At 38.5% G+C, this 115,343-nt stretch carries 96 protein-coding genes and 4 tRNA genes; 55 read left to right on the top strand and 45 right to left on the bottom strand.

Translation table 11 applies throughout. From position 1 onward, the window contains the following. Window positions 1-297: 297 nt before the first annotated feature. The 3 genes from EV194_RS13525 (at window position 298) to rplS (ending at window position 2,234) form a co-directional block, all read left to right on the top strand. On the top strand, window positions 298-780 hold the full coding sequence (locus EV194_RS13525; RefSeq protein WP_132434566.1) for a hypothetical protein: 483 nt from the start codon (window positions 298-300) through the stop codon (window positions 778-780). A gap of 141 nt (window positions 781-921) precedes the next feature. Beyond that, window positions 922-1,398, top strand: coding sequence for a HigA family addiction module antitoxin (locus EV194_RS13520; protein WP_132434565.1), 477 nt, complete (start codon window positions 922-924; stop codon window positions 1,396-1,398). Between the two features lie 488 nt (window positions 1,399-1,886). Further along, complete coding sequence (rplS, locus tag EV194_RS13515) at window positions 1,887-2,234, top strand: 50S ribosomal protein L19 (protein ID WP_132434564.1); 348 nt, start codon at window positions 1,887-1,889, stop codon at window positions 2,232-2,234. A gap of 78 nt (window positions 2,235-2,312) precedes the next feature. Here the strand turns inward: rplS and EV194_RS13510 are convergent, their stop codons facing one another. Then, a complete protein-coding gene (locus EV194_RS13510; RefSeq protein ID WP_132434563.1) occupies window positions 2,313-4,847 on the bottom strand; it encodes an AsmA family protein in 2,535 nt (844 codons plus the stop codon). 603 nt (window positions 4,848-5,450) lie between these two features. On the opposite strand from EV194_RS13510, the gene EV194_RS13505 reads away from it, so the two are divergent. From EV194_RS13505 to EV194_RS13485, 5 genes are all read left to right on the top strand, one after another. Continuing rightward, window positions 5,451-5,783: a hypothetical protein gene (locus EV194_RS13505; RefSeq protein ID WP_132434562.1), complete on the top strand. Its 333-nt coding sequence runs from the start codon at window positions 5,451-5,453 to the stop codon at window positions 5,781-5,783. A 198-nt stretch (window positions 5,784-5,981) separates the two neighbouring features. Continuing rightward, window positions 5,982-8,015, top strand: a complete 2,034-nt coding sequence (locus tag EV194_RS13500) for an ATP-binding protein (RefSeq protein ID WP_165921899.1) — start codon at window positions 5,982-5,984, stop codon at window positions 8,013-8,015. Between the two features lie 227 nt (window positions 8,016-8,242). Then, on the top strand, window positions 8,243-9,691 hold the full coding sequence (locus EV194_RS13495; RefSeq protein WP_132434560.1) for a PQQ-dependent sugar dehydrogenase: 1,449 nt from the start codon (window positions 8,243-8,245) through the stop codon (window positions 9,689-9,691). Window positions 9,692-10,016: 325 nt separating this feature from the next. Continuing rightward, the gene (locus tag EV194_RS13490; RefSeq protein ID WP_165921898.1) at window positions 10,017-12,266 is read left to right on the top strand and encodes a TonB-dependent receptor; all 2,250 of its coding nucleotides are present in this window, start codon (window positions 10,017-10,019) and stop codon (window positions 12,264-12,266) included. Window positions 12,267-12,292: 26 nt separating this feature from the next. Then, window positions 12,293-12,733, top strand: a complete 441-nt coding sequence (locus tag EV194_RS13485) for a septal ring lytic transglycosylase RlpA family protein (RefSeq protein WP_132434558.1) — start codon at window positions 12,293-12,295, stop codon at window positions 12,731-12,733. A 47-nt stretch (window positions 12,734-12,780) separates the two neighbouring features. On the opposite strand, the gene EV194_RS13480 is transcribed toward EV194_RS13485, so the two are convergent. The 14 genes from EV194_RS13480 to EV194_RS13415 all read right to left on the bottom strand — a co-directional run bounded on the left by EV194_RS13480 (window position 12,781) and on the right by EV194_RS13415 (window position 26,515). After that, entirely contained in the window at window positions 12,781-14,193 is a 1,413-nt protein-coding gene (locus EV194_RS13480; RefSeq protein ID WP_132434557.1) for an exonuclease domain-containing protein, read from the bottom strand. A gap of 83 nt (window positions 14,194-14,276) precedes the next feature. Continuing rightward, a complete protein-coding gene (locus EV194_RS13475) occupies window positions 14,277-14,720 on the bottom strand; it encodes a hypothetical protein (protein WP_132434556.1) in 444 nt (147 codons plus the stop codon). A gap of 19 nt (window positions 14,721-14,739) precedes the next feature. Then, complete coding sequence (locus tag EV194_RS13470) at window positions 14,740-17,955, bottom strand: type I restriction endonuclease subunit R (protein ID WP_132434555.1); 3,216 nt, start codon at window positions 17,953-17,955, stop codon at window positions 14,740-14,742. 121 nt (window positions 17,956-18,076) lie between these two features. Continuing rightward, window positions 18,077-18,643, bottom strand: coding sequence for a hypothetical protein (locus EV194_RS13465; RefSeq protein ID WP_243699419.1), 567 nt, complete (start codon window positions 18,641-18,643; stop codon window positions 18,077-18,079). Beyond that, a complete protein-coding gene (locus EV194_RS13460; RefSeq protein WP_132434554.1) occupies window positions 18,591-19,298 on the bottom strand; it encodes a DUF3800 domain-containing protein in 708 nt (235 codons plus the stop codon). The genes EV194_RS13465 and EV194_RS13460 overlap by 53 nt, the downstream gene beginning before the upstream one ends. Before the next feature lie 79 nt (window positions 19,299-19,377). Continuing rightward, a complete protein-coding gene (locus EV194_RS13455) occupies window positions 19,378-20,013 on the bottom strand; it encodes a hypothetical protein (RefSeq protein ID WP_132434553.1) in 636 nt (211 codons plus the stop codon). Window positions 20,014-20,023: 10 nt separating this feature from the next. Next, window positions 20,024-20,725 carry a hypothetical protein gene (locus EV194_RS13450; RefSeq protein ID WP_132434552.1) on the bottom strand — a complete coding sequence of 234 codons (702 nt, stop codon included), beginning with the start codon at window positions 20,723-20,725 and terminating at the stop codon, window positions 20,024-20,026. A 109-nt stretch (window positions 20,726-20,834) separates the two neighbouring features. Next, window positions 20,835-21,848 (bottom strand): PGN_0703 family putative restriction endonuclease, encoded by a 1,014-nt coding sequence (locus EV194_RS13445; protein ID WP_132434551.1) that lies wholly within the window; start codon window positions 21,846-21,848, stop codon window positions 20,835-20,837. Window positions 21,849-21,889: 41 nt separating this feature from the next. After that, on the bottom strand, window positions 21,890-23,086 hold the full coding sequence (locus tag EV194_RS13440) for a restriction endonuclease subunit S (RefSeq protein ID WP_132434550.1): 1,197 nt from the start codon (window positions 23,084-23,086) through the stop codon (window positions 21,890-21,892). Further along, window positions 23,083-23,481: a Fic family protein gene (locus tag EV194_RS13435; RefSeq protein ID WP_132434549.1), complete on the bottom strand. Its 399-nt coding sequence runs from the start codon at window positions 23,479-23,481 to the stop codon at window positions 23,083-23,085. Before EV194_RS13435 ends, EV194_RS13440 begins: the two co-directional genes overlap by 4 nt. 159 nt (window positions 23,482-23,640) lie before the next feature. Further along, complete coding sequence (locus EV194_RS13430; protein ID WP_132434548.1) at window positions 23,641-24,426, bottom strand: DUF3800 domain-containing protein; 786 nt, start codon at window positions 24,424-24,426, stop codon at window positions 23,641-23,643. A 2-nt stretch (window positions 24,427-24,428) separates the two neighbouring features. Then, window positions 24,429-25,973 (bottom strand): class I SAM-dependent DNA methyltransferase, encoded by a 1,545-nt coding sequence (locus EV194_RS13425; RefSeq protein WP_132434547.1) that lies wholly within the window; start codon window positions 25,971-25,973, stop codon window positions 24,429-24,431. A gap of 360 nt (window positions 25,974-26,333) precedes the next feature. Next, window positions 26,334-26,421, bottom strand: a tRNA-Ser gene (locus EV194_RS13420). 21 nt (window positions 26,422-26,442) lie between these two features. After that, window positions 26,443-26,515 (bottom strand) — tRNA-Trp (locus EV194_RS13415). A 272-nt stretch (window positions 26,516-26,787) separates the two neighbouring features. Here EV194_RS13415 and EV194_RS13410 point away from each other — a divergent pair. From EV194_RS13410 to EV194_RS13400, 3 genes are all read left to right on the top strand, one after another. Continuing rightward, window positions 26,788-27,675 (top strand): tetratricopeptide repeat protein, encoded by an 888-nt coding sequence (locus EV194_RS13410; protein WP_132434546.1) that lies wholly within the window; start codon window positions 26,788-26,790, stop codon window positions 27,673-27,675. Further along, window positions 27,668-28,327, top strand: coding sequence for a Rossmann-fold NAD(P)-binding domain-containing protein (locus EV194_RS13405; RefSeq protein WP_132434545.1), 660 nt, complete (start codon window positions 27,668-27,670; stop codon window positions 28,325-28,327). The genes EV194_RS13410 and EV194_RS13405 overlap by 8 nt, the downstream gene beginning before the upstream one ends. Window positions 28,328-28,508: 181 nt before the next feature. Beyond that, a complete protein-coding gene (locus EV194_RS13400) occupies window positions 28,509-29,045 on the top strand; it encodes a nitroreductase family protein (protein WP_243699417.1) in 537 nt (178 codons plus the stop codon). A gap of 32 nt (window positions 29,046-29,077) precedes the next feature. Here the strand turns inward: EV194_RS13400 and EV194_RS13395 are convergent. Next, window positions 29,078-29,161: transfer RNA gene (locus tag EV194_RS13395), tRNA-Leu, on the bottom strand. 345 nt (window positions 29,162-29,506) lie between these two features. On the opposite strand from EV194_RS13395, the gene EV194_RS13390 reads away from it, so the two are divergent. Beyond that, the gene (locus tag EV194_RS13390; RefSeq protein WP_243699416.1) at window positions 29,507-30,964 is read left to right on the top strand and encodes a glycoside hydrolase family 16 protein; all 1,458 of its coding nucleotides are present in this window, start codon (window positions 29,507-29,509) and stop codon (window positions 30,962-30,964) included. Continuing rightward, window positions 30,940-32,796 (top strand): peptidase U32 family protein, encoded by a 1,857-nt coding sequence (locus EV194_RS13385; protein WP_132434544.1) that lies wholly within the window; start codon window positions 30,940-30,942, stop codon window positions 32,794-32,796. The genes EV194_RS13390 and EV194_RS13385 overlap by 25 nt, the downstream gene beginning before the upstream one ends. 113 nt (window positions 32,797-32,909) lie before the next feature. Here EV194_RS13385 and EV194_RS13380 read toward each other — a convergent pair whose 3' ends face one another. Further along, on the bottom strand, window positions 32,910-33,500 hold the full coding sequence (locus tag EV194_RS13380; protein ID WP_132434543.1) for a hypothetical protein: 591 nt from the start codon (window positions 33,498-33,500) through the stop codon (window positions 32,910-32,912). 341 nt (window positions 33,501-33,841) lie between these two features. Next, window positions 33,842-35,911 (bottom strand): TonB-dependent receptor plug domain-containing protein, encoded by a 2,070-nt coding sequence (locus tag EV194_RS13375; protein ID WP_243699415.1) that lies wholly within the window; start codon window positions 35,909-35,911, stop codon window positions 33,842-33,844. A gap of 255 nt (window positions 35,912-36,166) precedes the next feature. Here EV194_RS13375 and EV194_RS13370 point away from each other — a divergent pair, with 255 nt between their 5' ends. From EV194_RS13370 to EV194_RS13355, 4 genes are all read left to right on the top strand, one after another. Beyond that, window positions 36,167-37,222: a hypothetical protein gene (locus EV194_RS13370; protein WP_132434542.1), complete on the top strand. Its 1,056-nt coding sequence runs from the start codon at window positions 36,167-36,169 to the stop codon at window positions 37,220-37,222. Between the two features lie 62 nt (window positions 37,223-37,284). Continuing rightward, a complete protein-coding gene (locus EV194_RS13365; RefSeq protein WP_132434541.1) occupies window positions 37,285-39,063 on the top strand; it encodes an aminopeptidase P family protein in 1,779 nt (592 codons plus the stop codon). A 95-nt stretch (window positions 39,064-39,158) separates the two neighbouring features. After that, a complete protein-coding gene (locus EV194_RS13360; protein ID WP_165921897.1) occupies window positions 39,159-40,544 on the top strand; it encodes a TlpA family protein disulfide reductase in 1,386 nt (461 codons plus the stop codon). Between the two features lie 10 nt (window positions 40,545-40,554). Next, window positions 40,555-41,562, top strand: coding sequence for a DUF4465 domain-containing protein (locus tag EV194_RS13355; protein WP_132434539.1), 1,008 nt, complete (start codon window positions 40,555-40,557; stop codon window positions 41,560-41,562). Between the two features lie 6 nt (window positions 41,563-41,568). Here EV194_RS13355 and EV194_RS13350 read toward each other — a convergent pair whose 3' ends face one another. From EV194_RS13350 to EV194_RS13340, 3 genes are all read right to left on the bottom strand, one after another. Next, window positions 41,569-43,773 carry a trypsin-like peptidase domain-containing protein gene (locus EV194_RS13350; RefSeq protein WP_132434538.1) on the bottom strand — a complete coding sequence of 735 codons (2,205 nt, stop codon included), beginning with the start codon at window positions 43,771-43,773 and terminating at the stop codon, window positions 41,569-41,571. A gap of 596 nt (window positions 43,774-44,369) precedes the next feature. Beyond that, entirely contained in the window at window positions 44,370-47,018 is a 2,649-nt protein-coding gene (locus EV194_RS13345) for a cellulase N-terminal Ig-like domain-containing protein (RefSeq protein WP_243699414.1), read from the bottom strand. A gap of 388 nt (window positions 47,019-47,406) precedes the next feature. Then, window positions 47,407-47,480 (bottom strand) — tRNA-Pro (locus EV194_RS13340). Window positions 47,481-47,640: 160 nt separating this feature from the next. Here EV194_RS13340 and EV194_RS13335 point away from each other — a divergent pair. Continuing rightward, window positions 47,641-48,981 (top strand): sensor histidine kinase, encoded by a 1,341-nt coding sequence (locus tag EV194_RS13335; protein ID WP_132434537.1) that lies wholly within the window; start codon window positions 47,641-47,643, stop codon window positions 48,979-48,981. A 146-nt stretch (window positions 48,982-49,127) separates the two neighbouring features. On the opposite strand, the gene EV194_RS13330 is transcribed toward EV194_RS13335, so the two are convergent. From EV194_RS13330 to EV194_RS13320, 3 genes are all read right to left on the bottom strand, one after another. After that, complete coding sequence (locus EV194_RS13330) at window positions 49,128-50,540, bottom strand: dicarboxylate/amino acid:cation symporter (protein ID WP_132434536.1); 1,413 nt, start codon at window positions 50,538-50,540, stop codon at window positions 49,128-49,130. A 12-nt stretch (window positions 50,541-50,552) separates the two neighbouring features. After that, complete coding sequence (gene aroC / locus EV194_RS13325) at window positions 50,553-51,629, bottom strand: chorismate synthase (protein ID WP_132434535.1); 1,077 nt, start codon at window positions 51,627-51,629, stop codon at window positions 50,553-50,555. A gap of 206 nt (window positions 51,630-51,835) precedes the next feature. Further along, window positions 51,836-52,354, bottom strand: a complete 519-nt coding sequence (locus tag EV194_RS13320; protein ID WP_132434534.1) for an FKBP-type peptidyl-prolyl cis-trans isomerase — start codon at window positions 52,352-52,354, stop codon at window positions 51,836-51,838. Between the two features lie 734 nt (window positions 52,355-53,088). Between EV194_RS13320 and EV194_RS13315 the strand changes: the two genes are divergently transcribed. Together EV194_RS13315 and EV194_RS13310 are read left to right on the top strand one after the other, a co-directional pair. After that, window positions 53,089-53,907 (top strand): SDR family oxidoreductase, encoded by an 819-nt coding sequence (locus tag EV194_RS13315; RefSeq protein ID WP_132434533.1) that lies wholly within the window; start codon window positions 53,089-53,091, stop codon window positions 53,905-53,907. Between the two features lie 16 nt (window positions 53,908-53,923). Beyond that, window positions 53,924-54,328 (top strand): acyl-CoA thioesterase, encoded by a 405-nt coding sequence (locus EV194_RS13310; RefSeq protein ID WP_132434532.1) that lies wholly within the window; start codon window positions 53,924-53,926, stop codon window positions 54,326-54,328. 30 nt (window positions 54,329-54,358) lie between these two features. Here the strand turns inward: EV194_RS13310 and EV194_RS13305 are convergent, their stop codons facing one another. The 6 genes from EV194_RS13305 to argF form a co-directional block, all read right to left on the bottom strand. Then, window positions 54,359-54,994, bottom strand: coding sequence for a LysE family translocator (locus EV194_RS13305; RefSeq protein ID WP_132434531.1), 636 nt, complete (start codon window positions 54,992-54,994; stop codon window positions 54,359-54,361). Between the two features lie 93 nt (window positions 54,995-55,087). After that, on the bottom strand, window positions 55,088-55,801 hold the full coding sequence (locus tag EV194_RS13300; protein ID WP_132434530.1) for a LytR/AlgR family response regulator transcription factor: 714 nt from the start codon (window positions 55,799-55,801) through the stop codon (window positions 55,088-55,090). 218 nt (window positions 55,802-56,019) lie between these two features. Next, window positions 56,020-56,736: a TrmH family RNA methyltransferase gene (locus EV194_RS13295; RefSeq protein WP_243699413.1), complete on the bottom strand. Its 717-nt coding sequence runs from the start codon at window positions 56,734-56,736 to the stop codon at window positions 56,020-56,022. 82 nt (window positions 56,737-56,818) lie between these two features. Further along, window positions 56,819-57,091, bottom strand: coding sequence for an HU family DNA-binding protein (locus EV194_RS13290; protein WP_079557781.1), 273 nt, complete (start codon window positions 57,089-57,091; stop codon window positions 56,819-56,821). 337 nt (window positions 57,092-57,428) lie between these two features. Further along, window positions 57,429-58,469 (bottom strand): aspartate--ammonia ligase, encoded by a 1,041-nt coding sequence (gene asnA / locus EV194_RS13285; protein WP_132434529.1) that lies wholly within the window; start codon window positions 58,467-58,469, stop codon window positions 57,429-57,431. 167 nt (window positions 58,470-58,636) lie between these two features. Continuing rightward, window positions 58,637-59,638 (bottom strand): ornithine carbamoyltransferase, encoded by a 1,002-nt coding sequence (argF, locus tag EV194_RS13280; protein ID WP_132434528.1) that lies wholly within the window; start codon window positions 59,636-59,638, stop codon window positions 58,637-58,639. Window positions 59,639-59,998: 360 nt separating this feature from the next. Between argF and EV194_RS13275 the strand changes: the two genes are divergently transcribed. From EV194_RS13275 to EV194_RS13260, 4 genes are all read left to right on the top strand, one after another. Next, the gene (locus EV194_RS13275; RefSeq protein ID WP_132434527.1) at window positions 59,999-60,703 is read left to right on the top strand and encodes a hypothetical protein; all 705 of its coding nucleotides are present in this window, start codon (window positions 59,999-60,001) and stop codon (window positions 60,701-60,703) included. Between the two features lie 202 nt (window positions 60,704-60,905). Beyond that, window positions 60,906-63,332: an FtsK/SpoIIIE family DNA translocase gene (locus tag EV194_RS13270; protein WP_132434526.1), complete on the top strand. Its 2,427-nt coding sequence runs from the start codon at window positions 60,906-60,908 to the stop codon at window positions 63,330-63,332. Window positions 63,333-63,781: 449 nt separating this feature from the next. Then, window positions 63,782-64,435 (top strand): LolA family protein, encoded by a 654-nt coding sequence (locus EV194_RS13265; protein ID WP_132434525.1) that lies wholly within the window; start codon window positions 63,782-63,784, stop codon window positions 64,433-64,435. 20 nt (window positions 64,436-64,455) lie between these two features. Further along, entirely contained in the window at window positions 64,456-65,454 is a 999-nt protein-coding gene (locus EV194_RS13260) for a bile acid:sodium symporter family protein (protein WP_207916049.1), read from the top strand. A 57-nt stretch (window positions 65,455-65,511) separates the two neighbouring features. Here EV194_RS13260 and EV194_RS13255 read toward each other — a convergent pair whose 3' ends face one another. Next, on the bottom strand, window positions 65,512-65,898 hold the full coding sequence (locus EV194_RS13255) for a hypothetical protein (RefSeq protein ID WP_132434524.1): 387 nt from the start codon (window positions 65,896-65,898) through the stop codon (window positions 65,512-65,514). Between the two features lie 695 nt (window positions 65,899-66,593). Between EV194_RS13255 and EV194_RS13250 the strand changes: the two genes are divergently transcribed. Next, the gene (locus EV194_RS13250) at window positions 66,594-66,809 is read left to right on the top strand and encodes a (2Fe-2S)-binding protein (RefSeq protein WP_132434523.1); all 216 of its coding nucleotides are present in this window, start codon (window positions 66,594-66,596) and stop codon (window positions 66,807-66,809) included. A gap of 10 nt (window positions 66,810-66,819) precedes the next feature. Continuing rightward, window positions 66,820-67,479 carry a ferredoxin--NADP reductase gene (locus tag EV194_RS13245; protein WP_132434522.1) on the top strand — a complete coding sequence of 220 codons (660 nt, stop codon included), beginning with the start codon at window positions 66,820-66,822 and terminating at the stop codon, window positions 67,477-67,479. 690 nt (window positions 67,480-68,169) lie between these two features. Here the strand turns inward: EV194_RS13245 and EV194_RS13240 are convergent. The 5 genes from EV194_RS13240 to mce form a co-directional block, all read right to left on the bottom strand. Continuing rightward, window positions 68,170-69,423, bottom strand: a complete 1,254-nt coding sequence (locus EV194_RS13240; RefSeq protein ID WP_132434521.1) for a sodium ion-translocating decarboxylase subunit beta — start codon at window positions 69,421-69,423, stop codon at window positions 68,170-68,172. Window positions 69,424-69,618: 195 nt separating this feature from the next. After that, window positions 69,619-70,041, bottom strand: coding sequence for a biotin/lipoyl-containing protein (locus tag EV194_RS13235; protein ID WP_132434520.1), 423 nt, complete (start codon window positions 70,039-70,041; stop codon window positions 69,619-69,621). Between the two features lie 14 nt (window positions 70,042-70,055). After that, the gene (locus tag EV194_RS13230) at window positions 70,056-70,418 is read right to left on the bottom strand and encodes an OadG family transporter subunit (protein ID WP_132434519.1); all 363 of its coding nucleotides are present in this window, start codon (window positions 70,416-70,418) and stop codon (window positions 70,056-70,058) included. A gap of 246 nt (window positions 70,419-70,664) precedes the next feature. Further along, a complete protein-coding gene (locus tag EV194_RS13225) occupies window positions 70,665-72,224 on the bottom strand; it encodes an acyl-CoA carboxylase subunit beta (protein ID WP_132434518.1) in 1,560 nt (519 codons plus the stop codon). Window positions 72,225-72,250: 26 nt separating this feature from the next. Next, on the bottom strand, window positions 72,251-72,661 hold the full coding sequence (gene mce, locus EV194_RS13220; protein ID WP_079557767.1) for a methylmalonyl-CoA epimerase: 411 nt from the start codon (window positions 72,659-72,661) through the stop codon (window positions 72,251-72,253). Between the two features lie 569 nt (window positions 72,662-73,230). On the opposite strand from mce, the gene EV194_RS13215 reads away from it, so the two are divergent. Beyond that, window positions 73,231-73,965 (top strand): cell division ATP-binding protein FtsE, encoded by a 735-nt coding sequence (locus EV194_RS13215; RefSeq protein WP_132434517.1) that lies wholly within the window; start codon window positions 73,231-73,233, stop codon window positions 73,963-73,965. Between the two features lie 257 nt (window positions 73,966-74,222). After that, the gene (locus EV194_RS13210; RefSeq protein ID WP_132434516.1) at window positions 74,223-74,741 is read left to right on the top strand and encodes a DUF7935 family protein; all 519 of its coding nucleotides are present in this window, start codon (window positions 74,223-74,225) and stop codon (window positions 74,739-74,741) included. Window positions 74,742-74,832: 91 nt separating this feature from the next. On the opposite strand, the gene EV194_RS13205 is transcribed toward EV194_RS13210, so the two are convergent. The 6 genes from EV194_RS13205 to EV194_RS13180 all read right to left on the bottom strand — a co-directional run bounded on the left by EV194_RS13205 (window position 74,833) and on the right by EV194_RS13180 (window position 84,143). Continuing rightward, the gene (locus tag EV194_RS13205) at window positions 74,833-75,534 is read right to left on the bottom strand and encodes a hypothetical protein (RefSeq protein WP_132434515.1); all 702 of its coding nucleotides are present in this window, start codon (window positions 75,532-75,534) and stop codon (window positions 74,833-74,835) included. Window positions 75,535-76,016: 482 nt separating this feature from the next. After that, the gene (locus tag EV194_RS13200) at window positions 76,017-77,207 is read right to left on the bottom strand and encodes an FprA family A-type flavoprotein (protein WP_132434514.1); all 1,191 of its coding nucleotides are present in this window, start codon (window positions 77,205-77,207) and stop codon (window positions 76,017-76,019) included. A 118-nt stretch (window positions 77,208-77,325) separates the two neighbouring features. Further along, window positions 77,326-77,784 carry an SPOR domain-containing protein gene (locus EV194_RS13195; protein WP_132434513.1) on the bottom strand — a complete coding sequence of 153 codons (459 nt, stop codon included), beginning with the start codon at window positions 77,782-77,784 and terminating at the stop codon, window positions 77,326-77,328. 241 nt (window positions 77,785-78,025) lie between these two features. Further along, the gene (gene mltG / locus EV194_RS13190) at window positions 78,026-79,096 is read right to left on the bottom strand and encodes an endolytic transglycosylase MltG (protein WP_132434512.1); all 1,071 of its coding nucleotides are present in this window, start codon (window positions 79,094-79,096) and stop codon (window positions 78,026-78,028) included. Window positions 79,097-79,110: 14 nt separating this feature from the next. Further along, a complete protein-coding gene (locus EV194_RS13185; protein WP_132434511.1) occupies window positions 79,111-80,883 on the bottom strand; it encodes a TonB-dependent receptor in 1,773 nt (590 codons plus the stop codon). A 239-nt stretch (window positions 80,884-81,122) separates the two neighbouring features. Beyond that, the gene (locus EV194_RS13180) at window positions 81,123-84,143 is read right to left on the bottom strand and encodes a tetratricopeptide repeat protein (RefSeq protein WP_132434510.1); all 3,021 of its coding nucleotides are present in this window, start codon (window positions 84,141-84,143) and stop codon (window positions 81,123-81,125) included. Window positions 84,144-84,960: 817 nt separating this feature from the next. Here EV194_RS13180 and EV194_RS13175 point away from each other — a divergent pair. The 24 genes from EV194_RS13175 to EV194_RS13060 all read left to right on the top strand — a co-directional run bounded on the left by EV194_RS13175 (window position 84,961) and on the right by EV194_RS13060 (window position 109,228). Further along, window positions 84,961-85,191 carry a DUF433 domain-containing protein gene (locus tag EV194_RS13175; RefSeq protein ID WP_132434509.1) on the top strand — a complete coding sequence of 77 codons (231 nt, stop codon included), beginning with the start codon at window positions 84,961-84,963 and terminating at the stop codon, window positions 85,189-85,191. Beyond that, complete coding sequence (locus EV194_RS13170; RefSeq protein WP_132434508.1) at window positions 85,188-85,547, top strand: DUF5615 family PIN-like protein; 360 nt, start codon at window positions 85,188-85,190, stop codon at window positions 85,545-85,547. Before EV194_RS13175 ends, EV194_RS13170 begins: the two co-directional genes overlap by 4 nt. 439 nt (window positions 85,548-85,986) lie before the next feature. Next, window positions 85,987-86,832, top strand: a complete 846-nt coding sequence (locus EV194_RS13165) for an ABC transporter permease (protein ID WP_132434507.1) — start codon at window positions 85,987-85,989, stop codon at window positions 86,830-86,832. A gap of 303 nt (window positions 86,833-87,135) precedes the next feature. Beyond that, the gene (locus EV194_RS13160; RefSeq protein ID WP_132434506.1) at window positions 87,136-87,537 is read left to right on the top strand and encodes a nucleotidyltransferase substrate binding protein; all 402 of its coding nucleotides are present in this window, start codon (window positions 87,136-87,138) and stop codon (window positions 87,535-87,537) included. Further along, window positions 87,534-87,839, top strand: a complete 306-nt coding sequence (locus EV194_RS13155) for a nucleotidyltransferase domain-containing protein (protein ID WP_132434505.1) — start codon at window positions 87,534-87,536, stop codon at window positions 87,837-87,839. Before EV194_RS13160 ends, EV194_RS13155 begins: the two co-directional genes overlap by 4 nt. A 175-nt stretch (window positions 87,840-88,014) precedes the next feature. Further along, complete coding sequence (locus tag EV194_RS13150; RefSeq protein ID WP_132434504.1) at window positions 88,015-88,362, top strand: toxin; 348 nt, start codon at window positions 88,015-88,017, stop codon at window positions 88,360-88,362. Window positions 88,363-88,368: 6 nt separating this feature from the next. Further along, entirely contained in the window at window positions 88,369-89,373 is a 1,005-nt protein-coding gene (locus tag EV194_RS13145) for a type II TA system antitoxin MqsA family protein (RefSeq protein WP_132434503.1), read from the top strand. A 416-nt stretch (window positions 89,374-89,789) separates the two neighbouring features. Beyond that, entirely contained in the window at window positions 89,790-90,179 is a 390-nt protein-coding gene (locus EV194_RS13140) for a GxxExxY protein (protein WP_132434502.1), read from the top strand. A 310-nt stretch (window positions 90,180-90,489) separates the two neighbouring features. After that, a complete protein-coding gene (locus EV194_RS13135; RefSeq protein ID WP_243699412.1) occupies window positions 90,490-91,668 on the top strand; it encodes an ABC transporter ATP-binding protein in 1,179 nt (392 codons plus the stop codon). Between the two features lie 281 nt (window positions 91,669-91,949). After that, window positions 91,950-92,753: a nitroreductase family protein gene (locus EV194_RS13130; protein ID WP_165921896.1), complete on the top strand. Its 804-nt coding sequence runs from the start codon at window positions 91,950-91,952 to the stop codon at window positions 92,751-92,753. Between the two features lie 203 nt (window positions 92,754-92,956). Next, a complete protein-coding gene (locus EV194_RS13125; protein WP_132434499.1) occupies window positions 92,957-94,063 on the top strand; it encodes a polysaccharide pyruvyl transferase family protein in 1,107 nt (368 codons plus the stop codon). Window positions 94,064-94,138: 75 nt separating this feature from the next. Continuing rightward, window positions 94,139-95,380, top strand: a complete 1,242-nt coding sequence (locus EV194_RS13120) for a glycosyltransferase (RefSeq protein ID WP_132434498.1) — start codon at window positions 94,139-94,141, stop codon at window positions 95,378-95,380. Between the two features lie 2 nt (window positions 95,381-95,382). Beyond that, a complete protein-coding gene (locus EV194_RS13115; protein ID WP_132434497.1) occupies window positions 95,383-96,216 on the top strand; it encodes a glycosyltransferase family 2 protein in 834 nt (277 codons plus the stop codon). Then, entirely contained in the window at window positions 96,213-97,091 is an 879-nt protein-coding gene (locus tag EV194_RS13110) for a glycosyltransferase family 2 protein (RefSeq protein ID WP_132434496.1), read from the top strand. Before EV194_RS13115 ends, EV194_RS13110 begins: the two co-directional genes overlap by 4 nt. A 10-nt stretch (window positions 97,092-97,101) precedes the next feature. Next, entirely contained in the window at window positions 97,102-98,280 is a 1,179-nt protein-coding gene (locus EV194_RS13105; protein WP_132434495.1) for a glycosyltransferase, read from the top strand. 24 nt (window positions 98,281-98,304) lie between these two features. Further along, window positions 98,305-99,285: a glycosyltransferase family 2 protein gene (locus EV194_RS13100; protein ID WP_132434494.1), complete on the top strand. Its 981-nt coding sequence runs from the start codon at window positions 98,305-98,307 to the stop codon at window positions 99,283-99,285. Between the two features lie 64 nt (window positions 99,286-99,349). Next, the gene (locus tag EV194_RS13095) at window positions 99,350-100,594 is read left to right on the top strand and encodes a hypothetical protein (protein ID WP_132434493.1); all 1,245 of its coding nucleotides are present in this window, start codon (window positions 99,350-99,352) and stop codon (window positions 100,592-100,594) included. Between the two features lie 20 nt (window positions 100,595-100,614). Beyond that, window positions 100,615-101,538 carry a glycosyltransferase family 2 protein gene (locus EV194_RS13090; RefSeq protein WP_132434492.1) on the top strand — a complete coding sequence of 308 codons (924 nt, stop codon included), beginning with the start codon at window positions 100,615-100,617 and terminating at the stop codon, window positions 101,536-101,538. A gap of 11 nt (window positions 101,539-101,549) precedes the next feature. Then, a complete protein-coding gene (locus tag EV194_RS13085) occupies window positions 101,550-102,659 on the top strand; it encodes a glycosyltransferase family 61 protein (protein WP_132434491.1) in 1,110 nt (369 codons plus the stop codon). Between the two features lie 28 nt (window positions 102,660-102,687). Beyond that, window positions 102,688-103,626 carry a glycosyltransferase family 2 protein gene (locus tag EV194_RS13080; protein ID WP_132434490.1) on the top strand — a complete coding sequence of 313 codons (939 nt, stop codon included), beginning with the start codon at window positions 102,688-102,690 and terminating at the stop codon, window positions 103,624-103,626. Further along, on the top strand, window positions 103,613-104,530 hold the full coding sequence (locus tag EV194_RS13075) for a glycosyltransferase family 2 protein (RefSeq protein WP_132434489.1): 918 nt from the start codon (window positions 103,613-103,615) through the stop codon (window positions 104,528-104,530). The genes EV194_RS13080 and EV194_RS13075 overlap by 14 nt, the downstream gene beginning before the upstream one ends. 6 nt (window positions 104,531-104,536) lie before the next feature. Next, window positions 104,537-105,226 carry a DUF4956 domain-containing protein gene (locus EV194_RS13070; protein WP_132434488.1) on the top strand — a complete coding sequence of 230 codons (690 nt, stop codon included), beginning with the start codon at window positions 104,537-104,539 and terminating at the stop codon, window positions 105,224-105,226. Between the two features lie 15 nt (window positions 105,227-105,241). Further along, a complete protein-coding gene (locus EV194_RS13065) occupies window positions 105,242-105,982 on the top strand; it encodes a polyphosphate polymerase domain-containing protein (RefSeq protein WP_132434487.1) in 741 nt (246 codons plus the stop codon). 282 nt (window positions 105,983-106,264) lie between these two features. Further along, window positions 106,265-109,228, top strand: a complete 2,964-nt coding sequence (locus EV194_RS13060; RefSeq protein WP_132434486.1) for a CotH kinase family protein — start codon at window positions 106,265-106,267, stop codon at window positions 109,226-109,228. Between the two features lie 521 nt (window positions 109,229-109,749). On the opposite strand, the gene EV194_RS13055 is transcribed toward EV194_RS13060, so the two are convergent. After that, complete coding sequence (locus EV194_RS13055; RefSeq protein ID WP_132434485.1) at window positions 109,750-110,097, bottom strand: type II toxin-antitoxin system PemK/MazF family toxin; 348 nt, start codon at window positions 110,095-110,097, stop codon at window positions 109,750-109,752. Then, window positions 110,087-110,317, bottom strand: coding sequence for a hypothetical protein (locus EV194_RS13050; protein WP_132434484.1), 231 nt, complete (start codon window positions 110,315-110,317; stop codon window positions 110,087-110,089). The genes EV194_RS13055 and EV194_RS13050 overlap by 11 nt, the downstream gene beginning before the upstream one ends. Window positions 110,318-110,933: 616 nt before the next feature. Between EV194_RS13050 and EV194_RS13045 the strand changes: the two genes are divergently transcribed. The 3 genes from EV194_RS13045 to EV194_RS13035 are packed head-to-tail and all read left to right on the top strand — an operon-like array spanning window position 110,934 to window position 113,552. After that, a complete protein-coding gene (locus EV194_RS13045; protein ID WP_132434483.1) occupies window positions 110,934-112,238 on the top strand; it encodes an O-antigen ligase family protein in 1,305 nt (434 codons plus the stop codon). 3 nt (window positions 112,239-112,241) lie between these two features. Next, a complete protein-coding gene (locus EV194_RS13040; protein ID WP_132434482.1) occupies window positions 112,242-113,288 on the top strand; it encodes a glycosyltransferase family 4 protein in 1,047 nt (348 codons plus the stop codon). Further along, on the top strand, window positions 113,289-113,552 hold the full coding sequence (locus tag EV194_RS13035) for a glycosyltransferase (RefSeq protein ID WP_317128712.1): 264 nt from the start codon (window positions 113,289-113,291) through the stop codon (window positions 113,550-113,552). A gap of 471 nt (window positions 113,553-114,023) precedes the next feature. On the opposite strand, the gene EV194_RS13030 is transcribed toward EV194_RS13035, so the two are convergent. Continuing rightward, complete coding sequence (locus EV194_RS13030; protein ID WP_132434480.1) at window positions 114,024-115,178, bottom strand: glycosyltransferase family 4 protein; 1,155 nt, start codon at window positions 115,176-115,178, stop codon at window positions 114,024-114,026. Between the last annotated feature and the right edge of the window lie 165 nt (window positions 115,179-115,343).

Raw genomic sequence — 115,343 nt, 5'->3', positions numbered from 1 at the left:
TTTAAATACATATAAACATGGGTGTAAATGTGGCATCTTCGTAAGACTATACATGGCAAGTTTTCCAAGGGGCGTAGCCCTTATATCTTAGTAGCAATACATCATCCTGTAAATCCAAGGGGCGTAGCCCTGACATCTAACGTAAGATTGGAATATCTTTTGTAACCCAAAAGACATTTTAGCAATGTTTAAACATGTTGTAGCGCATTAAAAAATGACTCCATAAGACTATTTGATAAGATTTAATTACACAATTTAGACAACTTTGATTATCTTTACTAAAAGAGAAACAGATAAATGATTTACATATTAGACGTACAAAACGACCAATTAGTAAAAGCAGAAATTGTTGTCCCTGAACCAAATGAAATACCATTAAAAAAAGATGGCTGGAATTTCAACTGGATAGAATTAAGCAAAGATGAACATTCCAGAATGTTCATTTTAAGAACAATTGGACTAAAACCAAGTGTTGAAGGTGCATTACAACTAAAAACAGAGAATGAAATGCTCATTATGAATGTTTTAGAAATAGCACCGCATAACATCGGGCGAAAAAATAAGAAATATGATTATGTCGCCGGCTGTTTAATTGCTTTTGCTTGTAAAGAAAGTTTTAAATTGAAAAGTTCTTACAAAGGATTTCTAACCTTTATGGCGAAAACAAGCCTAATAAAATGGTATTCCGAAAAATATGGTGCGTCAATAGGACTTGGACAGCGAATGTATATTGATAGTGAGAACGGACTGAAATTGATTAATGAATACCTTGAAAAATAAAACGATGAAACGAGCCATGAGAATCGCCAGATCGACGAAGTCAAAGCTTTTCTCACACAGGCAAAGTACTGAGCCCTGTCGAAGTAAGCATGACTATGATGGCGAGTTCCATGTGATTACTTAAAAACAAATTTTAGACACATGAAACGAAATAACAGCACAGAACCAACAAATGGGATGTTAACAAACCCAATGGATACTGGGACAGATGAATTTAAAGATTTCCAAGCAAAATTGTTGAATAAAGCAAAAAAACGGTCAGAAGCACAACAAAGGGAGATTGAATTGTTGTCCATCAAATTTCAAATGCAAGATTATTTGGAATCCGAAGAAACCGAACTTAAGCTTCCGGGAGATTTTTTAAAAGAATACTTGAAAACATTAGACATTACACAAAAGAAATTTGCTCACTATATTGAAATAAATCCCTCTAATTTGAACAAGTTAATTAAAGGAGAGCGACCGATTAATTATGAATTAGCAATAATCTTGGGAAAGATTTTTAACAATGACCCAATGCTTTGGATTGAAATACAAGCAAAAAACGAACTTAAAAAAATCAGAAAAACCAAAACGAGGAGATTTAATAGTTACTCATTGAATGATTTGATGACCTAGAAGCAAATGCGTTACAACATCAGATATAAAACATTGGGGTTTTGGTGTTTACACTAATATTTCTGCCCCGCATCGGCATTTGTAACGGCAGACCGTGATGACGCCAGCAAATCCCAACGTATCCTATGTGACCGTTATAGACACGAAGACTATTATCCCGAGGTTTTCGGGATCAGGCAGATAGAGTAGTTGAGAAAGAAGATTAGATTGATCTTATTTTCTGCTTAATCTTGTCTATCAGTCTAAATGTCATATCCCACATTGCAGGACTTCGCTTTACTCAGCATCTAATGTTCCAAAAATATTCAATGCAGATTTATAAAAATTTAAACAGTCTCTTCACCTGATCTGCCAAAAAATAAAATAAAATTCTCTTCCATAATTAAAAGTAAAAGTGTACTTTTGCGGCTCATTCGTGTAATCTCTTGCTGAACATAGGGGTCAGACAATATTGCACGGTTAAGTTTAATCTTCAAAAGCAAAAGAAAATGGACTTGATGAAAGTTGCTGAAGAGGCCTTTAACACAGGAGTAGAGGTTCCCGAATTTGGAGCCGGTGATACTGTGTCTGTTCACTACAAAATTAAAGAAGGAGCCAAAGAACGTGTTCAGGTATTCCGTGGCACTGTAATCCAAGTAAAAGGAGCCGGTGTTAGCAAAAGATTTACTGTAAGGAAAATGTCAAACAACGTTGGTGTTGAGCGTATTTTCCCAATCAACTCACCTTTTATTGATAAAATTGAGGTGAACAGAAAAGGTAAAGTTCGTCGCGCAAGAATTTACTACTTCCGTGAACTTACCGGTAAAAAAGCTCGTATTAAAGAGAAAAGAGTTTAAGGATAATATTTTTTCTTTTTTCACATTAAAAAAACCGTCCATCAGAAATGATGGACGGTTTTTTATTATTCACCCACTCTATCTAAATCTGTCTCTCAATCTTCTCCCGGCATCTTCAATTCTTTCCTGCACGTTCTCATCTTTGAGAATCTCTTCCACGCCTTGTTCTATTGCGCGTTCGGCAGCACGTTCCACTTCACGACGCACCTCATCGCGAACCGCTCTCTGCAAATCATCTGCATTGATTGAAAGCTTAGGATCGGTTGGAGTTCCGGTAATATTTATACCCAGCATCACGTCACCACCCGACGACGAAATATTTCCACCCAACAACCCTGCCACGTTACTGATTTCACTTCGGCTCACCGGCATGCGCATGGTAAAGTCCATCTGCTGGTCGAGGCTCTGTGTTCCTGCAATATTAACCGATTTTCCAAACACCTCAACATCAAAAGGTTCAACGGTTAGATTTCCATTTTCGATGGTAAAGTTGACCCTCACATTGCGGGCATTGGCAACCTTATACCTTTCATCACGCAACATGGTAGCCATGGCATCCTGAACTTTTGATCCACTCACCTCAATGTTATTTGAGCGAAGATTTCCGGCTCCATTAAATGTATTGAGAAGCGGACTCATGTCGTCACCAAGGATGGTATTAAACTTGAAGGAAGAAGATACCTGCCCCTGAGCATTTTTTGCCACAGGCAAAAAAGATTCCACCATGCTGAATGAGTGTGCAGCCATATTGATATCAAAAGAGTTTATGGCCAGGTCAAAATCCACGAAAGGACGAATGGTATCCTGGGTGTTGTATTCACCATTCATCACCATATTTCCATTTAAAAGGTGCGTCCTCAACCCATTCATCACCACACGAGAGTCTTTAATTTGAAGATTTCCGGTGGTATTGGTTAAATCCAGTCTGTCATACAATATCCGGTCAATTCGGGTACTCATGTTAAACTCAATGTTACCGGGAATCAATACTTTTTGCAATGGTTCAGCTTCCTGATCGGCTTCCACAGGCTCATCACCAGCCAAAGCCATCAATTCATTTGTATTGATAAACTGGCTTACATGATCCAGGCGACCTCTAAGCGTTCCATCTTTAAGAGCATATGCCAGGTAGTTCTCCAGTCGGCCGGTCAATCCAAAGTCGCTCTCTCCTACCCTGCTGGCAAAAGAACGCAACTCTAAGTAACGGGGTGAGAAAAACAGGTCGGCCTCACTTATGATCACTCCCATTGGGAAATCCGGGCTACGGAATTCAAAATTAGTGAGCGTCACATTTCCATTGGCCTTGATATCTTCATATTGCTCATTCTCAATCATGTTGTAATCACCATCCAGTGTTAAATCGGACGTGATCAATCCCTTTAAGTCAATGCTGTCCATGGGAATGGCATCGGCCAGCGAAGCCAGATCAATGGAACCTATCATGGCTCCTTTAAACACCGCGTTTGAAATGGGTGTTGAAATGTGCAAATTGGCATCAAACGGATTGTTGTCCAGCTCAAAGTGGAAAGTGCGGATTTCGGCGATGGTATTATCCATTGATCCTCCGGGATTATCAACCTGAAAGAAAATCTGGATATTATTGATGGATTTTGGCAAATCTGGATATTGAATCACTCCGTCCTTCACATCCAACAGGATGTTAAATGCCGGAAGATGATCTTCATCAATATATTTACCTTTAGCCGTGGCTTCCAGAGCAAGCGAACCTTCAGTTCGCAATCCATCCAAATCCTGCATAAAAGCCTCAGGCACCAGTGCCAAAAGTGTGCGAAATTCCGTTTGACGGGCAGCCATGCGTAAATCCATATCATAACCTTCGTCAAGCATGGCAACATATCCTTCTATAAACAGAGGAATACGACTAAATATCAATTCGTTGTCCTCAAAAGTAAAGACCATATTCTCTAAATCGGCACCCACATCGGCTCTTAAATCAATGGTGGCACGGTTCAGATAACGAATATTGTCCATTTCCAGATCGAAGGCCTCCACATTGCTGACCAGGTTGATCGTAGTATATGTATCGGTGAAATCTCCACGAATTCTGGAGTTAAAGCCTTTCAAGGAGGTTTTTAAATTCATGGTGGCATCGCTGTAAGAAAGAGCTGCATCGCGAATCTCGAAAGATTGCAACTGAATGCTGAAAGATGGCATTTCAGCAGCATCCTCTTCGGCGACAGGAGTAGGTGCGTCTGATTCGGGAACAATGTCCCAATTGGCAATTGAATCACTGTTTACCTTTAAATTGATGATGGGTTTATCCACCAATACCGAACGGATGTCGATGGCATCTCCCCTGATGGCACTCATTACGTCAACAGCCAGAGAAAATCTCCCCACATGTACCAACGTATCACCTTCAAAAGGGGCATCATTAATAACGGTAAGACCATCCAATCCCATGTGCAGATTGGGAAAATTTCTAATGAGCGATAAGGAGAACTTGTCCCACGAAACCGTTGCATGTATCTCATCGTTGATGATCTCCTGAACCTTAGCTTCAATTTTTCCTTTAAACACGAAAGGAAGAATTAACAACAGCAGGAAAATTCCCGCCAATACACCAAAAAATATTTTCAAAAACTTCTTCATGAAATACTACTTTAAATGATGGGTTAATATATTGTCGTCTTTTTGTCAAATTTAATAAAAGGAAAGGAACAGACATCAATAGATCGTTAGAATTTCAAAATTCAAGATGTTAGACAAGTTTATGTATTTGATTAAAAACATTTTACCTATCAAAAACAAGTTTAGCATACGCCTATAAATAAAGCAAAAAACATTAGTGGGAACTTTAAGCCTTCCACTTGGGGGATGTTTGGAGGGGTGAAAACAAGATATTTTACACATTATTATGTATTAAATCACTACTGACCGGCTAATTAATTTAGATTTCTCGCTCTGCTCGAAATGACAAAACTTTCAGGAGGTCAAGGCGGGAGAAGGGGTTCTTGCGGCTTCGCCGCAAGAACCCCTTCTCCTCTCACAACGCAACAGCTTGTCATTTCGAGCGAAGCGAGAAATCTATTATATGATTACTATTAAATAAAACTACTAATCAATCATTTAGTCTAAGAAAAACTGAATTTGGTCAAGTTTTCAATAATAACCGATGGAACGAATCACCAAAAAAATTGATTTTTTAATATATTTACAATGGTAAATAATATTTTAACCCATAAAAAAAATCAAATGGAAAAACTGGTACCCTACGTAAACCTCGGGTATGAAAACGACAACTCAGGAAATTTAAAGGAGTTTATTCTGAATGTGAGTGCGTTGTTACCCGACGACAGCAAAACCAAAATCAGTGGTGACGGAAAAATCAGTGACGACAAATACTACCGTAAAATAACCATTGATTATAACGGAGGCTCAAAGAGCCTGAAAGAGTTTGATTTCAGTATCAAAATCAAAAGAAAAGATATTGGACTGCTTGAAAGAGGCATAAAACTGGAATTAGCAGAAGCAGGGGCAAAAGGTGGGGGAAACAAAGGGCTTGTAATTGAATATGAGTGGCCATGATGATGATTCCTGATAAATAATGCTTCAACCGGAAATAATAATATTTCCGGTTGTGTTTTAATTCGGAGCAATTTTATTTACGAGTTTTTCTTGACGAATCATAGACAGAGTTTATTTTAAACTATGAATTTCTGCTTTACACATATTAAAAATCAGATTCCGTTTATAAAAGCTGTGTTAGCCTATTTTTTGTTTTGTATGCATTTAATAGTAAATGCAACAGAATTCTCTGCGGACTCAGTTTATCAGCAATTCTTAATGCATCAAAGCAATAAAGCAATTCCAGAAATCATAGAACTGGCAGAGTTCACTTCCAGTTACTTCCCTTTAAGCAAAAATGATTCCCTTAATTTATTTAATCACATCAATCAAAATGCTAAATTTAAAGAATTCCTCATTCTCTGTACCGCAATTCATTACGAGCATAAGTTAAATCCAGATCTCGCCATTAAAAAATACAACCAACTTTTAAACGTTCCTGATATTGAAAAAGAAATGCACACATATACATTACGCAGACTTTTTCATTTGCATAGTAACCAAAACAACCTTGAAAAAAGTCAGGAAATTTGTCTTAAATTGTTAGATATTTATCAGACAGAGAATAACCACCATGGTTTGGCGCAAGCACATCTCCATATGGCTCGAATATACTTGCGTTTAAGGAACTTAAATCATGCAATGCATCAATTAGATATCGCTTACGAATATGCCAAATTATCAAATGATAATCAATTATTATTATCCGTACTATTTGCAATTGGTGCAGCTCATTTAATGGATAGTAATTATTCAATAGCCAAGGAGCATTTCATTAAAATTATTGAGCACCCTGAAACACCTAGTATTCAATATGGACATGCCGCATTTAACATGGCTTCCATTTTTATTCAAAACAATGAATACGATAAAGCAATTGACTTTCTTAATCAAAGTCTGAAGATCTATATTGAACTTAATGATTCAACGCGTATCAGTAACGTTAAAAACAATCTGGCACAGATTTATAATAGGACAAAAAACTTTTCCGAAGCCATTAAAAATCTCTATTCGGTGGCAGATTTTGCTAAAAACACGAACAATGAGGAACTATTAAGTAACGTATATTATAATCTGTTACAAACATTCATAAACTTAAACCAGCCAGACTCCGCATTGCTATATTTAGATAAATATATTGATCTAAACTCTGAACTGTGGAAGGACCAACAAGCCGCTCATATTTTGGAATTGGAAAAACAGTACCAGTTTGAGAACCAACAGCGCCAAATTGAGCTGCTTAAGGCACAAGATGAACTCCAAAAAGCCAGCTTCAGAAACATCTTAATCATATTGTTTGTCATTGCCATTTTGTCTATTCTATTTTTTATTGGTGGAGTGACTTTTTTCAGACAGAAACAACGTATTCGTAAGTCGCACAGCAAATTACTGGCACGTGATAAGGAGATTCACAGGATCAACGTCGAGCTCAATCAAAGCAATTTGGCCAAAGACCGTATTCTATCTATTATTGGACACGACCTGAGAGGCCCCATCGGCAGTTTGCGTGATTTATCCGGATTTTATGCAGTTAATCCCCATCAAACCGAAGAAGAGATACTGGACTATTTAAAGATGAGTCATGAGTCATCAACATCTCTTTATTACCTATTGGATAACTTATTGGCATGGGCTAACAGCCAGAAGGGGAACATACATTTTTCTTCCGAAAAAATTCAACTAAAACCGGTTGTTCATCAGGTCGTTAAGCTATTAGATGTATCGCTCAATCAAAAACAACTTAGTTTTGAAGTTTCAGTTCCATCAGACGTTTATGTTTTTGCAGATGTTCAAATGCTTAAAACCATATTGCGAAACCTGATTTCCAACTCCATCAAGTTTTCGGCCGGCAACACCAGGATTACTATTTCAGCAAGTATTAACATTAAAACTGGTTTTGCGGAAATTTCTGTTGAAGACCAGGGCATTGGAATATCGGCCAATCAATTAGAAAGTCTTTTCGCTGAAAAAGAGACCTTCTTCCTTCAAAAATCAGGAGACGCCGGCGGAACTGGATTGGGGCTTATTTTATGCAAAGAGTTTGTGGAAATGCATAGAGGAACAATCTGGGCATGTTCTCAGCCTAAAAAAGGAACAAAAATCTGTTTTACTCTTCCAACTTATATTCCTGAAACAACAAAATCAAACGACAGTTTGATCAGTGATGAACAGATGTCAAAATTTTCCTCCTGAAAGTTTCGTCATTTCGAGCATTGCGAGAAATCTATATTAAATTAATCCGTCGGTAGTGTGAAAATCTAAAACAATCTAACCAACAACGATGTTATTTTGGTGTTAACAACTTGATATAGATCAAAAGAACCGGTAAATTTATCTATATTTAACAACTGTTTAAATTTATGCTTATAAATTAGTTTAAAGTAGAAAGTTTATCACAAAATCCTGTTAAAACCAACATTATGAATTTCAGACATCTGTTTACATTTTTGCTTCTTTCTTTAACCATGGCCATTTTCTGGCTTGTTACGGCGTCCACATGTTCCAATTCAAAGAAAATATCCTTCGACTCGGATATTTCGGATAAAGCACTGGCCATTTCCAATTACGAGCGGTACTGTGCCTCTTGTCACGGACTCAACATGGAGCGCTTTGCCGGTGAAGACCGCGAAGCCATGTTCAACATGCCCCTGGAAGATATGATCGCCATCATCAGGGATGGTGATATTGAATCGGGAATGCCTGCCTTTGGTCAGTCCTTGAGCGCAAGAGAAATCAACGATATGGCTGTTTACATTCTGACCGATATGAAGGAAGCTAGCCGGAGTCACGATTACCGTCCCAATATCGGTGAAATTCACGAATCTGAAAAAATAACCTTCCGTCTCGATACTGTTGCAACCGGTCTGGAAGTTCCATGGGGACTTACCTGGCTTCCAGATGGAGATATGCTGGTAGCAGAACGCAGCGGGCATCTTTTCCGTTTTAGAGATGGCGTATTTGTCAGCATGATTGAAGACCTCCCTCCCATTTTTGTTCACGGCCAGGGCGGGTTAATGGATGTTCGTCTGCACCCCGACTACGAAAACAATGGATGGCTATACCTGGCCTATTCCACATACGGACCACAAGGCCCTTCACAAGGTGGCAATACCGCCATCATGCGGGCTCGTTTGCAGGACAACCGACTGGTGGACAAGGAAGAGTTATTTAAAGGATTGCCGGATACTCGAAACGCAGTACATTTTGGTTCACGAATGGTTTTCGGAGATGATGGATACCTCTATTTCTCCATTGGTGACAGGGGCAACTGGGACAATGCACAGGATTTGACCAATCACGCCGGAAAAATTCACCGCATTGCCGATGATGGAACCATACCACAGGACAATCCATTTGTCAACGAGCCAGGAGCCATGGCAACCATCTGGTCCTACGGCCACAGAAACCCTCAGGGCTTGGTAAAACACCCAGAAACGGGTGTTTTATGGTCGCATGAGCACGGCCCAAAAGGAGGCGATGAACTCAACATCATAGAGAAAGGACTAAATTACGGATGGCCGGTTATTTCTTATGGTATCAATTACGATGGCAGCGTCATCACGGAGAAAACCGAAAAAGAAGGCATGGAACAACCGGTGATTGAATGGACACCCTCCATAGCTCCTTGCGGAATGGCATTTGTAACCGGAGAGCCATTTAAAGCTTGGGAGAACAGCATTTTGTCCGGCTCGTTAAGTTTTAGATACCTGGTTAGAAATGAAATAGTAGGAAACGAAGTGGTGCATGAGGAGATATTGCTTCGCGAAATTGGACGCGTTAGAAACGTAGAGATGGGCCCCGACGGATACGTTTATGTGGCTGTTGAAAATCCGGGAGCTATTTTCAGACTGGTGCCGGTGGCGGAATGAAGGTTTTAAGTTTTAAGTTTAGAGTTTAAAGTTTAAAGTTAGAGGTTTGAAGTTGATAGTGCTGGGTGGTTAGGTTATTAGTGGAATAGGTCAAAGGGTGTTAGAGAAACAAGGGGTGTGCGCGTCACCGAAGGTGACAAATATGAATAGAAAATACACAACCACCATAAACCACGGCACGCCATAGGTGTGCAATTCTTAACCACATAAGGCATATAAGGAGAAGGGAAACCGGAATTCTCTTATAGCAAGGAAATTAAATCATTACTAAATAATATAACACAATTGAACCTGTCACCGAAGGTGACAAATATGAATGGAATTGATGAAGATTATACTGTTTTTTGCATTGTTGTTTTGGTCAGCGGCTTCGTTGGGACAAAAGACAATTTTGGTTCAGGATAAATTAAATAAACAGCCTATACCGGCTGTTTATTTGCTTTGTAACGGACAGCAGGTTGCTGTGAGCAACCTGCATGGAGAAATTGAATTGCCTTCTGATATTTCATGTCAAACTGTTGTTTTATCTCATATTTCATACAAAAACATAGAAATTTTTATTGATGGGGTCACCGACCGGCAAACGATTTTTCTAACCCCTTCTGAAAGCCAACTGGATGAAGTGCTGGTGACAGCGACCCCATTTCACCGAATCAGGTCGGCCATACCCGGAAGCATTTCAGTTTTGGAAGGGGATCTACTTCAAACAGGACAACAAACAGATATAAGACCTCATCTTGAACAAATTCCCGGCATTCAGATGCAGGCCGGAGCACTCAACACCGCCAGACTTACCATCAGGGGAATCGGAAGCAGAACGCCCTATGCATCCAATCGCATCAAAGCATACTACGAGGACATCCCGCTTACGAGCGGCGATGGTGCAACTATTGTCGAAGATTTGGAAATTAACGAGATGGGAAAAGTTGAAGTGATAAAAGGCCCCTCGTCGGCACTATATGGGCCGGGATTGGGTGGAACCATAGTTATCCGATCCGCACCCATTCCACTTGGCTGGAATGTTACTGCCCTGACAGAAACCGGTTCATTTAATCTCTTGCGAGGCGGAATTTCTTTGTCCCACAGAGATTCTGCATCCTACTTAAGTAGTGCGTTTTACAGGACAACCATGGATGGTTATCGTCAAAACAGCCGATATGAGCGGTCAAACTTCATAGTGCGAGGAGGAGTTTCGTTGAATCGCTCTCAGGCATCTCAACACAAACTTACTTTTTTCCTCAACCATGTGGATCTGATGGCGCAAATTCCCAGTTCCATCGACCGTGAAACCTATTTAAGCAATCCGCGGAGTGCCGCTGCAAACTGGCTGGCCATCAGGGGTTATCAAAGCTACAATAAATGGCAGGCCGGAGTATCCCTGCAATCGCAACTCACACCTCTTATCAGCAACCGAATCGCTATATACGGCATCTACAACGATGCTTATGAACCGCGTCCATTTAACACTCTGGATGAACTGACCAAAACCATCGGTGTTCGTCAACAGCTTCTATATTCAGGAAACAGCATATCCTTATCTCTTGGTGGAGAACTCTTTACCGAGAATTACCAATGGAAAATATTTGAAACCATTGGAGAGGAAAGAGGTGAGCAGGAATTTCACAGCAGAGAACGCAGAAACTATTACAACCTCTTTGCACATGCAGAAAAGGAGTTTGAAACCGGAACCATAGTAACGGCAGGCGTAAACCTGCATCAACTCTTTTATCGCACCAATGTTCTCTTTCCCCAAAACGAACCGGTTGAAACGCATCGCTACTCCCCTGTTATATCACCCAGAGTGGCCGTTAACCAAAGATTGTGGACAGGGAATTATCTGTTTGCTTCAGTTGGACACGGATTCTCTGCCCCCTCACCGGAAGAAGCGCTGCTGCCTGATGGCAGCATCAACCGGGACTTACAACCCGAAGAGGGAATAAATTACGAAGGAGGCATCAGAAGTTCATTATTATCGAACCGCCTGAACCTGGATATTACCGCCTACCGCATAAACATCCAAAACTTACTGATGACACGCCGCGATGCCGAGGATGTCTTCTACGGAGAAAATGCCGGGAAAACAACTCATTACGGCATAGAATCATCTGCATTTGTTCACATCACCAATCCCTTGCTTTTTCCGGAACACTCACTCAGGGTTACACATACCTTGATGCGGAATAAATTCGGACGTTTTGAGCAGGATGATTTAGATTTTCGCAATAAAAAACTACCGGGATTACCCGGTAGTTCACTCAATATTTCAATGACTAATACCTTATTAAAAAACCTCAGCCTAAACACATCATTTCAACACATCAGCCGCCAATATTTGAATGATGCCAACACCATATCCTATTCAGGCCATGAACTCATCGATTTATCTTTAAACTATCGATATACAAACGGATGGATAAAAGATTTAAGAGTTTCAACAGGTGTTCAGAACCTTCTTGATCGTCACCATGCCTCCATGGTTTTGGTCAATGCCCCCTCATTTGGAACCACACCGCCAAGATACTTTTATCCGGGGCTTCCTCGCAGATTTTTTGTAAATTTGAGAGTCAACATTTAGTGCACAACAAATTCAAAAACAGCTCAATGCTAAAGGATTTTATGCACATACGCGAGAAGGTTTTTGGCACACCGGTTATGCAAAAAGCGCTGATATTAATGCTCATAATGACAGTTGCGGCATTGATTTGGCCCTCCGGGCACGAGCCTGAAATCACTGAACCCGAAACGGAACCATACATTGAGTTCGGCATTGCCTCCTATTACGCCAATCTTTTTCAGGGACGCCCAACCGCATCGGGCGAAATATATTACCATCATTTGCCCACTGCAGCACATCAATATCTGCCATTAGGAACCAGGGTGCTGGTTACCTGTATGGAAACAAAAAACAGCATAGAGGTTACCATCAACGACCGGGGACCATTTGTGGATAATCGGGTGATTGATCTCTCACGGTCTGCCTTTTCTTCCATCAATAACCTGAGAAAAGGATTGATATATGTGAAAATTGAGGTGATTGAATAATAGCAATATGCAAATGTTTAAATAGAGTCTCTCTATATATTTTCATGCTATAATATATTCCTTCTTCGTAATTCCCAAAAACATTTGGCAGTTGCTGATGCATCTGCTGATGCATTGTGTACATCACTAAAGCCAGTTTCAAACAGTTTAAAATACAATTCTGATAATGATGGCCATTTATAACCATACTTGTTTTTAATCGCACAAAATTCAATTGTAGAATTCATGGTGCAAATCTGGTTCTTTTTACTCAAAACATTCTCATAGCCATGCCGAAGAAATTCTGCACCAACAACTTTCTGATCATACGAAATATTGTGAGCCACAAGAAAATCAGCGTCTTCAACTAATGAACGAAATTTATCTAATACAGTGGCAATATCCACTCCCTCCATTTGAGCCTGTTCTGTTGTGATGCCATGAACTTTCGTTGCCTCTGGAGGTATTAAGAATCCTTCAGGTTTAACTAAAAAATCGCCCTCATCAATTTTCTCTCCGCTAGCATTAAAAACGATATACGCCAATTGTACTAATCGAGGCCAGTTATTTAAATCAGTTGCCGAAGCCTTATAATCTTTTGGTAATCCTGTCGTTTCGGCATCAAAAAATAAATAAGTAATGTCAGCGCGGGATGTTTCGTTATTTTTGTCACAATCCATCTCACGATCACTTTCAAAAGAAGAATTCTGCCCTTCCTTAAGGAATTCCCCTTCTAAAAAAAAACCATCAAAAACTCTTCCTTCAGGACAAGATAATATACCCCGTCCATTGTATTTGTTATATGCAAATTCTCCTATATACTCCAATCCATTGGGGTGGCGCAATATTCCTTTACCATGGTAATACCCAGCTGTTACTTCACCAACATACCTGCATCCATCAGGTGAAATAATAGTTGCTGATCCATATCGTAACCCCTTTTTGAATTGACCAACATATTTATATCCGTCTGTATGAATTAATACACCTGAACCATCTGGTTTACCATCCCTAAATTCGCCCTTATAAATTCGCCCATCCGGATAAGATAAAACCCCGTTGCCATTAAACTCATCATCTTCAAATTCACCAACATATTTTTTCCCATCGGGAAAAATTAACGTGCCATGACCATTAAACTCACTGTCAACAAATTGCCCTTCATAGCGCCTTCCATCACTAAAACTCAAAACACCTTGACCATGATATTCATTATCCACAAAATCACCCCTATAAACAGCACCTGTAGAAAGAGTTAGTTGCCCTTTACCATGATAAACACCATCCTTAAACTCTCCCTCATATTCTTCTCCATATTTTGGTGCAGATAAAGCTCCTTTCCCATTAAATTCTCCATTTTTAAATTCACCCAAATATTTATGGCCTTCGGAAAATCTTTTAATACCAAAACCCTCAAATAAAATATCTTGAAATTCACCTGAGTATCTTTCTTCTATGGGAGTAGGTTTGTTAATATCCATGTCTTCAATCTTTTTTTTAGCAATCGCTCAACAGCATTAACACTATCCTTCGGAAACTTAAAGAATTCTTTCCCATCAATATCCTAAAACAATATAAAGCCATTTTTACCTAAAGTGGTTTGGTGAACCAAATCTTTAATAACAATGGAACTTCCATTTTTAAAAATTACAGAAAAATCAGCTGGTAAAAAGCTTTGCAGATAGGATCTTATTTTAGACCCTGTAGTTGATAATGGATATTTAGTCCAGTCATTAATTTCAATAGCAGATTTCTTTTCTAAATCACCTCCATTCAGTTTTTCAACTAATAATTTTACAGCTTCGAAGGTATTCAAATCTCTAAACAGCTCAATAAAAGCATCATTGTAAATGTATTTATAAGACTTTGGGCTTAATGCATCCATTACGGCATTCGGCACAATAATAACTTCATCTACTTTTGCGGGCTTTAATAACGGTTCATTAGATATCACATACAAAAAACCATTAACGGTTTTATAAGCCCCGGCTTTAAATCTTTTTGCCATTGTATTGCGATTTGAATTATCAATTCCAAAAATCGGCCAGCGCTTCTGCTTGTTGTAGCACTATTTCCGTTGCGAGTTTCTGTAAATCAGGAGGATAACCATATTGCCGAAGGGTGCGTTTTACAATGACTTTCAGTTTCTTTTTTACAGACTCCTTTACAGTCCAGTCAATTGTTGCATTGGCCTTAACGCGCTCAACAAGCACCCTTGCAAGTTTCAGAAGAACTTCATCGCCAAGTAAATCTTTGGCACTATTATTTGATGAAACAGCATCGTAAAATGCAAGCTCATCTTTCGATAATCCCATTTTTTCGCCTCGCTTATCCGCCTCTTTAATCTCTTTGGCAAGATCAATCATTTCCTGAATGATTTCGGCTGCGGTGATTAGATTGTTTTGATAGCGCTTGATGGACGATTCCAACATTTGCATGAGCGAGCGACTTTGAACGATGTTATGTCTGGCTCTTATCTTAATTTCATCATTGAGCAGTTTTTTGAGGACTTCCAAAGCCAGATTTTTATGCTTCATCTCTTTCATCTCCTCAAGAAAATCATCATCCAATACAGACAATTCCGGCTTTTTAATTCCTGCTGCATCAAAAATATCTATAACCTGCTCCGACACGATGGCTTGATCCACCACTTGCTTTATGGCGGTTTCAATTTCATAATCGGTTTTGCCACCTGAAACGGCTCCCATATCGAGCTTTTGAATTCGGGCTTTTACGGCTTGAAAAAATGCAATTTCATCCTTTGCGTCCATGGCTTCGTCGTGAGGCAAGGCTATCGCAAAGGCTTTTGACAGAGCTGTGACTTCTCTTACATACCTGTTTTTACCCTCTTCCAAACTGAGAATATGCTCAACGGCAGAAATGATTAATCCCAACTTCTCTTTAACGGATGCATCAAAATAATTCTCATAAGCAAAGCCATTACCATAAGGAATTTTTGGTTCGGCAGCCATGGCATAACCCGAATGCTGCCAGACAGCATTTTCAGCAAACATTTGAGAAACCACTTCAAGTTTTTCCAACATCAATTGAACCGCCTTTTCCTGAGCTTCTGCCGGATCACCTTTACCTCCGCTATCGGAATAAAAAGAGAGTGCCTTTTTTAAATCGGATGCAATACCAAAATAATCTACCACCAAACCACCCGGTTTATCTTTATATACCCGGTTTACCCTGGCGATGGCTTGCATCAGATTGTGGCCTCTCATTGGTTTGTCGATGTATAAAGTGTGCATACTTGGTGCATCAAAACCAGTGAGCCACATATCCCTGACAATAACCAATTTCATAGGGTCGGTGGTATCCTTCATTCGGTCGGCCAATGCTCTGCGCTGCTCTTTTGAGGTATGATGTTTCATCATACCCGATCCATCTGAAGATGAAGCGGTCATAACCACTTTAATCACCCCTTTATCCAAATCAGCATCATGCCAATGGGGGCGTATTTTTATGATTTCATTGTACAAATCAACGGCAATTTGGCGACTCATGGTCACAATCATTGCCTTGCCTTCTAATCCGCTATTGGTACGTTCCTCGTAGTGAAAAACCAGATCCTCAGCCACCTTCTTTAATCGGGCTTCGCTGCCAATAATGGCTTCCACTTTTGACCACTTAGCTTTAGCCTTTTGAGTGTCGGTTAATTCATCCTTAGCCAACTCTTCATCAAGCTCCTCAATGAGCTGTTTGCCTTCTTCTGAGAGATTTATTTTCACCAATCGGCTTTCGTAGTAAATAGGAACGGTAGCACCATCTTCTACGGCTTGTGCTATATCGTAAATATCAACATAATTGCCAAAAACGGCAGGGGTATTGGCATCGGTTGATTCAACAGGTGTTCCTGTAAAACCAAGGTAGGTGGCATTGGGTAAAGCATCGCGCATGTATTTGGCAAAACCATACACCAAACGCTGGCCAATTACATTTCCCTTATCATCTTTTACATCAATTGTTTTTGGTTTAAACCCATATTGTGTGCGATGGGCTTCATCGGCCACCACAACAATGTTTGTGCGATCCGAGAGTTGTTCATATACATTTGAACCATCCTCGGGCTGAAACTTCTGAATGGTGGCAAAAACAATGCCTCCGGAAGCCACTTTCAGCAACTCTTTTAAGTGTTCTCTGCTCTCGGCCTGTATGGGAACTTGCCGCAACAACTGTTTTGATGAACCAAAGGTGTCAAACAGTTGGTCGTCTAAATCATTTCGGTCGGTGATGACCAAGATGGTCGGATTATTTAGCTGCAAAACCAATTTACCGCTAAAGAAAACCATTGAAAGTGACTTGCCGCTGCCTTGCGTGTGCCAAACCACCCCGCCTTTTCGGCTGCCATGGTCAGCCGATGCCATCTTAACCGATTCTATGGCTTTGTTTACGGCATAGTATTGATGATAGGCAGCCACTTTTTTTATGGATTTTACTGTGGCAATTCCTTTGATATCTATATGCTTATCTTCTTCAAAAACAATAAAGTGGCGTATGTAATCCAATAACGTAACCGGATGGGTTAAGCCTTTTATCAACACCTCTAACTGACTTGTTAATGGAGAATCTTCTTTAACGCCATCACTGGTTTTCCAAGCCAGGTAACGAGAGAAACCGGCCGATAAAGAACCTGCCTTTGCATCAACTCCGTCGGATATGACACAAAACGTGTTGTAGATAAACAGACTTGAGATGGCTTCCTTATAGGTTTGAATCTGTTTAAATGCTGAATGCAATGTGGCATTTTCATCCACAGCATTTTTCAATTCAAACAGCACCAACGGCAATCCATTTACAAACAGGATTAAATCGGGACGTTTATTGTTATTGTTTTCAATAATTGTAAACTGATTCACCACCAGGAAATCGTTCTCACCGGGGTTGTTGAAATTTACCAACTGAACCCGGTCGCCACGCTGAATGCCGTCTTTACGGTATTCAACCTGCACACCCTCTGTTAATAGCTCATGAAAGTTCTGATTGTTAACCATGAGGTCAGGAGAAACAATACGCTCTACGCTTTTTAATGCCTCCTGCCGGGCTTCAAAAGGGATTTGAGGGTTATGGCGGGCAATGGCCTCCTGCAAACGACCTTTTAATACGACATCACTCAATGCGTTTCGTTCCGGCGATGCTCCGTCCGGTGCAATCGCTGAGCCATGCACATATTGCCATCCAAGGTTTTCAAGTTCCTCAATGGCCCAAAGTTCTATGTCGTTTTCAGTTATTTTGGTCATAATTATTTGACGTTATGAATCTTTTTAGCTTATATTTGCATTATAGAATGATGTTTAAACGTAATTAAAATATCTCACCAACCATCCGTAAGGTGTTAGTGTTGAAAGAGAAACGAAGCCGTTAAGTTTTCTTAGCGGCTTCTGCCGTTCTATACGCTTCATATTCCTTTAAATATTTCTGAAGCTGTCTATTCCCTTCTATAAGAAATGCAGTCCACGGTAAAATGTAATCACCTCTGTCATCCAACACAACTAAATACCGTTCAGTTTCATGTAATATTAGAATACGATTTTTTGTACCGCCATTTCCTCTTCGGATATTACGCCAAACTTTTAAACATTCATCCCCGGAATTATCAATCATAGGCCTAGGCCACGCAATGCGTTCCATCCTTCTAAAATCTGGTATTCGTTCATTTTCAATGTCACCTTTGTGGGTCATATGATAAAACGTATACTCCTTTCCCTCAACCAATGGAAACTTTTTCAAACCTAGCCTCACTCCTTTGAAAGAGGGTTTTGAAGTAACAAAATCTTTTTTGAAAACATTGTAAATAGCTTCTAAAAACAGACTAAAATTCCCCCTGTATTCATTTAACTCAATTATATCTGGCAATTCAAAACAATTCATTACTCTAGCTCCTCCTATAGCCTGTATGCCAGATGAACAAGTTAAACTTTCTTTCATTCGGCAAGGTATTTTTAGTTAGACTGTACCCGCTTCTCTTTTTGATTAATTCAATTAACTCAAGTTTGGCAGCACTACCGGTTAAGCCTCGGTGCATATAGGACAAAGCACCTATAAGTAAATCTGTTAGTTGTAACAAACTTACTTCATCCGACCGCACTTCTTGTATGCGTTTTACTATTTTTTTTGAAAAATCATAATGATTATTGCAGATTACTTCCTGCAGCTTTTGTACTTTTTCATAACCCTGAGTGTCTTTTATATCAAGATAAATATAGTAGGAAGAATAGGGAGAGATAATGATTTTAAGCATATCAAAATACATTTTGTAGTAATATGTATCGTGCGTATGTCCAAACTTCTCATGATCTAACTCCTTTTTATCAGCCACCACCAAAGCTCTAAAATTCAATTTGTCAGTGTCAAAAAAGAAATTGATTAATTCCCGGTAAAAAGAAATTTTTGATTTAGAAACTTTATTCCATTTTATCTCAAAATCAGCTTTTAAACCATGCTTCTGCTTAATATCCTTAATCCGGCTAAACATTTGCTGCCTATCATCTTTAACGCACCAAACAGCTCCTAATACCATAGATTTATGTGGGTCATTCTCCAGATGGCAACTTTCGTCGCAGTATATATTGTATTCTATCATGATAATATACGTTTAACCAGATTTTAACTTCCAACCAAGGTTTTCAAGTTCCTCAATGTCCCAAAATTCTATGTCGTTTTCAGTTATTTTGGTCATCCACTCTGTTTTTTAATATTTTTAGCTCGATATCGGTTTTTGATTTAAACTCTTTAGCTATTTCAAGCAAGATATTAATGGATTTTTCTTCATTAATAAATTCGCTCAAGTTGAAAGCCTTTATGAACAATTTACCACCATTGTGCTCTAAGAACTTGGAGCAATCTTTATCATGAGGTATATCTCCATCATCAATAATTAAATTATAATCTTCCTCTTTAAGTGCTTTGTCTGTTAAAAGAAAGTGGAGCCTTGTTTTTGATTTGTCTAAACTGTCATATTTGTCAAGTTCATCCATATCATGATTTGTTTTAAATGGAGCCCCAGAGTCACTTTGCAGATATATGGACAAATCAACGGTTCTTCTTCCGAATTTTTGAGATTTCATTCGGAATTCATACGCATACATATTTAGCCAATTCCATGGACTGTTGCACAATTCTCCACGCCCTTTATTGGGGCTGGAATCCATGTGAATTGGATACCCTCCTTTATAATCAAATCCAAACTCTTTAGATATGAAATCGACAAGATTTAAAACTCGCTTTTGATAATGAAATAATAAACGATATGCTTTACGCACATCTAGGAATGTTGATTCTATTTTTTCTTTGTTCATGATTATTTTGTTAATTAAATGGTAAATCAGATAAGGTTACAAGACTCTGATTGTTTATGTATGAATCAAGATGAGGCATGGTTTCAAACCATTCACCTACTGCAAATTCGTGGATATTAAACGCAAGTAATAAATCCTCAAATATAGGACGCAATAGAATTGGCGCATCAGTAGCATCAACATCTTTTGTTATATTACTTAACTCCTTTTTTACAGCCCTTAGAATTCTATTCCATTGACATGGGAAAATGATTACATTGTTACATTTTTCTTTCTTCTCAGACCTAATGCCTCCTAATGCAATGTAGTAAAGTTTTTTGTCATGCATATTTTTGTATGCGTCTATTTGATTTTTCCACTGTTCGGGGTCTTGTTGATTTTTATCATATCTTTTGGCCTCTATAATAAGATCAAATTTCTCAAATCGTATAAAGATATCGGGTTCGATATAATTTGAATTGCTGGTTTTTGTGGCATCCCAATGTGGCCAAAACTCTTTAGATATTAATGAACCACAATCTTTAGGCAGATCATCGTTATCATAACAGGAATTCCTTAAAATAAACCAAAACAAATCGGTAGGTAAGTAAAATAAACGTTCAAAAATGGATGCCGTTAAGGAGTCTTCTGAGCCACTAAATAACTCTTTCCAATCAAGTTCTTCACCATTAAAACATTGACTCGCTTTTCCTCGATGTATTGCTGTTAGCATATATTTCTGTTTGTAACAATTATTGATTAATTCTAAAAGTAATTTGATTCTCTTGATTAACGCAAAACTCTATTGCGTTTCAGGTTATTCTGTACAAAGTCCTGCTCTCTTAATACCCATATCTTGATTTCATGTAATTCAACCAGTCATTACAGCAACCATCTTTTTGATGCGTCCTGACAAAATGAACCCATTCCTGATGATGCCAGGTTTTGAAGATAGCTTTTCCTGTCCACAATTCACACCATCCTGTTTGAAAATCGTTTATACCTGTTGTTTTTAAACAAGAGATTAAATTGCTGTTCCTACCGTCAAATGCTACGGTAGATGCTACTAAATCATATTTACCACATCTGGCAATGCCTTCGGCTAATGATTGTTGACGAAATAATTGATATCCATCTGTAGCAGCAGGACAGCGCTTTATTTTAGAATGAGCCATCTCTGATAATTGTAGGTTACCCCAATACTTTCGACCCCATACAGACTGGTGACAAATGCTTTTGTATCCGTCTCCCGTTAATACTTCCATACATCTTTTTGGATCGGGGTTATCCGGCTTTTCTTGCCTCCCTTTTACAGTTCTAGCAGAACAAGAATAAAAGCTATGTTCGGAGTATTTACACTCTGTTAGAATAATTCCATCGCCCTTTTTCGTTTTCACCAAAAAAGCAACATCAGGAGAAGTCTGACCGGAGCCCCTGCTTCCGTCCATTTCTCCCAATAGCAAAGAAGGGTGCAATGCATCACCATAATCAAAGGCAAACTCAAGCTGAATATCCACAAGTTCGGTTATCTCATTGGAAATTCTTTCTTGTAAAAACTGCAACATTAATATTCGAAACACCTCTGAACTTAGAACAGGAAAATATAGATTGGCACTCAAAATCCAAGAACTCATTAAATTATGAACCCCTGTATGCTCTTTTACTTTTTTCTCGATCAGGTAAGTTGTTAGTTCAGCCCTAATTGGTTGGTAAACGGTTTCAATCCAATTGCCCCTTGGAATAACATGCTCATATTTACCTCCATTCTGGTAACCCCACTCAGCAGTAGAAACGTTAGATTCACGCCAACTTATTTGGTTTTGCCTTTGTGTCTGTATGAAGTTGCGTTGTTGCATATTCTATTGGTTTATTAAGTTCACTAAGCTCATTTTCCTATTTACTCTTCTACTACCCTTATCTCCCCACTCATCAGCTTTGGCAACAACGTGTCGCGCAATTGTGTGAGGGTTTGGATTTCGTTGGTATTTTTTTGCTGTTTAAAAATGAGACTTTTTAATGAATCTCTCAACTTAAGATAATTATTTTCATTCGGAATAACTATCTCAATTGTATTAAGGGCGTCTATTGTTATTGCTTGTTGAGTACTCCCAATTTTTATGCCTTCTAAAGCTATTTCAGCATACTTGCTTTTAAGCCAGATATAAATAAACGTAAAATCAATTACTGTTTTGTAACTTTTAAACCAGGTTAAATTCCCATCCTTAAAATAAAACCGTTCATCTTTTTGAACTAAATATGTATTGCCGATTGTCCCAACAGACGTTAACAGAATGTCATTATTTTTTGGAACTCCGCTAGCATTTTTTAATTCATTATATTTCTGTTCCGATATGAAAATTTCTGGAACTAGATTATTACCGTTTGACAATTCTGTAACCTCCTTTCCTCTATAAAATGGAATTCCGTTTTGCAAATACTCACTAGCAAAAATCCTTTTTGAGGAACCAATCTCCACTATATCTTTCAATTGAACTATTCTCCACCCCTCCGGAATCTCCCCCAATTCACTCTCCTCCATTTTGCCGCCCGAACTTTTATAAGGCTCTCCGTTTTCATTTGGGAATTCAAACTCCACAAACCAACGCTTAAAAAGAGTCTGTGCCAGATCTTCTAATGTTTGGTTTTGCTGGCGAAGGAGGGTGATTTTTTGGTCGAGATTTTCAATTATTGTCCTAACTTCAATTTGAGTGTCAATACTTTTTGGGAAAGATATTGGAACATCGTTTAAAGCTTTCGTTGTTAAACTAGGAACTGCAGAACCTTCATCGTACTTTGAGAGATTATGCAATGATAATAAATAAAATAAATATTTAGGATCTACTTTTTCTTCATTAATTATTGTCCAAAACAATGTATCTACTGTCCAAAAAGGATTATCTTCATAAAACAAGTTGTTGAGAGAGCCTTTTCTTGGTATCATTATAGAAGGCTTGTCATATATGGCTTTTTCCACATATCTCATTATGCCTCCACTACCATATAAAGGGACAATTCCATCAGCAAGCTTTTTATGATCTTTGCCATATTTTATTTCCAACACTTCTCCAAGTGTTGTATTTATTATCTCACTCATTTCTTCTCCTCCTTTCTTACCAATGCATAAAAAGCCAAGCCCCGTTTCGTGAGTTTGTATTTTTGTTTAGAGCTGTTTGGTTTATCTGGTATCGTCCATTCTATTAAACGGTTTTCTTGCAGTTTGCTAAGTATTTCGTTTAATTGACCTGAAATGGTTTTTTGTCCCAATGCCACTGAGATTTCCTTTCTTGACTTAGCATCGTCTAGCATCTTTGACAAGATGATGGTGAAAAGAGACTCTTGCTGTGACTCTTGCTGCAACTCTTGCTGTTCTTGCTCAAGTTCTTGATTTAATAGGTCTTTCAACTCCTGCTGTAACTCTTGCTGCCAGTTTATATTTCGAAATTCTTGAAAATCTTTATCTTTGATATCAACGTATTTATACACCATCATTTTGGCTCTGATTTGTTTGCAATTTTAAAATTTCATTGTATCTTTGTGTTAGCTCCGTTTGAGTTCAGGCCTACGTTCCACGTGGGAGTTGCTCAAATCGAGTTTTTTTTATCTCTTGAATCTATCTTCATTAATCCGGTGATTATACGCTTTGAAGTTCTAATGACGATACGGATAACTCCAAGTATTTGAAGGATTGCTCTGTATTCCAGTAGTAATACCAACGTTAAAGTTTGGTTTAATTTTACATATTTCAGCTAAAATATACTTATACAATCTTTCTTTGACAATAGTGCGTTTACCTCTTCTAACTGCGCCTTCCGGTTTCGCTTTGTGCAGATTATTAAGCCTAAATGCCATTGCTCCTAAAATGATGTCCACACATTGCAATATAATATGATTCTTTGAATCAACGTCAACGATATCCCTGCGCCGGATTCGGATATTAGCATTTGTAAAATCAGGAAGAGACTGTAATGCATAAATATGATTTTTGAAAAGCTCCTTTTTCTCATTATTTTCCGGTAGGTCATCAAAATATGTTCTAATGTATATTTCCTCTCCCTCTGGATTACAATATCTTAAACCAAATGCATGTTTAATAAACTGGTAATACAGCAAGAAATACCCCGACTCCTTCTGTTTGGCAGTTAAACCCACTGGTTCAAATGCATTTTGCCGGAACATTATCCTTACCTTTACAGTTCCTTCTGCGATATACCTAAAGAAACAACTTAAGATATCCAAATATTTATCCAAGTGATGTTCTGTAACCTTAGTCCACTTCAGTTCTGTCGAAAATCCAAGTTCCCTTTTGATTTGAAGCAATGCGTTATTTATCCTCTCTGCGTCTGTGGTTTCGACAATGCATCCACCATAGAAATCAGAATAGTAGTCACCTTTAGCAATTGATTCATCGCAATATATTATATACTCTTTAGCCATAGTTATAACTCAATCCCTATTTTAGCCAGTTGTGTTTTAATCTCCCGGTCGAGTTCCTGAGCTTGATTCATTTGTTCACGCAACCGGGAAGTCAAAGCATCTACTTTTTCCTGAAAGGGTATGCCGTCGTCTTCTTCGTCGGGAATGCCAACATAACGCCCTGGAGTCAATACAAACTTATGTTTTTGTATGTCGGTAAGGCTTGCTGATTTACAAAATCCCTTAATATCTTCGTACGCACCTTTTTCCTCACCATTGAGCCAGTTGTGGTAAGTATCAGCAACTTTACTAATGTCTTCGGGCGCAAAAGTCCGGTTTTTCCGGTCAATCATGTAGCCCAGCTCCGAAGCATCAATAAACAACACTTCACCTTGCCGATTCTTTTTGCCACGACGCAAGAACCACAAACAGGCAGGGATACCGGTGTTAAAAAACAGTGCCTTCGGCAGCATCACAATGCATTCCACCAAATCATGCTCTACCAGTTTTTGACGTATAACACCTTCGCCACCGGTATTGGAGCTTAAAGAACCATTGGCCAGAACAAAACCGGCGTGCCCGCCATCGGGTTTTAAATGGTAAAGGAAATGCTGCACCCAGGCAAAGTTGGCATTGCCGGCAGGTGGCACACCGTATAGCCAACGTGCATCGTCACGCAACAGTTCACCGCTCCAATCGCTTACATTAAAAGGAGGATTGGCAATGATGTAATCAGCTTTTAAATCTTTATGCGCATTATTCAGGAACGAACCTTCGGAATTCCATTTAATGTTTGAGCCATCAATGCCACGAATTGCAAGGTTCATGCGACATAGGCGGTAGGTTGTTTGGTTGCTCTCCTGTCCGTAAACCGAAATATCATCCAAACGCCCCTGATGGCTTTCAATAAACTTTTCACTCTGTACAAACATGCCTCCAGATCCACAGCAAGGGTCGTACACACGACCTTTGTATGGTTCTAACATTTCAACCAAAAGCTTTACAATGCTTTCAGGAGTGTAGAATTGTCCGCCTTTCTGACCTTCGGCCAATGCAAATTGGCCTAAGAAATACTCATACACACGCCCCAGCACATCCTGACTTTTTGCTTTTTCATCACCCAAGGCAATGGTACCAATGGTATCGATGAGTCCGCCCAAAGTTTGAGGATCCAGGTTAGAGCGCCCGAAGGTTTTAGGAAGAATGCCTTTAAGAGTTGCATTGTCAGCCTCGATTAAATCCATTGCATCGTCAATCAGCTTACCAATATTTGGCATTTTCGCCTGTGATTGAATGTATGTCCAACGCGCCTTTTCAGGCACAAAGAATACATTCTCGGCTCCATACTCATCCTTATCTTCGGGGTCGGCTCCGGCATATTCACCTTCTCCTGCTACAAGTTTAGCGTAGTGTTCTTCAAAAGCATCGGAGATATATTTTAAGAATATTAAGCCCAATACAACGTGTTTGTATTCGGCAGCATCAATGTTCTTGCGCAGTTTATCCGCAGTTTTCCATAGCTTCTGCTCCAACTTTTCTTCTGTACCGTTTCCGTTCTTCTTAGCCATTTATAGAATATTACTTATGCATTTTTTATCTCACCTGTAAAATTAACATTTCGTTTGAAAATTCGGGTGATTTTAAGAATAAACTCATTACTTTGGCGAGAACCAAACTAAACAAACAAGATGGAAACCCTTGTCCGCATTCCGGACTAACGATCGAGTCGTAGACAATATACAAAAAAAGGGACTGTCTGGTTCAGACAGTCCCTTTTGCGGAGAGGAAGGGATTAGTTCGCTCCCGCAAAAGCCCAATCACGAGCCGCTCATGATACCTTCGGCATTCGAACCCGGCCAACCCTTCTGTTCGAATCCCTCATTTCATTCCATAAAAAAAGACTCTCATTTTCATGAAAGTCTTTTTTGCGGAGAGGAAGGGATTCGAACCCCCGGTACGCTTTTGGCGCACACTCGCTTTCCAGGCGAGCCAGTTCAACCACTCCTGCACCTCTCCGGTTGAATTGTTTCTGTTTTGCACGGGAGGAGAGACTCGAACTCCCGACACCTGGTTTTGGAGACCAGTGCTCTACCAACTGAGCTACACCCGTGTTTAAATCAGATTTACGGCTGCAAAAATAGAACATTTGCATAATATTTAATAACGATTCCGTTATTATTTTCAATAATAATTTTAAACATTTGACGCTCATCGCTATGTCATTCATAAAAATCATAATCTTATTAAAAAAAGTAAACTCGCTTGTTTCCCAATAGAAGGCTCGGTATTTTTGTGGTTCAGTAGAATTGCAATTTTTTTCTGGCTCATTTATTGTGACAGAACCAGGTCAAAACATCAAAATAACCAATAAATATTTACCAAATGAAGTTTATTTTTTCAACACTACTCGTTGTTTTAATCATCGCCTCATGCGCACCCGGAAGGCAATTGACAAATCTGGAATCAAATATCACACAATTATATCAACAAGGGAATTATAATCAGGTATTGAGTGAATACGACCGCCTGGAAATAATGACACGAAACAGCAATGACACCATCAGTCAGGCTATATCAATTTTGGCAGGTAAAGCAGCGTGGCACGCCGGATTTCATGATCAAACTCATCGTTATTTTGAGAAAACAGAGATATGGCAAAACAATCCTGAAGTGGTACTGATAAAAGGTAAAAGTTACCGCCAAACCGGAAACCAAAAACAGGAGTACCAACATTGGATCAATCATATTGAAACAGTAAAACAAACCGATAGTCACAGGGACGTAATGCTCCGAATCTTTGAAATTGAGGAAAGCACCGGTGATTACGAATCTGCATTAAATACCTGGAGTATAATTCCCGACAACCAGAATCCGGAAACGATGTTCAAAAAATTGCAGGTATTGGAAAAAACAGATAAATCAGATGAAGCTTTGGAGCTTTCGGGAAAAATTCTGGCCGAAGATCCTAATTTTGAACCTGCCAAATTCTGGAAAGCAAGATTCTATTACGAGAAAGCCGAAAACTGGTATCAGGATGAGATGACAAAATACAACAGAAACCCCAACTACACCACTTATGCATACCTGAGAAGGGAGTTAAGGCTTATTTCGGCTGATTTTCGAACTTCCAGAGATCTATTTGTAGAGTTGCATGAAATGCAACCTTCCAACGTAACCTACATGCAGTATTTAAGAAATATTTATAGAAGATTAGAGATGCGTCCGGAAGCTGCACGAATGGAGCAACTAATCAACAACGCAAATGATTAATGCAGCTATATATGGTGCAAACGGATTAACCGGTTCTGAACTGGCTAAAATTCTTTCCCAACACCCACGTGTTGGGAAACTCTACCTTGCAGCTCGCAAAGCCATCTTTGACTTGCCGAATCACGTGTCGTCTATCAATCTTAAGTTAGGAGAAATCCAGATCCCATCAGATGTAGATGTGGTTTTTTGCTGCCTGGGTACCACCCTGAAAAAAGCAGGTTCGGTTGAAAAATTCAGAGAGGTTGACCATCAGGCTGTTCTGGAACTGGGAAACAGAGCAACTCAAAATGGAGTTAAAACCATGGTTGTCATCAGTTCCATAGGCGCCAACTCCAAAAGTAGCAACTATTATATCCGAACAAAGGGAGAGACTGATGAAGAACTGCTTAAATTGAACATCCCCAGTTTGTATATCGTCCGGCCATCATTAATTGAAGGAAAAAGAATTGAAAAACGATTCATGGAGAAAATGGCCTCCATGATTTTAAAACCATTTAAAATCATTTTTATTGGAGTTCTGCGAAAATACAAACCCATTAAAGCCTCATCCCTGGCTCATGTAATGGCTTACCTGGCTTTTAACGGTCATCAAAACAACATCATCGAATCAGAGGAGATTCATAATATTGCTCAACACATTGAAAACGCCTAATTTTATGTGTCTAAAATTTGTTTTTAAGTCCCGAGTACTCGGGATGGAACTCGCCAATAATCATTCTCCTGTGTGAGAACTTTTTCTCACGGCTCGTTTCATGCCGTTTAGTTAAGGATGTTTGCTTTCATCTATTATCAAATAATCTATCCCGAGACACTCGGGACTAACGATCTATTTTATGAAAAAATCAATGCTTGAACAGATTCAAAACCGCAGAAGTTGTCGTAAATTCACATCACAACCTATTGGCATGGACTTTAAAGAACAATTAATAAAAGCAGTTCTCTGGTCGCCAACATCCAAAAACAATCGTCCGTGGGAGTTTGTATTTATTGAAAACAAAGAGAGTATTGAGCAGCTTTCCAAATGCAAACCACACGGGGCAGCATTCCTTGCCGGTGCGCCATTGGCTGTTGTAATTCTTGCTGATCCAGCTAAAAGTGATGTTTGGGTAGAAGATTGCTCCATTGCAGCTATTTTACTTCAAATGGTTGCAGAAGACCTGGGTTTGGGTTCAACATGGATTCAGGTTCGGCTTAGAGAACATGACGAAAAATTATCTGCAAGCGATTATGTGAAAGGAATCATCAAAGCTTCGGGAAATTTGGAAGTTGCCTCTATTATTGCCATTGGCTACAAAGAAAGAGAGAGAGAGCCATATACAGATGATGTGCTGCTTAAGGAGAGAGTGCATTTGGAAGCATTTCAAGAATAATAAAAAAAGGAAGTCGATGACTTCCTTTTTTGTGCCCAGAACAAGACTCGAACTTGCACGCCGTAACCGGCACCAGCCCCTCAAGCTGGCGTGTCTACCAATTTCACCATCTGGGCAATATCTATTGCTTTCGCGGATGCAAATATATAATTTTTTAAGATTATGAGAGGTAATCGACCATCAGATTTTTACAAATTTAGATGATTAATGTAGAATCATCTCTGATTTGCAATGAATTGCCACTATAAAACGAAAAATATCAACAAAAACTTCCAACCAAATAAAAACAATAATTACGTTAAAGCAAGAGTTTCAGGTACAAAATGTCCATAATACCATCTATTTTTTCATAAATACAATTATTTGATCTTTTTTTCTTAATTTTCCACGGTAAAAACAAAAACCCTTTGCTTTTATTTTCGTAACAAACTAAACCCTTTGATATTTAAAAACTCGAAAGAATGGCAATAATATTTGGAATTCAGTTTGGAAGCAAATTTGGCTCTACCAAAAAGTATGAATCAAAACTAATTAAGGAAAAAAATGATTTTGAACGATTCAACGAGTTGGATCAATCAGAAACATTAAGACGATATAACGAGTTGGATCAACTGATACATTCAGGTGACTTTGAAAAGAAAGTTCAATTCCTGAAATCGGCCAAATTTAAAAACTCTGAAGAGTATCGGCAACTGGAGCAATATAAATCCATGAAAGCATCAAAAGATGTAAAATCATACCTGAATTACTCCAAGAGTGGCAAACTGGATCGGATAAAAAGTATTATAGAGTCTGACCTTTTAAAAGAGTTTAATGATTTAAAAGTATTCGTAAACTCCTCGGCATTTCATTCAGCCAAAGTAAAAAAAGATTTCAAGCAAAGTGAAGCATATGCAAAGCAGGAGCAATTTAATACACTAAAGAAAGATCCTGAGATCACCTTCTATTTGAAACAAGAAAAATCCAACGAATACAGAACGGTTGCCAAACTGGAAAACAGTGAGCGATTGAAATCCTTTTTTAAGTTGGAATCAATCATCCAGTCGCCAGAATTCATTGATAAAAAAACATTTCTTGAAGATAAAAATCGTTTTAAAAAATCGGAAGAAGCCCGTTTAATTGAGGAGTTCAACGAACTTCAAAAAAACGAGGATGTAAAATGGTATCAAAAAACCAAGAAACTGAATCCTTTTAAAGAAATCCGTAAATGGGAGATCACATTTGAAGATGATTTTGATGCATTACAACTTGATAAAAGCAGATGGATGACCGGCTATTACTGGGGGAAAGCACTTATGAACGACAACTATGTGCTCGCCGGCGAAAAGCAGTTCTTTAAAGAGGATAACATTGAAATGCACGACAGCGTTGTTCGCATCAACACTCAAAAAGAAGCCTATCGGGGAAAAGTTTGGGATGCTACCCATGGATTTACAATGCAGGATTTTGAATATACCTCAGGACTGATAAGTACAGGGCAAAGTTTTCGACAAAAATATGGCAAATTTGAAGCTAAAATAAAATTCTCGCAAGCCTTCCCTGTTGTAAATGCTTTTTGGTTAGTGGGAGAAAAAATGTTGCCCCAGTTGGATGTATTTAAAACCAGCCTAAAAAAAGGTAAAGCACTGGAAAGTGGCATTCATGTTAGTGCACCTGAGGGGCAGGCATTAAACCTGTTGAAGAAAATAACCGGTGCCAATTTTAAAAATGGGTACTTTATTTACACCTTGGACTGGTCGCCTGAAGCATTAATTTGGAAAATCAACGGAATTGAAGTACACAGGGAAGTTAAGCATGTGCCTGATGAGCCAATGTATCTCTCATTCTGTACAATTTTACCTGAATACCCATCCGACAATCAGATGCCGTCCTATATGGACATTGACTGGATCAGATGTTACAGGAAAAAAGAAGCGTAACTTCACTTGAACTGCTGGCTCCGGCCAAAGATTTAGAATGTGGGATAGCAGCCATCAATCATGGCGCAGACGCTGTATATACAGGTGCTCCAAAGTTTGGAGCACGAGCCGCAGCCGGAAACAGCCTGCAAGATATTGCCAGACTAACCGAATATGCACACATATTCAACGTAAAGGTATATGTAGCTCTCAACACACTATTATACGACCATGAACTATCTGAGGCTGAAAAACTGATCCAGCAATTATATCAGACAGGTGTGGATGCCATCATCATTCAGGATATGGGTATTACCCAACTGAACCTTCCTCCCATTGCCATTCATGCCAGTACGCAAACCGATAACCGGACGCCGGAAAAAGTAAAATTTCTCGAAGATGCAGGTTTTGAACAGGTGGTGCTGGCAAGGGAACTTACTCTGAATGAGATAAAAGAGATCAGAAAAAGCACAAAAGTACCACTGGAGTTTTTTATTCATGGGGCGCTTTGCGTTTCATATAGCGGGCAATGCTATATGAGTCATGCCACCACCAAGCGAAGTGCAAACAGGGGCGAATGCAGTCAACCTTGCAGACTTCCATATTCTCTGGAAAACAAACAAGGAAATCCACTGGTAAAAAATCAACATCTGTTATCCCTTAAAGACTTAAACAACACAAATCACCTGCTTGATTTGATCAATGCCGGTATATCAAGTTTTAAAATTGAAGGTCGACTCAAAGATGCAGCGTACGTAAAAAATGTAACCTCCTGGTATCGTCAACAATTGGATGAGATCATAGATTCGGACTCCTCTCTGGCAAGAAGCTCTTCCGGAAGGGTTTCAATTCCATTTGAGCCTTCTCCTTCAAAAACTTTTTCGAGAGGATTCACCACCTATTTTTTGAATGGAAGAGAAGTGAACATATGGTCACTGCATACACCCAAATCTCTCGGCGAAAAACTGGGGCGTGTAGTAACAATAAGTCGCGAATATTTTATTGTTGAAGATGGAATTAGCTTCAATAACGGCGACGGCGTTTGCTTTTTAAACAAAAGCAAACAGTTAAAAGGGTTTCGAATAAGCAAAACAATAGGCAACAAAGTATATGCCGACGATATAAAAGAGTTGTATTCCGGAGCCATGCTGTATAGGAATCACGATCAGTTGTTTGAAAAACAACTGAACAACAGCAAGGAGAACAGACGAATAACCATGGAACTCACTCTGATTGAAACGGAAGATGGCATATGCCTGCAAATGACTGATGAAGATGGTCTAAGATCGGAAATCAGAAAAAAAATTAAAAAGGAACCGGCCCGAAATGAGGAGATGGCATTAAAATCCATCCGTGATCAACTGAGCAAATGGGGAAACACCATTTTTAACCCCAGCAGCATTAAATTGCAACTGCTCCAGCCACTTTTTATCCCGGCAGCTGAAATCAATGCCATCAGAAGAGAGTTAACCGAGATACATCAAACCAAAAGAATAAACAGCTACAGCAGGCAAGAGAAAGTTTTTCCTAAAACATCACATCCCTATCCAGATGCACCGGAAGATTTCAGCCTGAACATTTCCAATCACCTTGCTGAAAAATTCTACAACCTTCATGGGGTGAAGATTACAGAACCAGCTTTTGAAATCAAGTCACCTGCCGGAGCAAAATTAATGACTACCCGCCACTGCATCAGATATGCAAACAATAGCTGCCCCAAGGAAAACCCCAAAGCCACTCCTGAAAACCTAATTCTTAAATCGGGTAACAACTCGTATGAATTAAAATTTGACTGCAAAAAGTGCGAAATGCATATTTTTGACCTTGATACCAAACAAACGAAGAACGGCTGAGTGTGTCAATTTCTATTTACTACGGGACTTTTTACTACTAGGTTGCCATCAGGCTGATCGCTCGAATACACAACAGCCACGACCAGTAATAATTCATCAAATTTTGACCAATACTATTTGCCAATCACAATGTGCGCTTTTGTTGTGAATTTACTTTCTAAGATCTGGATACCTCCCGTCAGTTTATTAAACTTAATTTCTAACCAGCCAATAAGATTGCTATCATTAACGTTTAACTTGACTGCCAAATAGTAATAGTCAAATATCATATCACTTCTAATGCTCCACTCATTTTCCCATAAATTGTCACTTTCATTTGAACTCCTGATTGATATAAGCGATAAGCATGCGTGCTCATCCCAGTAATATGGCTCGCTTACTTCTATTTTAATTGTATCGTATAATTTGTTAAACAACGTGTAACTGTTACGATTTTGCAAAACTGAACTACCGTTTAAGGATCTAAGTCTTCCTGAAATTCCTTCTCCAGTAATCCACTCATCCGAACTATTAATGCCAAACCAAGTAAACAAATCATATACAATTTTAATGTCATTGACTGAATCATCATTTAAATCGTAATAAGCGACTTCTTCTAGTAATTTGAGCGGGTTTTCACTTAAATTTTCAAATGAATTATCATCCTTTTCGCAACTAGTAAGACTGAAAGTGACAAAGACAATCCAGAAACAATATGTTTTCATTGCATTATATTTATTCGTTTATATTCTTGTAAAGCATTGATGATGTGGTAACAAAAAGGTTGCGTTATATTGACCACAAGGGTTTCGCTGGAATACGCACACACGAAGCATTGATTCTTAACTAAACCCAAATATTCAAGTATTGGGGCATTTGGAATAGACTCTATGATGGAAATAGTATTAAGAAACATTCAAGAAAATTTAGTTGTTGTGACTTAAACCAAAACTCTGCGTTTAAAATTAAAACATCCCTGATTTGAAATATTTTAAACGCTTACACCAAAGTTCGCTTCTTCAGCATAATGCCAAACTTTGCGTTTTGCATCTCCGTGTTTTAACCTCTATAATTTAAAGTTGATCCTCACCCCCATTCTGAACCAGCGTCCCGGTTGATAAAGTTCTCCCAGGTCTGCATATTTTTTATCAAATAGGTTAGCGATTTCAGCATAAGCATGCAATGCATAATCAGAACTGACTTCAGGTTGCCAGTTAATGCGGAGGTCGGTTCTCCAAAACGGTTGATATGACTGATACAAACCGGTTGAAGAACTGGTAAAACCGCCTTCTCTCTCCTGATATTGTGCATTCCAGCTTAGCGTAACATGGTTAACACCGATGCCATGAACCAAACCTACATTCATCTTATGTTTTAAGTGATCGAGAACATAGGCCGACTCATATCCATCATCTGCTTTTTTATCCTGATTGATGTATGAATAGTTTATGCTGATGTTTTTAATGATTTTCTGATCGGGAATGGCCTCCGAAAGTGAAATGCTAGAAGCATGTTCAATTCCCCAAGCTTCAATTCTATTGATATTGGAGGTGGTGTAAATCTCCTCACCGGGAATTCGTCCCCAGTCGATTAAATTTTCACCAATTCGATAAAAACCTCCCTGTTGGATGTCGAGCCAATTATTTCTCCAACGAAATCCCGATTCTATGGTTGAAGCTTTTTCAGGCTTTAAATCAGGATTTCCAACATTGGTCGGCCCCGAATAGAACAAATCGGTAAACGTAGGTAGCCGCAGTGCCTGGTTCCAGGCTGCCATCCATTTGAGGTTATGTGTAAACCAATAGCTCACATCAATACCGGGAAACCAATCGATTCCGAAACCCAGTTGTGAGTTTTGATTCATCAAAACTCCCGCAGAAATATTCAGCGCCTTTATTGTCCATGCATGCTCAACAAATATTGAGAAATTATTCCGACTGAAATGACGGGTAAAATATCCATCGCTTTCACCGGGAGCCTTCACTGGCTCATCCATAGGAAGCCCCAAAACATTACTCCAAACCGACTCCCCGCGCATTTCGCCACCAATGGATGTGGTTCCCAGCACCCAGGGGATGGAAGCATTTACGCCGGCGCCAAAAACATCGGTCATGTGATAGTTATGTCCGGGATACCAGGATTCAGCTCCCTCCATATCTCTGAATAGCTCAAAACGATCATGATGACGGCGCCAGTAAAGGTTTGGACGTATCTTTACCAATCCACCAGACTCCATTGAAATAGAATTAAAAAACGTGCGGGTGTTCTCAAACTGATCGGGAAAGCGTGCAGAATAAAAAGCATTGGCTCCAAATGTTTTTTCGGTATATCCGCTTTGAAAGGAGAGCTTTTGTTGATCAATGTTTAATTGTCCATGGTAGTAGATGTTGAAGACATCAAAATCGGTGTTATCGATGTAGCCATCACTGCCACCTTTATTCACCGCCAGGAAACTATTAAGGCTACCTGTACCATAAGCTATTGTTGTTCCCAGGTTATAAAGCCTGTTTTGACCCCCGGAAATTGAGACAGTCGCCTCATCCCATTTTCCTGAATTGGTAATAAAATTAATGGCACCGCTAAATGCATTGGGACCATAAACCCTGGCAGCCGGGCCATTGAGAATTTCAACCCGTTCAACACTTGCCAAATCAATGGGCAGGTTAAGGGTGTGATGACCAGTTTGAGGGTCAGAAATGTTGATGCCATTCAGAAGAACCATCACCTGGTCAAAAGAACCTCCTCGAACACTAATATCGGCCTGCACACCCAACGGGCCTCTCTCCCTCACATCAATGCTCATGGCATAACGCAACAAATCCTGCACACTCTGAACAGGCAAAGACTCTATCTGTGCCCGGGACAAAATGGTGACCGTTCGTCCGGCCTCCGAATACACTGCCGGTCCTCTTCTGGCGTTGATTTCTATCTCATCAAGACGAATTTTTGTATTGATGCTGTCGGTGGTATTGCCAGCCAGGGTTAAATGATAACCAAGGCAGGTAAAATAAGCCAGTGATAAAAACCCAATTTTTATTTGTCGATTTAGTGTATTAAAAACTGCATAGTTTTTATGCACCCAGTTCTTAAAAAACACCTCTTTTTTAGTTTCGTAAAACTCTTTTCTTTTCATCATTTTAATCAATAAAAAATTAAACAATTACAGGATAAGCATGGTTTATCCTGATTAATTCCAATGCAAATAAACCCATGCAGATTTCAAATCAGGGATGACTGATTATAACCGGCTAAAATTACGATAAACCTGAGATTATCCCTATATTTAATAAGATTCTCTCTGAATTTTAGCTATTTTTGTTACAACCAAACATTCGGCACAAAAGTTGCGTAAAGGCAATATGATTCAGGATTAAAATACAATCGACAATATATGAAGACTTTATTTTTGCTCATTTTCTTAACAATTTCGTTAGGTCTGACGGGACAAACAGATGCTCCACCAAGATTTACACAAACCGGGGAAGATCATTTTACCCGAAACAACATTAAAGAGATTGAAATCAACAATCGCCACGGGCATGTTTTCTTCACCACATGGGAAAGTGACTCGATTCTGGTAAGAACAACCACATGGGTTAATGCCCCAATACATGCTGCTGCCAATGAAGTTATCAATGATATATTTATCAACCAGCAACACACTTCTGAGAAACTTCATTATACCACCCGCTTCGGGAGCAACTTCTTTTCTAATTTTGACTTTGGAATCATATATCATGTGTTTGCACCTAAAAGCTTAAGAATCAATGTAAACAACAGATTCGGAAATGTTGAACTGATTAATTTTGAAGGAGATGCACATATCAATCTGGAATATGGAAGCCTGAATGGAGAGCATGCAAAAATTAATAATGGCTCACTGTATGTTTCCAACGGAAACATACAGATCATGGAGCTTAACCACGGTGAAATCACCCACCTGAACGGTTCCCTCGATATCCAAAAACTTGGTGAGGTTCAGTTGAGTTCTGATTTCTCCGAAGGATCCATATATCATGCAAAAAACTTGAATATTATTTCATCTACCGGCAAAGTGGATATCAACAAAGTGGATAAATTGCATGCAGAATCGGGCTTTTCATTTATAACCATAAACAAACTTACCGAAAGAGGGTTTATTGATATACATGAAGGCAGTGTAACCATTAGAGGTTTTGACAAGGGATTTAGAGAGTTAACCACCTCATCGAGAAAGGCTGATATTCTTTTGAATATTGCCGCTGAAACACCTTACACCATGCACGGACAAGTTGCCAACGGAACCTTTACCCATTATGCATCAGAAAAAATGCGCGTAATAATTGAAAACAATGTGACATCCTTCTCCGGAAATTTCAGTCAGAGAACCCCCGGCGTTAGTCCTACCATCATACTTTTTGGTACCGACTGTGACATTACAATCAGCAATGAATCGGCTTTTGATTAAGAGATATATCATTGAATAAAAATTTTGTGGATGTAGATCCACAAAAACATAAAAAACTCAACATGTACACATCAGATAAGCTGCTCCTCATCAGAAGCAAAATGGAGATACAAGGCATTCAAGCCTGCATCATTCCTTATGGCGATCAGCATTTAAGTGAATACCCTGCGGAGCATTGGAAAACAAGGGATTGGATCTGTGGCTTTACCGGATCGGCAGGAACATTGGTTATTACAGCCCACGAAGCCGGTCTTTGGACCGATTCGCGATATTTTCTTCAAGCAGAAAGCCAGTTGGACACTTCATGTGTACAACTATATAAGGAAGGAATGCCAGATGTACCTGAATATGCTGAATGGTTAGCCCATGTTCTTGAACCTGGAGATAAAGTTGGCATTAATGGAGTTCTTTTTTCTGTTTCTCAGGTACGAAAACTTGTGAAAACGCTTCGTGATCATAGAATCCAGAGCGATTTGAAATTCACCCTTGCCGAGGAGTGCTGGGACACCAGACCCCCAATTCCTGAAGACTCCGTCTTTGAGCATGATGACAATTTTTGTGGACAAACCCGCGCCGCAAAACTGGAGGCCATCCGCAAGTACATGCGTAAACAGAAAATTTCCCATTACATCGTCTCCATGCTCGACGAGGTGGCATGGGTATTGAATCTAAGAGGAACTGATGTGCCGTACAATCCGGTATTTCATTCTTTTCTTATTATTGAACACGATCAGGTAAGATTTTTTATCGACCCGCATAAATTAACCGCCGGAATTGCCCGTAAACTGGATACAGACAACATAAAAGTCTCGCTTTACGATGACTTTTATCAACATGTGCAGGATATATCCTCAGAAGCAAGATTTCTGATTGACCCCGACAGAACAAACTATACTATTTTTGCCACCATGTCGCAGGCTGCACAAAAAGTTGAAGAGCGTTCCATTGTATCTGTTTTAAAAGCGAGAAAAACCAAGAAAGAGATCGGGAATTTCCGTGCAACACTCATCAACGATGGTGTTGCAATGGTGCAGTTCCTCAAGTGGCTCGAAGATCATGTTGGTTCAGGTACCATCACAGAACTCTCTGCTGCAAAACAGCTTAAAAGTTTTCGTGCCAAACAACCAGGATTTTCCGGAGAATCGTTCAGCACCATCTCCGGATACAAAGGTCATGGAGCCATCGTGCATTATTCTGTAAACAAAGATTCAGACATAGAGCTTCAGCCCGAGGGGCTTTTTCTTATAGATTCGGGAGGGCAATACCCGGGTGGCACCACCGATATTACAAGAACTGTGGCTTTGGGAGATTTCCCTGAACAAGCTGCTGTTGATTACACTTTGGTATTAAAAGGTCACATTGCACTAGCCACTGCCATTTTTCCTGCCGGAACACGAGGAGTGCACCTCGACCCGCTTGCAAGAAAAGCAATGTGGAAATTTGGCATCAACTATGGGCATGGGACAGGTCATGGCATTGGCTATTTTCTAAATGTACATGAAGGGCCACAAAGCATACGACCTCAGGATAACGGCGTTGAGCTGGAACCCGGAATGATCACTTCTAATGAACCGGGAATCTACCGAACCGGAGAATATGGCATAAGAATTGAAAACCTGATTCTGTGTAAGGAGAAAATAGAGACCGAGTTTGGCTCGTTTATGGAGTTTGAAACATTAACCCTTTGTCCCATTGATACCAAGTTGATAAAAAAAGAGTTATTAACCGTTGAAGAGGCCGAGTGGCTAAATAATTACCACAAAATGGTTTATGACAAGCTGGCACCAATGCTGGATGAGGAACATAAAACATGGTTAAAAAGCAAAACCACTGCTATATGATTTATTAATTACATGGCATCAAAACAAACTTATAAAACAAACAAAAAACATCAGTTACAATGATTAAAACAGGTTGCTTTTTGATTTGCCTGATCATGACCTTAGGTTTAAAGGCATCTGATGATGGATATAACATCAGCGTTACTGTAAACGGGATCAAAAATCAGGATATCATTCTGGGATATTATTACAATAAACAGATGTATGTTAGTGATACTGCGACGACCAATTCGGCAGGCACGGCCATCTTTAGTGGAGAAGAATCACTTAAGGGAGGCTTATATCTCTTCTATCTTCCAAATGGAAGGTATTTTGATGTGCTAATTGATAAGGAACAGAAATTTTCTATAAGAACAGATACCTTGGATTTAGTTGGCAATATGTCGATTTCCGGGGCAAAAGACCCTTCTTTGTTCCTCTCATATCAAAAATTCATTTCTGAGCGACAAAAAGAGTCATCTGCATATAGAGAAAAGCTTCAGGCCGTTGAATCAGATTCTGAAGAAGCAAAAGAGTTAAGAGCAGAGTTGACCAAAATCAATCAGAAAGTAGAAGAGTATTGGGAAAACATCACCACCAATCATCCGGAGTCATTCACTGCTACATTTATAAAAAGCATGCAGGAACCTTCAATGCCGGAATTTAATATTCCTGATGGAGTATCCAATCCCGATTCTCTTTTACAAATAAAAAGATACCGTCATTTTCGCGACCACTATTTCGATAACATTGACTTTACTGATGAACGCCTGCTAAGAACTCCTTTTTTTGTACAGCGACTTGAAAACTATTTCGACCGGGGAATCATTCAGATTCCGGATACCATTGCCGATGCCTCCATCAGAATAATTGAAAAAAGCAGGGATAACGCGACCATGTTCAGATTTCTGGTTCAGTACTTTTTTAACAGAGCCAATGAAAGCAACATCATGGGAATGGATGCAGCAATGGTTGCTCTTGCAGAAAAATACTATTTATCTGGTGATGCCACTTGGGCAAGTGAGCAGTTTTTAATGAATCTACAGGAACGGGTTACTGCTATTAAACCCACACTTATCGGGAAAACAGCTCAAGATTTGCGAATGCAAACCATTGATGGAGGAACTGCCAGATTACATGCTGTTGATGCCAAAATAACAATCATCGTTTTTTATGAACCATCATGCGGACACTGCAAAAAAGAACTCCCAAAATTGTATAAGGACGTATTCCTTCCATACAGAGACAGAGGAGTGGAAGTTTTTGCAGTATATAGTTTAGACGACATGCAGGAATGGAATGAGTTTGTTGATGAGCATGGTTTGCATGAATGGATTAATGTGTTTGATCCCTTTCATCAAACCCGGTTCCGTCAATTTTACGATATCAGATCAACACCCATGTTGTATGTTCTCGACAGAGATAAAAAAATTGCAGGGAAAAGAATTGATGCAGGGCAATTACCCGGGTTCATAGAGCATTTACTAAGAAATTACGATTAAAAAATATGCAATGAGATACCGTCTCTTTCTTAAGGGGATTATTTTTATCATATCAGCAGTAATGGTATTAACCATTACTGCTTGTGAAAACCATGAAAAAGAAATTCCTCCTCCAGGCATTCATATAAATATGCCGGATACCGGTCTAGAAATTGAACTTGAAGATACGCTTGTTATTTCACCCAGGATCACCTATAATTATGACACCAATTACAGATGGTATCTGAACGGGGAGTTTATGTCCACAGAGAAAGAAATCAAGCACATTGGTAAAGAACTGGGAACTTCCTTTTATTCATTCGTAGTTGAATCTCCCAGTGGATCCGACTCTATAGTAATTCCGGTAAACACGGTGATTCTCATCAACTTTAACGAATTTGAGCTTAAAAATGATACAGCAATTGTTGGACTGGACATCTACCCGTCAGAACCGGGATTCAGAACTAAAGGAGCCATATTTCCAACCATTGCACCTTCAGAAAATCAGTGGGTAGGTTATGCGCTCAGCAATAAATACAGTCAGCAATCTGTTCAGACACCCGGAAGGTTTACAGCTTATGCCACAACTCGCAACAGAAATCCATTTATGGTTTACCACCAACCGGTGGATCCTCATATTGTTGCATTCTATTTTGAGAACCGCGAGGAGAGGCTTATAAGCTCTATGTCAGTTAGCAATACCCAACTTACTTTCCTGATCATGCGCTTTGGCACGGTAGATGGAATACCCCGATTTGGAGGAGAAAACAATGATGTAAAAGACTGGTTTATCCTGACCATTGAAGGATTTGATGCCAATGGAGTAAAAACCGGTGAGATTGAGTTTCCTTTGGCCGATTTCAGATTTGACAATCACAGGCAAAACTACATTGTAAATAATTGGCAAACAGTAAGCCTTAGTGATTTAGGGAAAGTGAACAGCGTTTCATTGTCGCTAGCCACAAGTCTAACAGATGAAAACGGTATGATGTTGACACCTCCTTATGTGTGTATTGACAACATTAGAATTATAGAATAAAGGCAGTTAATCTGCCTTTATGTATATTTTTCCATTGTATATTTTATCCCCGGCAAATAAACGATAAATATAAAGTCCCGGAAAAGTTCCGTGATGTGCAACAGTACCTATTGAATCCAATACAGGAACTCTGTGTTCAATAACTTTCTGACCCGATTGATTATAGAGTTCCAGTTTGGCATAACCCGTAAAATCAGGTATATGAAATCTGATTTCATTAATAACCGGATTTGGGTAAACCATAAAATCGGTTGTAGTTGGTGCAACGTTAGATGTGTCCAGATCACGAACATTTGAAACCAGAAGATCAATCCAGAAAGAGACAGGATAAATAGAATTTTCTCTTTCAGCCAAATTTTTCCATTGGTTATTTGCATCCATAACCCATGCCGTTCCAACTTGTTTTGAGGGATTGTAAAGAGAGTGATATATGACTACACTGTCAGTTTGAGTATTGTAATTCAACTCAACACCAACCCATATATTTCCATGGGTATTCAATGATTCGTTAAATCTCCAAAAGTACTCACGATTTGCGGGGAGGCTTAAAAGGTTAATGTTGCTTCTTGACAGAATTTTTACTTCAGGCTCGGTAACTCCTTGCCAAACAGAAATATTCACATCTTGAGTCATAGAAAAATCGGATCGGGCCGGCATTACATAAACACCATGAAGAGTCACCTCTGAAAAGGGGCCATATTGCTCGGCAAATGCCTGGTCGCCAAACAGATTATGTCCTGACCAGAATCCACTGCTACCGGAGTATTTCTCCATTCCTGCAACATCTTCAAACAAAAAATTGCTCAATCTAAGTACCTTCTCCTGCTCATTATAATATTGTAACCCATCCAGACTACTGGCGCCGGTTTCATCGGGATCAAGCCAAAAAGCCAATTGCTGGCTCTCATCCTCATAATAGTCCCATACTCGGTTTAATCTGGCGAAATAATCATTAACAGGATTCGAACAAGTGGCAGAGCCACCACTAAGGCTACCGATGAGTTTCCCCTCATTAGTAAATAAAGGAGAGCCTGAAGATCCTCTTTCTGTGGTTCCTTCACTCCACCTGGCAATGCGCCAGTGCGAATTTCCAATAAATGGAACCCCACCCGGAGAAGACGCATTAAATGAGGCGGCAGTAGGTGCATTTTCTGATCTTGCTACTTTTTTCACATCTCCTTCAGGATGATGGATGGTTGTAACTTCTCCCTGTGGATTGGTGGTACGATCCCAGCCTGCCCAGTATGGACGATAAGCAGCCGGAGGAATTTCAGACATTTCCAGCAGAGTAACATCTAAATCTTCAACATATGCCCTTAAAAACGAACCTGAAAGAGTTTGGGTAAATGCTCCTTCAACTCGCCCATCGCATCCGGGAACCTGGTAATTAAATGTAAATATAGCTGTGGCAGGATCATTCATATCAGTAATACAATGAGCAGCTGTTAAAAAATAGGGCTTACCATCTTGCCGCGTGTTATTAATTAAGGTTCCCGAACACAAATCCCTGCCATTGACCATGATTCTGGCAACTGATTGACCCGCTTCAAGCCATAAATCATCGGTTTCGCAGGTAAAATCAGGGTTACAACTCCCACTTCTGTTAAACCTACTGATGGATTTTAAAGAAAAAAGATCCAAAAAATCATGATTGACAGAACCTATTTCCAATAAAGATCTTTTTGATTGTCCGGCAGATTGATGATATTCCACAATAATTTGATCACCAGGTATCGGGGCTGTTGCAAATCGCCCTGATGGCAAGTTGTTTTGGTGCGTAAACGCACCCAAAACCACACTCTGATCGGGATTGTAAATATAGAGAGAACATCCTGGAGCAAGTGCAAATTGATCAAAAATAAGATTTAATGAATAAGCTCCTTTTGATTCTATTAACAGCCGCCATACTGCAGTTCCATCATTTTTTTTTGTTATGTAACCGGAGTTTTCGGGACTTAGAGTGACGTCATAAGTGTGTGCGAAACGAAGAGGCGTTCCCTTTTCAGGTTTATCAAAGACTGCATATTGTTGTTGAACTCTTAATGGTAAACCGGGCATGCTTTCTGCCATATCATTCAGAACTTCCAACTCACTCTCAAACAAAGGCAACGGACTTCCTCCTCGGGAAATTTGAGCGGATAAGTCTACAAAAAGAAGAAGTAGCCAGAACAAAAACACATATCTATACATCTTAGGATACTGAATAATCATAAAATAACAAAGCTATAAATTATACTCTTTTACATCATAAAGTTAAACGAAATCTTCATATTTCGGTTACAGAAGGTTGTAATCGTCTTCATTGGGAAAGCACTTAATAACTGTTGAAACTTTATTTAAAAACATGTTATAAACTCGAAGACTGTTAGATTATAGACAGATAGAGTAGTAGAGAAAGATAATTAGATTATCTTATTTTCTCTTTAATCTTGTCTAACATCTAAATATCTTCAATGCGGATTTATTATAAATTTTCAACAGTCACTTAATTTCTTTTGAAACCCTTCCAAATTAAAAAATAACTCTGCTGTCCGACTAAGATTTTTTTAAATGATAATCATGTAATAGATTTCTAGCTTCGCTCGAAATGACAAGCTGCTACGTTGTGAGAGGTGAAGTGGTTATTGCGGCTTCGTCGCAATAACCACTTCACTCGCCTTGACCTCCTGAAAGTTTTGTCATTTCGAGCAGAGCGAGAAATCTAAATTAATTAGCCGGTCAGTAGAGAAAACAACTATGAACTGGATTTCATCCAATTCATAGTTACAATTAAATTTCAATTCATTAGCAATAAATAAAACAAACAACTATCTGTTTATCATATTCTTGAAAGCCGAACCGAAAAACAAATAACTTGTATTTCCTCCAATGGTTCCTTCATTTTGACCCCATAGAAATGGCCAGTCGTCATAATTTTCAAAATGATCTGGTTGCCTGAATAAAATACCAGGTGCCACATTGCCCGGAATAAATGAAAAATCAGCTCTATTGTTGCCATAAAATACCTCTTTGGGACGAGCAGCTCCAATAGTGGCAACCAATGAATAATTGTGATATGGATGGCAACCATAAAGCCAGTTGGTTGTCTTGAAAGCATGGTTGGCATCAATGATGTCAGGATAATGCTTGTTGGCGAAACATATAGTGGTGCCAAAGTTCACAATGGCTCCACTCCCTGCCCAGTTTCCAAGTCCAATAGGTACTCCATATGGATTATCCTTTTCCAATTCTTCTATATAGTCTCTGTATTGTTCAACATATGGTCGTAATTCATCTTTGAAAGATTCGTGCATGTGTGGAATTCCGTGAAGTGCTGTTAAAAGCACAAATCCAACATTGCGATCGAGAGCTGGCCACAAAAGTTCCTTAAATCTATCAGCGTATTGTTGTTCACCTGTCGAAATAAAAAGTTGTAGATTGGTTGAAACATCCGCAAATCCACTTCCCCATATATTTGCTTCTTGCGTTTGATCAGTGCGTAATTCAGAAGCCTCCTCCAGCAATCTTTTTGACTGATAAAGTGCTCTTTCAGCTAAGTCGTCATTGTAACCTCTTAAAGCGCGGCTTGCTGAGGCGAACATAGCTGCTGCCCTAAGATCAAGATCAGGGTTGCGGCTTGTGAATGCCCACATATCATCTTTGACTCCACTGGATTTGCCGTCAGCAGCAATTTCATATGGTCCAAGTTCAGGATTATAAGGTAGTCCGTCGGTTATGGAGACGGCATCTCCAAGGTGATGATAATTATAGAGAACTGAATTAGAAAGAGCTTGCGCCATGTGGCCGATGATTTCTGCCTGCGCTACCAACTGCATAGTTCCATGTTCAATAAACTGCAAGATATCAGGTACTCCATCTGGTCGATGAAGTAGGACATAACGCTGATCCTGATCAACAAAGGTTTGGTCTCGTTGCGGTTTGAAATACTCCCATGTCTGGACAAAATTCTGAACCACGCTGATATTGGATCTGGTTTCAATATCAAAATCTCCGGCATCAAAAAAGCCTCCAATATTTAAGCCCGGAATCAGTTCCAGAGCTTCATATTCAGTATCCGTTGTTGGCCCCTGCCAATGAAGATCAAAATGGTCTGTATCCGGTGGAGCTTGTAAATATCCTTCTTTAAAAGGCTCTCCGTGCCACACCCGGTATGCTTCTTTAACATATACATGATTCATATGTATTGGAATCCAGATATCGCTGGTGGCATCGGTAATTTTATCATAAACATTTTCTCCTATGATAAAATTGTTTGTTATTAAGTCGCCATACTGAATGTAATAGATCCCTGGTTCGTCAACTGAAGTAAAATCAAACTTCACATAGTGATATTTGAAATAATCTCCCCATTCTTCAATATTCCCTGTATATACTCTGGATGAACTTCCATCTTTGTTTACTTTGAAAATGGATGCTCTTGAAAGCGGTCTATCTTTCTTGTCGAGTTCAATTACAGAAACTTTTGGTTGTGATGGCAAATAACCTACTTGTGAGAAACCAATGTTCGGTTCCCTGATCCAACCTTCAATTGCATTAGGTTCAATGGTCCAGGTTAAAACTTTACCCGTTTTTCCAGCAGGAAGTAAACTGCGAACAACATACCAGCCGTTTTGAGCAAGAATGCGGCCATCAAAAAGCATCAGATCGGCATCATGGGATGTGATTTTCACCATTCGCTCAGGATCATCTGGTGCCATAAGGAAATTGCGGCCTGTTTCCAAAGGAAGTGGATCAATAAAAGTACCGGTTCCCCTATCATCAGCTGTTACATATCCCTTGTATTGTTCTATTTTCTCGCTGTTTGGTCTTGTAATAGTATTTCCTACAGCATAACGCGGAAACCGATCAATTCGACCATCCATAATAAAGGTTTTGCCCCAATATTGTGAAGGGAGAAACTCCAGATTAAATCCGGCAGCCCCTTCGAGTTCAACAGGTATAGGCTCATCCAGGTAAACAGATATCTCAACACTTTGACCTTTTGCTTTAACAACAACACGTGAATCAAAATCGTACTGTTCGTATCTTAATTTTGCTTCTATGCTTTTATCCTCAAAATTCACGGTACGTTCCGGAATATCAGGAACAAGGTCCCATTGCTCCGGGGTATTTGATAGTCTGACCGCTCCTCCTTGTGAAGTACGAACACCATGGTGAATAATTTCAATGCCAGCAGTCTTCTCGTCATTAAATCCTCCTGTAAAGAGGTTGCTATAAACAAGGACGTTGACACCTTGTCTTTCAAAATACTCAAGTTCGTTGAGCTTGAGTTTCTGAGACGAATCAGTATTGCAGGCTGATAAAAACAACACTACAATGAATAAAAATGTAAATCTTTTCATCTGTTTATAATTTGTTTTTTTGTTGCCAGATGGAACTCGCCAGATAATCATCCTTACTTCAACCGGGCTCAGTACATCGCCTGTGTGAGAACTCTTTCTCATGGCTCGTTTCATGTGTTAATAATTTGTTTTTTAAGGTTCCCGAGTACTAGGGAGAACTCTTCCAGAAGCCTTGGGATAAAGATCTATAATCTATAGAACTCTTTGAAAACTAAATTAAACAGTTACTATAATGAGAAATAGAATTGAATTCCTTAACGCTATCATAAAACTAATTAAAAAAATCCAAAATAAACAAAAATATCCTATCAAACGATTTCTTATCACCAAATACAAATGACTGTTTTAGATATTGAACCTTCTTAAAAAGGTCATTTTTCATTCTTCCAGTAACAATGCAGGTATATTTTATAAAGCATATATTTACAGACAAAAAGCCGCATGAAAATTAAATCTTCATGCGGCCATTGTTAATTGATAAACTGAAATCATTCTAATTTTGTCGGGGTGGCGGGATTCGAACCCACGGCCTCCACGTCCCGAACGTGGCGCGCTACCGGACTGCGCTACACCCCGTTGATTTTTTCGCAAAATTAAAAAATTATTCAATCGTGCAACTAAAATCCAAAGATTATGTACATTTTTGTAAAAATTCACCTAAAATCTATCAACAAAAACAGATTCTTGTGATCTTTTGTCATTAAGGCATCTTTTAAAATAAACGCATCGAAGCATAATGTTTAATTGGATCAAAATATCTTATTCACAATTTATCAGAATTCTCAAACGAGCCATTGCATGGGAGAGTAACCCTAAAAACCTCTCCTTGTATCTTCTCAAGCAACTACTTCTCGTCAGCATTATGCTTTGCTTGGCCTGCATTTTTGGCAACCACATGATTGGAATAGATCAGGTGGTTACAAACCACCTGATTTTTGTTGGTGCATGGTTATCTGCCGCATACATATTAATTCGTTCTTTCAATTTTACACACCTTGGGATTATTCTCTTTTTAGCGACCATGTTTTACCTTTTAAACATGTTGTGGTTTTTAAACGGTGGCTCTTATGGACCTACAATTCTGATTTTTCAGATATTCTTTGGTCTGGTGATCTTTACAATAAGTAATAAAATCGCATTAATTGTGGCCTCAGTTTTTGCTGTCAATATAGCTTTCCTGTTTTGGATCGAATATAATCATCCACACCTCATCTCCGGGTACACCGGACATGAACAACGTTTCTGGGACATTGCCATGGTAACCTTTTTATTCTTTTTCGGAGGGCTCCCGCTTCTGGCTTTTGGGAAAAGATATTTTCAAAAGGAGAAAGAGCGTGCAGAGCAATCGGAGCGAATAAAAACGGCTTTTATAGCAAACATGAGTCACGAAATAAGAACTCCAATGAACGCAATCATAGGTTTTACAGAACTGCTTGAGACCAATGATGTAACCAAAGAGGAAAAAAAAGAGTTCGCAGGAATTATAAAGGAGAATGGTGATATTTTACTGCACCTCATCAATAACATCATGGATATTTCCAAACTGGATGCCAGACTGGTTGAAGTAAAATATTCCGAAATAGATGTGGAAGCATTAATTGATAAGCTTTATAAAGCTTATCATCCATTAGTGGGAGAAGGTATCAGGTTAACAACCATGATTCATCCCAACCAAAGCAGGATTTATATTGAATCAGATTATCTATTGCTATATCAGGTATTCTCCAATATCCTGAACAATGCCATCAAACACACCGAAAAGGGAGAGATCAAGTTTGGTCTGATATTAAACGAAAAACTCACGTTTTTCGTTTCTGACACAGGATCAGGAATTCCTCCTGAAAAACAGGAGTTTATATTTCAGAGATTTTCTCAACTCCGACCCAACTCTCCCATCAACAAAAATGGTGTAGGTTTGGGATTATCCATCTGTAAGAGCATTATGGATTTATTAGGGGGATCCATTCACCTTCAGTCCGATGGAAAAAGTGGAACCACCTTCTATTTTAATCTGCCACTTGATGTGATCGTTTTTAAAAACATAAGGTGGTGGGATAAAAATCTCACTGGGGTATAACTGCAGTATATCGTTAGTCCCGAGATATTCGGGATTAGATATAAGATTTATAGACTGAAAAACAAGTCGATATAGATAATTAGGATCTAAATTAAACAGTTACTAAAAGTAATTATCAACACCTGCTATCCCCTCAAATCTTACTGTTAAGAAGGTTCAACATCGTTTAAATTCACAGTTTTCCCAACGACAACCGAAATGGTTGCGTCACCAGTAACGTTTACCATCGTTCTAACCATATCAAGAATTCTATCAACTGGTAAAATAATGGCTATCCAGGCCGGATTGAGACCAACGGAAGTTAAAACCACCATGAGCATAACTATTCCGGCTCCCGGAATGGCAGCAGCTCCAATGCTTGCCAATGTGGTGGTCATCACAATGGTTAATTGCTGAGCAAAAGAGAGATCAACCAAGTGCATCTGAGCCAGAAATACTACAGCTACGGCCTGATACAAACTTGTCCCGTCCATGTTGATGGTGGCACCAATAGGCAAGACAAAACTTGTCACTTTCTTATCAACTTTTAAATTTTCCTCAACACATTCCAACGTAACCGGAAGTGTCGCTGCGCTACTGCTGGTAGAGAATGCAAGCATTTGAGCGGGACTAATTCCACGGAGAAATTCACGGAACGTCATATTCTTCACCAGCAAAGCCATCAAACCGGGATAAACGACAAAGGCCATAATCAGAAGGCCACCTAAAACCGAAAGACTATACCAGGTTAAACCGGCAAAAAGATCAAAAACCCTGGCTGGATCATCTCCTGCCATGTCGCTCACCAGGCCGGCCATTAAAGCAAAGACAAACAAGGGAGCCCCTCTCATCACCAAATCAACCATTTTTATGAAAGCATCTGCTATGGCATCCATAACATCCACAATGATCACTTTTTTATGATCGGTAATAAACAGAACCGAAACACCAAAAAAGATGGCAAAGAAAATTATCTGCAACATATTACGGTTATCGCCCATGGCAGAAAAAAGGTTTGAAGGAACCACCTCTTCCAGAAAAGTCAACGGACCACGTTCTGCTGCCTTACGTGCCACATCCAAACGGGCACGAACCGCTTCAATATCCTCATAACCTCTTCGCTGGGCAACTTCATCCAAAATGTCATTGTAAGCAGGATTGTTCATCATCCAACGGCCATCCATTGGAGTCATTCCTTCCGATTGCAACCACAATTCGTAATTGATGCGGTTTTCCACACGAGCATTCTCTTCAAACCCGCTTCCGGGTTTAAAGACATTCACAATTAACAACCCAAGGGAGATAGAGAATAAGGTGGTAAGCACATATAAACCCATGGTTTTTCCACCCAGCTTCCCCAAATTTTTTGGATTACCCAAACGAATAATTCCTCCAATGATGGAAAAAAACACCAAAGGAACTGCAATCAACTGTAACAGGTTTATAAAAATTCTGCCAAATGGTGCAATCCAATTGGATGTGAAACCTGACCATCCAAGGTATCCGCTCAATACCGCCCATACAATACCTGCAATCAGGCCAATAATAATCTGAATATAGAGCGGGATCCTCTTGGTCATTGATATCTGGTTTTAGAGATAAGATTTATTAATCAATAAAGCATCGGCAAGAACCATGGCAGCCATGGCTTCAACAATGGGAACAGCTCTGGGAACCACGCAGGGGTCATGTCTTCCCCTTGCCTTCATCACTATTTCATTTCCCTCTTTATCTACTGTTTTCTGGTCCTTCAATATGGTAGCAACTGGCTTAAAGGCCACACGAAAATAGATCTCCTCCCCGTTTGAAATACCTCCCTGAATACCACCTGAACGGTTTGTACGTGAGCGTACCTTTCCATCGCTTGTGTAAAACTCATCATTGTGAGCCGATCCAAGCATTTCTACAGCGCTGAATCCACTTCCGTATTCGAAGCCTTTTACTGCGTTAATACTCAACATGGCTTGTCCCAAACGGGCATGTAATTTATCAAAAACAGGATCACCCAAACCGGCTGGTGCGTTTTTAATAACACAGGAGACAACCCCTCCGATGGAATCATGTGCCATCCTTGTTTCGTCAATTTTTTCAATCATCACTTTGGCAATTTCCGGATCGGGACACCTTACAATGTTGGATTCAGCAACAGAAAGATCCATTTCGGTGTGCATCTTATCCAAACGAATGGTTCCAACCTGAGAAACATATGCCTGAACCGAAACACCTAGTTTTTTAAGCATTAACTTGGCAATGGCACCGGCAACTACCCGGGCAATGGTTTCACGAGCCGACGAACGCCCTCCTCCCCTGTGATCACGAATCCCATATTTTGTCTGATAGGTATAATCAGCATGCGAAGGACGATATATATCTTTCAAATTGTCGTAATCGCCAGACTTTTGATCCTTATTCCAAATCACAAAAGCCAATGGTGTACCTGTAGCTTTGCCATCCATTACACCAGAAATAAACTCCACCCGGTCGCTTTCATCGCGAGGTGTAGTTATTGCAGATTGCCCTGGACGGCGACGATCCAGTTCCTGTTGAATAAAATCTGCATCCAACTCCAGACCGGGCGCAACTCCCTCTATAATTCCTCCAACTCCTCTACCGTGCGACTCCCCAAAGGATGTCAGTTTATAAAGTGTTCCAAATGTATTTCCTGCCATTATTCAAATAGATTTTTCTTTAATCCTCAAAAATACTGCTAGAAATTGATTCATACAAAAAGTGAAGGGTGAATTCTCCCTGTATAAATGAATTAATTGCATTTGATGATGTTGTATAAAAAGAAAATACCATTCTGAAGAATTTCAGAATGGTATTGACTCAAATATTATATTTGCCGCATAAACCGGCGAAAAGAATCTTAAAACTAGCAACTACAACCTGAACCACACTGACCGGTATCACAACCAGCAGCGGCCATGATCTCCTCTTCAGTGGCTTCACGCACACCAATAATTGCTCCGGAAAAATGAAGATCGTCTCCGGCTAATGGATGGTTAAAGTCCATTTTTACAGTTTCGTCGGTAACCTCTAAAACCATACCGTTCATGCGATTTCCATTGGCATCCTGCATGGGAACGGAGTTCCCAACAGTCAACATTTCGTCATCAATTGATCCGTTTACTTCAAAAATATTTTTTGGCAACTCAACAATTGCATCCTGGTTAACATCGCCATAGGCCTCTGAACTTTTAAGTTCAAAATTAAAATCATCGCCTGCTTTCAATCCGTCCAGCTTCGTCTCAAACATCTCAATCATGCGTCCTGCTCCGAACACGAATTCCAGCGGATTCTCTTTATTGGTTTCTTCGACCAACTCACCATCGGCTCCATTCAATCTAAGCTGATAGGTAAGTGATACAAATTTGTTTCTTCCAACTTCCATTATTCTCAATTTTTAAATTTAAAAAGATGACATCGTGAATACGATGATCATTCATAACAAATGAATTCACATTGTTGTTCATCAGTTCACAATACGAATCCATTACAAAGTAACAGAGAATTTGAATCTTATCAAAACTTATACTAAAAAAGTAAGTTTTTTAACAACATTTAAATGGTTGGTAGGAATAGGGTTGAAGGGTTGAAAGGTAAGAGGGTTTAAGGTTCAAAGTTTAGGGTTGCATCGGGGAGGGAAGTTAAATGTGTAGATCAAATGGTTTTTATGTGAGTGATGTCCGGCTAAGATTTTTTACAATGATAATTATGTAATAGATTTCTCGCTTCGCTCAAAATAACAAGCTCTTACGCTGTGAGAGTTTTTATATACCATATTCGACCCAGCCACTTAACAATTGTCAGATTATGGGAATAAATAGACACCATAAAAGAACATCAGTCTATTTTCTTCGTCCACACAAAAAACGTCAACAAAAGATGTTTGATAATATAAACCGTCTCTGAGTTTTATTAGTTAAATTTGTGCTTGAATTTTAACTCTGAATCCTTCGAGATTGAGTATCATGAGAATGAGAACAGGTTAATTGTGATCCATATCATAGCAATGTTTTAGATTTCTTATATCTTAAAATCTTTAAAACAGATTGATATAAACTTGAACAGCCGCTAAGAATTCTGGATGTCCGTTTTAAAAAAACCATTAGACAATAGCAAAACATGCAGGGTAAGGTTGTAATAATTACTGGCGCTTCTTCAGGTATAGGCCTGGCTTGTGCCAAGGAATTTGCCGCAAGAGGAGCTTATTTATCATTAGCAGCACGTTCCATTGATCAACTCAACATTCTTAAGGAAGAACTGGAATCAAAAGCTCACAGGGTTTTGGTCACCCAAACCGATGTTGGTATCGAGCAAGAGTGTAAAAATCTGATTGACCAAACCATTAAGAGCTATGGAAAAATAGATATTCTTGTCAACAATGCAGGAATATCCATGAGAGCCCTATTTAAAGACACAGAACTGTCTGTATTGAAGAAGCTGATGGATGTTAATTTTTGGGGAACCGTTTATTGCACCAAGTTTGCCTTACCATATTTGGTTGCGCAAAAAGGTTCGGTAGTGGGAGTTTCTTCCATCGCGGGATTCATAGGCTTACCTGGCAGATCCGGCTATTCTGCATCAAAGTTTGCCATGCATGGTTTTTTGGAAACCATACGAACAGAAAACTTAAAAAATGGTCTTCATGTATTGATCGCAGCTCCGGGATTTACCGCATCTAACGTACGAAAATCAGCACTTACTGGTAGTGGTACGCAACAAGGAGAGACGCCGCGGGCGGAAGAAAAAATGATGAGCGCTGAAGAGGTTGCCAAACACATTGGAAATGCCATAGAGAAACGAAAACGCACACTGGTATTGACATTTTTGGAAGGAAAATTCTCAGTATTTCTGAGAAAAATATGGCCATCTCTGGTTGATAAACTGGCCTATAACCATTTAGCCAAAGAACCGGATTCTCCCTTTACCCTCAATAATTAAAACTGAAATTTCAATTATGCTTATCAATAAAACCGAGATCAGAGTACGTTACGGAGAAACCGACCAAATGGGTATTGTTAATAACGCAGTTTATCCATCATGGTTTGAAATTGGCAGATCTGAACTTTTTCGGGAAATTGGACTTCCATATAGCAAAATGGAAGAAGAGGGCATTATGTTACCACTATCAGAGCTTCAGGTTAAGTATAAACATCCGGCCAGATACGAGGAAATGCTTACCATTACCACCAGTCTGGAAGAGATGCCACTGGTAAGAACCACTTTTAAGTACATCATTCATAACAGCCTGGGAGAGCTTGTTGCCGAAGGGTCAACAACGCATGCATTTTTGGATGCAACAACCCGCAGACCGGGGCGAATTCCTGAAAAGCTAAAGGAACGACTCGAAAAGATGTTCTGAAAAAAGTTGAGTAGTTGTTTTTCGGTTGATTCAGACCATGCTTCTGATGAACCACACCATAAGAGCAATAATCACAAGAACAATGATGGTGGCTCCTGCTATCTTATTGATCCAAAAAAGACGTCGAAGATTTACTGCGGCCTGGAAAAAACCTACAATGGTAGTCAATAGAAGCCACCACGAAGATGCACCAATTAAAACTCCTCCTACAAGCGTTAACTGGCCAGCCAGGCCCATGGCCGGATCCACAACCCGTAAACCTGCAAAAAAGGCCAAAAACAAAAATAGGGCCAAAGGATTACTGATTGTCAGCAACATCGTTGACAAAAAATCATGTAAATAACTGGATTTTCGGCGTCTTTGACGTCGAAGTTGCACAGCAGGGTTACTTCTGAAAATGTGTACGCCAAGTATTATTAATACCGTTGCGCCTATCAGCTGCATCCATATCACATGTTCTTCAATAAATGCAACAATGAATGAAAGACTAAATCCTGCAATAATGGCGTATATGGTATCAGATACAGCTGCTCCCAAACCGGAGACAAAACCCGACAAACGACCTCGTTGCAGAGTTCTCTGGATGCACAACACACCTATGGGGCCAAGTGGAACTGATGCAGAAAAGCCCACAATTATTCCATCAATTACAGGATTCATGTTCATTTTACAAATATCTGAAAAATGTTTCTGATGAAAACCTATAAAACAAAAAAAGAGGCGCTATGCACCTCTTTTTATATTATAAAAACTCTACCTCTACTTCGTAATCAAATTAATATCATCAAGTAATTTATCCCTGTACGATTTTCCGATTGGAATAATTTTATTTCCAGTATCGGTTTTAATAATAACTGAGCTATCCTCAATGGCTTTAATCTTATTAAAGTTTACGATATATGAACGATGAATACGCATAAACTTATCTGAAGGCATTCTTTCTGCAATGGACTTCATTGTAAAGTGAATGGTGAATTTTTCTTTAAAAGTATTCACCACAACGTAATTCTCAAGGGCTTCAATCCAAAGAATATCATCGTACTTAACACGAACCAGTGAGGAGTTATTCTTAATAAAAATTTCTGTACTTTCCTTTACGGGGCTCTCCTTCTTTTCGAATCGTTCCCTGGCACGATTCACCGCTTTTATAAAGCGACCGTATTGAACCGGCTTTAGCAGATAGTCTGTAACGTCGTACTCGTATGATTCCAGAGCATATTTTTCCTCTGAGGAGTAGATAATAACCTGTGGAATGATATTTAAAGCCTTAAGAAACTCTATTCCAGACATCTCAGGCATTTCAATATCAAGAAATATCAAATGTACAGTTTCACAGTCCGGAGTATTCAATTTATTGACAGCCTCCACAGCACTCGAAAACGTACCGAGAAGTCTTAAGCCTTCAGTTCTTCCAACAAATTCCTCTATTATTTTAATAGACAGATTATCATCATCAACAATTATACAATTCATAGAGCCAGATTTTTCCCAAAAGTAGAAAATATTATCGTAAAAAAGATGACCAACACACTCTTTTTTTGGATAAATAAACAAATACCTTACACAAACATACGTAAAGTAAGTTATAATGGTTATATAAAATTTAGCATCGGACGACTTCGTGATGCAACATATCCTAAAAAAAAAATAGTAATAAAAAGAAAAAATGAAGTCTGCGCTCTACAAATCAATCAGTTATCAATATTCTCAATTTGATTAAAGAAACGATTCTCTATAATTTCATTTCGGGGAGTTGATTTTCGCAGCCAATTCAGCATTACCAACTCCTTTTCATGATCGGATAATTCCCAATGAATTGATGAATTTCGTAATTTCGATGTTACAGTTTGCAAAATAATGGCAACTGAAACAGATAAATTAAGACTTTCGGTAAAGCCAAACATAGGTATGGTTAAATATTCATCAGCCATTTCACTAGCCTCAGGAGAAACCCCTGTTAATTCGGTACCAAAAACAAAGGCAACGGGGCCTTTTGAGATATCAACATCCTGAATGGAGACGGCTCCTGGGTTTGGCGTAGTAACCACCAGGCGATAACCCTTCGATTTTAAGTCTTCAAGAGCTTTTTTCTTGTTGTTTTGGTGTTTTGTATATTTTGTTAGTGTTAGCCATTTAGAAGAACCCATGGCAACTTTTCGGTTTACAGAATATTCTGCCCGATCATCAACCAGATTTACATTCTGTACTCCAAAACAATCGCAACTTCTCAGCACTGCACTGATGTTGTGCGGATGGTCAATGTTTTCCATCAAAACAGTAAAGTAGTTTGTTCGTTGATCCAAAACCTTTTCAAAAGTACAAATCCTCTCTTCAGATTTCAGAGTCTTCAAAAACTCAATGAGTTTTTGCAACTGTTCACGGGTGAGCTCTTCAGGTTTACGCAACATGGCAAATATATTTTGTTTCAACCCCAAAAAAAAAGAGAGCCCATCAGGTACCCTCTTTTTCAAATTTTGAAAAAAATCTTCACTAGTTAACCGAATCAGTCAATTCGCTACCAGCTTTAAATTTGATTACTTTCTTCGCAGGAATGGTAATTTCCTTTCCGGTTTGAGGGTTACGACCGGTACGTGCGCTTCTCTCAGAAACACCAAAAGAACCGAATCCTACTAATGTAACGCGATCTCCTGATTTAAGAGCATCTCCAGTTACTTTTAAGAAAGCATCTAACGCTTTTTTCGCATCTGCCTTGGTTAGACCTGAGTCACCAGCAATTGCATCGATTAATTGAGCCTTGTTCATAATAAAAATTTAATTTTAGGGTTAAAAACTAGGTTTTTAATCTTACCATCACAAATATAGAGTATTTATAGTGTCTTCCAAATTTAGAAGCAAAAAAAATGCATTTTAGAATGCATTTTTTTTGTTGGAAACCCTTTCAGAATGTCCTTTGTAGCAGGAAACGATATAAAAAATGCCTATCGTTCAAATCAAATAACACTCTGTAAATCAACAATATGCCAATTCACAAAAAGTGTAAATTTTGGTTTAGATATGCAGATATTTTGTAAGACATCATTTTCATTAAAAAATGATGAGATGGCTCTTTTTTTAATGGAATGTAACTTAACTATTTTTGCTAAACCAACACGATGTTATTTCTTTTGCACACCTGACGCATTTCATCGGGCCATATACTGGCCTGAATTTCACCAACATGAGCTTTTCTGAGAAAAAACATGCAAAGTCTGGACTGGCCTATGCCACCACCTATACTTAATGGAAGTTCGTTATTTAAAAGTCGTTGATGAAACATCAGCTCCATGCGCCTCTCTTCATTTCTATGCTTAAGCTGACGTTTTAATACTTCAGCATCAACTCTTATGCCCATGGATGATATTTCGAAGGCTTTCTTTAGAATCGGATTCCATAATAATATGTCCCCATTTAAGCCGATGAAATTATTTACAGTTGGAGTGCTCCAGTCGTCGTAATCCGGAGCGCGTCCATCATGTGGCTCTCCGCAGGGCATATCACCGCCTATACCTATAACAAATACTGCCCCGTATTTACGGGTAATGGCATCTTCCCGATCTTTAGAACTTAAGTTGGGATACATATCATACAACTCTTCTGCATGTATGAAGGTAATTTCTTCGGGCAAAATTGGTTTAATATTCGGATACTTTTCATACACGACAAATTCAGTGCGCTTCATCACTTCAAATATTCGCACGACCACAGATTTAAGGTAATCAAGATTGCGATCTTTTTCCCGAATGTGGCGTTCCCAATCCCACTGATCTACATAAATTGAATGGGTATTGTCCAGATCTTCATCCGGACGAATGGCGTTCATGTCTGTGTATATTCCATATCCAGGCTCAATTTCATAATCGGCCAGCATCATACGTTTCCATTTGGCAAGACTGTGCACAACTTCAACTTCCCTGTTACCCATACCACGAACCGGGAATGTAACCGGACGCTCTTTCCCTGATAAATCATCGTTCAGCCCGGTACCTTTTAATACAAAAAGTGGGGCTGTTACGCGTCTCAAACGTAAATCAGCCGACAAAAATGTTTGAAATGAATCCTTAATGATCGTTATCGCATGTTCTGTTTGCTTCAGATCGAGCAATGATTTATAATTCTCCGGAATATAGAGTAAATCTCTCATGTTTTCAGTCAGATTGGCTTGATGCCTTTGTTATTAAAATCAATCACTAAAACGCAAAATTAGATTCATTTTATATCAATTCAAAATTAAAACCATAATTTATTAAATAATTTATAAGAAAAGTGCCTGATAATATTTCTATTCAGTAAGTTTAAATATCTGAAATTTTATCTTCCAAGAGTCGCAACCATAACTGCTTTAATGGTATGCAGACGATTTTCGGCCTGATCGAACACGATGGATGCAGGTGATTCAAAAACATCATCAGTAACCTCCATCCCATCCAGACCGAATTGTTGGTATATAGCCTCTCCTGTTTTGGTTTCCCTATTATGGAAAGCCGGCAAGCAGTGAAGAAAATAACACTTTTCATTGCCGGTTAGATCCATGGTACGTCGGTTAACCTGGAACGGTTTTAGAAGATCAATCCGATCTTTCCACACCTGAGCAGATTCACCCATGGACACCCATACATCGGTATATATAAAATCTACACCTTTAACGCCAGCTTCCAGATTATCGGTAATGGTAATTTTCCCTCCGCTGTTTCGAGCCATTTCCTCACATTTATGTACCAGACTCTTTTCCGGTTGAAGCGATCGTGGACCGACAATCCGCATATCCATCCCCATTTTCGCTCCACCAACCATTAATGAGTTGGCCATATTATTTCTTGCATCACCCAAATATGCCATCGATACTTCATTCATAGGACGTTCGCAATGCTCCCTGATTGTGAGGAAGTCAGCCAACACCTGAGTAGGATGAAACTCATCGGTTAAACCATTCCATACCGGAACGCCGGCATATTTCGCAAGCTCTTCAACCACACTCTGACCATAACCCCGATATTGAATGGCATCATACATTCTTCCTAAAACCCTGGCCGTATCTTTCATGGACTCCTTCTCTCCTATCTGTGATCCGGAAGGAGCCAGATAGGTGACATTTGCTCCCTGATCGTATGCAGCAACTTCAAATGCACAACGCGTTCTGGTTGAACTTTTCTCAAAAATCAAAGCAATGTTCATCCCCTTCAGCATTTGAACTTCGGTGCCATTCTTCTTGGTGAATTTCAAGCGCTCGGCCAGTTCCAGAAGATACAAAAGCTCATCGGATGTAAAATCCAATAGGGTTAAAAAATGACGATTCCTTAAATCTTTATGCATAGCAGTCAGGTTTTATATTATAATAGTTAGTTAATCTTATTTATCCACCTAATATTCAAGCATTTACAAGTTCACTGTAATATTACACAATCAGCTGATAAGCTGATAATAAAAATCTTACTTGCATCTGATATCTAATCCCGAATGTCTCGGGAAAAGTCTAACGAATTATTGCGCAATAGATACATCAACTATAAAATTACTGAATATTTAAGAGATATCGAAACAGACAGAATCAAAAAACAATTCTCAGAACAATACGGAATGGTTTTTGACCAAACTCATCCAAAAGCAGATAAACGGTTAAGGCTGCACGTCTAATTTTGCTATCTTTGACCTGCTATGAACGGGAATACACATATGACATTAAAGAACCACATAAAATTATTATCATTTGTATTGATCATCACTGTTTTATCAGGTTGTAAATTCGATCGAAGGCCTGCAGCAGAGAAAGGCATTACAGAAGGTACCATCATCTATAATATTACTTATCCGGAACAGGTCAGCAACGCGCTTTCCTTTTTGTTTCCCAACCAGATGTCTCTTCATTTTAGTAATGGAAATCAAAGAATCATGTTCAAAGGCAACATGAACTTATACGCTCTTGATTTTATCCACAACCAGGAAAGCGACAGCTTCTACACACTCCTAAAAATTCTGGAAAGAAGAATATATGTTCCAAGCTCCAAGTCTGATAATATGTTCATTTTTGATGATGACCATTCAAGAAAAGTAGAATATATTAAAAATATGGAGAAAGAGATCGCTGGTTTCACCTGTCATTTGGCACAAATACCTTCAGATAAAGCCGGTAGCCCGGAGATCAGTATCTGGTATTCCAACGAAATTGGAATGGATAACCCCAACCGCAATACTCCATTCGACATGATACCGGGACTCATTATGGAATTCCAGTTAACTTACGAAAACGTAATCTTTCACCTTGAAGCACAAAGAGTCGTTGAAGAATCTCATCCTGATTATTTTTTCATGGTGCCGGCCAATTACGAACAATCTTCACTTGAAGAAGTTGAAGAGTTGATTAAAACAGTTTTCAACTGATCCAATAAAGCAGTAAATCTTTCCGTTATTATCTTCATAAATAGTAAATGCTTTACTATTTTTACAAGTTGATTTTAACCTGTATAGTTGTCCGGGGTTGAACTTCGTTTCACCAAATATCTGTAATAATAAATAATACAGTTAAAATATCCGGCTCGCTACAGTTATAAAAACCATTATACTCTGAAACATAAATTTATATATGGCATCAAAATCCAAAAAAAACAGAACAGGAAACGGAAAACGAAGATTCAAAAATCCACTGACATCCCTGAAAGAGAGTTTTAAGAATTACAAATTCAGGTTTGCCACGGGTTTAATCATTGTTGCTTTTTCATTCTACCTGGCTGTTGCATTTTTCTCTTTTTTTAATTCTGGATATGCCGATCGCAGCAAGTTCGATCTCCCATTTGTTGATTTAATTAAAGATACATCCATACAGGTGGATAATGTGACAGGGAAAATAGGTGCCTGGTTTGCAGATTTAATGGTAAATAAATGGTTCGGATTGGCTTCGTTCTCTTTCGTCTTTTTACTTTTTGTTACCGGATTCAGACTATTGGGTGCACGAATTTTGCCTCTGAGCAAAACCTTGATTCACGCGTCAATTATTACAATATGGGTCTCAGTTTCTATGGGTTTCTTTTTTATGGAAACCATGGAAGACAAATACCTTCTTCTTGGTGGTGCCCATGGATTTCACGTGAGCGACTGGCTCATTTCTACTATCGGGCACATTGGAACATTTATCCTGATCCTAATCTCACTGGTGATATACCTGACGGTAAATTTTGAATGGTTTCTGATAAAATTCAGAAAGCTGATTGGCAAAGACCTATCCACTTTAAAAGAAAATGATTTTGTTGATACCGCGATGACGGTTTCTGATGGTGAAGCAGATAATAATGAGCAGAACAATGCAAGGGAAGCAGACGAAAACATCTCTGAACCCATCTCTTCTGTCAAGACAGAAGAGACTGATGATGAGATTCAATTTGACATCAAACCCGCAAAGAAATTTGAAGCGCCCCCATTAGAGCATCCCGATAATGAGCTTGAACTAAAAATTGAAAAAGCAGCATCTGAAGAAATTATTCATACCGGTGAGAACAAGCCGCAGGGTGATTATGACCCAACGCTTGATCTGTCATCATACATCATGCCCTCATTTGATTTGCTGGATGATCACAAAAGTGGACAATCACAGGTAACAGAAGAGGAGTTAATCTATAATAAAAATAAGATTGTAAAAACTCTGGAGGATTACAAAATCCAGATAAAAAGCATCAAGGCGACCGTTGGTCCAACCGTCACGCTTTACGAGATCGTTCCCATGCCGGGGGTGAGAATCTCGAAAATCAAAAACCTGGAGGATGACATCGCCCTCTCGCTGGCAGCACTGGGCATCCGGATCATTGCCCCCATCCCGGGAGAAGGAACCATTGGGATAGAAGTTCCCAACTCAGAACCGCAGGTGGTTTCCATGAAGTCGATCATTACTTCTCGAAAATTCCAGAACACCAAATTCGAATTGCCGGTGGCATTGGGAAAAACCATCTCAAATGAGACTTTCGTTTTCGACCTGACCAAAGCTCCTCACCTTTTGGTTGCGGGTGCAACCGGACAGGGTAAATCAGTGGGTTTGAATGCCATCATCACTTCGCTTCTGTATAAAAAACATCCATCGCAGTTAAAATTTGTTTTAGTGGACCCCAAAAAGGTGGAACTTAACATATACAGCAAAATAGAGCGACACTTTCTGGCAAAACTACCCGATGAGGAAGAACCCATCATCACGGATGTTCAACGGGTGGTAAATACTTTACACTCGCTCACCATTGAGATGGAAGATCGTTATGATCTTCTCAAAAAAGCACACACCCGAAATATTAAGGAGTATAACCATAAATTCATTAAAAGAGAACTGAACCCCGAAAAGGGACACCACTTTTTACCCTACATCATTGTCATAATTGATGAGTTTGCCGATTTAATCATGACAGCAGGGAAAGAGGTAGAATTGCCCATCGCCCGAATAGCACAGCTTGCAAGGGCTGTTGGAATTCACATGATTATTGCAACTCAGCGACCTTCCACCAATATCATAACTGGCGTAATTAAAGCCAACTTCCCTACAAGGATTGCATTTAAAGTGGCATCCATGATAGACAGTCGCACCATTCTTGATTCGCCCGGTGCAAACCAGCTGATTGGACGCGGAGATATGCTTATTTCGCAGGGAAGTGACCTAATCAGGGTGCAATGCGCATTTGTCGACACGCCGGAGGTGGAAAAGGTAAATGATTTCATTGGTCAACAACGGGGCTATCCAACAGCCATGCATCTGCCCGAATACGTGGGAGAAACCGGAACCCAGGAACCCGGTGAGGTGGATCTCTCCAAACGTGATCCCATGTTTGAGGAAGCCGCAAGAGTTGTAGTGGCCAACCAAAGCGGCTCAACATCCCTGATTCAGCGCCGGTTTTCAATTGGATATAACCGTGCCGGAAGAATCATAGACCAATTGGAGGCAGCCGGTGTGGTGGGCCCATTTGAAGGAAGTAAAGCAAGACAGGTTCTGGTGAGTGATGAGTTGGAATTGGAACGAATGTTTGAAATGTTGAGATAGATTGGACCATAATAAATGGAATGATTATTGTTTTAGGAAGAACGGAGACCGGAGATGGGAGACCGGAAACAGGAACTGTAAGAAAGGTGGAATGGTAATAAGGTGAGAAGGTTTTAAGTTCTAAGTTTTAGGTTCAAAGTTTAAGGTTCAAAGTTTTAAGTTTACGGTTCAAAGTTTTAAGTTTACGGTTCAAAGTTTTAAGTTCTGTCTAACCCTAAACCATCAACCCTAAACCCATAAACCATAACTGAACACTGGTAACTGAACACTGGTAACTGATAACTGAAATTTGAAAACTAACATATGAAACGAGCCATGAGAATCGCCAGATCGACGAAGTCAAAGCTTTTCTCACACAGGCAAAGTACTGAGCCCTGTCGAAGTAAGAATGACTGGATTGGCGAGTTCTCCCGAGTACTCGGGAACCTTAAAATACAAATTATAGACACATGAAAAAAATTATAGCAACATCACTGATTTTATTTTCAATATTGGCCATGGCCACTAGCCAGGATCCGGCAGTATTTCGTGCCCGAGAAATTCTTGATAAAGTATCGGAAAAAACCCGAAGCTACAAGACCATCAAAGCTGATTTTACCTTTACGCTTGATAATCTGCAAGCGCAGGTTACAGACTCCCATGATGGTTCAATTCTGATAAAAGGGGATAAATTCAAGATAGACCTGATGGGTGTGGAAACGTTTAATAACGGGAATACCATGTGGATGTTTATGCGTGATGTTAACGAGGTAAATATTTCAGACCCTGAAATGATGGAGGATGACCTACTGAATCCCGCAACTATTTTCACCATATATGAAGAGGGTTTTCGATACATACATGCAGGGGAATCCACCATCAAAGGTAAAACTGTGGACATCATTGATCTGTTTCCGGATAAAAGAAATCAACCTTACACACGCATCAAACTCTATATCTACCGGGATAGTCTGCAATTTGCCAAAATAGAACAGATAGGTCGTGATGGAACCAACTATATCATAGACATTAATAAAATGGAGACAAACCTGACGGTAGATGATTCCACCTTTAGTTTCGATGCTAGCAAGCATCCTGGCGTTGAAGTGGTTGATTTACGATAATCATTAAATAAAAGTGCATTGTGTTTAAGTGGTTCATAGGTCTGGACAAGTTTGTTCCGGCATTGATTATAACCATCATTCTTGCCAGGTTCTTTCCGGGACCCGGTGTTTATAAGGGAGTTATCGACCTGCATAAAGCAGGAGACATTGGCATCACTCTGATATTTCTATTCTATGGTTTAAAACTGAATCTCAGGAAACTGCGTCAGGATTTAAGCAATTGGCGACTGCATTTGTTGGTACAATTTGCCACCTTTGTCTTATTTCCGCTGTTGATTCTTCCCTTACTGCAAACCATCGGAAAAAGCAGTGCCAATTATCTCATTTGGCTAGGATTTTTCTTTTTGGCTGCACTGCCTTCTACGGTATCCTCTTCGGTTGTGATGGTTTCGCTGGCTCGTGGAAATGTTCCGGGAGCCATTTTTAATGCAACATTTTCCAGTCTGGCCGGCATCATTATTACCCCTTTGTGGATGGGAATTGTCATTACCTCAGGCTCCATCGAATATGCCGAGTTCAGTGGAATAATTGTAAAACTGGTTCTTCAGGTGTTGGTTCCGGTAATAGCCGGAATTGTTCTAAACAGATTCTTAGGTGAATTATCTGCAAAAGGAGCTGCTAGGCTGAAGTTATTCGATCAAATGGTCATCTTGTTGATCGTCTATCGATCGTTTTCTGAATCCTTCTACTTAAAACTGTTTGAAAACACCGGTTCAGTGGATATCCTGCTGGTGGTCACAGGCAGCATAGCACTGTTTTTTGTGGTTTATGCTACCATCAAGCTGATATCCTCAAAACTCAAATTTAACAGGGAAGATACCATAACTGCACTGTTCAGTGGTTCTAAAAAGTCACTGATTCACGGAACAGTCATGGCTGGGATTATTTTCTCGGAAATGGCCGGAACTGGAGTCATTTTGATGCCCTTGATGGTATATCACACACTGCAATTGGTATTAACTGGTATCATTGCAAGAAGGAAGAGGAATCAGTTAAGAAAAGAGGAAACCCCTGTATAAAAACGAACGGGAATCATGAATTTACAGGGGTTTCAACTCTGGGGTAAAAAGAAGTCTTTATGCAAGGGGTAAACTTGCCAGTTTGCGTTCGGCCAGCCAATCCATAGCCGCCTGTTTTGACTCCAGACATCGCACATCGCGACCTGTGAGTTTGAGTACACCATTAAATACAATACGTCTCAATCCGTCAACTCCAATGATTGCACTCTGAAAGACATGATTCGCATTGCCTTTAACATACTCAACAAACAACTCTTTAATCTCTCCGTTAAAATGCATTCCCTCTATATTGGCCAGGTTTATCATGGACTTTGGAGGCTGACTGCGAATGAAGTTTTTACTCTCGTTGATAACTGCCTTAATCTCTTCTATGTTTTTCAGGTTGGAGAAATCTATATAAAAAATTCTCACTCCTTTACATTCAATAAAATCACATCGCTTCATAAAAAAAAGGAATTTATAAGTTTAGCGCTGACTGATGAATAATCTTTTAACTTCTCATTGGTTGTTTCCTGAAAGCCCAGTAACCGAAAACTTGAACCTTTGGGATATATTCATATGAAATGATTTAACTGAAATAAATCATAACCATAATTCTATTAAATATATATGAAGTTCATTTTAAGCAAAGTGTGTTTTTAACACACTAGTCTGATGCCTTTGTTTTTTCTACGATAAATTTATGAAATCGTTTGTGATTATATATTTTAAATTGACCAATACATTCTTTTTATTGACTATTGTCATGTTTTTTCCCATAAACATAATTTCTAATATCAATACTTTTAAGTATTGAATTACTTTATTGTCATATAAAAAGTTCAAAAAATAATTGAATAGGTATTGTTTGAATTTAGCCTGCTTTATTCATGAATTGTCGTATTGAGATGATCAAATACCAATAAATATGGACAACCGCAAAGAAAATTTATGAAGGGAATAATGAATTATTTTCAAATCAATTTTATTGAGGACGTCCAGATTTAGTAGGTAGTTGAGCATCGTAATAGATAATTTGTGAATAATGCAGGTTAGAAGCTTTTCCATCATATAACAGTATTAAATCCTAACTTAATGAATCCAAAAAGAACAAAAGAGAAAAATAAATGTTAGAGTCATGTAAATAATAAATCAAATTCATGGGAGCCAATATCGTATGTTTTTGTAACAGAATTACAAAAAAACAGCTTGAAAAAGCAATCATCAAACACTCCATAATCAACTTAAACGAACTCTCCTTAGCCACCGGAGCAGGAAGTTCATGCGGAAAATGCAGAATCAGTATGGAGCAAATATTAAAATCATCGATGGAAGCAATTCCGGATATGCAAATCAGAATTCCCTGGATCAACTAAAGCAATTGCAATGAACAGAGCCGAGTTTTTTCCCCACCGCATCATATCAAAAACAGATGTGACCAAATCCTCCTTCGTTTTGCGCTTAGAACGCAATAACTTGGAGTTTCGTACCGGTCAGCACATCAATGTAGGTCCGGTTGAGAACGGGTATACAAGAGAATATTCAGTATACAGTGGTGAGCACGATAACTATCTTGAAGTTCTTATAAAAGAGGTTAGCAATGGGTTTGTTTCCCCCCATCTTCGAAAACTCAATTCCGGGGATGTGGTTATGGTTGAGCCTCCTTTGGGATACTTTTTTTTACCGGCAGAGAATCTGCTCCAAAAGAAATTTCTTTTTGTCGCCACCGGCACAGGCATTGCTCCTTATCACAGCTTTATTAAAACCTGGTCGGATATTGACTATACCCTGTTGCATGGAGTAACCGATATATCTGAATCCATTCAACCCTCGTTCTACGATCCCAATCGATTGATATTATGCACCTCCCAATCGAACGAAGGCCATTTCAGTGGACGAGTGACAAAGTGGCTATCTGAAAATGATCTGCAAGGCTATGACCATATATACCTTTGTGGAAACCGGAACATGATCAATGATGTTTATAACCTGTTAAATGAAAAAGGGATAGAGAATGATAAAATATCTGCGGAAGCTTACTTTTAAGAATTAAAGATTTATTATTGTTTGATTAATTGATTGAAAAAGCAAAAAAGGCTGTCTTAAAATTTACATTAATAATTCATCCCTAAATGCCCCGTAGTTGACTTTAAGCCTGCCACTTGGGGGAAGATTGGGGGGGGGGGGGATAAAAGCCACACTGCTTGCAAAATTACAAATCACTACTGACGGACAATTTATGATGGATTTCTCGCTCTCCTCGAACTGATGAAACTTTCAGGAGACCAAGGACAGTTAGGGGGTGATGGCGGATTAGCCGCCATCACCCCCTAACCTCTTACAACGTAACAGTCTTTCATTTCGAGAGAAGCGAGAGATCTATTATATGGTTATCATTTAAAAAAAATCTTAGAGACTGTTTAAATTCAGTTCTGTGGGTCAATTAATAATCCTAAGATGTCAGGGCTACGCCCCTAAAACCATTAGCAAAATCTACTTCTACGAAGATATCAGGGCTACGCCCCTTTTTATTTGTATTGTAATCCCTAAGGGGCGATAGCCCTGTAATCTTTGTAGAATACAATTATTTGGTAAATCATAAGGGGCGTAGCCCTGTCATCTAAATATTTTTATCACAATTATGAATCCCTATACTTTTATCATTTGGTGTATAAATTATAGCCTATACTAAAAATTAAACAGATACTTAGTCGGATCGTAGTTATAATAATTCAATTACATAAAGAAACTAAGCATAATACCTGCTGCAACTGCCGATCCAATAACTCCCGACACATTGGGAGCCATCGCATGCATCAATAGATGATTGTTGGGATCAGATCTTAGTCCTTCTGATTGGACAACTCTTGCACTGGCAGGAACAGCAGAAACACCGGCAGCACCGATCAATGGATTAACCTTGTCGCCTTTCTTAAGGAAAAGATTCATGGCTTTTGCAAATAACACCCCTCCTGCTGTTGCAATAGCGAAAGAAATTGCCCCCAACAGGAATATCTTAATGGAACTGACCGAAAGAAACAGAGCCGCAGAGGTAGAAGCTCCTACAGTCAATCCGAGCAGTATCGTAACAATATCAACCATGGATGTCCTTGCAGTTTCTGCAAGTCTGTTGGTCACTCCCGACTCCTTAAGCAAATTTCCGAAGAACAGCATTCCCAGCAATGGTAATGATCCGGGAGATATAAAAGCGGTCAGCAACAAACCAATCAGCGGAAATAGAATTTTTTCAAGTTTTGAAACTGCACGGGGAGGTTTCATGCGTATAACTCTCTCCTTTTTGCTCACCAATAGACGCATAATGGGTGGTTGAATAACCGGAACCAATGCCATATAAGAGTAGGCAGCAATGGCAATGCTTCCCAATAAGTGAGGAGCCAGATTAGAGGAAGCAAAAATAGCGGTGGGGCCGTCGGCACCACCAATGATGGCAATAGCTCCCGCTTCATTAACAGCAAACCCCAGCGCGACGGCACCAATAAAAGTGGCAAAAATCCCAATCTGTGCAGCAGCGCCAAGAAGCATGAGTCGCGGGTTTGATATAAGCGAAGAGAAATCGGTCATGGCTCCAATACCAAGAAAGATGAGAGATGGGTAAATACCCTCCTTAACACCAAAATACAGATAATACAGCACCGAACCTTCGTCATTAATACCTATGGTGGCTCCTTCAGTAGCAGGTAAAGGAATATTGCCGATGATTAATCCCGTTCCGATGGGAACAAGCAGAAGTGGCTCATATTTAAATTTAATGGCCAGATGAATCAGCAATAACCCAATAGCGATCATCAATAGTTGTCGGTAATCGAAGTTATAAAATCCGGAATTTTCCCAAAACTTGGCCATTCCACTGAAGAACGCCCCTCCGGATTGGTCTCCCTGGGCGATGCTCTGAGCCTCCAGATTCATTGTTGGCAAAATCAGCATAAATAATAACCCCAGAATCGTATAAATTGCTGCAAACTTTTTCACTTGTATAAAGAATTAATTTTTCGAATAATCAGAAATCTGAATCTGGTTGAAAATGGCAAAATAAACATACCATTCTCAGGATTGCTCTATTAAATAAACACACGGGGGAGTAAAATAAGCAGTAAAACCGTCAAGTCTAATAATAACTTGCAATTAAGATCTGCACTTTAATGATCCTATATGTTTTTAAGAAGGTTAATCAAGTTCAATCAGAACATCATTCTGCAAAACATTGTCACCTGTTTTAACCTTGATGGATTTAACGGTACCCTCCTTCTCGGCCATCACGGTATTTTCCATTTTCATGGCCTCCATAATGAGTAAAACATCTCCCTTTTTAATAGCATCTCCCTCTTTTACAAGGATTTTAAAGATACTACCGGGAAGGGGTGCTTTCACCTGACTTCCAACGCTCTCTTTTCTGACGATGTTTCCTTCGCCCGGTTTAACTTTTGCTTCTGAGCGAACCAATCGGGGTGTTTTGGACTTTTTTACTTCCCTGTGTATTTCCACATTATACAAAGTACCATTTACTTCCACATGGGCTACGTTGTCCTCAACATCCTTTAGTTCTACCTCATATTTATTTCCGCTTATGGAAAACTCAAATTTTTTCATTGTAATACTATCTGTTATCTGGATAAAACATTGCGAACACCATAAATTTTCGAACTCCAGGGAGAGTAGGTTCTGGCTACTCGTTTGATTGTAATAATATTGCTCTCTTCATCGTGTTGTTCGTTAAAATAGAGCATCAATGCAGTAGCAATGGCAGCATTTACTTCCCCTGCCACATATTGTTCAGATGAAGATGAATCAATCTCTTTACCTTCTTTTTTAAGGCGCTTTTTGATTCGAATGTTAAGGATTTTGGGGATGAGTTTGTAAACCAGGATTAACAATACCAAAACCAGAAATACGACTGAATACCCAACTCCGGCAATCACGTATATATCTGCCCAATTCCAATTTTCAATGTCAATCAAAAATATCATAGTCAAGTCTGTAAATGAGTGTGTGAGACTCTCTCAAAAGGAAATCTAGTTTTTCTCTTCTTTCAAATCGTAAATTCCACATTAATAATTCACCCCTAAATCCCCGTTCGGCTGAGCTCACGTCGAAGCCAAGGGGGACTTAAAGCCTCCCACTTGGGGGAGGTTTGGAGGGGTGAAAACGAGGTTGCATACAAATTGTAAGTATTGAAAATATTATTAAGCTTCTAAGACAGCCTCTTTTTGTTATTATAACGGAATGTTTGAGTGTTTTTTGGGCGGATTGGTCAGCTTTTTTGTCTGAAGACTCTGGAATCCACGAATCACTCTGAAACGTGTATTTCGTGGTTCAATCACATCGTCAATGTAACCATAGGCCGCAGCCTGATAAGGATTGGCAAATTTTTCCTTATATTCTGCCTCCTTAGCGGCGATGAATTTAGTTTTCTCTTCAGGATCTTCAATGGCTGCCATGGCTCTTCCTTCCAAAACCTCTATGGCTCCCGATGCTCCCATTACGGCAATCTCTGCTGTGGGCCACGCGTAATTTAAATCACCACGCAACTGCTTACAACTCATTACATCATGGGCTCCACCATAAGACTTACGTAGGGTGACTGTAACTTTTGGAACAGTGGCTTCTCCATAAGCAAACATCAGCTTGGCACCATGTGTGATGATGCCATTGTACTCCTGACCGCTTCCGGGAAGGAATCCGGGAACATCAACCAGTGTCAGAATAGGGATGTTGAATGCATCACAGAATCGAACAAAACGCGCAGCTTTTCGTGAGGCATCACAATCAAGAACACCTGCTAAAAAATTTGGCTGGTTTGCTATGACCCCTACCGAGGCACCGGCCATACGACAGAATCCAACAATGATGTTTCGTGCGTAGTCGCGGTGTACTTCCAAAAATTCGCCTTCATCAACAATGGTGTATATCACCTCTTTCATGTCGTAAGGCTGATTGGGATTATCGGGAATGATGGTGTTCAGAACATCTTCAATTCTGTCAATCGGGTCGTTCGTTTCCACCAATGGTGGCTCTTCAAGGTTGTTTTGCGGCAAATAGGAGATCAGTTTTCGTAAAAGCAGTAAACCCTCTTCCTCGCTCTCAAGCATGAAATGCGAGACGCCCGAACGTGAAGCATGAACCTGAGCTCCTCCTAAATCTTCTGTTGAAATATCTTCACCGGTTACGGTCTTCACAACTTTTGGTCCTGTAACAAACATATAGCTGGAATTCTCAGTCATCATGATGAAGTCGGTCAATGCAGGTGAATATACCGCACCGCCAGCACATGGGCCAAAAATTGCAGAGATCTGAGGAATTACGCCTGATGCCATAATGTTGCGCTGAAAAATTTCCGCATAACCTGCCAATGAGGTCACACCTTCCTGAATTCGAGCACCTCCACTATCATTTATTCCAATAACAGGCGCGCCCACCTTCATGGCCATGTCCATAATTTTGCAAATCTTCTGTGCAAAAGTCTCTGATAATGAACCACCAAAAACGGTGAAATCCTGGGAGAAAACATATACAACACGTCCGTCGATGGTTCCGTGACCTGTAACCACACCGTCGCCCATGAATTTTGATTTTTCCATCCCAAAGTTTGTACAACGATGGGTAACAAACATATCAAACTCTTCAAAACTTCCCTCGTCCAACAATATTTCAATGCGTTCGCGTGCGGTCAATTTCCCTTTTGCATGCTGGGCATCAATGCGTTTTTGTCCGCCACCAAGGCGGGCTTCTCCACGCAATTCAATTAATTTATTGATTTTATCCTGATTTGACATATCAACTCCTCTCAATTAAATAACAATTACTTTTTAGGATCTTCACACAGTTCGGTCAACACTCCAAATGTTGATTTTGGATGTAAAAAGGCGATATCAAGACCTTCTGCACCTTTTCGGGGCTTTTGATCAATCAATCGGACTCCCTTGCTCTCAACATCACCCAGCTTTTCAGCCAAACCATCAACGGCAAAGGCAAGATGATGAATACCTTCTCCCCTTTTCTCAAGAAACTTTCCTATTGGGCCCTCAGGATCGGTGGATTCAAGTAACTCAATCTTGGTTTGACCCACCATGAAAAAAGCTGTTTTTACTTTTTGATCAGCAACCTCTTCTACAGCGTAGCATTTTAAACCAAATACATTTTCATAAAATGGAATGGCTTCATCTAAGCTTTTCACTGCAATACCAATGTGTTCGATATGCGTTGGCTTCATTTTTTATATAATTTAAGTGTAATTGAATTGATTAAATTCCTTTTAAAACTTGGTTAGAATTACAAAAATAATGTTAATCGACTAAACAATTTCTATCACAAACAAAACACCCTCTCCACACAAATTTTGGTGAACAGAATCAGATATCTGTAAATTTCTTCAGCCAAATTAAACTAAAAAAACAACAAATTAAATTTAATGATAAAATTATCCGTTTTAAGGAATCTGAATCAAGGGGGTATCACAACAAATAAAAGTTCTTTTAACCTATAAGTTGTAATTTTAAGACAAAATTAGAATTAAAACGATGTAATACCATATAAAACAGCAACGAAAAAGATTGTTGTAAAACATATTCGTGAAACATTCGATAAATAGGTGCCCGGCAATGAGTTTGTATCATAATTATTGCTAATTTTAGCAGTTTTTTGTCCTGATTTGGTTCAAAAACAGCTATTTTTCAGGGAAATTTTCAAACGATCAACTAACTTTGGACTTTTAACCTGATTTTCGGAAATTAGCAGTTCGAAGAGCGACATCAATTAAAAACTTTACTTAAGACATTATATATGGCCAAAGAGAGTCATTCACCTGTTAATAGCAACGGTTACATTGTTGAGCTGGCTGACATTCTGGTTCGACAGGAAGAGCACATCATATTGAAGGATGTGAATCTGAATGTGAAGCCCGGTGAGTTTTTGTACATGATCGGACGCGTGGGTAGCGGTAAATCAAGTTTATTAAAAACACTTTACGCAGAGATTCCTCTGCGCGAAGGCAAGGGGTTTGCAGCAGGATACCATCTGCACTCCATTAAAGAAAAGAATATTCCATGGTTAAGGAGAAGAATGGGAATTGTGTTTCAGGACTATCAGTTACTGATCGACCGGAACATTTATGATAATCTGCTTTTCGTCCTAAAAGCCACCGGATGGAAAAATCAGGTAGAAATGGATCACCGCATCAGGGAAGTTTTATCTGAGGTGGATATGGTTCATAAAGGATACAAAATGCCCCATCAGTTATCGGGAGGAGAACAGCAGAGAATTGGTATTGCCAGAGCGTTGCTCAATAAGCCAGATCTGCTTCTGGCTGATGAGCCAACAGGTAATCTGGATCCGGATACTTCTGATGAACTGATGAAATTGCTTCACCAAATCTGTAAAGATGGCAAAACCGTTATCATGGCCACTCACAATTATAACCTGATTAAAAAATTCCCGGGTCGCACAGTCAAATGTGAAGATACCAGACTATCGGAAAAACAGCAGGAAGAGATTGATTTTGATCAATTGATAATGTGAGACCGGAGACGGGAGACGGGAAACGGGAAACCGGAGACGGGAGACGGGAGACGGGAAACCGGTAGGATGGTGGGAAGGTGGAAGGGTTTAAGGTTTTAGGTTTGAAGTTTTAGGTTTGAAGTTTAATGTTTTAAGTTCGGAACATCGCTTCGCTGCGAAAACCATGAACTATAAACCATAAACAAAAACAAAAAACCCACATTACTCATCGATCGATTTCTATTGATGACTGAAATTTGATAATAGAAAACTTAAATATGAATAACACACTTTTAATCTTTTTGCCATCTGTTATAGTGGTTGTCTTTACATTGATTCTGATATATCTCTTCATGAATCAGGAAAACAGACGCAGACATCAGGAAATTCGCGTAAAGGAGAGCAGCGAGATGTTTAAGCTTCGAATGCAGGCCTATGAACGCTTAACTTTGCTTTTGGAAAGGCTCAACCCTGAATCGCTAATTCTTCGCGAACAAAGACATGATCTTTCAGCGTTGCAATTCCAAACGCATCTATTAAAAATCATCCGCACAGAATTTGATCACAATCTCACCATGCAGATTTATGTTACCATTCCCACCTGGGAAAAAGTAAAAGCCGCCAAAGAAGGACTGGTCAGACTGATTAATACCACCGCCAATAATATTGACAAAAAAGCACCTGCTCTGGAACTTGGTCGTTTCCTGATTGAAAATACCGGCAGGGATCTGAATCTTTATTTCAACGACGCCATCGCATCAATTCGTAAAGAGATGAATGATTTGTACGGGAAGTAATACCTACAATTGATTAAGACAATCTGATTTTAGAATGCTTGAATTTATTTGGCCTTTCTGTATAACTTCCAGACAAATAATTACAAAAACGTTATTCCGAAGAATCTAACCTTTTGTTTAAATAACTAACAAGGTCAACTAGAGACTCCTCAGATCTAACGCGAACACGATTTCTGCGAAGATAATCATCCGCAGCTACCTCTCCTTGCTCTAAAAGGCTCAGCACATCTCTTCTTCTGTGGATCTTAGCAGGCAACTCATCACCAATACCCAGTAAATAAGTGCTATTTATTGGGATAAACCTTGGAGGCAAAGCATCCTGAAATCCCTTGGCAGGCTCACGTTCACGTAATAAAATGTTGTGTTTACGAAATAGAGAAATCTCTCCCTTTTCGACAACTTCTAATAGACCTGAGAATTCTTGAATGCCATCTTTATATCTTTTGAGAAAAAAATGGTGATTGTCAAATTTAAACTCGACACTCTTTACTCCACGGGTATTGACTTCCAAAATCTGGTCTCTGGCGTCTTTATATTCAATTTTATCAGAATACACATTATAACGCATCGGAATATCCACATACCTAATGCTATCATTAAGAATAACCTCTCCTTTTACAAACTCATCATTTAGATATGGAGAGCCATCAATTCGATTATATCTATCTGCTTCAAGGGCATGTCCTCTGGTTATCTCAAGTGCAAACCGATTATGAATTGTTCTGGAATATTCTTGAGAATAAACCATCACAGCAAAAAAGAAAAAGACCAAAGTTAAAACGATTGATTTCATAATCTTGTTTTTTGACGGTAGAACATCAAATTATATGTAAAAATTAAATCTGGCTTATTAATCTTATATATAGATAAACACTACTGACCGGCTAATTAAAATAACCCATTCACCTCTAACAACGTAATAGCTTGTCATTTCGAGCGAAGCGAGAAATCTATTATATGATTATCATAAAAAAAATCTTAGTCGGACAGCAGTAATAGATAAATAAACGTCTTTTTAATAAACAGATAAGATGTTTAAACCCTAGAACATGCTTTTACCTAATCCCACACGGGTTCCGAAGCAGCTAAATTAAATATCCATAGGAATTTCACGTATTCAAACTCCACTCCACTTCGAAACTTACCCGCCTTGCGGGTTCTGCTCGGCTTCTAACTATAAACCATCATCAACAAACTTTAAACATTGAACTTTAAACATTGAACTTTAAACATTGAACATTAAACTTTGAACTTTGAACTTTGAACATTAAACTTCTAACTCAATTTACCAGCCATTCCCCTTGCCAGATTTAAACATGCATTAAACTTCTCATCCTTCAATGCGTGTTTCTCCTCAACTGAATCACCTACGACTTCCCAACCCATCTTTTCGGCAAAGGCATCTAGTCTTTTTACAGCAGCTCCCGACCAGGTAAACGATCCAAATGTTCCAAGTAAATGATTCTTAACACCCATATTCTCTAATTTGTTTACAAGCGACTCCATATTTGGATGCAGTTCATTGCTGTAGGTGGGACTACCAAGAATAACGCCTTTGTATTTAAAAATATCAGAAATAATGTATGATGCATGGGTTTTGGATACATCATAAATACGAATTTGCTTAATACCATTGATGGAGAGTTCACGGGCAATTACCTCGGCCATCTCCTCTGTGTGGCCATACATGGAAGCATAGGCAATAACTACTCCGTTTTCTTCGGCCTCATACTTGCTCCATTTATCATATAGTGTGATGATTCGTTCAATGTTCTCACGCAAAATGGGGCCATGGGTTGCGGCAATGGTTTTTATTTCCAAACCCGAAAGTTTGCTCAATGCTTTTTGAACAGGATTTCCGTATTTTCCAACTATGTTGGAATAATACCTGCGCATTTCATCTATAAAATATTCAATATCCAGTTCATCGTCAAAAATGCCACCATCCAACGTTCCAAAGCTTCCAAAAGCATCTGCCGAGAATAGTATTTTGTGCTCAGGGTTATATGTTACCATGGTTTCAGGCCAATGAACCATGGGAACCATGAAGAATTGCAGTTGATGGTGCCCGAGTACAAGGCTATCGCCCTCCCCTACTTCTTTGAATTTGTCGGTAATGCCAAAAAAACCTTCGACCATAGGTCGTGTTTTTTTGTTGCCAACCAGTTTCATATCGGGATATAGTTCGGACAATATTTTAACCGATCCGGCATGATCGGGTTCCATATGATTAATAATCAGGTAATCGATTGGTTTATCCCCAATTGCTGCACGGATTTTTGACAGAAATTTATCAATATAGCCAATTTCAACGGTATCTACCAGTGCCACCTTCTCATCATCTATAATGTATGAATTATAGGCAACACCTCTTTCCAGCGGCCATAAGTTTTCAAATAGTGCGGTTCGACGGTCGTTTACGCCGACATAATAAATATGATCAGTTAACTTGACTTCTTGAAACATTATACATTTTTTTTTGTCTGTAATTTTTTTTAAAAAGTTTAGGGTTTATAGTTTAGGGTTTATAGTTTAGGGTTGCGCAGCGTAGCGAAGTGCTGAGAATCGGGAAGGGTTTAAATGCTTATCTACGGCGAATTAGCAACCATACATCACTGTATTGCTGGTAATTTCTGCGAATTTGGGAAATTCTGCTTCGAGCCTCAAATTCATCGTTATAAGCAGCAACTGATACCCGGTATAATCCCTCTTCGTTCTCAAGAATGACGGGATTAAACTGCTGTCTGGCCAAATCGGTACGGAAATTCCTGGCATTATCCAACACCCTGAATGAGCCAATAATAACATAGTAACGATAATCAGGTCCGGTGTGTTCAATATTAGTTACCCGCTCTTCCCTCACCACAACCGCAGGTTCAGAAACCACAGGTTCTTCCTTTACTTCAATCCTGGCAGGTTGGATTTCTTCCTGTACATAAATAGATTGGCTGGTATCAAAACGGCTGGTACCTTTTCTTAAACTGGCACATGATGCTAATAGTAGTATCATCACAGGGATGAACCATAATGTTCTTTTGTTCATAAATTGAATGTTAGATCGTAAGATTATTCGACAATTAACAACAAACCTCTGGAAAATCAAAGCCAAATATAAACCAACTGTAAATATAATTCAATAATAGATCGTTAAAGTTTCTTATTGAATAGTGATTACATCACTAATGCTCTAACAATTTATAAATGAATTGTGATCCTGTTAGGAACAAAACATCTTTTAAACGGACATCATAAACTCATCTTATTTGCCTTATGTGGTAAACCTTTTATCTGAAAATACGTCTCTCATTCAGCGCTCTTCGGTATCGGGCTGCATTTCGATTATGCTCCTGAAGCGTTCTGGCAAAGGCATGGTATCCGGAAAAATCGTCTTTGGCACACATATATAAATAATTGTGCTCCTCATAGTACAAAACGGCATTGATGCCGGTTACAGAAGGCATTCGAATTGGCCCTGGCGGCAAACCGGCATACATATAGGTGTTATATGGTGAATCAACCTCCAAATCTCTGTTTAAAATGCGGTTTACCGTAAAATCACCAATCACAAATTTGATGGTGGGATCTGCCTGTAACCGCATTCCCCGTCTTAATCGATTGATGTAAAGACCTGCCACACGCGATTTTTCATCCTCACGTATGGTTTCTTCATCAACAATGGATGCCAATGTGGCCACTTCCAATGGAGTAAAGCCCAGGTTAGAAGCACGTTGCAACCGATCCTCATTCCAAAAACGTTCATATTCCCGGTACATGCGAGTTATGAAACCCTCCGGTGTGGTGGTCCAGAACATCTCATATGTATTGGGTAGAATCATTCCAAGTACGGTGTGACGGGCAAAACCAATCTCACCAAGCGCATCTTCGTTGGTGAGAGAATTCAGAAACTGCAAAGAATCCGCCTCCAGACGTCGCGATAACTGACCTGCCAGTTCCTCATGGGTTCTGATGTTATTAAATGTGACGTTTACAGGTGTTTGGCGACCCGAACGCAACAGATTTACAACGTCGTTGTTGCTCATTCCTTCTCTGAGCGTGTAACGGCCACCGCGTGGCCGTGACGGATAACCTTTACGGTCGGCCACCCACTGAAACGACTTCATATTTTCAATATACCCTGAATGCTCCAGTAAAAACAAAACCTCATCAAAATTGGCACCCGTTGGGATGTATATCACACCATCTCTGTTGGATTCAATTGTCACATTGGAAGCAAATATGAAATTGTAAAATCTCAGCCCTGCCAACATAGCAACTACCAACAGTATCATGGCCGAATAAAGCATAACCATGCCCCGTGTTCGTCTGCCTCGCCCTCTCTCTCGTTTTAAGCTCATTGTTCTGATACTCATTAAAAACTATACCCGGCGCCAATTCTGGCATTAAACCCTTTCATCGGATATCCATGCCACTGATAATATCTTGAGGCAAACATATTGCGGAATTCGCCAAAAAAGTTCCATCTCTTGTTCAATGCATAGTTGGCACCCAGATTAAAATCGAAAACCGGATCCAATGTTATCACTTCTGTCCCCAAATCCAATGGAATTTTTGCCTGCCTGTCGCCCAGCAAATTAAATGCCCCGAATAAAGTCAGACTTTCGTCCATATGATATGAAGCACGCACGCCGATCTCCATGCCTGGCTTATGCCAGGCATGCTCCTGCTCATCCAAAGTCCACGAGTAATAGGCTCCGCGTAACATCAAATCCAGATCAGGAGAAAAATTCAGATTTAACTCTCCGCTGACTGTCAGCAGTTGTCCATCGTCATAAACCACATCAAATATATTGGCATATTCGTATTGTGATTGATCCTCGTATAAATATCTACGATTCACGAAAAAGTGCTCGTCTCTGAAAACATTGTATTCAACCTTTGCTGAAAAAGTGGTCATGGCACTGAAATTGGCCGTAGCCCCCATGAAAAATTTAACGCCATGAAAAGCTGTCTTTACGTGCATATCGGGTGCTGCAAACGGATTCTCTGCCATGATATTCCGGTAAGTCGCAGGTCTGATCTCCCCTGTAACTCCCCCTTTAAGTCCAACCACTCCATCGGCAATGGCCACACGTCCCCAAACATCGGGTGACAAATAGAAATTGTCTTCAATGTCATCAAATTCGGCTCCTATTCGCAATCCCATATTCAGCATGTAGTGACCACCGATGCGCAGCATGGCCGGGTTAGCTTCAACTAAAGTTTGCTGTCTCCCGCCAAAATCGCTCTGAGCCAGAAAAGCATTGTTTCCATGATTCACGCTGGCATGGTTTAAAGAGGTGCCAAGTCTGAGGAATAACTCCCCAATTGGTATATCAAAATCTCCACGATACCTGAACTGATTCTCAGTAACGCCTGTACGGTTTCCAAAAGTTGAAAACCCCAAACCCATATCGTAACGGGTTGAATTACTGTGATTCACATGGTTCAGCAATCCCAAATCAATATCGAAGGTGGTTTGGTGCTGAGTTGGATCGGGCACAAGTTCTGCTCCCGGAACATTTCTAAATGCTTCCGGATCTGAATCTGGAACGGCAATCCGGTAGATGCTTTCAGGATGCATATTCCTACCTCCGTAATACCGATAGGCATAGTTATTAAAATCCATATCGAGACTCAACGTCTTACCTCTAAAAAAATGACGCATGAACAAACCGCCGTTGGTATCGTGGTAGTGTGCCTTATTTTTGTCTCCATCAACAGTGAGTCGTCCCCAGGATGACTCATGGCCTGCCTTTAATGCAATGGCAAAATCGTTGTTTTGTACCAGGTTGTAGTATAGTGCTCCACCCAAAAGATCATAATTGCCGGCATAACCTTTGATGTAAGAGGTATTCAGCTCCTCAGGAGGTGCAGGCGCCATGCGGGCAGGTATCAACGGAACTACTTCCGGAGCGCCGGTGATGGCTCGCCCCGATAAACGGTACTCAAACCGTGGAGCCGGTATGTCCGGTTCCGATATATCAGGCATTTCACTTATTTTAATGGCATCAGACACCGTAGGGGTATATTCACGCACCACCCGCACATCCTGACTGATGGGAGTCTCCTCCTGTGAAAATAAGCCGGTAGTTGTTAATAACATACCTATCATGCATATTGAAATAATCCTGCTATTCCGCATATATCGATATTGTTGATTTATTACTTTTTAATTTTTTATAAGGGTTTAGGGTTTTAGAGTTTAGGGTTGATGGTTTAGGGTTAGACAGAACTTAAAACCTTGAACCTTAAACCTTGAACCTTAAACCTTGAACCTTAAACCTTAAACTTTGAACTTAAAACCTTCTCACCTTATTACCTTTCCACCTTCTTACCCAATTCCCGGTCTCCGGTTTCCGGTCTCCCGTCTCCGGTCTCCCTTCATTCCACCTGTCTCCGATAAAGATCCAACCTCTCCTGAGCCAGTTCTCTCACATCGTCTTCTTCCGATGTATAATTCTCAAGCAAACTCTCAAGGTACTGGGTCGCCTGGAAAAACTCACCCCTGTCGGCAAAAATATCCGATAATACAATGAACGAGCGCGCCAGCCAATATTGATGGGGTGTGCCTCTGTTTACAAAATCAAAGACCTTTTGCTCGGCTTCGGTTCTTTTTCCTTCTTCATACAATATTTCAATCACCCTGAAACGGGCTTCGGAACCTTCCCTGCTGCTTGTGTTTTCAGCCAGAATTTCGAAATCTTCCAAAGCTCGCTGTTTCTGATTCAGATCAATATGAGCCTTGGCCTTGAGAAACCTTGCTTCGCGAACAATTTCGGGAGCCATTCGCGGGTTATCCAAAACCCGTTCAGAAGCTTCAATAATTGAGGTTGGCGTACCCAGGTGTCGCAAGGCCCGCATTTGTCCTATGAGCGCCTCTTGCCTGTTCTCTTCCAGATCGGCTTCTTCCTCCAGCCTCTTGAAATAATCCAATGCTCTGCCGTAATTCTCTTTCCTGAAATGAATCTGCCCTGCACGGCGCAATGCGTCTTCTGAAAAAAGGCTTCTGCCACGTCCGGTAACAAACTCATAGGAGACGAGAGCTTCTTCATATTTCCCATCTCTAAACTGACAATCGGCTTTGTAATAATGAGCATTCAGTACAAATCGTCCCTGTGGAAATGATGTCAGATAATTCTGCAGCTGTACAAGAGCCTGGGCACAATTTCCCGACATATACAAACGTTCAGCAGAGACATAACTCAGCGAGTCACGCTGCCGATCATCAACCCGGGCAAATCCTCCAATCTGGTTGGTATATCGAATGTATCCGTCGGGATTATTCTGATCCATATATATATTGCGAATGCCCAACAGCGCATCCTCAGCTTCGGGAGTACCGGGAAACTCGTTTACCACTCGTTTGTAGAATACCATGGACTGATTCAGATCGCCTGTATTATAATAGACCAATCCCAGTTGAAGCATTGATTTCTTTGCAAAACGACTTCGAGGAAAACGGTCTCTGACCGTTTTAAAACATCTGATGGCCTCATTCAAGTCGTTTTTAGCCACGAAAGAACGTCCCATTTCATACCATGCATCATCCAAATAAGGAGAACGCGGAAAACGGGTAATCAATTCATTCAATTGCCTGATTTTTCCGTCATGATCACGTGATATTCCAAGGGATATGGCTCTTTGGAACATGGCGTAGTCGGGTGATCCTTCAGGAAGCGCAGCGGCCCGTTCGTAGTAGGTCATGGCATTTCTGAAATCACGCACCATAAAATAGGTGTCACCCAGCCTGTTGAGCGCATCACCTTGCTTCGCTGGCTGTCTCCCGTCGTTTTGCACCAGAAACCTGCGAAACCACTGACCTGCTGCACTAAAATTACCCAGGTTGAAATGGCAGTAACCAATGTTGTAATGTGCCGTAACAAACTCCGGTAAATTTCTTGATCCGGGAGTCTCAATAAACTGCGTGTAATCTGCCAGTGCCTTTTGATAGTTTCCAAGTCTGTAGTGCGATTCGCCACGCCAGTAAAGAGCACCCATCTTTATGGTGTTATCGTAACGGCCGTAATTAAGGCTGTAATCAAACATCGCTATGGCATCGGTAAACTGAAGATTGGTAAACAACTCCAGTCCTCTGTAATAGGATACCCGCTGCATGGCTCTGTAAACATCAGCATTTTTGTGCTGAATGCGCTCCATGGCTTCTAATGCCTGGCGGTAATTGCGGGTTGTAAGCAAAGCCTGACCCAAATAGCGATAAGCCTCATCGATGTGTTGGCTTTCGGGAAACTCTTCTATAAATTGTAAAAATGAATTGATGATTTCGTTGAAAGGAGAAAAACTGAGCTCATAGCTTAGTTTTATGTAGTTAAACATGGCATCTTCACGAATGGCCTTGTCGAAATGTAGACGCTGTGCAGCTTCAAACGCGATGCGCGCGTTTTGCTTATCGCCCAAACGTAAGTAGCAATCGGCCAGATGATAATAGGCATTCTGCGTCATATCATCTTCAGAAGAGGTTACCTGGGCCAGGAAAACTGCTGCCTGCTCAAAATCGTTTACAAAATAGTATGACAATCCTAAATGGTAATAATCTTCACGGCGAGGTGTTTTGGTCTCTTTTACAACAATGGATAAATAAGGAATCGCACGTGAGTAGTTCTCTTTGGCATACCATGCATCACCCAAAACCCTGGCCAAATCGGTGCGCATCACTCCACGGGCATCGGCCATTAAAGGCGTTCCGTACTCAATGGCCTGATCATAATCGCCCTGCATGTAATAGATTTGTGCAATATAATAAGGTACAACATTCTGAAAACCCGGCTCATTCTTTAATCGGGTAAATGTACGCAACGCCGACTGATGATTGCCTCTGTCGTATTGAATATGTGCATAATAATAATTGGCAGGCCCCCACCAATCAGATGGAACATCCTTAACCTGATTAAGAAGACGGGCTGCCTTGTCATACTCCTCTTCCATGAAGTTGGCATACCCCGCTTTAAAATAGTATCGCAACCTCACGTCGCGATCCAGATCGTTGGGATCTACCCTGTCGTACCAACGTATGGCAACTCTATACCTGTTGCTCTCATGTGCCAGTTCTCCAATTCGAAAACGTGCATGTGAAAGATGTGGACTTCCGGGGTGGTCATCAATGAATCGCTCCAGAAGAAATGAGGCATCGTCGTTATCGAGTCTGGAGGACGACAAAGCTTCGTAGAATGCTGCATCCGAACGCAGCGTTCGTTGCTCATCGGAAACAGTGTGTTTTACCTCCTCAAAAAGTTGACGGGCTACCCCATAATAACCACGCCGAAAATGGGACATGGCCTCTTCAAATTTTCTTTCGGGTTGTTGGGAATCAAGACTACGTTGTCCCAATGATGGATTTAATGAGACGACAGTTAATAAAACTGCAACGAATATTCGCTTTATCATAGATTCGAATTGAAATATGAGGACATCTGCTGAACCTGCTAACAACTGTTGTGCCAATTTAAATTTAACTCTCCGTTATCAGGCTTCTTTTAATCACAAATTGTTTTAGGTTTTTCAGCTGTGAAGATAAATAAAGATGAATTAAAATCAAAAAAAGGTTTTCTTTTAAGGAGACAGGAGACAGGAAACCGGAACGGGGTGCATGGTTTGATGTTTGGAGTTTGGAGTTTGAAGTTTGGAGTTTGAAGTTTGAAGTTTGAGGGTTTTCGCAACGAAGTAATGTCTCAGAACATAAACCTTGGAACCTAAAACCTAGAACCTAGAACCAAAAACCCTAAACCTTTTCACCAGATAACCCTACCATCCATCTTCCTGTTCCGGTCTCCGGTCTCCCCCTCTTCCCCCTGAAACTGATAATTTCGTAACTTAGTATAGCTTCTTTTCGTTATTTAAGGGAATTGAGCTAAATTTGCATTTGCTTTTGGTGGGACTCACCAGGCCGGAGGCATGCAAGGATGTGACATCCACAAGGTGAAGAGGTTGAAAGGTTGGAAGGGGAAAGGAGACGGGAAATCGGAGTTCGGAGACCGAAACTCTCTTCTAGCAAGGAAATTAAACCATTACTAAACAGTTTAACACAATCATAGTGTCGCCGTAGGTGACAAATGTGGATAGAAAAATGGGATCGTCTGGATGGCGGCACGCTGTAGGTGTGCAACAAAAAAACAGAACGAATTGCTCGGTCGCTTCTCAATGTTAACCTTGCGAAACTCAAAATATCAACATAACTTTACTTTAAAACACTCTATTTAATTCTATGACCAACTGGAAACTACATATAGCATCAGATCCCCAAATCCTTTACGGGAAGCCGATTATTAAAAACACTCGCATTCCGGTTGACCTGATTCTGGAGAAACTGGCTAATGGTGACTCACAGCAAGAAATTTTACAGGCATATCCTAATCTGACACAAGATGACATTGTTGCCTCCCTTCTTTTTGCTGCTGATACCATTAAAAATGAAATCATTCTTAAGGCCTCATGAAGATTGTCGCAGATGAGAGCGTGGACTTTGGCATCATAAGCGGGTTAAGAAAGTTGGACATTGAAGTTGTTGCAATCGCCGAAAAAAATCAAGGAATATCAGATCAGGAAGTGCTTCAAATTGCCGTGCATAACAATGCACTGCTTATTACTGAAGATAAAGACTTTGGAGAACTATCCTTTCGAATGAGACTAAAACATTGCGGAATTCTTCTAATACGACTATCTGATTTAAATCGAAATGCAAGAATAGAACTCGCTGCTAAAACCATTCATCTTCATTTGGAAAAACTACGAAACAGTTTCTCGGTGTTAACAAGCCAAGGCATAAGAATCAAACCTGGTGTTGCAGAGTAGCAAATTCACATAAGGTGTTTTAGGAGCCAGGGGATTAGGTTATTAGGTTGGAAGGTTGGAAGGGGAAAGGAGATCGGAGATCTCTGATAACAATGGGATTTTAACCATTACCAAATAATTTAACACAATTAGAACGTCGCCGTAGGTGACAAACATCGGTAAAAAAAACGCAACCAACACATCCGCAGCACGCTGTAGGTGTGCAATTTAAACCACATAAGGCACATACGATTTTAACCACTATGGGCACGATGTTATCACAATGAACGCAATGGATATAGTGAACTTCGTGTACTCTTTGTAAACGTTGTGGTTATATTTCTCCGTTAGCGCCAATTTGACTACGTCTCCCGAGGAATCGGGATTCAATTCTTGACAATCAAATCGGTAAATAATTAATCCGCTAAATCTGAAGACAATAATAACATCAATTAATATAATGACTCAATACGACCTCATCATCCGGCCCAAGCGCCACGCATTCGATATCAACTTTAAGGAAATATGGCAATACCGTGACCTCCTATACATGTTTGTCAAGCGGGATGTCATCACGGTTTACAAACAGACGGTTCTGGGGCCCATTTGGTTCATTATCCAGCCCATTCTTACCACAGCCATCTACATTGTGGTGTTTGGGAACATAGCGCAGATCTCTACCGACGGCCAGCCCATGGCACTGTTTTATCTTTCGGGGATTGTAATATGGAACTACTTTGCCGAAAGTTTTAACCAAACCAGTGATACTTTTACGCAAAACGCAGCGATATTTGGCAAGGTCTATTTCCCACGACTCATCATGCCACTGAGCAAGGTCACCTCGGGATTGATCAAGTTCTTTATTCAGCTGGTATTTTTTCTGGCAGTATATGCTTACTTCCTTATCAACGGCGAGGAATCGGTACAACCCAACTGGACTATTGCACTACTGCCGGTTTACATCACCATTATGGCGCTCATGGGCATGGGTGCAGGAATCCTTTTCACCTCCATGACCACCAAATACCGCGACCTGAAATTTCTGATCACCTTTGGTGTTCAACTACTGATGTATGCCACTCCGGTTATCTACCCCATGAGTGAAATTCCGGAAGGTAAGATGAAAACCGTACTGATGTTGAACCCCCTCTCTCCCATTGTTGAGGGCTTTAAATATGCTTTCCTGGGTGCCGGCAATTTCAGTTGGGGATATCTGGGGTACAGTGTGGCGTTTACCACAGTGCTGCTGATTGTGGGTATTGTAGTGTTTCATAAAACGGAGCGGAATTTTATTGATACTGTGTAATTGTTATCCGCAGATTCTTGGCAAGCCAAGCGGCAGAGCCGAGCGACTCAGATTAAAAAAAAATCTGTGAAATCTGTAGACTAAAAAAAATCTGTGCCAATCTGTGAAATCTGTAGACTAAAAAAAATCTGTGCCAATCTGTGTAATCTGTGGACTAAAAAAATCTGTGGACTAAAAACAAAAAAAAATGTTATCCACAGATTACGCATCCTGTTAAAATAGAAACCTGAATAAATCCAAAGTTCCGCAGGAACGATGTATGAATGCCAGATATGATAATTACAAACAAGATTTTTATAACCTATGAACACAGACATTCGCTGGAAACAACGTTTTGAGAATTTTGAGAAGGCATTCAGACAACTGAACGCTTCATTAAGGATTAGCGATCCAAATGAGACCGAACTTGCAGGGATTATTCAATTTTATGAGATTACTTTAGAATTGGCATGGAAGACTTTAAAAGATTTTTTAGTCTTAGAGGGGTTCGACGTGAAAAGTCCGCGAGAGGCAATAAAAACGGCATTCCAGAATGGTTATATCAGTAAAGGTGAAATTTGGATTGATGCTTTGGATAGCAGAAATCTATCGGTACACACCTATGACGAAGAAATGGCAAACCAATTAACAGAAAATATTCGCAATGTATATTACCCAATTTTAGACGCATTTATGCAATGGGGACAGCAACAAAAAAACAAATGAACATACCGGGAATAGACAAAAAGTATTGCGAACTTGTTACCAATACACTGAAACAATTCCCTGAAATTGAATCTGCCATTCTGTTTGGCTCAAGGGCAATTGGAAGCTACAAGAATGGCTCTGATATAGACATTGCAATTAAAGGAAAGGCAATAACAAATGGCATTTGTGTAAAAGTTTCAGGCATTCTTAACGAAGAACTTCCACTGCCCTGGAAATTTGATGTAATACATTTTGACTCTATTCAGCACAGCAGTTTAATTGACCATATTAACCGGGTTGGAACATTGATTTACGGATAGTTCCGTAGGAACGTTAATCTTATAAGGCTGCATTTTAAGCGGGACAAAAAACAAGATTCAAAACCAACCTCCCAACCACTTTAAAGTTACATATTACATAACAATACACCATTTAAACTATCTTATAGTTGTGTTTAACTAAAACAAACGTATCTTTGCAGAACCCATAAAATGCATGAGTACAAAAACTGAAGTAGAGGCATTTTTAAAAGACTTTAAGGAAAAAATGAAGTTTTGGGATGTGCTCTTTCGTGACGATAGAGGCAAAAACGCTCAGGCTTTGGTGGATTTAGAGTTGCGCCCCATAGACCGTAAAGCCATTTTGGAGGCGCTGGAAACGAAAGACTACAGCGAAGGCCCACTGGCAGAAAAACTCTATGGAGGTGCTGATATGTGGGTGTTTGGCAAATTGGTAAAGAAAAAGGAAGTGTACATCAAAATTACGGTTGGAGCTATGAATAGCAGTGTAATCTGCATTTCCTTTCATCTGGCACAACACAAAATGAACTACCCTCTAAAATAGTTGAATATGCAAAGTCCAATATCGGGTAAAGAAATGAAATTGACCAAAGAACGCAGGTCAATAGATTTCAGAAAGGAGACATTTGAAGTGGTTTTTCATTATTATAAATGTGAAGATAGCGGAGAACAATTTACCACCACGGCATTAGATGAAGTAAATATGAACCAGGTGTATAACCAATACCGCGACAGGTTCAACATCCCGTTTCCTGATGAAATCATCAGAATTCGTGAAAAATATGGTTTATCGGCCGCCAAAATGTCGGAAGTTTTAGGTTTTGGTGTAAACAGTTACCGGCAGTACGAAGCAGGTGAAATGCCCAGCGTGGCCAATGCCAAATTGATTCAGATGGTTTACGAACCAAAGAATTTTATTGAAATGGTGGAGTTGTGCACCACGATTGACGACAAAACAAAGGCCAAATTAATTCAAAAAGCACGATTGCTGGCAGAAGAAAAGAAAAGAAATATTTTCAATCTGAATTTTAAAGAGTATTTGTTGGGTAATCATTTGGCAGATATTTACTCGGGTTACAGAAACCCAAACTTTGAAAAGCTTACCGAAATGGTGATTTATTTTTCAGAGAAATTATCGCCGTTTAAAACCAAAATGAACAAACTATTGTTCTATGCCGATTTTTTAATGTTTAAACAAAGTTGTTTCTCTATTAGCGGTGTGCGTTACAAAGCTATTGATATGGGGCCGGTACCCAACAATTTTCAAAGCATATTTGAATATTTAGCCAACAAAAACGAAATAGACATATCTACCACCGAATTTCCTCAAGGATACACAGGCGAAAAATTTATAGCAAGAGAAGAAAGACCATTTAATCCCGATTTATTTACAGAAAATGAATTGAATACTTTGGAAAAAGTGGCCACAGTATTTAAAGATACAAGCACCATCGACATCATTAAATTAAGTCATTTGGAAGAAGCCTGGAAGAACAACGAAAAAGGAAAAAGCGTAATCAGTTATGAATATGCGTTTGAATTGAATCAGATTTAAAAACCCCGTTAGCGCGAAATTGACTACGTCGATTTTCAATTCTTTGCAAGCAAAACGGCAGAGCCGAGCGACGCAGATTAAAAAACAAAAAAAATATTATCCACAGATTACACAGATTCTTGGCAAGCCAAGCGGCAGAGCCGAGCGACGCAGATTAAAAACAGAAAAAATGTTATCCACAGATTACTCAGATTACTCAGATTAAAACAAAAAAAATCTGTGCCAATCTGTAGTTAATTACCGTTGCGCAAGCACACACCCCCTAACCCCCTGAAAGGGGAACCCCAGGCTCGCAGTACTATTATATCTGTGCCAATCTGTGAAATCCGTGCAATCTGTGGACAAAATAAATCTGTGCCAATCTGTGTAATCTGTGGACAAAAAAACAAAAAAACTGTGGACAAAAAAAGAAGTCTATGCCTAACCTAACAGAAAAAGAATTTCCCCTCAAAGAGGAAACATACCAGATCATTGGAGCTGCAATGGAAGTTCATAGAACACTTGGACCTGGCTTTCTTGAAGCAATATATCAGGAAGCATTAAGCATCGAGTTCAAATCAAGAAACATTATACATACGAGAGAAGTTCCTTTACAAATCCAATATAAAGAGCACGTCTTATCAAAAAAATATGTTGCTGACTTCATCACCCATGATCAAATAATTGTTGAATTAAAAGCTTTAAATGATTTGTGTGGTGATCATGAGGCGCAAGTATTGAATTATCTAAAGGCAACAAATTTTAAAGTAGGTATTTTATTAAACTTTGGTTGTAAAAGTCTTCAATACAAACGAATTGTATTATAATAGAAGCAACTACTTAACTTTTCACAAACTTTAATACAAGATAAACCGTACATCCACAGAAAACGCAGAAAAAATTAAAAAAAGTGTTATCCACAGATTACTCAGATTCTTGGCAAGCCAAGCGGCAGAGCCGAGCGACTCAGATTAAAACAAAAAAAAATCTGTGCAAATCTGTGGAATCTGTGGACAAAAAAATTACCCAACAAACATGTCACAACCAGTAATAAAAATAGAAAACCTCTCAAAAGTCTACCGCCTGGGCGAAGTAGGCACCGGCACCCTATCCCACGACCTCAACCGCTTCTGGCGGATGAACATCCTGGGACAGGAAGATCCCTACGCCAAAGTAGGACAGGTGAACGACCGCACCCAAAAGGCCACCAAGGGCGAGCACATCTCTGCACTGCGCGACATCAATTTAGAGGTACGCCAGGGCGAAGTGCTGGGCATCATTGGCAAGAACGGCGCCGGCAAGAGCACGCTCCTAAAACTCCTCAGCCGGGTGACCTCCCCCACCACCGGCACCATTAAGGTAAAAGGACGCATGGCTTCTTTGTTGGAGGTAGGGACAGGTTTTAACCCCGAGATGACAGGCCGCGAAAACATCTACATGAACGGCACCATTATGGGCATGCGCAAGTGGGAAATCACCCGCAAGCTGGACGAAATAGTAGAGTTTGCCGGCGTAGCCAAATACCTCGACACCCCCACCAAACGCTACTCCTCTGGTATGACCGTGCGCTTAGGTTTTGCCATTGCCGCCCACCTGGAGCCGGAAATACTCGTGGTGGACGAAGTGCTGGCCGTAGGCGATGCGGAGTTCCAGAAAAAGGCCATTGGGAAGATGCAGGAGGTGAGTACGGAAGGGGGGCGGACGGTGTTGTTTGTTAGTCATAATATGGCGAGTGTGAAACAACTCTGTTCAGCTTGTATTCTACTGACAAACGGGAGCATTTCGTATAGAGGTACAACTGATCAGGTTATTGATGAATACCTTAAGGTAAATGAGGAGGTTATTTCAAGTACTCTAAAAAATAGAACTGACAGAAAAGGAAATGGGATAGCCAAGTTTACAAACATCCAACTATTATCAAAAGACCAGGAGACTAATCAATTACAGGTTGGACAGAGTGCCTTATTTATAATTCAGATTGAGTCGATTAAAGAATTCAATAACATCAATGTAACTTTTAGTTTGTATAATAAACATGGTATCTTGATTACTAGCACGAACACCAGTTTTGTCAATAAAGAACCTATCTCAATAAACAAAGGGTTAAATACCATTGAATGCGAATTTAACTCATTACCACTGCAAGTTGGTGGCTATTTTGTAAACCTGGGAATTATTGCTGAAGGGACTCAAGCAGATCTAATTGAGAAAGCATTTTCATTCAACATGGTTGAAGATGATATATACAGCACAGGAAAATTTAATAGTTCAAGTAAGTCGTTGGTGTTTTTGCCTCATAAATGGCAGGTGATTTAACCCATTAGAAACACTATTACTAATATTACACATTGATGAGCATTCGCAGCATTATAAGAAATCTAATACCTAAATCAATTCTTGTAGTTCATAGGAAAAGGTTTCAAAAAAAGATTGAGAGGAAGAACCAAAAGCAACGGTTCGATTTATACAATGATTATTACCAATTCGACCTGCAACGAAATTTACTTTATTCAAACTATCAATACACAAATGATACAGAAGAGAAGTTGGTAACACAAATCATTATAGTATATCATACCATTGAGAAAGGTTTAACAATGGGCAATACACGTCTGGGTTTTGGAGAAGAAAAGATGGAACGGCTCCTTGACTTGTGTATAACCTACCTTGATAAATTCAATAACAAGCATAATATGTTTTGTGAAGCTATTGGTGTAATTAACAATTATAACCAACTACATTTAGCTGCAAATTATAAATTAAACAATCAACTACAGGAAAAGATAAATCAAGTTCTAAATCAAGTTGAAAGCAGCAATTATACTGCTGATCAATTAAACTTTACTTCAGAAACCTACTTTCAACATAAAAACGCATCATTCGATCTTTTTTCCAAGAGCCGACACTCTTTAAGAGATTTTAAAGATAATGGAACTGTGGAATTAGAGATCTTAGAAAAAGCAGTCGAATTGGCACAAAAAGCTCCGTCAACCTGCAATAGGCAATCAACCAGGGTTCATATTATAAATAATAAAGATTTAATTGAAAAAACTTTGAATTTACAAACAGGTAACCGAGGTTTTGGAGATAGGTCTAGTAAACTTATTATATTAACGTCGGATCTTCAATGTTGGGAAAGTCCAACACTACGCCATGGACCATATTTTGATGGAGGCATTTTTACTATGAATCTGCTGTATGCTCTTCATTTCTACAAAATTGGTGCTTGTGCACTAAATTGGTTTGCAACTATTGAGAACGACAGCCAACTAAGAAAATTCATCAATTTGCCTGATAACGAAATCATTCTGGTCATAATTGGTTGTGGTGAAGTTAAAGAACAGTTTAAGATAGCAAAATCCAGAAGAAGAGATATCAAATCCATTTTTAAAGTTCATTAGAATCCCACTTTAATTATGCCTTTGTGCTTTCAAGGAGTTCAACTAAACTGTGTGAAATACAAACATCGGATCCTCGTTTAGATAGCATTTAAGAGATGCCGATAAAGAATTTCATAATTTAGAGGTAAATTAACTATTTCACATAAAAGTAAGGCTATTTATAAGCGAGATACATTATATCTATTGAAGAACAACTTAAACGAATGAAAATAGGAATACTTACATATCATAGATCACATAATTACGGCGCCCTTTTACAAGCATACGCCTTGAAAACATTCCTAAATAATACAGGTTTTAAAGAAGTAGAATTTGTTGATTATTTCCCTGAATATCACAGAAAAATGTACGCCAATGAAAAAGCGATACCGTTTAAAAATTACAATTTAAAAGGAAAAATTGCATATCCATTATACTATTTCAAAGACTTCTTAACTTTATATATATTAAAAGAAATTCGTCGATATAATTTTAATCGCTTCATAAAAAAACACCTCATAAAGAACACTAGTAAATATGAAGAAAAAGAATATGATGTCGTAATATACGGTAGTGATCAAATTTGGAGAAAACAAAAAAAAGAATCTTGTCCGGGATTTAACGATGTATATTTTGGAAATGAATCAGTTAAGGCTAAACATCGTATCGCATTTTCTGCAAGCATGGGTATAATTGATTTATCCGGCAGCGATAAAAATTACTTAGTTCAATCAATGAATAAATTTGATTACATATCTGTAAGGGAAAAAGATCTTCAAACATTATTGGAAGAACTTACAAACAAAGATATAAAGCATACCTTAGATCCTGTTTTTTTACTACCTAAAAAGAGATGGCAAGACCTAATTACAAAAAGACCAATCTCAAATAACTATATTTTGTTATATAATTTGCAAAACAATCAGGAATGCAATGATATTGCCCAATTTATTCATAATAAGACTGGATTTGAAATAATTGAAATAATAGGCACTATAAATAAAAAAAACTATCCAAAGAATATCAAAGCTCTGGCAGGGCCGCAGGAATTCATTAATTGGATTTGGCATTCCCAGTACGTTGTAACTTCTTCCTTTCATGGTGTTGCATTGTCAATATTATTTAAAAAGCAGTTTTATACATATTTGAAATCTAATTCAGAAAGAGTCACATCTTTATTAAACTCAATTGAATTAATGGATAGATATATAACAGATAGTGGTACTATTGATTTATCTGAAAGTATAAAATACAACGATAATATCATGTTATTAGAAAAAGATATTGTTTACTCAGAAAGGTATATCATTGACTCAATAACCGAACAATAAATTCAACTTAGGACACATTACTATAATATCGTATTTCTTCGCAAATTTTGATATACGATATTTTTATATCCAATTATGAAAATACTCCACATAAATACCTCAGCGCATGGCGGAGCTTTTAACGGTGCATACAGATTACATATTGCCCTACTAAAATCTGGTATTGATTCAAAAATGTTAGTGCGAGATAAACCGACAAATACAAATGAGTTACAAGAAGTCTATAGTTATAACCATACTTCAAAAAAAACGAATGTATTAAATAGGTTATTCACACGTATTAGATTTCCGATTACATCGGAACAAAAAAAGTGGCATTACACTAAAAATCTAAAAGGAAAATATGAAATAATATCCTTTCCATTCACGGATTATGACCTAACAAATTCAAAAGAGTATAAAGAGTGTGATATTATAAACCTACATTGGACTGCTGGTTATCTTGATTATGAGTCGTTTTTTAAAAAATGTAGTAAACCTATTGTAATTACCCTTAGAGATTTATTCCCACTACAAGGAATATTTCATTATAATAACGATGTAATAGCTAATAATGAAATATTTGGGAGAGTAGAGAGATTAATCTACGACTTAAAATTAGAAGCTGTTACCAAATGCAAGTCTAACATAAGAGTTGTCGGTATTTCAAACTGGATTACGCAGCTATCTTCAAAAAGTGAAATATATCAAAAGTTTCAACATACGACAATTTCAAATTGCATAGATGTTACTCAATACAAAGTATACAGAAAAAATATACTAAGATCAGAATTTAATATTCCAACAAATCATAAGGTATTTTCATTTGTAAGTGATGGAGCTTTGAATAATAGAAAAGGAATAGATTTAGTTGCTGATGCAATTACGAAGCTAAATAATGTAGAAAACATTACACTTCTTACAGTTGGTCGGGGAGTTCCTCCACAATTGCCATTTAAAATCATCCACCGCCATTTAGGTAGTTTAACACAAAATCAACTCAATAAGGTTTACTGTGTTTCAGATGCTTTTATTTTCCCCTCAAAAGAAGAAGCTTTAGGAAATGTAATGTTAGAAGCAATGGCATGCGGAACTCCTGTAATAGGCACTCCAGTCGGCGGTTTGTTAGATGTTATAAAACCAGGTTTTAATGGAGAATTTACAAAAGATGTCTCTGTAAATGCCATCAAAGAAAAATTAGAGGGATTTATTGAATCACCAAAAACATACGATGCGGAGAGTATAAGAAAATATATTAAAGAAAACTTCTCAGAAGAAAAAATTGCCTCACAATATATCCAAATTTATAAAGAACTACTACAGCATAAAACCAATTAAGCGTGGACAAAACAACACCAAAACTCTCAATCATCACCGTTAACCTCAACAATGTCGAAGGCCTGCGCAAAACCCTCGACAGCGTAGCCTGCCAAACCTTTACCGATTATGAGCATCTAATAATAGACGGTGGCAGTGCCGATGCAAGTATCGAGATTATTAAAGAATATGAAACAAAATACAATGGTGTTAAAGATGGCCTTTACTGGGTAAGTGAGTCGGATAAAGGGATTTATAATGCCATGAATAAGGGAATAATGGTTGCGAAGGGGGAGTATCTCCAGTTTCTAAACAGCGGTGATTACTTTTACAATAATAATTCGCTTGTTTTGTTTTCAGAATTGACCCACAACAATCCGTTTTTAATAATAGGAGATGACATGATTGAAGATGAAAATGGGATTAGAAAAAAACATTACCATCCTGATAGAGCATCTATTTTTTTTCTAATGACTGGTGCTTTTGCTCATGCCGCAACCTTCTATAATAGAAAACTTTTTAAAGATTTTGGATTGTTTGATGAGTCATATAAGATTGGTGCTGATTATGAATACTACTTAAGACTTTTTCTATTACACAAGATTGAATATGCTCATATAAATCAACCAATAACAGTCTTTACTACAGGAGGAATAAGTGGTGACAAAACATTCGAACTAATTAGACGACAAGAAAGAGAAAAAAGCCAATTAAAGTATATTCCGGACATTTATTTAAATGACCTTAAAACTTTAATAAAGAAGAGTAAGGAATTTGACTCTTTGACGAATAGCAGATTAATAAAATATGCAAAAGGAATAAGACAGATAATTGTTAATTTAAGGAGCTTTAAATGAACCCTTTTTTCTCTATAATAATGCCGACTTATAACAGATCTGCTTTTATCAAAAAAGCGATTCAGAGTGTTATAAATCAAACCTATAGCAATTGGGAATTAATAATAATTGATGATGGCTCAACCGATAATACTAAGGAAGTAATAAAACCTTACTTAAATGATCAAAGAATTATATATATGTATCAGCAAAACCAGGAACGTTCTGCTGCAAGGAATAATGGAGTTAAGGTCGCAAATGGAGAATATATATGCTTTTTAGATAGTGATGATTATTATTTACCAAATCACCTTGAAATATTCTACAAAGAAATCGTTAATACCAAAAATAATAAAAAGACCATTTTTGTTACCAAAAGAAGTTATAAAGAAAATCAAAATGAAAGGATTGTGGAGTATAATGGAAATTATAATAATACCCCAATAAATCAATTAATATACCAAGCAATATTATCATCACCACCGGTTCAATGTATTTGCATTAGGAAAGAAGCATTTGAAACCTTACTGTTTAGTGACGAATGGTTACCCTATTCTGAGTGCAACCACTTTTCATTTGAATTATTAAATGCAGGATATAATTATAAATACATAAATAACCATACCGTTGTGATGGTGAATCATGATTCCAACACAACTAATGACTCAGTAGAATTCTACATGGGAAAACTCTCATTTCTTACTAAATTTTCAAATATATTGGGAGTGAATAGCAATCAATCAATAATTGAGGCAAAAGAGAAATTACTTCTATTCATACTCGTAAATTCTTGTCATTTTACGCTTAGAATTAAATACTTTATTAGGTGGGTCAGATTAAATCCTAGAATTCTTTTCTCTCGAAGCATCATTTCAATCGCTTTTCGAAATAATTAGAAATAGTGTTATGTTAAAACTTGCTTACCTAACTCATTCAAACACATCAAATTCAGAAACGTTTATTGCCGATCTAATAAATGGCTTGAATTTAAATCAGGATATTGAGTTAACTTTCATTTCCGGAAATTCAATTTCTGTTAAAACGGACGCTTCTTACCCCATTATAAATGCTGGTTTTTCAGATTGTAAACCATCTTTAAAAAACCGAATATACAGAATAAGCCAACTAAGAAATAAAGGAGAACAAAATTTATTAAATTTTGAAAAATGGTTGGCGCAAAAACAATTAAGAAAGTGCAAACTTCCCTCATTTGACATCGCATTTATTGAATATGCTACAACGGCAGTATTAATTGCCGGTTACCTCGAAGCAAACAGGATTCCATTTATTGTACATGTTCATGGTTACGACATAACGTCGGCCACAAATAATGTGGCATATAAAAAAGATTTGGAGAAGTTATTTGCAAAGGCAAAATATTTTATTGCAGCCAGCAACTATATAAAACGACGCTTGATTCTATTAGGTTGTGATGAAGAGAAAATCAAAGTCATTCATCTAGGGGTCAGTGGTGAAAATATTTACCCGCAAGTCTGGAAAGAGAAGACTCAAAAACCGCCCTCCATTATCTTTCTTGGTCGTCTGACAGAAAAAAAACATCCTGTTGCTCTGTTACATGCATTTAAAATTGTACGTAATCAAATTCCTGATGCAACATTAAGCATAATTGGTGATGGATATTTAAAGGAAATAGTCCTAAACACCATAGTAGAGTTAAATCTGAAGGAATGCGTTACTATTCATGGGGCATTATCCAGAGAAGAGAGTTTTCCATTATTAAACAACCATTGGATTTATGCCCAACACAGTGTAACAGCCACATCCGGCGACACTGAAGGATTTGCAATTAGTATGGCAGAAGCTGCGCTACACGGACTACCTGTTGTTTCAACCATCCATAATGGTATTGTTGAAAATGTAATTGAAAGTAAAACAGGCTATCTTGTCCCGGAATATGATTACGAAGCTATGGCACAAAAGATTATCTATCTTATTCAGAACCCTAAAATCGCAGAACAAATGGGAAAAGCAGGACGTGAACACATTTTAAAACTTTGCGAGCCGGGAAAAAGAGTTGAAAAAATAAAAACTCTTCTGTTCGAAGCAGCTAAAAAACAACAGTAATTCAAAAATTCACTTCTCTCTAATATGCTCATCTCCATCATCACCCCCAATTATAATTCAGCACAGTATATTGAAGAAACCTGGAACTCAATACAAAATCAAACCCATCAGAATTGGGAGTGGCTGGTAATTGATGATGGGTCAAACGACAACTCCCCGGAAATCATTCAAAAGTTAAGTGTTGATGATAGCAGAATAAAACTATTTAAGCGAACCAACCAACCCAAAGGCGCCTCAGCATGCCGAAACATTGGAATTGAAAATACCAAAGGAGAATATGCTTTATTTTTGGATGCAGATGATTTATTGGCTCCCTATTGTCTGGAGAATAGAATTAAGCAAATGGGTAAATACCCCGGATTGGATTTCGGGGTTTTTAATATGCGTATATTTCAAAATAACGTTGGAGACAGCGATCAAAACATAAATAAATATTGTGAAAATGACCAAGATTACCTACCAATGTTTTTATCCTATCAGCTACCCTGGCAAACCACTTGCCCGTTATGGAGATCATCTTTTTTGAACAATAACCAAATTTGGTTATCTGAAAACTACCAACGCCTTCAGGATCCGGAATTTCATAGCAAAATACTGCTATGCCATAATCCAAAATTCAAAGTATTTAAAGAGTCAGAACCAGATTGTTTCTACCGGCAACCTAACAACCGAATAAAAAGAACAAATTCCAATTCCCTAACAAAAACAACCGATTCGGTTCTTTTGTATTACAAGGAAATTTATCTCTTATTAAAACAGCATAAACCAGAATACATCCAATATCTGGATAACTTCACCATTAATATATTTCATTCCTTGTTATTCTACACCAAATTGCCCGGTGTCAGACCTGTTGCTGAATTATACCGTGAAATGAATAACATTCGTATTGTAAATAATATTTCAATGACTGAAATACGTCTGTTTGCTTATTTCAATATTATGGAATTGACTTTTATTAAAGGTGCCGGTGTGAGTCGGTTGTGGAAAATATTGCATTCATGAGTTCAAAAGAAAAAATACATTATATCCACTTCATAGGAGGGGTGGTTAATAACAGTCAAATTTCATGAAACAACACATAAACAAAAGCTTAATAATAATTTCAATAGCATTATTAATTTTGAATATTCTAATGGGCGTATGGAACTGTTTAACTAAAACTTCAATACCTCTAGGAGACGAAAACTACTTTATTGACGAATTAGCCAGACTAAAAAACAATGGATTTTGGAACACTTTTTCTGGAGGGATATCATACACCTACCTTTCAATCTCATATCTCCTTTCAGAGCTATTCAACATGTCAAACCTATATGCAATGCGTTTATCATCTTTAATAAGCGCTGTTCTATTTTTAATATCTCTGGCATTTGTAATAAAAAAATATTTGAATACTCTTAGTATTCAAATTATTGCTTTTTTGGCCATTGTACATATTACTGTTACTTTACAATTTTACTTTTCTGCAATCAACGACTACACTTTCTTCTTGTTTATACTTTGGAGTTTAGAGCACGCAAATTCCTATCGTATAAAGTTAAAATACAAACCTTTAATTTATAGTTTCATTTTTTTATTTCTGGCATGGCTTACAAGACCCATGACAATAATGTATATCCCTGGTATATTTCTTATTATCTTTTGGAAAAATCTAAATCTTAGAGCAATAAAACAAATATCCCTTTCAGCATTACCAGGAGTCATTATTTTTCTAATGATTCAAACTCCCGCCTTAATTACCTACGGTAGTTTCAAACATGAAAATAAAAATCCGGATGATCTGCCCTACAATTGGAGTCAACGACAATATGTAGCCCAACTAATGTATGAAAGAGGCACCTTAAATCCCCCAGAATGGGCCACTTGGGAAGATGTTGCAATGTATCTCAATACGCATGGTGAAAATGCCTTGCCGCGTAATCTGAAAGAATCACTAACGTGGGACTTAACAAGGACTATCAGAGAGTTTTTTTATGATTCAATTTCTTCATTAAGATATACTTTGCGATTTACAGGTATTTTTTTGTTTTTTCTAATTCCGGTTTATTTGAGAAACAAAAAGCTAACTTTTAATCCTACTGTTGATTTTTTCTATGCTACAATTGCATTATATCTGATTTTCTTTTTCTCATTTATTATTATTACAAATGTAGAAGTTCGATGGTTACTATTGTCAAGTGCATTAATCGTAATTGCCGGGGCTGTAAAACTTGAAGAATTTAAACCAAAGATGAAATATTACAACGGATTGCTATTCTTTCAACTCTTGTTGCTGTCATATTCTACATTTAACTTCTTAGCTCTCCTTTAATACAAACACCACATAACCAAATGATTTCAATAATAATCCCCAGCTACAACAGTGCCCACATGGTTTGCGATACCATTGAAAGCGTTCTAAACTCGAAAGAAGAAAATTATGAAATAATATTAGTAAATGATGGCTCAACAGACAACACAGCAGAGGTACTATCACCTTATTTTTCAAACAAAAGATTAAAATATATTGAACATGAAAATAAAGGTCTTGCAGGTGCCCGCAATACTGGCATTTTAAACGCAAAAGGTGAATACCTGGTGTTTTTAGATGCCGATGATCTGATTTTACCTGATAAATTAACTGTTCAACAAAAATATCTCGATGTAAACCCATCCATTGATATTGTCTATTCAAATTCAGAATGGTTTATAGAAGACAACTTTGACAACACCAGAGATGTCAGCTTTCCTGTTTACACAGGTAATGTGATTGAGTACCTGATTTATGGTAACTTTATCCATGTAAATTCTGTAATGGTTCGCAAAGATGCTGTTGTTAATGCAGGCTTGTTTGATGAAACCTTGCGTGAGTTGGAAGATTGGGATTTATGGCTAAGAATGGCTTTAAACGGTTCAAAATTTGGTTTCACTCCCGGCGTTCTTTCCAAAGTACGCATTCGCAAAGGTAGTATGACCTCTAACCAAATGCGGATGAATGTAACCATGGTGAGGGTGTTGGAAAAAACAATAATAATGTTGGAGCTAAAAAATTTTAAGAATTCCATATTAGTAAAAGCAAATCATGCTCTATTTATATACCGCTTAAAAACAAAACAAAATAAGAACTATATACAAGATCTCATTAAAACAAATTACAAAATTGGAATTTCTTTCTCGTGGATAATGCTCAAAATGAGTCTTAAATATTTTCTATTACCATTATTACCGGACAGAGATCAAACGGTTCAGCAACTTGAAGAAATTTGGAATAGATAACAAGAAATTCTATGATGGTCACTTTGAAGAAAATCCTTAACAACAAAAATAAGATAGTTGCCAACCTAATGAATTTGGTAACATTATATAAAACAACAACTGGTGAAATAATGCCAGATGAAATAATTGAAGATTTTCACGAAAACTCAAGGTCAAATCCATCTAAGATAAGAATTTATAACAATGTTAAGGTATGGCATCAATATAGTGTTATTGAAAAGTATAACATCCTTTCAATACACAGCTTTGTTAATTCGTGGGATTTAAGGGAACATGTAAAGAATAAACTATTCAGAAATTATCTTTGCATTGATATCAAGGGATATGCCTGCTCAATTGATACACCTTTTTCAAAAAACAATTATTATCATCTATTTATAGAATCAATTCCTCGTCTATGGTTTTTACGTAATAGTTTTTTTCTGGATAAAATAATAACTCTACTATTACCCTATAAACGTAATGAAAAATTGGAGTTGCTGTTTAAAGCATTTAATAAAAACATTGAAATAAAATATTTGCCGGAATTCATAAGAGCTAAATGTGAATATTATATTGAACTTCCTTTTCTATCAAAAAGTCCGGATGACTTTGACCTAAATTCAGGAGCCTACTTTCCTGAATCATACCGTGTTTGGTTTAAAAATCATTTCGGTTCAATTTTAAGAGCAGAATTACCAAAAATAAAACCATTCAGAAAAATTTATATAAGCAGGCAAGATGCCTCTGTAAGAAAATTTACTAATGATGAGGAAATTTCTGATGTTTTATTAAGGAGATACGATATAGAGACAGTTATACCAGGTAAATTATCACTAAATGAGCAAGCAGAACTATTTCATAACTCATATTTTATAATATCACCACATGGCGCTGGTTTAACAAATCTTATTTGGTGTCAAAACAAGGGAGGAGCATTATTAGAAATTTTTTCGTCAAAATTAGTCTCTAGCTATAGAGGCTTTGAATTGCATGCGAAAAGATTAAATTTCTTCTACGATTCGATAACTCTTAATGGCAGTACTAGAAATGAAAATGTAGTTGTTAATACTGATTTATTATGCGAAAAAATTGATGTAATGCTTGATAAATTAGATCAAAACTCACAATTAAACCAATAAAATAGAAAGTTTGATAGACAAGTAAAATATGAATAAACAAACAAATATTTCTCCCAAAATATCCATCATAACAGTCACCTTCAACTGTGCCGATGTTATTGAGGACAACATCAAATCGTGCCTGAATGAACCGGATACTGAAATCATCATGGTGGATAATCATTCTCAGGATGAAACAGCCAGGATTATAGAACCATACATCGGCAAAAAATTAAAGTTAATCAGGAATAAAACAAACAACGGTTTTACCGAAGGGAACAACATTGGAATACGTGCTGCAAATGGTCAATACATTATGTTCCTGAATCCCGATGCCAGTTTGCAACCCGGCACACTGCATAAAATGGCAGAATACCTTGATGAACATCCGGAAACAGGCGCTGTGGCGCCTTCTCTTTTATACCCTAACGGAACTTTACAAAACTATACACGCAGATTTCCAGCCCCCTGTGGTTTATGGGTAGAATCGTTTGTACCCCAAAGGTGGTGGAACCGATTTTCCTGTTATAGGAAATACACTTGTCAGGACATCTCATTCAGCACTCCACGGGAAGTTGAACAACCGGCTGGGGCTGCCATTATGTTTCGAAATCAATGGCTGCTGGATGAATATTATTTTAATTACGTATCGGATGTTGATCTTTGTAAAACCATTATCAAAGATGGCTATAACATAATACAACTACCACATATTCATATACTACATCATCAAAGCAAAGGTGGTACCGAAAACAGAGAGATTCGAACCATACTTGATTTAGACAACTATTACGGGATGCGGTACTACTTCAAAAAGCATCAGCAAACCATAGATTTGTTCTGCTATAACACATTGTTCGGAATTTCATTGTTTTTACGATTTTTCATCTCCTTATTTCAAGGAAAGAAACAAATAAAAAACAGATGGTTCAAATTAAGATATTTCATCTTCCCTGTAAATACCAGTAGTTTATATGACAATTTGTAAAAAGCCGCTCCTGGTTACCATATTGGTTCATTATAATGCACCCGATGAATGCGTTAGTATTGTAAATCAGCTGGCAAAAACAGAATACAGCAATCATGAAATTGTTGTTGTAGACAATCCTTCCACACCTGAAGTATTTGAGATTTTGAAACAACAACTCACTGACGATAAAATCCATGTGATTCAAAACCACAGCAACAGCGGGTATGGTGCAGGGATTAATTTTGGTGCAGAATATGCAAAGAAACTGGGAGCAAAATACTACCACATCATCAATACCGACACTTCTATAGTTAATGGCAATTACATTAGTAAAATCATAGAAGAATTTGACAGCACCTGCGATGCAGGCCTTATTGGGCCCGGTGTAATAACCCCATCCGGAGATGTTCAAAACACCATAATGCAACACACCTCCATTAAAAACGCCAAAAACTTTAAGAAAAACCAAAACTTCAAATCCATCACAGAAGCATATCCAAAGCTTTATCCTGTTGAAGTAATTAACGGAGTCTGTTTTATTGTAAAAGCCGAAGCATTTAAATTTATCAAAGGCTTTGATGAAGATTTCTTTATGTATGGCGAAGAACATGATTTTTGCGAAAGACTACATACGGCAGGTTATCAAGTTTATTATTGGTCTGGTTGTGCCATAAAACACTTTCATCAGCAATCTAATTGTTTCCTTTTTACATGGAGAGATGCGCTGGCCAGAATCAATCAGATACTCTATCTGCAAAAAAGAAACAGAGCTAAAGCAATTGTTTTAGCTCTGCTTTTTTCTGTAGCAACCACCTTTAAACGATTAAATAATAAGTATCAGTTTGAAATACCATACAAATCGGTAATAAAAGGATACTTAAATCCGGTAAAATTTAATAAGCAATTAAAAGATAAACATTAAAAAACCATGGAACAGATTTTAGAATTAATAAGGGGTACACTGTCAGTATCAAAACCTGATCTCCTGAGCATCATTATTTCTTTACTTTTGGCTACAGCAGTCTCCTTCGTTATATCTCAGGTATATAAATACACACATCGCGGATTAACTTTTGAGCTATCATTTATGACAACTCTAGTCGTTTTAGCTCCTATCGTATCAATTGTAATGCTATTTATCAGAGGCGACCTTGTTCTTTCATTGGGTTTAATTGGATCTCTGTCGATTATCCGATTCCGAACACCTATCAAAGATACCCGTGATATGGTATTCCTTTTTTGGGTAATTGCTGTAGGTTTGGGATGCGGTACTTATAACTGGACAATAGTTATCATTTCCTCAATCATCATCAGCATAATCATGTTTGCCTTACATTTTATAAGGTACGGGCAATCCTCCAATATTGACTATGTTCTGATCATCAGTGGAAATTCATTATATAACTTTGATTCAATCAGTTCAATAATAAAGAAGTACACAAAAGAGAATCAGATTCGTTCAAAAGAGTTGGAAGATGATTCATGGGAAATCATCTTTGAAATCAGATTTAACAAAATCTCAGGTAAAACAGCTGATGAGTTGATTAGCAGCTTAAAAGAATTAAAATCCATTGAAAAAGTTTCGCTGTTAGCTCCTCAAGTCGCTCTCCCGGTATAAAACAACCTACTTAAAATGACACATGACCTTTTAAATAACAGCCGGTTTGAATTAAAGTATCGAATCTCATATTTTACCTATTTGAAAATTCGCAATATGGTAAAAGCAAATATGAAAAAGGACAAATTTACAAGATCTTCCCAAAAGGCTGGTTATCTGGTTAGAAGCTTGTATTTTGATACCCATAGCTTAAGTGCGTATCACGAAAAAATGAGTGGTGACAATGAGAGAATTAAATTCCGAATCCGCACCTATCATGATCGTTTTACAGAAAATGCCCCCATACGGGTTGAATTGAAAGGGAGAAAGTCCGGTTTGGTAATAAAGAAAAGTGCTTTTATATCAACAGAAACATACCAACAATTTCTTATTAATAAGCATTGGCTTGAGAATGATCCTGTTCTGGAGGAGTTTGAAAGACTCATGCAAATTAAAAGTCTTGAACCGAAGGTTATTACACAGTATCGCAGGGAGGGCTACGAAACGCGTTATAAAGGTGACTTACGAATAACATTTGACCATAATGTTGAAAGTACACATGCGAATGAATTATTCCCAAATAAGGCTTTCTACAAAGAGCACCACCGAAATGCAATAATTATGGAGATAAAATTCAAGAAATCTCCTCCCAAATGGGTTCATCAATTAGTCCATATTTATGGATTAAAGGCTATAGCAAACAGTAAATTCACACAAGCCATACAGGTTTCCAGAAAAGATTTGCACCATCCCGGAGGCATTATTGTTGTAAGGTAATGCTATTCAGATACTAACTATTTAAATGATATCTATATCAATAGTTCGGTAATCTTTTTTATTTGCCTAATTATCAAACGTTTATAAACTTACTGTAACACCCTACAACCAACTGATAATAAGAGACTTACTTGTGTCTAATCCCGCTGAGCGGGTTCCGAAGAAACTAAATTAAAGTATCGGAATTTCACTGCGTTCAAACTTCGCTGTGCTCAGTATCTTAAATCTAATCCCGAATAACTCGGGAAAAGTCTAACGATCTATTGTAAATAAAACTGTTCAATGCAGGATAAATCTCTCACTTTTAAAAAAATATTTGCGGCTATTGGTTCTGTCTTGTTGTTATTTATAATTCTGATATTTGCAACTAGATATAACCCCATAATCGAATTTGACAACAATGAATTAGAGGCTGTTATTCGAAAAAAAATTAACAGACCTGAAGGTTTGATATACAGGACAAGTTTGCTTTCAATCATAGAACTTGATGCATCCAACAGTAATCTGAAAAATTTACGCGGAGTTGAACATCTTAGGAGATTAACCAATTTAAATCTGGAATATAATTCTGTTTCTGACCTCTCTCAGTTGTCACAACTCAGAATGCTTACTGCATTAAATCTTCGTAATAATGAAATATCGTGCCTCGTAACAATTGGATTTGAAGAATTAAAAGATCTGAATTTAAGAAGACTTGAATTAGGAAACAGCCCAAATACATCAGGGAAACTTAATGCAAATGCGATTACTGATATTTCGGTATTGGCTTCCTTTACATCATTAGAGCGACTAGGGCTTAATAACAATCTTATTTCAGATATAGCCCCTTTAAGACAATTAACAAACCTGAAACACTTAAACCTGAGAGAAAACAATGTTAAATCAATTTCAGCTCTTGAATTTCTCAGTAATTTAGAGTCCTTGAACCTGCATTCAAACATCAATATTGAAACCCTTGAACCATTATCAAATATTACAAATTTAAAAACTTTAATACTCCGAAATGTTCCGGTTGGAAATGACATCAGATATCTGAGAAAACTAACAAATTTAACCAGATTAAACATCAGAAACTGTAACATAAGCGAAACAACCGTTTTAGCAGAATTAATGTCTCAGGGAGCACTTCAGGATGATTGGGATAAAGGAATTAAGGCAAGTCTGGATATCAGAGATAATGTAATGCCTGAAATGGATTTCGATCCTTACGCCCCAATCAGACGATATTGGAATACAATTTTTTATGCTAGAAGAGGAGTACTGCCAATGGCAGTAAGCTCTCTGGAACCACCAGAATTCTCGCATAAAGGGGGATTTTTTAGCGAAGAATTCAATTTAATACTTTCTCATCCCGACCCTGAAGTTTCCATTTACTATACTCTGGATGGATCGATACCAGATCCCAATAATCTGGATGGAACAACTTATAAGTATAGAAACAGTTATCCTTGGTATCCATGGCATTCTTTCGGAGAAATCAAAACAGAGAAATTCATAACAAATAAATACTCTAATCCTATTAAAATATTAGACAGATCAAATAACTCGGATAAAATAACGCAAATATCCTCAACAATTCATCATGACCCTAAAGTATTCCCAGGATATATTCCTGAAACTCCTACAAAAAAAAGTATAGTAATTAGAGCTGTTGCTATTAGTAATCATCAAATCCCAAGTAAAATTGCAACTCACACCTATTTTATAAATAATAAAAAGGAGTCCGACCTATTAACTATATCAATTTCTGCTCAGGAAAGTGATTTATTTGATTATCATTATGGAATATATGTAGCTGGTATAGATTATTCAAATTGGAGAAAGGAAAACTTGCCCGGTAATAGATGGATGTGGCATGGAAATTATCATAGAAGAGGAAATTCTTGGGAAATACCTGCTAACATTGAGTTTTTTGATCCTATACATGAGATTGCTGTTATAAACCAATATGCAGGACTAAGAATTCACGGGGGATCCTCGAGAGCAGCTCCATTAAAGTCATTTAGACTATATTCAGATATTGAATACTATAAAACAGAAGGTTTTAATTATCAATTCTTTGAAGGCGTAAAGGATTGTAACTTTAAAAGATTAATATTAAGAAACTCCGGGTATGATAGAATCTGGTTTAAGGATGCTGCAATACAAAAAATAATTTCATCTTTAAATTTTGACACACAAGGATCAAGACCATCAAAACTTTATATTAATGGTGAATATTGGGGGATAATCAATATACGTGAGAGATATGATAAATACTATTTATCGAGAACTTACAATATAGATCCAGAAAAAATTGATTTATTAACAGGAAATGCAACCGTTAAAGAAGGTAGTGCGAACCATTATTTGGATATGATAGATTTTATAAAAAATAATGATCTATCTATTAGTAAGAACTACAATGAAGTAAAAAATCTAATGGATTTAGACAATTACAGAGATTACATTATAGCAAACATATATATTCAAAATATTGATTGGCCACAGTCAAATATTGATTATTGGCGTGTAAACAAAGTTTCAGACTCCATACCATCAAATAATTATAGCGACGGAAGGTGGCGATGGATGGTATTTGATACTGATAATGGTTTTGGTGTTTATTCTCTAGGTATATTGAGTGATAGCGTTTCTTATACTCATAACACTTTGGCGTATGCCACAAGGCCTAATAATTGGTCTACGTTGATTTCAAAAAACTTACTAAACAACCCAGACTTTAGAACTGATTTTATAATCAGGTTTACAGACTTACTTAATTCTGTATTTACGCCTAAATTCGTGAGTGAAACAATCCTTGAAATGAAGTCACTTTATGAACCTGAAATTCAAGACCATATAAAGCGATGGAATGCACCAAATGACATCGATGCATGGAATGAAAATATTGACATGCTTATTAAATTCGCAAACGAGCGTCCGTCATTCCAACGAGCACATATTATGGAACATTTTGATATAGAAAAAGAAATAAACGTAAACATAAACGTGTGTTGTTCAAAGAAAGGTTTTATAAGCATAAACACAATTGACATACATCCCTCTACCCCCGGCATTTCAGAAAATCCATACCCATGGAACGGAGTATATTTTAGCGAAATCCCCATAACAATAACCGCAATACCAGAACCAGGATACAAGTTTCATAAATGGAAGGAAATTGACAGCAATCAAAGAGAGTTGAAAATAACCCCCAATGACGATATAGAACTCACTGCCATTTTTATTAGAGCTGAGAATTAATTGCATCAACAACAAGGAGAATCCGCCCCGAAGGAGCAGTTTAATCTACCCCAACGGCACCGCCTTGGGAAGCAATAAATAATATAAAATTATTAAGCTGCCCTTTCAGGGCGCAAAAATTCAATATATCCCATATGCCCGGGGGCGATGCCCCGGGCGATAATAAATAAGGCTTTCAGCCTTGCCCGAAAATCGCCCCAACGGGGCAGCTCAATCTACCCCAACGGCAGAGCCTTGGGGAAAGATAGACGCCTTGGAGAATAAAATGCCCCGACCGATAATAAATAAGGCTTTCAGCCTTAATGCCCAGCGATATAGCCTTGGGCAGAATCGCCCCAACGAGGCAGCTCATTCCACCCCAACGGCACCGCCTTGGGAATCAATTTTGGGGATTGCGGGCGTCGTACCTGTCTGCCGTTACAAAAGCTGATGCGGGGCAGTCCCGCATGTGCGGCATCAAGTAACCACTATACTCCCAAATATTTTATACATAATGTTGTGCCGTCGTACATTTTTCAGTCTCAGTCCAAATCAAGTATTATCACTATACTTTCTTTGACTTTATCAATCAACTCAGTAGGTAAATTACCAACCTTTTTTATCAACCGATTATTATCAATTGAACGTATCTGGTCAATCATAATATCGCAGTTTTCATGCAGATTAGCCATTCCTTTTTTCAAATGAACTCTCAGTATATCTGCTTCTTTCTCAACATTTGTGGTAATTGGGCAAATTATCGTTGAAGGATGTGGAATCTTGTTTAACAAATCGGTTTGGATAACTAAAACAGGTCTTGTTTTTCCAGGCTCTGTCCCAATTTGAGGGTTCAAGTCAGCAATCCAAATTTCAAATCGTTTAATCGACATAATCAACCCTTTCGAAATCTTTTAGTACGCTTAATGATTCATTTTTTACTAAATCAGAATCTCGTTTGAGTTGTTTTTCAAGTATCTGTCTTTTTTGAATCCGATTATAATAATCAATTGCTTCGTTAATATATCGGTTTCTCGGCTTTTTAATCCGTGCAAGAATATTTTCAGTCTCGCCGAATATAGAATCGTCAATTTTTAATGATACTGTTTTCATGGTATATCTAATTAGTATATCACAAATATATATCATATACATGTATTTGTCAAGGCAATTTTTATGCATTGTAAATTTTTGCGTGTTCGTTAAGGGATATGCATGCGGCACAACATAGATTTAGTACCTACGGCGCTATAGTGGCAACATACAGAATTTCCCTCTGGCTATTCCCCGCCCGCCCCAACGGGGCAGCTCAATCTACCCCAACGGTAGCGCCTTGGGAAGCAATAAATAATATAAAATTATTAAGCTGCCCTTTCAGGGCGCAAAAATTCAATATATCCCATATGCCCGGGGGCGATGCCCCGGGCCATAATAAATAAGGCTTTCAGCCTTGCAATCCCGCCCCAACGGGGCAGCTTAATTCACCCCAACGGCACCGCCTTGGGAAGCAATCGCCCCAAAGGGGCAGCCAACCACAAAGCTAAAAAAATACGAAAGATAGATAAAGAGCATTCTTCCACTCGCCATAATTATTATATTTGCGTAAAAAAGAACATAAAAATGGCAAATAAAGCATCGTTCCAAATTCCAGTCTCCGGTTTCCGGTCTCCAATTCCCGGTCTCCGATTTCCGGTCTCCGGTCTCCATATTCCGATTTCCAACTAAAACCATGCTTCAAAACCTCCTATACGAAAAAAACAACTACCTCACCCTCCTATTCTGGGTGGCCTTGGGTGTATTTGCCGGACCTTTGGTTTATGCACTAGTCCCATTACACATGTTCATTATTCAAAAAAAAGGAGAATGGCTATGGTTGCTATTGGGCTTTTGGCTCATATTAACTTTGAGCGATAGTCGTAAAATAATGTTTTCATTCGCTGAAACAATAAAACCATTGGTTCTTATCACGTTGGCCTTTTTACTTTACACAAACACAAATCACCCGAAATCATCATTTTATAAACCATTCATTCCATTTTTCATCATTGCATTCTACTCCTTGGTGGAGAGCCCGAGGCTTACAACTGGATTTCAAAAAACTCTTTCCTATTTGATCTTTTTAGCAACCATTCCTGGCATAGTCAATCTATTAATCAATGATCAGCGAGATCGGTTTCTAACACATCTGGTTTACCTGGGAACAATACTACTTGGAGTCGGTCTGGTTCTGAGAGTAATAAACCCGGGTTTTGTTTTGTTCGCTGGCGAAAGATACTCCGGCCTCCTTGGAAACCCAAATGCCATAGGTATTTATGGATTTGTCTTTCTCGCTCTTTTTACAACAATAAAGCATTATCATCAACAATTATTTTCAAATAAAGAAACAATAATCATTTATTCAATAATCGCCCTTTCTCAGATTTTTGCAGGATCCAGGGGTGGCATCTTTGCTTGTTTAATCTTTATGCTGGCATGGGTCCTTTTTCGTAAAAGTGCCGTAATGGCATTTATTTCAATGACTGTAATTTTCTTTTCATCAACCTTGGTGATGAATAATTTTGTGGAAGTTGTAACTTATTTGGGTCTAACTGATTATTTTCGTCTGGAGACACTTGAAACTGGTTCAGGAAGAATTTACGTAACCGAATTAGCCTGGCAATACATACATCAAAATTTCTGGTTTAGCAAAGGATTTGCATACAATGAACACATTTTATCCATACACCAATTATCTCTTGCATCAAAAGGGCATGTAGGTAATTTCCATAACAGTTGGTTAACAATATGGATTGATACAGGACTCATTGGTTTGTTGTTGTTCTCTATTGGATGGATAACAAACTTCATAAAAGCATCGAGGTATTCCAACATGATATGGGCTCTCTTTTTTGGTATGCTGATATCAGTTTCGGTTGAATCCTGGTTGATTGCATCCTTAAATCCATTCACAATTGTCGCTGTCATCATTCTTACAATGATGAGCAATCCCAACTTTTATGCATATAATGAAAATGAATTCATAGAGCAGGATTAGAATATGAGAGCATTATTTCTATATACAGAACTTTCCGGGTATTTTATGGCTTGTATAAATACCTTATCAAAAAGAATAGCTGAGGTTCATATCGTGCGTTGGCCGGTTAATCGGGAAGCTCCCTTTACATTTAGCTTTGCAGAAAATGTAAAAATCTACGAACGCAATGACTATTCCTCCCGGGATTTAATTGAATTAGCAAATAGTATTTCTCCTGATTTTATATTTACAAGCGGATGGATTGATAAGGGCTATCTTTCTGTCTGCAGGCAGTTCAAAAATAGAATTCCAACCATTATGGGCATGGACAATCAATGGCATGGCACCGCAAAGCAAAAGCTCATGTGTATGCTATCTTCCTTTACCATTCATCCCTATTTCAACCACATATGGGTTTCCGGAAGTCCCCAAAAAACCTACGCACAAAAGCTTGGCTTTAACAACGAAAGTATTCATACAGGAGTCTATTGTGCTGATGTAGATCTATTCTCTAATGAATCTTCTTATAGAATTGAAGCAGAAGAATTTCCAAAACGGTTGATATATGTTGGTCGTTACATAAAAGCTAAAGGCTTAGATTTATTGTTTGATGCATTTATTGAACTCCAAACAGAGGAGAATAATGACTGGGAATTATGGTGTGTAGGTACGGGAGACTTGTTTGACCAGGCTATAAAACATCCAAAAATCAAGCACTTTGGTTTTGTTCAACCTGGTGAACTTAAAACAATTTTACGTAAGGCAGGTGTTTTTGTTTTACCCAGTCGATTTGAACCTTGGGGAGTCGTTGTGCATGAAATGGCAGCTGCCGGTTTTCCTATGATCCTGTCTGATGCTGTTGGAAGTCATACACAGTTTTTAAAAAGCGAAACCAACGGCTTTCTCTTTGCAAATGAAGAAAAGACAGACCTAAAATCAGCCTTAAAAAAGATGATGACACTATCAGATAAAAGCCTAATAGAAATGGCCACAGCAAGTCACGAAATTGGCATTTCCTACACACCTAACATGTGGGTTGAGAAACTGTTGAAACATATAATCAAAAAATAAATATTCTCGGCACAGGCCACCGGTCGCCCGGTAATCACCTCCAACATCTCCTCCATGCCGGAGGTAGCCGGCAATGGTGCATGTTTTGTAAATCCTTACGATGAAAATGATATGAGGGAAGGAGTATTAAAAATCATCAATAATAAGGATTACAGAGAAACCCTCATCAAAAACGGATTAAATAATACAGAACGCTTTCAACCAGCAGAAGTCGCCGCCCAATACGCCGCCATTTATGAAGAGATTTACAGCAGCATCAAATAGTTAAAAAGAAACCAACTATTATAACAAAACAATCAAACATATATATTCAAACCTGTTGCAGGTTGAAAAGGGGAAAATAGTTTTGATGTCAGAAAAAATACCAAACTATTTTAGTCATCGACTACCTGAAATTTTTAAATTAATCCAAACTTAAAAAAGAGAATCAATTCTCTGAGAAAAGGACCTTTATTACGTTACCGTAGCTAATAACTTGTATTCCGGACTTAATTAAAAGACACTTACCACACTTTTTACAAAAACAAAATATGTTTAGCACCTACGGCGCTAAAGCTGTAATGTTATGATAACGGGTAAATCTAAACTGACATTAGAATAAGATAATACCCGGTTGCAAGGTTTTACACATGCAAAACATGTGAAATTATCATATTTTCCATATAAGTAAAACTTCCGCATATTTGAATTAAGTTTTACCTATAAAGCTATATGTACAGATAACGAAGTAAAAAGTCACAAAAACAATACACTATTTAATTCCCGTAATTCTGGGTTATTAACAAACGCTTTTGCTTCATTCCATGAAGCATGACACATAACAGAGAATTCATCCTGATTTAAAGCGGCTAAAGACTCAACAGCATTTGTAAAACACTCAGGATTGCTCAGATCAAGATCAAATCCCGCTTTCTTCGCTTCCAATCCTTTCCATGGTGTACGATTACTAATTATAACCGGTCTTCCCGCCATAAAACTTTCCAATATTGAATATCCAAAGTTTTCACCCCGCGTTGGCATAAATAAACAGTCATAACTTGCCAGCAAATCCAATACCCTATTTCCTTCTGCAATGCCTTTATGAGTGATAACTACATTAGAGGGTAGTGAGTTTAGAACCTCCAAACATTTCTCCCAATATTCAAGGTCATAAAGAGGTCCATACAAATCAAGTACAACTTTTGCCATTTTCACCTCTTTAAGACATTCCAAGGCAAATAATGTATTCTTCTCAGGAGAAATCCTTGCCAGCGAAATCATCTTTAACTCACCCTCCTTCTTGATTTTATCAATCAAATTAGGAAAGTTCTTAACAGGTAAATGAGGTGCTAACATTACCTTTGTTTTTTCGCCAAAAACATTTTTAACGTCTATCTCTTCCTGCTCGCTGGTTGCGTGAAAAACAACATTTTTATACAAGCCGGCTATATGGGCAATGTATAGGAATAACCTTTTTTTCCATCCCTTTATTCGAATGGCTGTAGGAGCCAGCATTCCATAAGTCCCCAATATAATTTTATCATTAAAAGCAGTATTTCTTAAAAGAATTAATGGCAAAATTGAGAACTTATAGGAATAGATTCCATTGATATAAATGCGATCCGGATTTACCTCTTTAAACAACTCTCGGTATCTGTTAAAAGAAACCTCCTTTTCAGGAAAATAATAAACAAACTCACCTGAACTCATTTCAGTCCATTCATTCCGCTGTATCCCTTCATACGGCTCACTCTCCTGAAAATCACAGTCTCTTGTAAGAATATAAAAATCAAATTCATCACGCAGATGGCTAACTAAATTAGCGAATGCTCGTTGCCCTCCCCCCGCCTTATACCCCGGCAGGTACCAATCGATGAACACCAATATGCGAAGTTTTTTGTTTTTTGTCATAGCTCTACAAAGATAGAAAAATATCAGTGAGCAGTGAGCAGTTAGCAGTTAGCAGTTAGCAGTTAACAGTTGAGGCGTCCTGATATTGGTTGACTTTTTGAGTGATTAATATTCATAAGTTTTGCTAAAAAAAAAGAGTGCCTTGTCTGACATTTGAATTATTTT

Source organism: Natronoflexus pectinivorans (assembly GCF_004345615.1).
In the GTDB taxonomy this organism is placed as follows: Bacteria; Bacteroidota; Bacteroidia; order Bacteroidales; family Marinilabiliaceae; genus Natronoflexus; species Natronoflexus pectinivorans.
This window is presented reverse-complemented; position numbering and strand designations above follow the sequence as displayed.

Excerpts from the sequence above, each read along its gene's own strand:
- EV194_RS13520 (WP_132434565.1), top strand. The coding sequence starts at position 922 with ATGAAACGAAATAACAGCACAGAACCAACAAATGGGATGTTAACAAAC.
- EV194_RS13195 (WP_132434513.1), bottom strand. The coding sequence starts at position 77,784 with ATGAACAAAAGAACATTATGGTTCATCCCTGTGATGATACTACTATTA.
- EV194_RS13370 (WP_132434542.1), top strand. The coding sequence starts at position 36,167 with ATGAAGACTTTATTTTTGCTCATTTTCTTAACAATTTCGTTAGGTCTG.
- EV194_RS13165 (WP_132434507.1), top strand. The coding sequence starts at position 85,987 with ATGACTCAATACGACCTCATCATCCGGCCCAAGCGCCACGCATTCGAT.
- EV194_RS13130 (WP_165921896.1), top strand. The coding sequence starts at position 91,950 with ATGGGCAATACACGTCTGGGTTTTGGAGAAGAAAAGATGGAACGGCTC.
- EV194_RS13310 (WP_132434532.1), top strand. The coding sequence starts at position 53,924 with ATGCTTATCAATAAAACCGAGATCAGAGTACGTTACGGAGAAACCGAC.
- EV194_RS13270 (WP_132434526.1), top strand. The coding sequence starts at position 60,906 with ATGGCATCAAAATCCAAAAAAAACAGAACAGGAAACGGAAAACGAAGA.
- EV194_RS13180 (WP_132434510.1), bottom strand. The coding sequence starts at position 84,143 with ATGATAAAGCGAATATTCGTTGCAGTTTTATTAACTGTCGTCTCATTA.
- EV194_RS13200 (WP_132434514.1), bottom strand. The coding sequence starts at position 77,207 with ATGTTTCAAGAAGTCAAGTTAACTGATCATATTTATTATGTCGGCGTA.
- EV194_RS13140 (WP_132434502.1), top strand. The coding sequence starts at position 89,790 with ATGCCTAACCTAACAGAAAAAGAATTTCCCCTCAAAGAGGAAACATAC.
- EV194_RS13465 (WP_243699419.1), bottom strand. The coding sequence starts at position 18,643 with ATGAAAGAAAGTTTAACTTGTTCATCTGGCATACAGGCTATAGGAGGA.
- EV194_RS13435 (WP_132434549.1), bottom strand. The coding sequence starts at position 23,481 with ATGATGGTGTATAAATACGTTGATATCAAAGATAAAGATTTTCAAGAA.
- EV194_RS13360 (WP_165921897.1), top strand. The coding sequence starts at position 39,159 with ATGACCTTAGGTTTAAAGGCATCTGATGATGGATATAACATCAGCGTT.
- EV194_RS13215 (WP_132434517.1), top strand. The coding sequence starts at position 73,231 with ATGGCCAAAGAGAGTCATTCACCTGTTAATAGCAACGGTTACATTGTT.
- rplS (WP_132434564.1), top strand. The coding sequence starts at position 1,887 with ATGGACTTGATGAAAGTTGCTGAAGAGGCCTTTAACACAGGAGTAGAG.
- EV194_RS13060 (WP_132434486.1), top strand. The coding sequence starts at position 106,265 with ATGCAGGATAAATCTCTCACTTTTAAAAAAATATTTGCGGCTATTGGT.
- EV194_RS13320 (WP_132434534.1), bottom strand. The coding sequence starts at position 52,354 with ATGGAAGTTGGAAGAAACAAATTTGTATCACTTACCTATCAGCTTAGA.
- EV194_RS13160 (WP_132434506.1), top strand. The coding sequence starts at position 87,136 with ATGAACACAGACATTCGCTGGAAACAACGTTTTGAGAATTTTGAGAAG.
- mltG (WP_132434512.1), bottom strand. The coding sequence starts at position 79,096 with ATGAGCTTAAAACGAGAGAGAGGGCGAGGCAGACGAACACGGGGCATG.
- EV194_RS13255 (WP_132434524.1), bottom strand. The coding sequence starts at position 65,898 with ATGAAGCGATGTGATTTTATTGAATGTAAAGGAGTGAGAATTTTTTAT.
- EV194_RS13030 (WP_132434480.1), bottom strand. The coding sequence starts at position 115,178 with ATGACAAAAAACAAAAAACTTCGCATATTGGTGTTCATCGATTGGTAC.
- EV194_RS13055 (WP_132434485.1), bottom strand. The coding sequence starts at position 110,097 with ATGTCGATTAAACGATTTGAAATTTGGATTGCTGACTTGAACCCTCAA.
- EV194_RS13225 (WP_132434518.1), bottom strand. The coding sequence starts at position 72,224 with ATGTCAAATCAGGATAAAATCAATAAATTAATTGAATTGCGTGGAGAA.
- EV194_RS13400 (WP_243699417.1), top strand. The coding sequence starts at position 28,509 with ATGAAAAAATCAATGCTTGAACAGATTCAAAACCGCAGAAGTTGTCGT.
- EV194_RS13355 (WP_132434539.1), top strand. The coding sequence starts at position 40,555 with ATGAGATACCGTCTCTTTCTTAAGGGGATTATTTTTATCATATCAGCA.
- EV194_RS13050 (WP_132434484.1), bottom strand. The coding sequence starts at position 110,317 with ATGAAAACAGTATCATTAAAAATTGACGATTCTATATTCGGCGAGACT.
- EV194_RS13245 (WP_132434522.1), top strand. The coding sequence starts at position 66,820 with ATGAACAGAGCCGAGTTTTTTCCCCACCGCATCATATCAAAAACAGAT.
- EV194_RS13210 (WP_132434516.1), top strand. The coding sequence starts at position 74,223 with ATGAATAACACACTTTTAATCTTTTTGCCATCTGTTATAGTGGTTGTC.
- EV194_RS13125 (WP_132434499.1), top strand. The coding sequence starts at position 92,957 with ATGAAAATAGGAATACTTACATATCATAGATCACATAATTACGGCGCC.
- EV194_RS13090 (WP_132434492.1), top strand. The coding sequence starts at position 100,615 with ATGATTTCAATAATAATCCCCAGCTACAACAGTGCCCACATGGTTTGC.
- EV194_RS13470 (WP_132434555.1), bottom strand. The coding sequence starts at position 17,955 with ATGACCAAAATAACTGAAAACGACATAGAACTTTGGGCCATTGAGGAA.
- EV194_RS13235 (WP_132434520.1), bottom strand. The coding sequence starts at position 70,041 with ATGAAAAAATTTGAGTTTTCCATAAGCGGAAATAAATATGAGGTAGAA.
- EV194_RS13250 (WP_132434523.1), top strand. The coding sequence starts at position 66,594 with ATGGGAGCCAATATCGTATGTTTTTGTAACAGAATTACAAAAAAACAG.
- EV194_RS13275 (WP_132434527.1), top strand. The coding sequence starts at position 59,999 with ATGACATTAAAGAACCACATAAAATTATTATCATTTGTATTGATCATC.
- EV194_RS13095 (WP_132434493.1), top strand. The coding sequence starts at position 99,350 with ATGAAACAACACATAAACAAAAGCTTAATAATAATTTCAATAGCATTA.
- EV194_RS13495 (WP_132434560.1), top strand. The coding sequence starts at position 8,243 with ATGAATTTCAGACATCTGTTTACATTTTTGCTTCTTTCTTTAACCATG.
- EV194_RS13145 (WP_132434503.1), top strand. The coding sequence starts at position 88,369 with ATGCAAAGTCCAATATCGGGTAAAGAAATGAAATTGACCAAAGAACGC.
- EV194_RS13290 (WP_079557781.1), bottom strand. The coding sequence starts at position 57,091 with ATGAACAAGGCTCAATTAATCGATGCAATTGCTGGTGACTCAGGTCTA.
- EV194_RS13295 (WP_243699413.1), bottom strand. The coding sequence starts at position 56,736 with ATGTTGCGTAAACCTGAAGAGCTCACCCGTGAACAGTTGCAAAAACTC.
- EV194_RS13330 (WP_132434536.1), bottom strand. The coding sequence starts at position 50,540 with ATGACCAAGAGGATCCCGCTCTATATTCAGATTATTATTGGCCTGATT.
- EV194_RS13405 (WP_132434545.1), top strand. The coding sequence starts at position 27,668 with ATGATTAATGCAGCTATATATGGTGCAAACGGATTAACCGGTTCTGAA.
- EV194_RS13170 (WP_132434508.1), top strand. The coding sequence starts at position 85,188 with ATGAAGATTGTCGCAGATGAGAGCGTGGACTTTGGCATCATAAGCGGG.
- EV194_RS13460 (WP_132434554.1), bottom strand. The coding sequence starts at position 19,298 with ATGATAGAATACAATATATACTGCGACGAAAGTTGCCATCTGGAGAAT.
- EV194_RS13350 (WP_132434538.1), bottom strand. The coding sequence starts at position 43,773 with ATGATTATTCAGTATCCTAAGATGTATAGATATGTGTTTTTGTTCTGG.
- EV194_RS13430 (WP_132434548.1), bottom strand. The coding sequence starts at position 24,426 with ATGGCTAAAGAGTATATAATATATTGCGATGAATCAATTGCTAAAGGT.
- mce (WP_079557767.1), bottom strand. The coding sequence starts at position 72,661 with ATGAAGCCAACGCATATCGAACACATTGGTATTGCAGTGAAAAGCTTA.
- EV194_RS13480 (WP_132434557.1), bottom strand. The coding sequence starts at position 14,193 with ATGGATATTAACAAACCTACTCCCATAGAAGAAAGATACTCAGGTGAA.
- EV194_RS13105 (WP_132434495.1), top strand. The coding sequence starts at position 97,102 with ATGTTAAAACTTGCTTACCTAACTCATTCAAACACATCAAATTCAGAA.
- EV194_RS13425 (WP_132434547.1), bottom strand. The coding sequence starts at position 25,973 with ATGGCTAAGAAGAACGGAAACGGTACAGAAGAAAAGTTGGAGCAGAAG.
- EV194_RS13155 (WP_132434505.1), top strand. The coding sequence starts at position 87,534 with ATGAACATACCGGGAATAGACAAAAAGTATTGCGAACTTGTTACCAAT.
- EV194_RS13300 (WP_132434530.1), bottom strand. The coding sequence starts at position 55,801 with ATGAATTGTATAATTGTTGATGATGATAATCTGTCTATTAAAATAATA.
- EV194_RS13120 (WP_132434498.1), top strand. The coding sequence starts at position 94,139 with ATGAAAATACTCCACATAAATACCTCAGCGCATGGCGGAGCTTTTAAC.
- EV194_RS13230 (WP_132434519.1), bottom strand. The coding sequence starts at position 70,418 with ATGATATTTTTGATTGACATTGAAAATTGGAATTGGGCAGATATATAC.
- EV194_RS13500 (WP_165921899.1), top strand. The coding sequence starts at position 5,982 with ATGCATTTAATAGTAAATGCAACAGAATTCTCTGCGGACTCAGTTTAT.
- EV194_RS13490 (WP_165921898.1), top strand. The coding sequence starts at position 10,017 with ATGAAGATTATACTGTTTTTTGCATTGTTGTTTTGGTCAGCGGCTTCG.
- EV194_RS13475 (WP_132434556.1), bottom strand. The coding sequence starts at position 14,720 with ATGGCAAAAAGATTTAAAGCCGGGGCTTATAAAACCGTTAATGGTTTT.
- EV194_RS13265 (WP_132434525.1), top strand. The coding sequence starts at position 63,782 with ATGAAAAAAATTATAGCAACATCACTGATTTTATTTTCAATATTGGCC.
- EV194_RS13070 (WP_132434488.1), top strand. The coding sequence starts at position 104,537 with ATGGAACAGATTTTAGAATTAATAAGGGGTACACTGTCAGTATCAAAA.
- EV194_RS13380 (WP_132434543.1), bottom strand. The coding sequence starts at position 33,500 with ATGAAAACATATTGTTTCTGGATTGTCTTTGTCACTTTCAGTCTTACT.
- EV194_RS13445 (WP_132434551.1), bottom strand. The coding sequence starts at position 21,848 with ATGCAACAACGCAACTTCATACAGACACAAAGGCAAAACCAAATAAGT.
- EV194_RS13185 (WP_132434511.1), bottom strand. The coding sequence starts at position 80,883 with ATGCGGAATAGCAGGATTATTTCAATATGCATGATAGGTATGTTATTA.
- EV194_RS13385 (WP_132434544.1), top strand. The coding sequence starts at position 30,940 with ATGTTACAGGAAAAAAGAAGCGTAACTTCACTTGAACTGCTGGCTCCG.
- EV194_RS13305 (WP_132434531.1), bottom strand. The coding sequence starts at position 54,994 with ATGAACATGAATCCTGTAATTGATGGAATAATTGTGGGCTTTTCTGCA.
- EV194_RS13450 (WP_132434552.1), bottom strand. The coding sequence starts at position 20,725 with ATGCTAACAGCAATACATCGAGGAAAAGCGAGTCAATGTTTTAATGGT.
- EV194_RS13505 (WP_132434562.1), top strand. The coding sequence starts at position 5,451 with ATGGAAAAACTGGTACCCTACGTAAACCTCGGGTATGAAAACGACAAC.
- EV194_RS13040 (WP_132434482.1), top strand. The coding sequence starts at position 112,242 with ATGAGAGCATTATTTCTATATACAGAACTTTCCGGGTATTTTATGGCT.
- EV194_RS13175 (WP_132434509.1), top strand. The coding sequence starts at position 84,961 with ATGACCAACTGGAAACTACATATAGCATCAGATCCCCAAATCCTTTAC.
- EV194_RS13150 (WP_132434504.1), top strand. The coding sequence starts at position 88,015 with ATGAGTACAAAAACTGAAGTAGAGGCATTTTTAAAAGACTTTAAGGAA.
- EV194_RS13085 (WP_132434491.1), top strand. The coding sequence starts at position 101,550 with ATGATGGTCACTTTGAAGAAAATCCTTAACAACAAAAATAAGATAGTT.
- EV194_RS13525 (WP_132434566.1), top strand. The coding sequence starts at position 298 with ATGATTTACATATTAGACGTACAAAACGACCAATTAGTAAAAGCAGAA.
- EV194_RS13110 (WP_132434496.1), top strand. The coding sequence starts at position 96,213 with ATGAACCCTTTTTTCTCTATAATAATGCCGACTTATAACAGATCTGCT.
- EV194_RS13375 (WP_243699415.1), bottom strand. The coding sequence starts at position 35,911 with ATGATGAAAAGAAAAGAGTTTTACGAAACTAAAAAAGAGGTGTTTTTT.
- EV194_RS13080 (WP_132434490.1), top strand. The coding sequence starts at position 102,688 with ATGAATAAACAAACAAATATTTCTCCCAAAATATCCATCATAACAGTC.
- EV194_RS13485 (WP_132434558.1), top strand. The coding sequence starts at position 12,293 with ATGCTAAAGGATTTTATGCACATACGCGAGAAGGTTTTTGGCACACCG.
- EV194_RS13390 (WP_243699416.1), top strand. The coding sequence starts at position 29,507 with ATGGCAATAATATTTGGAATTCAGTTTGGAAGCAAATTTGGCTCTACC.
- EV194_RS13205 (WP_132434515.1), bottom strand. The coding sequence starts at position 75,534 with ATGAAATCAATCGTTTTAACTTTGGTCTTTTTCTTTTTTGCTGTGATG.
- EV194_RS13365 (WP_132434541.1), top strand. The coding sequence starts at position 37,285 with ATGTACACATCAGATAAGCTGCTCCTCATCAGAAGCAAAATGGAGATA.
- EV194_RS13345 (WP_243699414.1), bottom strand. The coding sequence starts at position 47,018 with ATGAAACGAGCCATGAGAAAGAGTTCTCACACAGGCGATGTACTGAGC.
- EV194_RS13440 (WP_132434550.1), bottom strand. The coding sequence starts at position 23,086 with ATGAGTGAGATAATAAATACAACACTTGGAGAAGTGTTGGAAATAAAA.
- EV194_RS13065 (WP_132434487.1), top strand. The coding sequence starts at position 105,242 with ATGACACATGACCTTTTAAATAACAGCCGGTTTGAATTAAAGTATCGA.
- EV194_RS13315 (WP_132434533.1), top strand. The coding sequence starts at position 53,089 with ATGCAGGGTAAGGTTGTAATAATTACTGGCGCTTCTTCAGGTATAGGC.
- EV194_RS13335 (WP_132434537.1), top strand. The coding sequence starts at position 47,641 with ATGTTTAATTGGATCAAAATATCTTATTCACAATTTATCAGAATTCTC.
- EV194_RS13135 (WP_243699412.1), top strand. The coding sequence starts at position 90,490 with ATGAACATCCTGGGACAGGAAGATCCCTACGCCAAAGTAGGACAGGTG.
- EV194_RS13100 (WP_132434494.1), top strand. The coding sequence starts at position 98,305 with ATGCTCATCTCCATCATCACCCCCAATTATAATTCAGCACAGTATATT.
- asnA (WP_132434529.1), bottom strand. The coding sequence starts at position 58,469 with ATGAGAGATTTACTCTATATTCCGGAGAATTATAAATCATTGCTCGAT.
- argF (WP_132434528.1), bottom strand. The coding sequence starts at position 59,638 with ATGCATAAAGATTTAAGGAATCGTCATTTTTTAACCCTATTGGATTTT.
- aroC (WP_132434535.1), bottom strand. The coding sequence starts at position 51,629 with ATGGCAGGAAATACATTTGGAACACTTTATAAACTGACATCCTTTGGG.
- EV194_RS13510 (WP_132434563.1), bottom strand. The coding sequence starts at position 4,847 with ATGAAGAAGTTTTTGAAAATATTTTTTGGTGTATTGGCGGGAATTTTC.
- EV194_RS13045 (WP_132434483.1), top strand. The coding sequence starts at position 110,934 with ATGCTTCAAAACCTCCTATACGAAAAAAACAACTACCTCACCCTCCTA.
- EV194_RS13455 (WP_132434553.1), bottom strand. The coding sequence starts at position 20,013 with ATGAACAAAGAAAAAATAGAATCAACATTCCTAGATGTGCGTAAAGCA.
- EV194_RS13075 (WP_132434489.1), top strand. The coding sequence starts at position 103,613 with ATGACAATTTGTAAAAAGCCGCTCCTGGTTACCATATTGGTTCATTAT.
- EV194_RS13410 (WP_132434546.1), top strand. The coding sequence starts at position 26,788 with ATGAAGTTTATTTTTTCAACACTACTCGTTGTTTTAATCATCGCCTCA.